This window comes from Staphylococcus cohnii species complex 1663 (assembly GCF_041008415.1).
Taxonomy (GTDB): Bacteria; Bacillota; Bacilli; order Staphylococcales; family Staphylococcaceae; genus Staphylococcus; species Staphylococcus ureilyticus.
This window is the reverse complement of sequence record NZ_JBFDVL010000002.1, coordinates 288,357-380,121: the sequence shown is the minus strand read 5'-3', so window position 1 is coordinate 380,121 and position 91,765 is coordinate 288,357. Positions and strand designations below refer to the sequence as shown.

Annotated in this window: 74 protein-coding genes, 2 pseudogenes, 1 riboswitch and 1 other annotated feature (1 of these 78 running past the window's edge); of the genes and pseudogenes, 59 read left to right on the top strand and 17 right to left on the bottom strand. The window is 32.7% G+C overall.

The annotated features are described in order from the left end of the window. Window positions 1–245 precede the first annotated feature (245 nt). Window positions 246–1,073 carry a YtnP family quorum-quenching lactonase gene (locus AB1J10_RS03740; protein ID WP_192573691.1) on the top strand — a complete coding sequence of 276 codons (828 nt, stop codon included), beginning with the start codon at window positions 246–248 and terminating at the stop codon, window positions 1,071–1,073. A gap of 176 nt (window positions 1,074–1,249) precedes the next feature. On the opposite strand, the gene AB1J10_RS03735 is transcribed toward AB1J10_RS03740, so the two are convergent. Beyond that, window positions 1,250–1,567: a hypothetical protein gene (locus AB1J10_RS03735; protein WP_046206822.1), complete on the bottom strand. Its 318-nt coding sequence runs from the start codon at window positions 1,565–1,567 to the stop codon at window positions 1,250–1,252. Between the two features lie 82 nt (window positions 1,568–1,649). Here AB1J10_RS03735 and AB1J10_RS03730 point away from each other — a divergent pair, with 82 nt between their 5' ends. The 10 genes from AB1J10_RS03730 (at window position 1,650) to ccpA (ending at window position 14,625) form a co-directional block, all read left to right on the top strand. Then, the gene (locus tag AB1J10_RS03730) at window positions 1,650–2,726 is read left to right on the top strand and encodes a M42 family metallopeptidase (protein ID WP_064208825.1); all 1,077 of its coding nucleotides are present in this window, start codon (window positions 1,650–1,652) and stop codon (window positions 2,724–2,726) included. 17 nt (window positions 2,727–2,743) lie between these two features. Beyond that, window positions 2,744–3,052, top strand: a complete 309-nt coding sequence (locus AB1J10_RS03725) for a thioredoxin family protein (RefSeq protein WP_046206824.1) — start codon at window positions 2,744–2,746, stop codon at window positions 3,050–3,052. A gap of 125 nt (window positions 3,053–3,177) precedes the next feature. Further along, window positions 3,178–4,041 carry a DUF1444 domain-containing protein gene (locus AB1J10_RS03720; protein ID WP_046206825.1) on the top strand — a complete coding sequence of 288 codons (864 nt, stop codon included), beginning with the start codon at window positions 3,178–3,180 and terminating at the stop codon, window positions 4,039–4,041. A gap of 12 nt (window positions 4,042–4,053) precedes the next feature. Next, window positions 4,054–4,653, top strand: coding sequence for a YtpR family tRNA-binding protein (gene ytpR, locus AB1J10_RS03715; protein ID WP_046206826.1), 600 nt, complete (start codon window positions 4,054–4,056; stop codon window positions 4,651–4,653). A 17-nt stretch (window positions 4,654–4,670) separates the two neighbouring features. Beyond that, entirely contained in the window at window positions 4,671–8,339 is a 3,669-nt protein-coding gene (locus AB1J10_RS03710) for a DNA translocase FtsK (RefSeq protein ID WP_107391383.1), read from the top strand. A gap of 23 nt (window positions 8,340–8,362) precedes the next feature. Next, window positions 8,363–9,676: a UDP-N-acetylmuramate--L-alanine ligase gene (murC, locus tag AB1J10_RS03705; protein ID WP_046206828.1), complete on the top strand. Its 1,314-nt coding sequence runs from the start codon at window positions 8,363–8,365 to the stop codon at window positions 9,674–9,676. A 71-nt stretch (window positions 9,677–9,747) separates the two neighbouring features. Then, window positions 9,748–10,239 (top strand): DUF948 domain-containing protein, encoded by a 492-nt coding sequence (locus AB1J10_RS03700; RefSeq protein ID WP_046206829.1) that lies wholly within the window; start codon window positions 9,748–9,750, stop codon window positions 10,237–10,239. 82 nt (window positions 10,240–10,321) lie between these two features. Further along, a complete protein-coding gene (locus tag AB1J10_RS03695; protein WP_107365461.1) occupies window positions 10,322–11,539 on the top strand; it encodes a hypothetical protein in 1,218 nt (405 codons plus the stop codon). A gap of 693 nt (window positions 11,540–12,232) precedes the next feature. After that, window positions 12,233–13,324, top strand: coding sequence for a bifunctional 3-deoxy-7-phosphoheptulonate synthase/chorismate mutase (locus AB1J10_RS03690; RefSeq protein WP_046206831.1), 1,092 nt, complete (start codon window positions 12,233–12,235; stop codon window positions 13,322–13,324). Window positions 13,325–13,635: 311 nt separating this feature from the next. After that, window positions 13,636–14,625 carry a catabolite control protein A gene (gene ccpA / locus AB1J10_RS03685; protein WP_064208829.1) on the top strand — a complete coding sequence of 330 codons (990 nt, stop codon included), beginning with the start codon at window positions 13,636–13,638 and terminating at the stop codon, window positions 14,623–14,625. Window positions 14,626–14,818: 193 nt separating this feature from the next. Here the strand turns inward: ccpA and AB1J10_RS03680 are convergent, their stop codons facing one another. Together AB1J10_RS03680 and AB1J10_RS03675 are read right to left on the bottom strand one after the other, a co-directional pair. Then, on the bottom strand, window positions 14,819–15,973 hold the full coding sequence (locus tag AB1J10_RS03680) for an acetoin utilization protein AcuC (protein WP_064208830.1): 1,155 nt from the start codon (window positions 15,971–15,973) through the stop codon (window positions 14,819–14,821). Between the two features lie 17 nt (window positions 15,974–15,990). After that, window positions 15,991–16,623 carry a hypothetical protein gene (locus AB1J10_RS03675; protein ID WP_046206833.1) on the bottom strand — a complete coding sequence of 211 codons (633 nt, stop codon included), beginning with the start codon at window positions 16,621–16,623 and terminating at the stop codon, window positions 15,991–15,993. Window positions 16,624–16,804: 181 nt separating this feature from the next. Between AB1J10_RS03675 and acsA the strand changes: the two genes are divergently transcribed. Next, the gene (gene acsA, locus AB1J10_RS03670) at window positions 16,805–18,514 is read left to right on the top strand and encodes an acetate--CoA ligase (RefSeq protein WP_107365463.1); all 1,710 of its coding nucleotides are present in this window, start codon (window positions 16,805–16,807) and stop codon (window positions 18,512–18,514) included. Window positions 18,515–18,817: 303 nt separating this feature from the next. Beyond that, window positions 18,818–20,485 (top strand): formate--tetrahydrofolate ligase, encoded by a 1,668-nt coding sequence (locus AB1J10_RS03665; RefSeq protein WP_369003008.1) that lies wholly within the window; start codon window positions 18,818–18,820, stop codon window positions 20,483–20,485. Window positions 20,486–20,729: 244 nt separating this feature from the next. Here AB1J10_RS03665 and AB1J10_RS03660 read toward each other — a convergent pair whose 3' ends face one another. Then, window positions 20,730–21,641, bottom strand: coding sequence for a biosynthetic peptidoglycan transglycosylase (locus AB1J10_RS03660; RefSeq protein ID WP_064208831.1), 912 nt, complete (start codon window positions 21,639–21,641; stop codon window positions 20,730–20,732). Between the two features lie 397 nt (window positions 21,642–22,038). Between AB1J10_RS03660 and tyrS the strand changes: the two genes are divergently transcribed. After that, window positions 22,039–23,301 carry a tyrosine--tRNA ligase gene (tyrS, locus tag AB1J10_RS03655; protein WP_107391384.1) on the top strand — a complete coding sequence of 421 codons (1,263 nt, stop codon included), beginning with the start codon at window positions 22,039–22,041 and terminating at the stop codon, window positions 23,299–23,301. A gap of 120 nt (window positions 23,302–23,421) precedes the next feature. Here the strand turns inward: tyrS and AB1J10_RS03650 are convergent, their stop codons facing one another. Further along, the gene (locus AB1J10_RS03650) at window positions 23,422–24,708 is read right to left on the bottom strand and encodes a S1C family serine protease (protein ID WP_107365447.1); all 1,287 of its coding nucleotides are present in this window, start codon (window positions 24,706–24,708) and stop codon (window positions 23,422–23,424) included. A 166-nt stretch (window positions 24,709–24,874) separates the two neighbouring features. Between AB1J10_RS03650 and AB1J10_RS03645 the strand changes: the two genes are divergently transcribed. The 3 genes from AB1J10_RS03645 to AB1J10_RS03635 all read left to right on the top strand — a co-directional run bounded on the left by AB1J10_RS03645 (window position 24,875) and on the right by AB1J10_RS03635 (window position 28,517). Further along, the gene (locus AB1J10_RS03645; RefSeq protein WP_046206839.1) at window positions 24,875–25,495 is read left to right on the top strand and encodes a lysophospholipid acyltransferase family protein; all 621 of its coding nucleotides are present in this window, start codon (window positions 24,875–24,877) and stop codon (window positions 25,493–25,495) included. A 164-nt stretch (window positions 25,496–25,659) separates the two neighbouring features. Then, window positions 25,660–27,156, top strand: a complete 1,497-nt coding sequence (gene nagE / locus AB1J10_RS03640) for an N-acetylglucosamine-specific PTS transporter subunit IIBC (protein ID WP_064208834.1) — start codon at window positions 25,660–25,662, stop codon at window positions 27,154–27,156. A 239-nt stretch (window positions 27,157–27,395) separates the two neighbouring features. Beyond that, entirely contained in the window at window positions 27,396–28,517 is a 1,122-nt protein-coding gene (locus tag AB1J10_RS03635; protein WP_107365448.1) for an HAD family hydrolase, read from the top strand. Between the two features lie 409 nt (window positions 28,518–28,926). Here the strand turns inward: AB1J10_RS03635 and serA are convergent, their stop codons facing one another. From serA to AB1J10_RS03620, 3 genes are all read right to left on the bottom strand, one after another. Next, complete coding sequence (serA, locus tag AB1J10_RS03630) at window positions 28,927–30,543, bottom strand: phosphoglycerate dehydrogenase (protein ID WP_107365449.1); 1,617 nt, start codon at window positions 30,541–30,543, stop codon at window positions 28,927–28,929. After that, window positions 30,536–31,696 (bottom strand): pyridoxal-phosphate-dependent aminotransferase family protein, encoded by a 1,161-nt coding sequence (locus AB1J10_RS03625; RefSeq protein WP_046206843.1) that lies wholly within the window; start codon window positions 31,694–31,696, stop codon window positions 30,536–30,538. Before AB1J10_RS03625 ends, serA begins: the two co-directional genes overlap by 8 nt. A 164-nt stretch (window positions 31,697–31,860) precedes the next feature. After that, a complete protein-coding gene (locus AB1J10_RS03620) occupies window positions 31,861–32,301 on the bottom strand; it encodes an SACOL1771 family peroxiredoxin (protein ID WP_046206844.1) in 441 nt (146 codons plus the stop codon). Between the two features lie 78 nt (window positions 32,302–32,379). Between AB1J10_RS03620 and AB1J10_RS03615 the strand changes: the two genes are divergently transcribed. Beyond that, window positions 32,380–33,123, top strand: coding sequence for a glycerophosphodiester phosphodiesterase (locus AB1J10_RS03615; RefSeq protein WP_369003006.1), 744 nt, complete (start codon window positions 32,380–32,382; stop codon window positions 33,121–33,123). 138 nt (window positions 33,124–33,261) lie between these two features. Here the strand turns inward: AB1J10_RS03615 and AB1J10_RS03610 are convergent, their stop codons facing one another. The 3 genes from AB1J10_RS03610 to AB1J10_RS03600 form a co-directional block, all read right to left on the bottom strand. Further along, window positions 33,262–33,768 carry a GNAT family N-acetyltransferase gene (locus AB1J10_RS03610; RefSeq protein ID WP_046206846.1) on the bottom strand — a complete coding sequence of 169 codons (507 nt, stop codon included), beginning with the start codon at window positions 33,766–33,768 and terminating at the stop codon, window positions 33,262–33,264. 252 nt (window positions 33,769–34,020) lie between these two features. Next, complete coding sequence (gene rpsD / locus AB1J10_RS03605; RefSeq protein WP_019468598.1) at window positions 34,021–34,623, bottom strand: 30S ribosomal protein S4; 603 nt, start codon at window positions 34,621–34,623, stop codon at window positions 34,021–34,023. Between the two features lie 254 nt (window positions 34,624–34,877). Continuing rightward, window positions 34,878–35,342, bottom strand: a complete 465-nt coding sequence (locus AB1J10_RS03600) for a GAF domain-containing protein (RefSeq protein WP_046206847.1) — start codon at window positions 35,340–35,342, stop codon at window positions 34,878–34,880. A gap of 224 nt (window positions 35,343–35,566) precedes the next feature. On the opposite strand from AB1J10_RS03600, the gene ezrA reads away from it, so the two are divergent. The 9 genes from ezrA (at window position 35,567) to AB1J10_RS03555 (ending at window position 45,513) form a co-directional block, all read left to right on the top strand. Then, window positions 35,567–37,258: a septation ring formation regulator EzrA gene (gene ezrA, locus AB1J10_RS03595; protein ID WP_107520564.1), complete on the top strand. Its 1,692-nt coding sequence runs from the start codon at window positions 35,567–35,569 to the stop codon at window positions 37,256–37,258. Between the two features lie 298 nt (window positions 37,259–37,556). Next, on the top strand, window positions 37,557–38,693 hold the full coding sequence (locus tag AB1J10_RS03590) for a cysteine desulfurase family protein (protein ID WP_107365452.1): 1,137 nt from the start codon (window positions 37,557–37,559) through the stop codon (window positions 38,691–38,693). Beyond that, window positions 38,690–39,913, top strand: a complete 1,224-nt coding sequence (gene thiI / locus AB1J10_RS03585; RefSeq protein ID WP_107365453.1) for a tRNA uracil 4-sulfurtransferase ThiI — start codon at window positions 38,690–38,692, stop codon at window positions 39,911–39,913. The genes AB1J10_RS03590 and thiI overlap by 4 nt, the downstream gene beginning before the upstream one ends. Before the next feature lie 80 nt (window positions 39,914–39,993). Beyond that, window positions 39,994–40,770: a sulfite exporter TauE/SafE family protein gene (locus tag AB1J10_RS03580; protein ID WP_107365454.1), complete on the top strand. Its 777-nt coding sequence runs from the start codon at window positions 39,994–39,996 to the stop codon at window positions 40,768–40,770. A gap of 224 nt (window positions 40,771–40,994) precedes the next feature. Continuing rightward, window positions 40,995–41,987 carry a signal peptide peptidase SppA gene (gene sppA, locus AB1J10_RS03575; protein ID WP_107365455.1) on the top strand — a complete coding sequence of 331 codons (993 nt, stop codon included), beginning with the start codon at window positions 40,995–40,997 and terminating at the stop codon, window positions 41,985–41,987. Between the two features lie 9 nt (window positions 41,988–41,996). After that, window positions 41,997–42,536 carry an RDD family protein gene (locus tag AB1J10_RS03570; RefSeq protein WP_046206854.1) on the top strand — a complete coding sequence of 180 codons (540 nt, stop codon included), beginning with the start codon at window positions 41,997–41,999 and terminating at the stop codon, window positions 42,534–42,536. Between the two features lie 89 nt (window positions 42,537–42,625). After that, window positions 42,626–43,120: a thiol peroxidase gene (gene tpx / locus AB1J10_RS03565; protein ID WP_046206855.1), complete on the top strand. Its 495-nt coding sequence runs from the start codon at window positions 42,626–42,628 to the stop codon at window positions 43,118–43,120. Between the two features lie 158 nt (window positions 43,121–43,278). Then, a complete protein-coding gene (locus AB1J10_RS03560; RefSeq protein ID WP_107365456.1) occupies window positions 43,279–44,226 on the top strand; it encodes a class I SAM-dependent methyltransferase in 948 nt (315 codons plus the stop codon). An 87-nt stretch (window positions 44,227–44,313) separates the two neighbouring features. Further along, window positions 44,314–45,513 (top strand): acetate kinase, encoded by a 1,200-nt coding sequence (locus tag AB1J10_RS03555; RefSeq protein ID WP_046206857.1) that lies wholly within the window; start codon window positions 44,314–44,316, stop codon window positions 45,511–45,513. A gap of 244 nt (window positions 45,514–45,757) precedes the next feature. On the opposite strand, the gene AB1J10_RS03550 is transcribed toward AB1J10_RS03555, so the two are convergent. Together AB1J10_RS03550 and AB1J10_RS03545 are read right to left on the bottom strand one after the other, a co-directional pair. After that, window positions 45,758–46,927, bottom strand: a complete 1,170-nt coding sequence (locus AB1J10_RS03550) for an esterase-like activity of phytase family protein (RefSeq protein WP_369003005.1) — start codon at window positions 46,925–46,927, stop codon at window positions 45,758–45,760. Window positions 46,928–47,135: 208 nt separating this feature from the next. Then, window positions 47,136–47,639 (bottom strand): universal stress protein, encoded by a 504-nt coding sequence (locus tag AB1J10_RS03545; RefSeq protein ID WP_046206859.1) that lies wholly within the window; start codon window positions 47,637–47,639, stop codon window positions 47,136–47,138. A 150-nt stretch (window positions 47,640–47,789) separates the two neighbouring features. On the opposite strand from AB1J10_RS03545, the gene ald reads away from it, so the two are divergent. Then, entirely contained in the window at window positions 47,790–48,905 is a 1,116-nt protein-coding gene (ald, locus tag AB1J10_RS03540; protein WP_046206860.1) for an alanine dehydrogenase, read from the top strand. A 219-nt stretch (window positions 48,906–49,124) separates the two neighbouring features. On the opposite strand, the gene AB1J10_RS03535 is transcribed toward ald, so the two are convergent. After that, window positions 49,125–49,754 carry a copper homeostasis protein CutC gene (locus tag AB1J10_RS03535; RefSeq protein ID WP_107365402.1) on the bottom strand — a complete coding sequence of 210 codons (630 nt, stop codon included), beginning with the start codon at window positions 49,752–49,754 and terminating at the stop codon, window positions 49,125–49,127. Continuing rightward, window positions 49,751–50,803: a M24 family metallopeptidase gene (locus tag AB1J10_RS03530; protein ID WP_046206862.1), complete on the bottom strand. Its 1,053-nt coding sequence runs from the start codon at window positions 50,801–50,803 to the stop codon at window positions 49,751–49,753. The genes AB1J10_RS03535 and AB1J10_RS03530 overlap by 4 nt, the downstream gene beginning before the upstream one ends. A 205-nt stretch (window positions 50,804–51,008) precedes the next feature. On the opposite strand from AB1J10_RS03530, the gene AB1J10_RS03525 reads away from it, so the two are divergent. Continuing rightward, the gene (locus AB1J10_RS03525) at window positions 51,009–51,698 is read left to right on the top strand and encodes a metal-dependent hydrolase (RefSeq protein WP_046206863.1); all 690 of its coding nucleotides are present in this window, start codon (window positions 51,009–51,011) and stop codon (window positions 51,696–51,698) included. A 145-nt stretch (window positions 51,699–51,843) separates the two neighbouring features. Here the strand turns inward: AB1J10_RS03525 and AB1J10_RS03520 are convergent, their stop codons facing one another. Next, complete coding sequence (locus AB1J10_RS03520) at window positions 51,844–52,257, bottom strand: universal stress protein (protein ID WP_046206864.1); 414 nt, start codon at window positions 52,255–52,257, stop codon at window positions 51,844–51,846. Window positions 52,258–52,480: 223 nt separating this feature from the next. Between AB1J10_RS03520 and AB1J10_RS03515 the strand changes: the two genes are divergently transcribed. The 9 genes and pseudogenes from AB1J10_RS03515 to pyk all read left to right on the top strand — a co-directional run bounded on the left by AB1J10_RS03515 (window position 52,481) and on the right by pyk (window position 64,460). Further along, on the top strand, window positions 52,481–53,773 hold the full coding sequence (locus AB1J10_RS03515) for a DRTGG domain-containing protein (protein WP_046206865.1): 1,293 nt from the start codon (window positions 52,481–52,483) through the stop codon (window positions 53,771–53,773). A 35-nt stretch (window positions 53,774–53,808) separates the two neighbouring features. Next, complete coding sequence (locus AB1J10_RS03510; protein ID WP_107365403.1) at window positions 53,809–54,744, top strand: DHH family phosphoesterase; 936 nt, start codon at window positions 53,809–53,811, stop codon at window positions 54,742–54,744. Between the two features lie 20 nt (window positions 54,745–54,764). Further along, window positions 54,765–55,134, top strand: a pseudogene (locus AB1J10_RS12635) (PHP domain-containing protein); the annotation flags it as partial. A 113-nt stretch (window positions 55,135–55,247) separates the two neighbouring features. Continuing rightward, window positions 55,248–57,792: pseudogene (locus tag AB1J10_RS03505) on the top strand (DNA polymerase III subunit alpha); the annotation flags it as partial. Window positions 57,793–58,206: 414 nt separating this feature from the next. Then, on the top strand, window positions 58,207–59,439 hold the full coding sequence (locus AB1J10_RS03500) for an NAD(P)-dependent malic enzyme (RefSeq protein WP_046206868.1): 1,233 nt from the start codon (window positions 58,207–58,209) through the stop codon (window positions 59,437–59,439). Window positions 59,440–59,514: 75 nt separating this feature from the next. After that, window positions 59,515–60,381, top strand: a complete 867-nt coding sequence (gene accD / locus AB1J10_RS03495) for an acetyl-CoA carboxylase, carboxyltransferase subunit beta (RefSeq protein ID WP_046206869.1) — start codon at window positions 59,515–59,517, stop codon at window positions 60,379–60,381. Beyond that, entirely contained in the window at window positions 60,374–61,318 is a 945-nt protein-coding gene (locus AB1J10_RS03490; RefSeq protein ID WP_046206870.1) for an acetyl-CoA carboxylase carboxyltransferase subunit alpha, read from the top strand. The genes accD and AB1J10_RS03490 overlap by 8 nt, the downstream gene beginning before the upstream one ends. 392 nt (window positions 61,319–61,710) lie before the next feature. Beyond that, a complete protein-coding gene (pfkA, locus tag AB1J10_RS03485; RefSeq protein ID WP_046206871.1) occupies window positions 61,711–62,679 on the top strand; it encodes a 6-phosphofructokinase in 969 nt (322 codons plus the stop codon). A gap of 20 nt (window positions 62,680–62,699) precedes the next feature. Further along, complete coding sequence (gene pyk, locus AB1J10_RS03480) at window positions 62,700–64,460, top strand: pyruvate kinase (protein WP_369003004.1); 1,761 nt, start codon at window positions 62,700–62,702, stop codon at window positions 64,458–64,460. 428 nt (window positions 64,461–64,888) lie between these two features. Here pyk and AB1J10_RS03475 read toward each other — a convergent pair whose 3' ends face one another. Continuing rightward, window positions 64,889–66,253, bottom strand: coding sequence for an amino acid permease (locus AB1J10_RS03475; RefSeq protein ID WP_070039334.1), 1,365 nt, complete (start codon window positions 66,251–66,253; stop codon window positions 64,889–64,891). A 352-nt stretch (window positions 66,254–66,605) separates the two neighbouring features. Between AB1J10_RS03475 and AB1J10_RS03470 the strand changes: the two genes are divergently transcribed. The 21 genes from AB1J10_RS03470 to yihA form a co-directional block, all read left to right on the top strand. Beyond that, window positions 66,606–67,724, top strand: coding sequence for a citrate synthase (locus AB1J10_RS03470; protein ID WP_064208851.1), 1,119 nt, complete (start codon window positions 66,606–66,608; stop codon window positions 67,722–67,724). 49 nt (window positions 67,725–67,773) lie between these two features. Further along, window positions 67,774–69,042 carry an NADP-dependent isocitrate dehydrogenase gene (icd, locus tag AB1J10_RS03465; RefSeq protein ID WP_046206875.1) on the top strand — a complete coding sequence of 423 codons (1,269 nt, stop codon included), beginning with the start codon at window positions 67,774–67,776 and terminating at the stop codon, window positions 69,040–69,042. Window positions 69,043–69,461: 419 nt separating this feature from the next. Beyond that, window positions 69,462–70,172: a response regulator transcription factor gene (locus tag AB1J10_RS03460; RefSeq protein ID WP_046206876.1), complete on the top strand. Its 711-nt coding sequence runs from the start codon at window positions 69,462–69,464 to the stop codon at window positions 70,170–70,172. Then, on the top strand, window positions 70,172–71,860 hold the full coding sequence (gene pnpS, locus AB1J10_RS03455; RefSeq protein ID WP_107365406.1) for a two-component system histidine kinase PnpS: 1,689 nt from the start codon (window positions 70,172–70,174) through the stop codon (window positions 71,858–71,860). Before AB1J10_RS03460 ends, pnpS begins: the two co-directional genes overlap by 1 nt. A gap of 361 nt (window positions 71,861–72,221) precedes the next feature. Then, window positions 72,222–74,852 carry a DNA polymerase I gene (polA, locus tag AB1J10_RS03450; RefSeq protein WP_046206878.1) on the top strand — a complete coding sequence of 877 codons (2,631 nt, stop codon included), beginning with the start codon at window positions 72,222–72,224 and terminating at the stop codon, window positions 74,850–74,852. 15 nt (window positions 74,853–74,867) lie between these two features. Beyond that, window positions 74,868–75,740 (top strand): bifunctional DNA-formamidopyrimidine glycosylase/DNA-(apurinic or apyrimidinic site) lyase, encoded by an 873-nt coding sequence (gene mutM, locus AB1J10_RS03445; RefSeq protein ID WP_064209119.1) that lies wholly within the window; start codon window positions 74,868–74,870, stop codon window positions 75,738–75,740. 15 nt (window positions 75,741–75,755) lie between these two features. Continuing rightward, entirely contained in the window at window positions 75,756–76,382 is a 627-nt protein-coding gene (gene coaE, locus AB1J10_RS03440; RefSeq protein WP_046206879.1) for a dephospho-CoA kinase, read from the top strand. 254 nt (window positions 76,383–76,636) lie between these two features. Further along, complete coding sequence (gene gap / locus AB1J10_RS03435; protein WP_046206880.1) at window positions 76,637–77,662, top strand: type I glyceraldehyde-3-phosphate dehydrogenase; 1,026 nt, start codon at window positions 76,637–76,639, stop codon at window positions 77,660–77,662. A 261-nt stretch (window positions 77,663–77,923) separates the two neighbouring features. Then, window positions 77,924–78,394, top strand: a complete 471-nt coding sequence (nrdR, locus tag AB1J10_RS03430) for a transcriptional regulator NrdR (protein ID WP_046207668.1) — start codon at window positions 77,924–77,926, stop codon at window positions 78,392–78,394. Further along, entirely contained in the window at window positions 78,395–79,786 is a 1,392-nt protein-coding gene (locus AB1J10_RS03425; protein WP_107365345.1) for a replication initiation and membrane attachment family protein, read from the top strand. A gap of 3 nt (window positions 79,787–79,789) precedes the next feature. After that, window positions 79,790–80,713 (top strand): primosomal protein DnaI, encoded by a 924-nt coding sequence (gene dnaI / locus AB1J10_RS03420; protein ID WP_107365346.1) that lies wholly within the window; start codon window positions 79,790–79,792, stop codon window positions 80,711–80,713. A 340-nt stretch (window positions 80,714–81,053) separates the two neighbouring features. Beyond that, window positions 81,054–82,991, top strand: a complete 1,938-nt coding sequence (thrS, locus tag AB1J10_RS03415; RefSeq protein WP_046207665.1) for a threonine--tRNA ligase — start codon at window positions 81,054–81,056, stop codon at window positions 82,989–82,991. Between the two features lie 59 nt (window positions 82,992–83,050). Beyond that, window positions 83,051–83,224: riboswitch (Lysine riboswitch) on the top strand. 208 nt (window positions 83,225–83,432) lie between these two features. Next, entirely contained in the window at window positions 83,433–84,926 is a 1,494-nt protein-coding gene (locus AB1J10_RS03410; RefSeq protein WP_046207664.1) for an amino acid permease, read from the top strand. 58 nt (window positions 84,927–84,984) lie between these two features. Beyond that, window positions 84,985–85,113, top strand: a sequence feature (ribosomal protein L20 leader region). A 23-nt stretch (window positions 85,114–85,136) separates the two neighbouring features. Then, window positions 85,137–85,664 carry a translation initiation factor IF-3 gene (infC, locus tag AB1J10_RS03405; protein WP_037539866.1) on the top strand — a complete coding sequence of 176 codons (528 nt, stop codon included), beginning with the start codon at window positions 85,137–85,139 and terminating at the stop codon, window positions 85,662–85,664. A gap of 28 nt (window positions 85,665–85,692) precedes the next feature. After that, window positions 85,693–85,893: a 50S ribosomal protein L35 gene (gene rpmI, locus AB1J10_RS03400; protein WP_019468477.1), complete on the top strand. Its 201-nt coding sequence runs from the start codon at window positions 85,693–85,695 to the stop codon at window positions 85,891–85,893. 66 nt (window positions 85,894–85,959) lie between these two features. Continuing rightward, window positions 85,960–86,316 (top strand): 50S ribosomal protein L20, encoded by a 357-nt coding sequence (rplT, locus tag AB1J10_RS03395; RefSeq protein ID WP_019468478.1) that lies wholly within the window; start codon window positions 85,960–85,962, stop codon window positions 86,314–86,316. A 246-nt stretch (window positions 86,317–86,562) separates the two neighbouring features. Next, on the top strand, window positions 86,563–87,174 hold the full coding sequence (locus AB1J10_RS03390) for an NUDIX domain-containing protein (RefSeq protein ID WP_064208858.1): 612 nt from the start codon (window positions 86,563–86,565) through the stop codon (window positions 87,172–87,174). Between the two features lie 12 nt (window positions 87,175–87,186). Beyond that, the gene (locus tag AB1J10_RS03385; RefSeq protein ID WP_046207662.1) at window positions 87,187–88,113 is read left to right on the top strand and encodes a hypothetical protein; all 927 of its coding nucleotides are present in this window, start codon (window positions 87,187–87,189) and stop codon (window positions 88,111–88,113) included. A gap of 184 nt (window positions 88,114–88,297) precedes the next feature. Beyond that, window positions 88,298–89,608, top strand: coding sequence for a trigger factor (gene tig, locus AB1J10_RS03380; RefSeq protein ID WP_046207661.1), 1,311 nt, complete (start codon window positions 88,298–88,300; stop codon window positions 89,606–89,608). A gap of 186 nt (window positions 89,609–89,794) precedes the next feature. Next, window positions 89,795–91,057 (top strand): ATP-dependent Clp protease ATP-binding subunit ClpX, encoded by a 1,263-nt coding sequence (gene clpX / locus AB1J10_RS03375; RefSeq protein ID WP_046207660.1) that lies wholly within the window; start codon window positions 89,795–89,797, stop codon window positions 91,055–91,057. A gap of 271 nt (window positions 91,058–91,328) precedes the next feature. After that, on the top strand, window positions 91,329–91,765 hold the 5' portion of the coding sequence (gene yihA / locus AB1J10_RS03370) for a ribosome biogenesis GTP-binding protein YihA/YsxC (RefSeq protein WP_046207659.1). The gene runs 151 nt beyond the window's last position; only the first 437 of its 588 coding nucleotides appear in the window; it begins with the start codon at window positions 91,329–91,331; its stop codon lies off the right edge, out of view.

Sequence of the window (91,765 nt, the reverse complement as noted above, 5' to 3'; positions counted from 1 at the left end):
AAATGACGGATTAGTCCTTTTTATTATAAGCGTGCTACGATTTTGCTCGTACATGCTTGCCTGGGAATATGACTCGAGCCTGTAGTCTCTCGTTCATATCATTTCACTAGGCGTCAGTACATAACAAAATCACCATGAAATTTTGTTGTAGCAGAAGACTAACAAATTTCGTTATTTTACGTGTACTGTGTATTATATTACTATATTAATTAATTAGTAATTAAATCAAGAAATGGGGATTGATTATGAAATTAGGAAATTTCAAGATACATTACCTGAACGGTGGCATTACAAATATTGATGGTGGAGCGATGTTTGGTGTGGTTCCGAAAGTTTTATGGGCTAAAAAATATGAGCAAAGTGAGGAAAATCGGATTCCATTACCTACACATCCAATTTTAATACAAACGGAAGAATTTAACTTTATTATTGATACTGGTATTGGTAATCATAAGCTTACCGAAAAAGAGCGTAAAATATTTGGTGTGCATTATGAAAGTAATATAGAAGAAGATTTAAAATTATTTAATTTGACAACGAATGATATTGATTATGTTTTAATGTCACATTTACACTTTGACCATGCTTCAGGATTAACTGATAGTGAAGGGCGTGCAGTTTTTAAAAATGCGATTCATGTTATTCAACAAGATGAATGGCATGAGTTTGTTAGCCCAAATATACGAAGTAAATCAACTTATTGGCAGAAAAATAATGGTGATTTCACCGATAAATTATTGCTGTTTGAAAAAGAAATTGAAATCGTCAAAGGGATTAATATGTATCATACTGGCGGCCATAGTTACGGTCACTCTATTATTACAGTAGAAAATGCAGGAGAAAAAGCAGTACATATGGGAGATATTTTTCCTACAGTCGCACATAAAAATCCACTGTGGGTAACTGCTTACGATGATTATCCAATGCAGTCTATAAGAGAAAAAGAACGCATGATACCTAGATTCATTTTAGAAAATTACTGGTTTTTATATTATCATGATGTAAATTACTTTGCTGTAAAATTTAATCAAAAGGAACCATCTGAAATCGAGCAATACATTACAAGAGAATAAAATAAAAGGTTAAAGTTTTGAACATTTGAAATAGCACTATATCTTAACTAAAAATACAATCAATGTCTTCATAGTTTGAGCAGTAATATAGTTTATTTCTTTCATTGTAGTCATCTCAGTGTAGTCGACAAATATTTTCTACATGATACAAGTGTGTTCATAACTTTAACCGTTTATCATTTACATTCAATGATGTTTATCACTTCACCAGTTTTAGCGTCGGCATAAAAATCATAATAAGTGCGTTTGCCATTATGAAGGGTAGTGATACCACCTTGAAAGACTTCTAATTGATCGCCAGCATTTTGATACATTATCGTTTCATTTAGTATGTAAGAACCTACAACATTCATAAAATAAGTTTTTACATCTGTAATAATAGCTTCTGGATTACGATTTTGTAGTTGCTTTTGACGCGTATAAAAATAAATTGATCCAACAATAGTTGTTATTGAAATTAAGCCGATGAAGAACCAACTTTTTTTATTCAACATATTACAATCTACCCCCAATAAATTCATATTTATAGTTTACCATAATGAAGATGATATAATAAATATTAAGGAGTGAATGACATTGAGTATAGACAAAAGTAAAACATTATCAAGAATGAAAATATTAACAGAATTACATGGAGCGCCAGGATTTGAAGATGACGTTAAATCATATTTGAAATCTGAAATGTCACCGTATGTAGATGACTTTGTATACAATCGAATGGGCGGCTTTTATGGAGTTAAGAGAGCTAAATCTAAAAATTCAAAGAAAATAATGGTTGCTGCTCATATGGACGAAGTGGGCTTTTTAATAACGCACATCACAGATAATGGGCTCTTACAATTCACGAATTTAGGTGGAGTAGCGACTGATATATGGCAAGGTCAAAGACTAAAAGTTAAAACAAGAAACAATGAAGAAATCATAGGAGTTGTAGCGAATATACCGAAACATTTTAGGACAGGTAACGAAGGTGCACCAAAAATTGAGGACCTATTATTAGATATAGGTTGTGAAAGTGAACAAGATGTTATCAATCGAGGCATTCAAATTGGTGATACTATTGTTCCAGACACACCGTTCACACAGTTATCAGAGCATAGGTTTGCTAGTAAAGCGTGGGACAATCGTTATGGTTGTTTATTAGGTATAGAATTATTAGAATTATTAAAAGACGTAGAGCTAGATTTTGATTTATATGTTGGCGCAAATGTTCAAGAAGAGGTTGGGTTAAGAGGTGCAAAAGCCTCTGCTGAATTAATCGATCCGGATGTAGCTTTTGTAGTAGATTGTTCGCCAGCAAATGATATGAAAGGAAAGCAAAATCTTTCCGGTGAATTGGGTCAAGGGACATTGATTCGTATAAAAGATGGTACGATGATACTAAAACCAACGTTTAGAGATTTTCTATTAGATTTAGCAAATAAATTTCAAATTCCATATCAATATTATATGTCTCCAGGCGGTACAGATGGAGGAGAAATTCACAAAGCAAACATTGGTATTCCAACTGCAGTTATTGGTGTTTGTGCACGCTATATTCACAGTACAAATGCAGTATTTGATTTTCGTGATTATGACGCTGCAAGAAACTTAATATTACAATCAGTTAAAAATTTAGATGACGAAATAATAAATACTTTACAGTATAAATAATGTTTTGGAGTGATTAGATGGAACAATTAGAAAATGAACAACAATTTTTAGAATTTAAAAGAGGGGACACTGTATTTTTATTTACTGCTGATTGGTGTCCAGATTGTAAAGTGATTGAACCAGACTTACCACAACTGGAAGCGAAGTATACAAATTATAAATTTGTATCAGTGGATAGAGATAAATTTATAGATATTTGCATTGAACATGGTATTATGGGCATTCCTAGCTTTTTAGTATTTAGTAATGGACAACAAATTGGAAGTTATATTGGAAAAGAGCGTAAATCCATTGAACAGATAGATAATTTTTTAGCTTCTTTATAAACATAAAGTGAATGAATCTTATTAAGTGCACGATAAAAATATACCCTTAGAACTTACTTTTTTTCTGTTCCTAAGGGTATATTTATTGTAAACTGTATAAAGACACGTAAATAGGAGTGTTAACGATGAATGTCTTTCAAATGAGAGATAAATTAAAAGATAGATTAAAACATTTAGATGTCAAATTTAGTTTTAATCGTGATGAAGAAACGCTACGCGTATCTAGAAATGATAATGGCAAAGGTGTCACTGTCAAACTTTCAACAATTGTAGCGAAATATAAAGAACAAAAAGAAAATATTGTAGATGAAATTGTATATTATGTCGAAGAAGCGATTGAACAAATGAAAGGGGAGGCGTTATCTGAAACAGAGAATATTGAGATAATGCCTGTATTAAGGTCGCCTAGTTTTGATAAAAAAGACAAAGAAGGTAATTCATTTGTTATAGATAAACATACTGCAGAAACTAATATTTATTATGCAGTAGATTTAGGAAAATCTTATCGCTTGATAGATGAGCAAATGTTAGAAAAATTAAATCTTACTAAACAACAAGTGAAAGAAATGGCTTTATTTAATGTTCGAAAACTTGAAAACAAATATAAAACCGATGAAGTTAAGGGTAATATCTTCTATTTTGTAAATTCAAATGATGGTTACGATGCCAGTAGAATTTTAAATTCTACCTTTTTAAATGACATACAAGCGCAATGTGAAGGTGAAATGTTGGTGGCAGTACCGCATCAAGACGTGTTGATTATTGCTGATATTCGAAATAAAACAGGTTACGATGTTATGGCACACTTAACGATGGAATTCTTCACGAAAGGATTAGTTCCAATTACGTCACTTTCATTAGCTTATGATAATGGACATTTTGAGCCAATATTTATTTTGGGTAAAAATAATAAACAAAAAAGAAACCCAAATGTCATCCAAAGATTAGAAGCAACTCGAAAACAATATGAAAATAAAGATAAGGAATAAGGAGTTAAAAAAATGAATTTATTTTACAATAAAGAAGCTGTAGGAGATGTAGCTTTTTTACAAATTGAGCCCGCAACAGGCGAATTTACGTATGAGACGAAGAATGATGTAGTAGCAATTCGTCAAGATAACAAGATTGTAGGTTTTAATATATTCAATGCATCAAAAGTGTCAGATATTGATGGAAATGGACATATAAAGTTGGATGAGAAGTTAATTCAGGACTTACAACAAGCAATTAAAAATGCTGGTTTCACGTTTGAACTAAATGCAGATTTATCACCAAAATTTGTTGTTGGTTATGTTGAAACTAAAGAAAAACACCCTGATGCTGATAAATTAAGTGTATTGAATGTAGATGTAGCAACAGAAAAGCTACAAATTGTTTGTGGTGCGCCGAATGTTGAAGCAGGGCAAAAGGTCGTTGTTGCAAAAGTAGGTGCAGTAATGCCTAGTGGAATGGTTATTAAAGATGCAGCCTTACGCGGTGTAGATTCAAGTGGAATGATTTGTTCTATGAAAGAATTAAATTTACCAAATGCACCACAGGAAAAAGGTATTATGGTATTGTCTGATGAATACAAAGTTGGACAGGCATTTTTTGAAGAATAGAAGGAGGTAATGTCCGAATGAGCTGGTTCGACAAATTATTTGGAGAAGAAAATGATCCTAATAAAGACTATCTAAATAAAAGAAACCAACGACGTCAAAAGAGTCAAGAACATCAAGACACATTACTTCCACAAAATAACGATGTTTATGAGAGACCTAAAGGGAAATTTAGATTTCCAATGCGTGTTTTAGAAGAAAATAGTGAAACTGAGGACGCTATTAATGGAAAATCAGAAAATGAATTTAAAAATTCTGACCATAAATCAACTAGTCACCATACTGAGAATCACAGTCATAGAAGAAGAAGACAAATGGCTAATGAAAATGCTACAGATAAATTTACTCAATCATCTAAAGAATCATATGCAACATCTCGTAGTAAAACAAATGCGTCATTAGATAATGAAGTTCAAAAAGAAAAGAGACAACACAAAGGCAAAAGAACAAGAATTCAAACAGACGTTTTAGGTGGTACTGGACGTGAAAATGGTCATAGTACAAAAAGACATGAGCCCACTACCCCTCAATATCATAAAAGTGAATTTAAAGCTAGCGAGGTTCCGTCAGCTATTTTTGGCACTAAAAAACCACACCCTTTAGAAAATGGTGTGATAAAACCTAATCATCGTTTTAAAGATGATAATGAAAATAAAGTGCAAGAAGAACGCAAATCAAATTCTAATAATGACCATAATGACACTGCTGAAACAACGTTTGATCAACCTTCTCAAGTTGATAGCGAACAACCATCAGCTAAAAAGAGCAATGAACAATTACAAGATAAGTCGATACAACAAGAAAATGTATCACAAGCTACTACTACTCCAAAAAAGAATAATACCATCAATATAGAAAATATCTATGCTTCTCAAATTGTTGAAGAAATTCGTCGCGAACGTGAACGTAAAGTGCTTCAAAAACGTCAATTTAAAAAAGCATTGCAACAGAAGCGTCAAGAAAATCAACAAAATGATGAAGATACAATTCAAAAAGCAATTGATGAAATGTATGCACAGCAAGCAAAACAATATATTGGAGAAAGTTCATTAGATGGTGCACAAAATAAAATTAGTGATACAGACTATTCAACAAAATCGTCTGGTGAAGATGCAACGGATGAACATGATACAACTGACCAAATTGATACGTCACAATACAATTATCAAGAAATTAATTTAGACAATATAAGTAATGTACATAACATTAACGACTCTGACGATGTTTCAAATACAAATGAAAATCAAACAGAAAATGTAGAAACAGCATCAAATCTTACAGAATCATCAACGAATCATGCTAACGATAAAACAAATCTTTCTCAAGATATTGATCATGCAGATATAGACAATCATTTGCACCAACATGACGAAAATTCAAATGGAACTATTGATAATACTGGTATTTCGGAAGCTACCTATAGAGAAATTTCAGATAATCAAAAAGATACGACACAAAATACAGTTGATTTGACTCAACAAACTAATAACAATGAACGAAAAACGTCACAATGGGAATATGATGATGTATTAGATAATACATCATTGCATACCAATCATCATTTTGAAAAAGAAGATGAGCAGTATGTAGATGAGTCTAATGATATTAATCAGAATGAATCACGGAATGAAGAAGATTTATCAACTTCAACTGAAGCGGATGAAAATGGTGAAGAAACAGTTGCTAATGACGTACAAATGTCAGAGAATAACGAAAATGAAGCACAACAAGATCATGTTAAAACAAACGCTAAAGCGAATAGCGATGAACAAAACAATCAACAACATAAAAATACAATCAACTCGAAAGGAAGCAAACCAAAACCTTTCAATGTAGTAATGACACCATCTGACAAAAAAAGAATGCTTGATGCCAAGAAAAATCTTAACGACACACATACTTTTGTGAACTCAAATGATACTGAATTACAACAATCAGATGAAAAAATAGATAAAACGGCACAAAGTGAAAAAGATGAATCAACTGCTGCATTTAATCAACAAATGCAAACTGAAACTAACCTGGAAGAACATAATTCTAATGCTAATGAGTCAAAAGATACGTTTATAAATACGGAATCTGAAACGTTGACTGAGGATGAAGAAGTAGCATCCAGCATAGATGACAAAAATGAAGTTATAAGTCACAGGTATAATGGACAACCACAAAATGCAGAAACCAATCATGTGGATAAACATTCTGTAGATGCTACCGTTTCTCATAAATCAAATTCTGTGAATCAGCAGAACCAAAGCATGCAAGCATCCCAAGAAAGCAAAACAACTATACGAAAAGGTCCAAATATTAAACTTCCGAGTATTGATTTACTGGATGAACCTAAGGTCCATGAAGTAGATAATCAGTGGATTGAAGAAAAGAAACAAGAATTAAATGAAGCATTTTACTATTTCAATGTACCTGCGGAAGTTCAAACTGTTACAGAAGGGCCAAGTGTGACTCGTTTTGAATTATCTGTAGAAAAAGGTGTAAAAGTATCAAGAATCACTAACTTACAAGATGATATTAAAATGGCGTTAGCAGCAAAAGACATACGTATTGAAGCGCCTATTCCAGGTACAAGTTTAGTAGGTATTGAGGTGCCAAATCAGTCTTCAACACCTGTTAATTTACGTTCTATCATAGAAGATAATACTTTTAAAAATGCTGAATCTAAATTAACAGTTGCTATGGGACTTAGAATTAATAATGAGCCGTTAGTTATGGATATAGCAAAAACGCCTCATGCATTAATTGCTGGTGCTACAGGTTCAGGTAAATCTGTATCTATTAACAGCATTTTAATGTCATTATTGTATAAAAATCATCCTGAGGAGCTAAGATTATTACTTATCGATCCTAAGATGGTTGAGTTGGCACCATATAATGGTTTGCCACATTTGGTATCTCCTGTTATTACAGATGTTAAAGCTGCTACACAAAGTTTAAAATGGGCAGTGGAAGAAATGGAACGTCGTTATAAAGTATTTGCTAAATATCATGTTAGAAATATTACTGCATTTAATAAAAAGGCAAATTATGAAGATAGAATGCCAAAAATTGTTATAGTAATAGATGAATTAGCTGATTTAATGATGATGGCGCCACAAGAGGTTGAACAATCAATTGCACGAATTGCACAAAAAGCACGCGCATGTGGAATTCATATGTTAGTTGCAACACAAAGACCATCTGTAAATGTAATTACAGGGCTAATCAAAGCGAACATACCGACACGTATTGCTTTTATGGTATCTTCAAGCGTAGATTCACGTACAATTTTAGATAGTGGTGGAGCAGAACGCTTATTAGGTTATGGAGATATGCTCTACCTAGGAAGTGGAATGAACAAACCAATACGTGTCCAAGGAACTTTCGTTTCTGATGAAGAAATTGATGATGTCGTTGATTTTATAAAACAGCAACGTGAACCTGATTATCTTTTTGAAGAAAAAGAATTGTTGAAAAAAGTAGAAAGTCATCCGCAAGATGACTTATTCGACGATGTATGTCGATTTATGGTACAAGAAGGACATATTTCTACTTCACTGATACAAAGACATTTCCAAATCGGTTATAATCGAGCTGCTAGAATTGTAGACCAATTAGAACAGTTAGGTTATATTTCGGAAGCAAATGGTTCTAAACCCAGAGATGTGTATATCACTGAGTCTGATTTAAATGATAATTAATATAGAGATAAAGGAGTGTTACAATGACACATTACCATTTTGTCGGCATTAAAGGTGCCGGAATGAGTTCATTAGCACAAATCATGCATGATCTTGGAAATGAAGTACAAGGGTCAGATATTAAGAATTATGTTTTTACAGAAGTCGCATTAAAAAATAAAGGTATAAAAATTCTCCCTTTTGATGCAGATAATATTAAGGAAGATATGGTCATTGTTCAAGGTAATGCATTTCCTGATACGCATGAAGAAGTTGTACGCGCGCATGATTTAAATTTAGAAGTGATTCGTTATCACGATTTCTTAGGTCATGTTATTAACCAATATACTTCAGTTGCTGTAACAGGTGCGCATGGTAAAACATCAACAACTGGTTTACTATCACATGTTATGAATGGAGATAAAAAAACCTCCTTTTTAATTGGTGACGGTACTGGATTAGGTATTCCAGCTAGTGATTACTTTGCTTTTGAAGCATGCGAATACCGTAGACATTTTTTAAGTTATCATCCGGATTATACAATTATGACAAATATTGATTTTGATCATCCAGATTATTTTAAAGATGTGCATGATGTTTTTAATGCCTTTCAAGAAATGGCGCAAAATGTAAAAAAAGCAATTATCGCATGGGGAGATGATCCATATCTTCGTGATTTAAAAGCAGATGTACCTATTTATTATTATGGATTTTCTGAAAATGACGATATTTATGCGGATAATATTCAAATTAGTGAGAAGGGTACACAATTTGATGTTTATATTAATAATAATTTTTATGATACCTTCTTATCTCCACAATTTGGAGACCATAATATCTTAAATGGACTTGCTGTAATAGCAATCAGTTATTTAGAAGGATTGAACGTTGATAATATTAAAGAAGCGTTAGAAACATTTGGTGGTGTAAAACGTAGATTTAATGAAACTAAGGCAGGTAAACAAGTATTAGTAGATGATTATGCTCACCATCCAAGAGAAATTAGTGCTACAATTGAGACAGCACGAAAAAAATATCCTAATAAAGAAGTTATAGCTGTTTTCCAACCACATACTTTCAGTAGAACACAAGCTTTTTTAGAAGAATTTGCTGAATGTTTAAGTCTTGCGGATAAAACATTTTTATGCGAAATTTTCGGCTCAATAAGAGAAAACAATGGCGAACTAACTATTCAAGACTTGGTTGAAAGGGTAGATGGTTCTACACTTATTGATGAGCAAAGTGTAAATACTTTAGAACAATATGAAGATGCGGTTATCTTATTTATGGGTGCAGGCGATATACAAAAAATCCAGCGCGCATATATGGAAAATATCGGTGTAACTACCTCATTTTAATATGTTTATGTTAAAATGATGTGGGTATTTATATTAAATAACAACATATGTTTTTTTAGGAGGCGTTTTTAATGGAATGGATTTTACCTATAGCTGGAATAATTGCAGCGATTGCTTTTTTAGTGTTATGTATAGGAATCGTTGTTGTATTACTTTCAGTTAAGAAAAATTTAGATCACGTTGCTAAAACTCTTGATGGAGTTGAAGGACAAATTCAAGGGATTACACGTGAGTCTACTGATTTACTTCATAAAGCGAATCGCTTAACTGAAGATATTCAAGATAAATCAGAACGTTTAAACTCTGTCGTTGATGCTGTTAAAGGTATCGGTGATTCAGTTCAAACATTAAATGGTTCTGTTGATCGAGTAACAAACTCAATCACGCACAATATTTCTCAAAATGAAGATAAAATTTCTCAAGTTGTACAATGGTCAAATGTTGCAATGGAAGTTGCTGACAAATGGCAAAACAGAAGAAATCGTAGAGAAAGTGCAAATTATAAAACAAGTAGCGTAGCAAATGATGCAAATCACAGCTATACTACACGTGTTGACCATTAATCATTTATATACTTAAAAAACAAATGCACTTAAATGAGGTATAAACTTATTTAAGTGCATTTGTTATAGGAGGCATTCAAATATGAAGTACTATAATCGAGATGATTACGAAAGAAATTTAGAAAGTTATGAAGTACCAGAATATTTTACATCCGGTGCTAGAAATGTGTTTGTTTATGGATTTATAGTAGGTGCTGTGATAGGTTCGGCTGTAGGATTAGTGTCTATTAGTAAATCACGTCAAAGTGAGAAATCCGTTCCTAAAAGTAATAAAACATTCAAATCAAATGTAGTTAAAGAAGCTGAAAATGACAAACTAGAAGCAGAACGTCAAGTTGCGCATATTAAAGAAAAAGCAATTACAAACAATGAATTAGGTGCGCAAAAAGTTGCAATTCAACAAGAGACGGCTACTCACAACTTATCTGATACGTCACCACAAGCACAAGATACATTAACTGAACAACAATCGGATGAAACATCAGAAGGCTTGAATAATATTGATGAACAAGCACAACCAACTGATAGTGAAAAGAATGCTCAAAAAAGTGCAATCAAGAAAGAGTCAGAAACACATCATTTAGCTGATTCTACAGTTGCTTCAACGTCTAACGAATCACAAAAAAATGATACAGTATCGGCTACGAAATTAGCCAATGCTGCTGAAGAAAAAAATAAAGCTTTAAAAAATGACCCGACAATTAAGAAAAATACAACTGAACTTGTAACTGAAGAAAGTGTAAAATCTAATTCTAAAAAAGAAGTACCTAATTTAGTTACAAAAAATGACAAGACTGAAACTAAAGATAGCTTAAATTCAGCAACAATTGCAGATGGTATTACTGCTACGGGATTAGCATTAGCAGCGAGTCAAAAACGTGATGCAATGTCTAAAGACCCAAAAGTAGCTGAAAAAACCGTTAATTTATTAAAACCTGAATCCTTAACAGTCAAAGGTAATCAAGAAGTGCCTAATTTAGTTACAAAGAAATTAGATAATGCAGTTGAAAATAATAATAAAGTAGAAAATTCTGCTGATAAACATGATCAATCTTCAACTAAAAATACACCTCAGGCTGCAGAGCAACGTGTTAAACAAACACATAAAAGTGTGTCGTTTAAAGACGGTATAATTGTACATGATAATGCTGAACAAGGTATTAGTAAGCAAACTTCTAATAATAGTACTGATAGCTCTAATTCTGACAATGAGGTGCCAACATATTCAAAAAATAGATTGCAAAGCAAAAAGACTGAAAAAGCAAAAAGTAAAATAGATAAAAGAACATTTAATGATTAAAACTGTTATGTGATTTTGGAATAAATTCTATAATCAAAAGCAGTCTCGGACATAAATTCTATACTCAAAATAAGAGGGCCAATTCATAATATGGATTGGTCCTCTTTATAGTTAAAATCTTACGTTTTTGACTGTCCATGCTTGGCTAGGATATGGTTCGAGCCTGTAGTCTCTCACTCATAAGATTCCCCTGGGTGTCAGCACATTACAAAATCAGTATAATTGATATTTTGTTATTCAAAAAATAAGGCACTTACGTATAATTTAATAAACATTACTCAACTAAATTAACGAAATGCCTTATATGTGAAATGTATATCTTTACTCAACATACACTGTCAATGGACACTTCAGTACTTATTCCTACAATTATCAGTAAACTAAAAATTAACGAATCAACTACCCGCATTAGATAACATAAGTATAGTTACTTATGTTAAGTGGGGTTTAATATCCTTGCATACGCTGTGATGAGCGTTGGTATAAATTGATTATTTATGGAATAGTGTAAAAATACGGCTAGAAAATAACAGAAAATTCAGTTATCATTAAACGTATTCACTTTAAAAGTGATTTTTTACGTTTGAGACTTGAACTTATATGCAGTTATTGTTAGAATTACGTTTAACAAATATTTTATCGCTTTAAAGCAGAATAAAATATCGCTGTAAAATTTTCATAGAGGTGACTAAAATGACAGACAAATTACAAGAATACAGAGATGAAATTGTTGGAATTAATGAACAAATACTAGACCTTTTATCTAAAAGAGGGAAGATTGCACAAAAAATAGGTGAAGAAAAGCGCAAGCAGGGTACAATGGTTTATGACCCTCAACGTGAAAAAGAAATGATTAACCAACTATTAGATAAAAACGAAGGTCCGTTTAATGATAATGTGATTAAACAACTATTTAAAGAAATATTTAAAGCCTCTACTGACTTGCAAAAATCAGAGAATGAAAAACATTTATATGTATCTAGAAAATTGAAACCAGAAGATACGATTGTTCAGTTTGATAATAAAGGTATTATCGGTGACGGTAATAAATCTTTTGTTTTTGGTCCATGCTCAGTTGAATCACAAGAACAAGTAGATACAGTTGCAGCAGATTTACAAGCCAAAGGTGAAAAGTTCATTAGAGGTGGAGCGTTTAAACCTCGTACATCACCTTATGATTTCCAAGGTTTAGGTGAAGAAGGACTAAAAATACTTAAAAATACAAAAGATAAATATGGTTTAAATGTTGTAAGTGAAATTGTAAATCCAGCAGATTTTGAAATCGCTGATCAATATTTAGACGTTTTCCAAATTGGTGCGCGTAATATGCAAAATTTTGAATTATTAAAAGAAGCAGGACGTTCTAATAAGCCAGTATTATTAAAACGTGGATTAGCCGCTACAATCGAAGAATTTATCTTTGCAGCTGAATATATTGCATCGCAAGGTAATGAAAATATAATTTTATGTGAACGTGGTATACGTACATATGAAAAAGCTACAAGAAATACATTAGATATTTCAGCAGTACCGATTTTAAAACAGGGGACACATTTACCAGTTTTAGTAGATGTTACACATAGTACTGGACGTAAAGATATCATGTTACCAACTGCAAAAGCAGGTTTAGCTGTTGGTGCTGATGGTATTATGGCAGAAGTTCACCCAGATCCTTCTGTTGCATTAAGTGATAGCGGTCAACAAATGGATTTAAATGAATTTGAAAAATTCTACAATGAATTAAAACCATTAGCTGATATGTATAACAATAAACAATTAAAATAATTTATATCATACGATGACTTTATAACCTCTATTTTGCATACTAATTTTTTAGGTGCATATAGAGGTTTTTATATTTCTTTTTAATAGCAATTTATACGAATTTATACTAATATTAATTACTATTTTTGAAAATGATTGTAATAGAAATAAAAACATATACTTAAATAAGATTTAATAAATTATTATGAAATTGACATTATTATGACATTCAAATCAAAATGATTTTACATTTGCGAAAAATATGGTAAACTTTGAAAATGTTATGAAAACAGAGTATAATAATAAAGAAATCGCTTTCAAGGAGGAAGTTTATGACTGTAACAATTTATGATGTAGCTAGAGAAGCAAGGGTATCTATGGCTACTGTTTCGCGTGTCGTAAATGGTAACCAAAATGTAAAACCGGAAACACGAGACAAAGTGAACGAAGTTATTAAAAAGTTGAGTTATCGTCCCAACGCAGTAGCAAGAGGATTAGCAAGTAAACGTACGACGACTGTTGGGGTAATCATCCCAGATATTTCAAATGTGTATTATTCACAACTCGCACGTGGTTTAGAAGATATTGCTACTATGTATAAATATCACTCAATCATATCGAATTCTGATAATGACCCTGGCAAAGAAAAAGAAATTTTTAATAATTTATTAAGTAAACAAGTAGATGGCATTATCTTTTTAGGTGGAACGATATCAGAAGAAATTAAAGAATTGATTAATAAATCATCTGTTCCAGTAGTCGTGTCAGGTACGAACGGTAAAGATGAAGGAATTTCATCAGTCAATATCGATTTCCAAACAGCTGCAAAAGAAATCACAGCGCACTTAATAGAAAAAGGAGCAAAACGTTTTGCTTTTGTAGGCGGAGACTATTCCAAAAAGGCACAAGAAGATGTGTTAGAAGGATTAAAAGAGGTTTTATCAGAAAATCAATTAACATTAGATGAACAATTAGTTTTCAATGGCAATGAGACCTATAAAGATGGTTTACGTGCATTTGACGCATTAAAATCTAGTAAACCAGATGCTATCTTATCAATTAGTGATGAACAAGCAATTGGTTTAGTTCATGCAGCACAAGATGAAGGTGTAACTGTTCCAGATGATTTACAAATTGTTAGTTTTAATAACACACGTTTAGTTGAAATGGTTAGACCACAATTATCAAGTGTGATTCAGCCGTTGTATGACATTGGTGCAGTGGGAATGAGATTATTAACCAAATATATGAACGAAGAAGAAATTGATGAACCTAATGTGATTTTACCACATAGAATTGAATACAGAGGTACTACAAAATAAAGTTAATAAAACAGCAGAATTTGGACATAAATTTTATGTAACATGATTTCGTTGTCCAAGTTAAGTAAGAATGAACAGGATTTAAGTGTCACCTGAGCTGCAACTTGTGCAATAGCCCCACTAACTCAACGAACTGAGTAGTGGGGCTTTATCATGTCTGTATTTTTATGTAATAAAATAATGAATACCAATGTTATTTAAACCAACTTAATACTTGAGTTGCATGTTTCATATTGATTTCTGTAATTTCTTTACGTCTAGGTATTAATTGATAATCTAGTTTTTGGTCTTTCCAAGTTGTAGGTAATTCACAAGTAGCATAGGGTGTCCACTTAGCAATCCACTTTTCAGGTAATTCACCTTGCTGTTGTTGTTCGCCAATTAATGCTAAAAAAACATGCGTCCATGCCCTAGGTACAACTTTCCAAATATTGTAACCACCGCCACCAAACATAATTACTTTTCCATCAGTATATTTATCTGCTAATGCTTTAATTTTATAGGGGATTTCATATAGTGCATTTAATGTACAACTCATATGTGTGAGTGGGTCTAAATAATGAATATCTACACCGTGCACACTCACAATGATATCAGGTTTGAAAGAGGCAACCACAGGTTCTAATGTTTCATTTAAGACTTCTAGATAAGAATCATCTTCTGTGTAGGGTTCAAGTGGTATATTGACGGTATAACCGAAGCCTTGTTCATTGCCGCGTTCTGTATAGTTTCCCGAACCAGGGAATAAAAATTTGCCTGTTTCATGTATAGAATAAATTAATGCATCGTTGTTAGTGTAAAAGCTCCATTGTGTTCCATCCCCATGATGTGCATCTGTATCTATACACATCACTCGTAAATCATAATGCTTGATGAGATAAGCAATCGTAATTGCCACATCATTGTATATGCAGAAACCATTGGCACGACCTGGCAAACTATGATGTAATCCACCACCTAAATGGCAACCATTGGTGAATGTACCGTCCATAATTTTATCAGCTAAATTAAGGGCACCACCCACAATGCGTGCACTGTGTTTATGCATCATTCTAAACTGTAGTGTATCGCTTCCATCTAAACCATATTTCTTGGCTTCATTGTCATTTAAAATGCCATGTGATGCACGTCTAATAGATTGTATATAATCATAGCTATGAATCAAATTTAATTCGTCATCTGTAGCGATTCGCGGTTTAACAATGTGTTCAGGTTTTAAATAACCTAAATCACTTAATAGTTCAGTTGTCAGTTTCAATCTCATTTGATTGAAAGGATGTTGATTACTAAAACGGTATTGTAAGATTTCGTTTGAATAAACAAAACCAGTTTTTTGGGTATTGCTCATATTGATTTAACTCCCCTTTAAAAGAAAAAGCGATTCTTGTATCTTAAATCATCGAATGCTTGTAATTGATCAATGGAAATGCGTGCACCTATTCTTGCCATTAAACAATTTGCTGGATGACTAGTGATTTCAGGATCATCTGTAGCAAAAATTTCTAGGCCCCCATAACCCATTAATTTTTGCATTAATTTTTTATAAGCAAAAACATCTAGACCAGAATTTTTTAAATCCCAATGCCAATAATACTCAGTAGTTAAAACGATATAATCTTCATATTCATCGGCCGCCAAACTTAAACGAATGAGTTTACTGCCTAAATGTAAATGTCGATAAGGTAAACTGATTTCTATCGCACCCAGTTCAATTAAATACTCAAGGTTACCATCAGACCAACGTTCTAATGGATCAGGATAGTGATAAGTGACATAACCTACAATATGGTCATGCTTTCTAATCACAAAAATTCTACCTTCTTTTAATTCACTAATTTCTTTTATAGCTATAAATTGATCGTTAGGTTGTCGAAAAGCAGAAAGTCCATCATCAAAAGTCATAAGTTCAAGATTTTCTCTAGAGACAGGGCCTTCTATTATAAATGTACCTTCGTCCAAATGAAATGTTTGAAATTGATACGTTTTTATATGTTCCATTTTTTCACTCCAAACGACTGTAGATGAATGTCATATTCACCCTTTAATACTTTTAGTATAAGTGATTTCGGAGGAAATTAACACGAAAATGTATCCGTTTACACCAATTATTTTGAAAATTGTGAATTTGTTAGTTATAATATGCATTAAGCATTCGATTTCATTAAGAGGGGGATTTAGAATGAAAGTAGAAATATATAAAGGGGAAGAAGGAAATTTTAACCTTCAAAACTATGAGAAACAATACAACAACTTTGATTGGAAAGAGGTCGAAAAAGCATTTTCATGGTATGACACAGGTAAAGTGAATATGGCGCATGAATGTATCGATCGCCATGTGGATGAAGGTAAAGGAGAAAAAGTTGCACTTCATTATAAAGATGATCAGCGACAAGAAAGTTATACTTTCAGTGAAATGAAATCAAAATCAAATAAAGCTGCAAATGTTTTAAAAGATAAAGCCAACGTTGAAAAAGGTGATCGTGTATTTATTTTTATGCCAAGAACACCTGAACTTTATTTTGCGTTATTTGGTATTTTGAAAATAGGTGCAATTGTAGGCCCATTATTTGAAGCATTTATGGAAAAAGCTGTTGGGGATAGACTAGAAAATAGTGAGGCAAAAGTAATAGTTACTACTAACAGTTTATTGCCAAGAATACCTGTAGATAAGTTACCAAATTTAGAAACAATCATTGTAGTTGATAATGATGTAGATGGTGCATATGTAGATTTCAATAGTGAATTTGAACAAGCGAGTGATCAATTTGAAACGGAATGGTTAGATTTAGATGATGGTTTGATTTTACATTATACATCAGGCTCAACTGGTCAACCTAAGGGCGTATTACATGCGCAAAAAGCGATGTTAGTACATTATATTTCAGGTAAATATGTACTTGATTTTAAAGATGATGATGTGTATTGGTGTACAGCAGATCCAGGATGGGTCACTGGAACATCTTATGGTATATTTAGCCCTTGGTTAAACGGCGTTACGAATTGTATTGCGGGAGGTAGATTTTCTCCTGAAGCATGGTATGGTATGATAGAAGAATTTAAAGTGACTATATGGTATACGGCACCAACAGCATTAAGAATGTTAATGAGTGCTGGTGATGATATTGTTGAAAAATATGACTTATCATCGTTAAAGAGTATTTTATCTGTCGGTGAACCATTAAACCCTGAAGTCATTAAATGGGCAAAAGATGTATTTGGACTGCGTGTGCTAGATACTTGGTGGATGACTGAAACAGGTGGCCATATGATTGTAAACTATCCTTCGATGGATGTGAAATTAGGTTCAATGGGTAAACCATTACCAGGTATTGAGGCATCAATTGTAGATGATCAAGGTAATGAATTACCTCCTAATCGCATGGGTAATTTGGCAATTAAAAAAGGTTGGCCATCCATGATGATTTCTATTTGGAATAATCCTGAAAAATATGAATCGTATTTCATTGGTGACTGGTATGTATCCGGAGACTCAGCTTATAAAGACGAAGATGGATATTTCTGGTTCCAAGGTCGTGTAGATGATGTAATCATGACTGCTGGTGAACGCGTAGGTCCATTTGAAGTAGAATCGAAATTAGTGGAGCACGAAGCAGTTGCAGAAGCAGGCGTCATTGGTAAACCAGATCCTGTACGCGGTGAAATTATTAAAGCATTTGTTGCGTTACGCCCTGAATTTGAGGAAAGTGATGAGTTGAAAGAAGAAATTCGTAAGTTTGTTAAAGAAGGTTTAGCTGCACATGCTGCACCACGTGAAATAGAATTTAAAGAAAAATTACCGAAAACACGTTCAGGTAAAATTATGCGTCGCGTACTAAAAGCATGGGAACTTGACTTGCCAGAAGGCGACTTAAGTACGATGGAAGATTAATTAAATACAAAGTGTTAAAGTTTTATTTCACATGCAAAACTTGCTAAAAACACTCCTTTATTGATAGGTTTTAACTTTGCTTAAAATTTTGAAATAAAGGAGTTTTTAGTGTAATAAAACAATATGAGTATAAATGTATATCATAATTTTACAAAAGTAGCTTATTATTTTGAAAGCGTTATCTCTATTAATCGACAACACAACATTATTTGGTTATTATGAATATGTAAGGAATTTTGACTCACTGATTGAAATTTGATTTTTAAAAGTGATTAAAATTTATAAAATAAGGGGCGAATGAATTTGGCACATTTATCAGACTTAGATATTGCTAATCAATCAACATTACAACCTATAGGGGACATAGCTGAAAAAGTAGGTATTCCAGCAGATGCTTTAGAACCATATGGACACTATAAGGCTAAGATAGATATTAACCAAGTTAAACAAAAAGATAACAAAGGGAAAGTCGTATTAGTAACAGCTATGAGCCCAACATCAGCTGGTGAGGGGAAATCAACAGTTACTGTTGGTTTGTCTGATGCATTTAACCAATTAAAGAAAAATGTAATGGTTGCATTACGTGAACCAGCTTTAGGACCAACGTTTGGTATTAAAGGTGGAGCGACAGGTGGCGGATACGCTCAAGTGTTACCGATGGAAGATATTAACTTGCATTTTAATGGTGATTTCCATGCGATTACTACAGCGAACAATGCTTTATCAGCATTTATTGATAACCATATTCATCAAGGCAATGACTTAGCCATTGACCAAAGAAGAATTGAGTGGAAACGCGTTTTAGACATGAATGATCGTGCACTAAGAAATGTGATCGTAGGATTAGGTGGGCCAACGCAAGGTGTACCACGTGAAGATGGTTTCAATATTACAGTGGCTTCAGAAATTATGGCAATTTTATGTTTAGCTAATGATATTCAAGATTTAAAATCTAAAATCAGCAAAATTACAGTAGGTTATACAAGAGATCGTAAACCTGTCACTGTTGCGGATTTAAAAGTTGAAGGTGCATTAGCAATGATACTTAAAGACGCAATCAAACCAAATTTAGTCCAAACGATTGAAGGTACACCTGCATTAGTACACGGTGGCCCATTTGCAAATATTGCACATGGTTGTAACTCAATTCTTGCTACTCAAACAGCAAGAGAATTAGCTGATATTGTCGTAACAGAAGCAGGCTTTGGCTCAGATTTAGGTGCTGAGAAATTTATTAATATCAAGGCACGTGAAGCAGGATTTGAACCATCAGCAGTCGTAGTAGTAGCTACGATTCGCGCGATTAAAATGCATGGCGGCGTTGCAAAAGACAACCTTAAAGAAGAAAACGTTGATGCATTAAAAGCAGGAATTGTAAACTTAGAACGCCATGTAAATAACGTGAAAAAATATGGGTTAGAACCAGTGATTGCATTAAATGCATTTATTCACGATACAGATGCAGAAACTAAATTTGTTCAAGAATGGGCAAAAGAAAATGGTGTACGACTAGCTTTAACAGAAGTTTGGGAAAAAGGTGGTAAAGGTGGTATCGATTTAGCTAACGAAGTGTTAGAAGTGATCGAACAACCACAAGATTTCAAACATTTATATGAACTAGAGCAACCATTAGAAGATAAAATTGAAACAATCGTAAAAGAAATTTACGGCGGTAGCAAAGTAACATTTAGTAGTAAAGCTCAAAAACAATTAAAACAATTTAAAGAAAATGGTTGGGATCATTATCCTGTATGTATGGCCAAAACACAATATTCATTTTCAGATGATGCAACGTTATTAGGTGCACCTGAAGGTTTTGAAATTACAATCCGTGAATTAGAAGCGAAAACAGGTGCAGGGTTTATTGTCGCACTGACTGGTGCAATAATGACAATGCCTGGTTTACCTAAACAACCTGCCGCATTAAAAATGGATGTTACAGATGATGGACATGCAGTTGGTTTATTCTAAATATTTGTTTAAAAAAGTTTAGAAAAAGGCCTAACGATTTCTGACTTTAAAATAGGGGTCAATTTATAACGAAACTGACCTCAATCAGTGAGACTAAATAAAAACACTTTCGTTGGATTCGTTTTAAATGAATCATTCGAAAGTGTTTTTCTATGTGCAATGTTGTTTATCTTAGAGATATAAAAACTAACTCATTTACGTATGGATTAGTCTTTACTTTGGTAAAATATATTAATGAATAATTTTATTTAGTCATTAAATGAGATTTAATATCATAATTTTCTGCACGTCTATAATCATAAAGGGTAATTTCATCTTCTACTAACATACGTTTTAATACATAATGCTGTCTATTTAAACTGACTTGGATTTGATCACTAGGTTTAAGTGAGCCATCTTCATTATAGGGTGTGTAATAGTAGGGACTTTGTAATAACCCAACTAAATAAGCAGATTCAGCAATATTCAAATCCTCAGCAGGTTTGCCAAAAATACTATAAGCAGCTGAACCTATCCCAGAAATATTTGTGCCATTATAATCACGACCAAAAGGAACAATATTTAAATATGTATATAAAATTTCATCTTTAGTCAGTATTTTTTCAGCACGCATTGAGAGTACTAGTTCATTTGCTTTTCGGTTATATGTTTTTTTATTGGTTAAAACTTGATTTTTAACAAGTTGTTGTGTAATTGTACTACCGCCCGTAGCATCCATCGAATTAAATATATCTTGACCAATCGCCCTTAAAACGGCTTTAGGTAAAATACCATTATGTTGAAAGAACAAGCTGTCTTCTGAAGCGGTTAATGCTTTGATCACATTACTATTAACATGTTTTGGACCAACGATAAGTGTATTAATAGAATTGTTATATTCTGATAAAATGTTATCACTTTTATAATCAATATCTTCATTACCAGACACATTTAATAATTTATGTTTTAATTCATTATCTGACATATGCGTTGCTTCTTTTGTTAAATTTTGAAAATAAAGTACAGATATTGCGAGTAAGATAACCAAAGAACAGCTAAATATGAAAAACAAACCTACGAAAAAGTGTTTGATTTTTTTATAAATAAATTCAAACTGTTCCAGTCTAGTAAGTTGTTTATTTTTATGATTGTCTATATCAAACGTCTGTTTTTCCATAGTGGTCCTCCTTAGCTAAACAGTATTATAACATAATACAGAGTGTTGACTTTTAAAATAGAATTAAATATAATTAATATCAATTCGATATCGTTTTTGGATAGAGGAGAAGTAATATATTGTATCATCTTCAGAGAGTTAGTGATTGCTGCGAACTAACGTTGGTCTTTATATGAATACACCTTTATAGCGTAATTATCCAAACGTTTTAGTTAATGAACGTATCATTAATAAAGTTGTTTGACTTAAAGTATGGTGGTACCGTGCATATGCGCCCTTACATAATTATGTAAGGGCGCTTTTTTGCATTTTCTGAGATTATTTTCTTGAATCATAGAAGTGATGCAAATAAAGCCTATTCAAAACTTTATCAATATTTAATTAGGAGGTTGATATCATGACAAATGCATTAATTGAAGAATTAAAATGGAGAGGCTTAATTTATCAACAAACGGATGAAACAGGTATTGAAAATTTATTAAATAAAGAACAAGTTACGTTATACTGTGGTGCCGATCCAACTGCAGATAGTTTACACATTGGTCATTTATTGCCGTTCTTAACTTTACGTCGTTTTCAAGAGCATGGTCATCGACCACTTGTGTTAATTGGTGGCGGTACTGGAATGATAGGTGACCCATCTGGTAAATCAGAAGAAAGAAAGTTACAAACTGAGGAACAAGTTGAAACCAATGTACAAGGTATTAGTAAACAAATGCATAAAATTTTTGAATTTGACACAAATAAAGGTGCAAAACTAGTTAATAATAAAGATTGGCTTGGACAAATATCATTAATTGAATTTTTACGTGATTATGGTAAACATGTCGGTGTAAATTACATGCTAGGCAAAGATTCTATTCAAACGCGTTTAGAACACGGTATTTCATTTACAGAATTTACTTACACAATTTTACAAGCAATTGATTTCGGACATCTTAATCAAACATACAATTGTAAAATTCAAGTGGGCGGTTCAGACCAATGGGGCAATATCACTAGTGGTATTGAACTCATGCGTCGTATGTATGGAGAAAATGAAGCATTTGGTCTAACGATTCCTCTAGTAGTTAAATCTGATGGTAAAAAATTTGGTAAAACAGAAGGTGGAGCAGTATGGTTAGATGCTGACAAAACAAGTCCTTATGAATTCTACCAATTTTGGATTAATTCAACAGATGAAGATGTTATTAAATTTTTAAAATACTTCACATTTTTAAGTCAAGCAGAAATAAATGATTTAGAAAAATCATTGCAAGAAGCACCGCATTTACGAGAAGCACAAAAAGCATTAGCTGAAAATGTAACTAGATTTATTCATGGCCAAGATGCATTAGATGATGCAATTAGAATTTCACAAGCGTTATTTTCAGGTGATTTGAAATCACTTTCAGCTAAAGAATTAAAAGAAGGATTTAAAGATGTACCACAAGTTGACTTAAACCACACGACTTCGAACATTGTTGAAGCCATTGTTGAAACGGGCATATCTTCATCTAAAAGACAAGCACGTGAAGACATAAATAATGGTGCGATTTATATAAACGGTGAAAGACAACAAGATGTAAATTATGAATTGTCAGATGAAGATAAGATCGATAATGCATTTACAATTGTGCGTAGAGGTAAGAAAAAATACTTTATGATTAATTATAAATAAGGACATTTTTAATCGTAAGAGTTGAAAGATAAAAAGGAGTTTGGACATTATTGATGTCCAAACTCCTTTATTTAAAGATTAAAACAAGTGCTCTGATTGCTTACATATTAATACATTTTATTAATTAAAAGGGACGACTTCTTCTTTAGATGAGTCTGTGCTATTGGACTTTTGTTCTGTTAATTTCACATCTACGCTTTGTGTTTTTCCTTTTCTTTCAATTGTTAGATTAACATTGTCACCTGGTTTTTTATGTTCATATAAATAAGAGCGTAGTTCTGTATCTTCTTGGACTTTTTCATCATCTATTTTTGTAATAATGTCGCCTTCTTTTAGTCCACTATCAGTATATACTTTGGCTACATATATACCTTGTTTTCTATCCGTATTTAATTGTTTTTTATACTCATCTGGTATTTCACTTAAATTTAGTAAACCAATACCGATAGAAGGGCGATCAATTTTTCCGTTTTTAACGAGTTCCTTAATTGTAACTTTCACTTCGTTACTAGGTATAGCGAAACCAATACCTTCAACTTGTTCATTCGCTATTTTCATAGAATTTATACCTACTAAATTCCCATTTAAATCTACTAACGCACCACCAGAATTACCAGGGTTAATGGCTGCATCTGTTTGTAGTACATTTACTTTGTTCGCACCTGCTGATGTTTGCGTATCAATGGTACGTTCACTTGCTGAAATAATACCTGATGTTACAGAATTTGCGAATTCTAAACCAAGTGGGTTACCCATTGCAAATACGCTGTCACCAGTTTTTACTTTAGAAGAATTTGCAAAGTCTATCGCTTTTGTACCTTTGGTATCATCAATTTTTAATACAGCAATATCAGTAAGTGCATCTTTGCCTATTAATTTCGCATCTACTTGATTAGAGTTATGTAATTGTACTTTAATTTCACTAGCACCATCGATTACGTGATTATTTGTAACAATATATGCGGATCCATTGTTTTTTTGATAAATCACACCAGAACCCACGCCAGCTTCTTCTGATTTAGCAGATTTTCCTTTAAGTAAGTCATCTAAATTTTGAGCTTTTTGCATATTGATGACACCAACAATTGCAGGTGACACATCTGTAATCATTTGATTCACAGAATCATACTTATCACTTTTACCATCTAATGAATTACCAGCATTATTGTTATTATTCGCTTCTTTAACAGTTGAACCGTTATCTTCCAAAACTGTATTTTCCATTACTTTACCAATACCTAAGACGATGAGTGCACCTATGATACCAGCTATGAGTGCAACAAGTACAGTTTTGAACCATGGAAATTTTGGTTTTGTTCGTTTACTAAATGTTGGTCGGCTGTAATTTGATGTTTGCGCATCAGGTTGTTTATTGTTTGTATTTTGATCATTGTTCAAATCTGACATATTATACCTCCGATTTATTCTTTAACTCCTATTATGAAAGCTTTGTCCAACTTTTTCTAGTATATCACTATACAACTTTAGACTGAAATATAAATTATCTTGTTCATTAATGCACTAAATGATAGAATCAATAAGGTAATATAAGGTGAAAAAAGTAGGTGGAAAAATGTATAGATTTATTAGCAGTATATTAAATTTAATTATACGTAAAATATGTAAATCATTAGAAGTGCAAGGGGAAGAAAATATTCCTCAATTACATAGGTATGTCGTCACTTGTACTCACGAAAGTTACAATGAAGTCATTATGTTAGGTATGGCTATTTATCCAAATCAAATTCATTATATGGCCAAAAAAGAGTTGTTTAATAATAAGTGGTTCGGTGGATTTTTAAGTTCACTTAATGCTTTTCCAGTCGACAGAGAAAATCCTGGTCCAAGCACGTTGAAAAAGCCAATTAAATTATTAAAAGAAAATAAAACAGTTGGTATTTTTCCAACTGGCCATCGTATGAAATATGACGAAGGTTCACCGATGAAACGAGGTGCAGTTACAATTGCTATGATGGCGCAAGCACCCATCTTACCAGCGGCATATATAGGTCCCAAAAAAATTCAGGGCTTAATCACAGGCAAATCAATTATTAAATTTGGTGAACCTATCGACACTAAAAATTTACCAAAAGATATGAAACGAAATGAAAAATTAGAATATTTAACAAAAGAATTGGAAAAAAGAACAATTCAATTACAAAATGAATTAAATGCGTCTGTAGCACATAAATAATTCATTTTACTCATTTTGAATCTTATTTTATATACGAAATTTATAAGACTTGTGTTATTATGGAACTGTACAATGACAACAAGTATAACGCTTTCATTCACCACGTGGACATTTTGTACATGTGGTGATTTTTTGGGTAATTTATTGGGAAATGGGGAATGATTATGTATAGTTTCTTTCAACGTTTGGGAAGATCGCTCATGTTGCCAGTTGCAGTGTTACCAGCAGCTGCTATTATCGTTGGTATTGGTAATGCATTAACAGCACTTGGTATACTGCCAACCATAGCTGCGTTCTTTTCTACAGCAGGTTCAACGATACTAGGGCAACTAGGAATATTATTTGCAATTGGGGTCGCTTTAGGTATGGCGAAAAAAAATGACGGAGCAGTGGCGCTTGCTGCAGCTGTTGGTTTCTTCTTAACAACCGTCGTGCTTAGTCCTGAAAAATTAGCACCATTATTGGGTGTAAAAGAAACAGGAGTAAATGAAGCGTTCGAACAAATGAATAATCAAAACGTCTTAATCGGTTTGATTATCGGTTTAGTTGCTGCATATACGTATAACAGATTTAGTAAAACAGAACTGCCAACAGCGTTATCGTTCTTTAGTGGTAAACGTTTGGTACCTATTTTAACTGCATTCTTTAGTATATTTATCGCGGTTATTATGTTGTTTGTTTGGCCAGTTGTGTACTCAGCAATTGTTGCATTTGGAACATGGATATTAGATTTAGGTCCTGGTGGTGCATTTTTATATGGCTTTTTCAACCGTTTGTTAATACCGACAGGATTACACCATGCATTGAATGCAGTATTTTGGTTTGATTTAGCAGGTATTAATGATATCGCTAAATTCCAAACGGGTGATGGTGCCGTTAAAGGTATTACAGGACGCTATATGGCTGGTTTCTTCCCAGTAATGATGTTTGGAATCCCAGCAGCAGCATTAGCGATGTATCATACTGCTGAGACAAAACAGAAAAAAAGAGTTTATGGCTTAATGTTTGGTGGAGCGATTTCAGCATTTTTCGTTGGCGTGACTGAGCCAATCGAATTTTCATTTATGTTTGTAGCACCAATACTATTTGTCATTCATGCACTATTAACTGGTTTATCTCTGTTTATTGCAGCGCTATTCCACTGGACGGCAGGGTTCTCATTTAGTGCGGGGTTAATTGACTTTTTACTATCTCTGATTAATCCAGTAGCAAATCATCCACTGATGTTAATGGTTCAAGGCGTAGTGTTCTTTGTGATTTATTATGTTGTATTTAGATTAGCGATAAAATGGTTGAAACTTAATACACCTGGTCGTGGTGATAACTTACTACCTGACCCGACATCAGAAGAAGCTACAACAGGTGACACTGCAGATTCAGCTGAGTCTGAAGGGGAGTTACAGAAAAATAAGTATTCAAAAACGGCTAGTCAAATTGTAGAAGGTCTTGGTGGCAAAGAAAACATTACTTCTTTAACAAATTGTGCTACTCGTTTACGTATGGAACTCAATGATAATAGTATTATTGATGAAACTAAGATAAAAAGTGCTGGTGCAGTAGGTGTTACAACAAGCGGTAAGCACAACACCCAAGTTATCATTGGGACGCAAGTACAACAAGTAGCAGACGAAATGGAAGCACAACTAGAAGATCATAGTTAGATAGACGTCGTTTGAAAGTTTTATTATAAAGTTGTAGCAATTCATACAATCACGTTTGGAAATTAGCGATAAGTACATGTTATCGTTTCATTTTCAAGCGTGATTTTATTTTCAAATTAATTTCATGAAATTAATAATATATTTCTATATATATCTTTTGGAAATACATTGCTCTTTTCATATGTAAATAGTACGATATACTAGTATCAGAATTTTCTGATTAAAGGAGAGGAACTAAGATGAAGTCGGTATTATTTGATGTTGATGGTGTGTTTTTAAGTGAAGAAAGGTGCTTTGATGTATCTGCATTAACGGTTTATGAAATGTTAATGAGTAAAGATTATATTGCTATTGACCCGTCTATAGATTTTCATGAACTGGGTGATGAGCAAATTTCTGAAATAAGAGATATTGTCTTCTACCATGATGAGATCTTAACAAAGTTAAAATCTTTAGGGTTGAATTCAAACTGGGATATGTTATTTATTGTTATTGCATTACATTACATTGATTTATGCAAATCACTTACTCAAGAGGAATTGTCTATTGCATTGAATTCAAAAAGCTTTAGTGAACAAACGCTACAATTTCTCGGTGATCATATTTCTGATATTGAGCTTAATTTTGAATTACCACTTTCATTTTTAGATGGTTTAAGTTCTGGTAAAGAAAATATATATCAAGCATTAATTGAACATGCAAAAGTACAGTTAAATACAAAAGATGCTGAATTATTTGAGTTGAAAAGTCCTTTCTGGACGCTAGCACAAGAAATATATCAGGAATGGTATTTAGGTTGCGAATTATATCATGAAGTAGAACAGAAACAACAGCGCACTGACTTTAAAAAAGGCTATATATATCAAGAGGTAGTGCTTAGACCTGTTAGTGAAATCAAGCAATTGTTAGAAGATTTAAAAGAGGCTGGTTACCAAATTGCCATTGCTACAGGCCGACCACGTACTGAGACAATCGTTCCATTTGAAACATTAGGGATTAAATCATTTTTTGACGATTTACATATTGTGACTGCTAGTGATGTATTGATTGCAGAAGAACATTTTCCTGATTTAAAGCCGCTAGGGAAACCCAATCCATTTAGCTATTTAGCAACGCTAGATGGTAATGATTTGCAACATTATAAAAAATATGCAACAAATCAAGAAAATCGTGTAAACCCAGATGAAGTATTTATTGTTGGTGATTCATTAGCTGATTTATTAAGTGCGAAAAAGATAGGTGCAACTTTTATCGGTCCTTTAACCGGTTTGAAAGGACAAAATGCACGTGAGGAATTAGAAAGCTATGATGCTGAATATATTGTCGATCATGTTGGTGAAATTCGAGATATCTTATTATAATACAAATATTGAAGATTGAAGAATATAAGGGATATTAATATATATTTACACCTTGTTAACGCTGATTACGATTAATGACTTACAGGGTTTACTTGAACTAAAGCGCATATAGAAATAGTTAGGGATGATATGAGCGAGAGACTACAGGCTCGAGCCATATCCTCAGGCAAGCATGTACGATTAAAATCGTAGTATTTTAAATATAAAGAGGGGCAATCCATATTAAGGATTGCCCCTCTTATTTTGAGAATGGGGATTTAAGTCCCAGCCTTTATTTTTCTGCTATTTATGTCCAGACGCTTAAATAGTATTTCATATGAATAAGACAGTTAATAATAGTTCAAATTAAATGTATCTTGATAAAAAGTTGACAGGACAATCATTTTGTTGTCCTGTCAGTTTATTATTGTTAAATATTGTAATTTTCATTAGCTGCAACATCTAATTCTACACTTCTTATTAGATTAAATCCTTCAATTTCATACAAAGCATCGATTACATCTTGTGTTACAGGATGATCAATCGATAAAATCATCAACGCATTACCACCTTGGTTTGTGCGCCCTAAATGCATAGAAGCGATATTGATATTGTATTCACCTAATATTTGTCCTGTACGTCCTACAATACCTGGTCTATCGTTATGATTGATAACCAATTGATGTTTTTCAGGTTTGAAATCAACAGGGTATTCATTAATACGTACGATTCTTGGGCCATAGCCATTTAGTACAGTTGCACCAATTTTAATTTGTGTGTCTTTATTAATTAAAGTTAATTCAATATAATTGCTAAATCCACGATGTTTGGTATCTTTTTCTATATTATATGATACACCTTGCTCATTTAGTAATACTAAGGCATTTATTAAGTTGACACGTTCTGCTAAATCTTGGCGTAATACACCTGATACAAGGGTTCTAGTAAGTAAACTTGTATCATCCAGTGCGATATCCCCTTTATATTTAATTTGTAACTCACGAGGGGCTTTTTCCAATAATTGAATACCTACTTCACCAGTTAATTTACTTAATTCAATATATGGCTTTAATTCATCATTAATTTCATTGAAGGACATTTTTGGTGCGTTAATCGCATTAACGACATTACCGTTTTCAAATATGTCTATGATTTCATTGGCAACGGAGACTGCAACTTTTTCTTGTGCTTCAACAGTGGATGCACCCAGGTGTGGTGTGACGATGATTTTATCATGCGCAACAAGTGGTGATTCAGTTGCAGGTTCGCTTTCAAATACATCAATTGCAGCGCCCTGAATTTGATTAGTATCTAATGCTTCGACAAGCGCATCTTCATCAATGATACCTCCGCGCGCAACATTGATAATTTGAAGGGTCGGTTTTGCTTTTTCAAAAAATGCTTTATCTACAATACCTTTTGTTTTTGGAGTCAGCGGTGTATGCACTGTTACAAAATCTGCTTGTTCAGCAATTTCATCAACTGTAGCACGTGTCACATTAAGTTCTTTAGCTTTGTCTTCTGACAGATAAGGATCAAAAGCAAGTATGTTCATACCAAAGCTTTGTGCACGTTTTGCTACACCAATTCCAATTCTCCCAGCACCAATAACACCTAATGTTTTATTATAAAGTTCAGTGCCTCTATAAGCTTTACGATCCCATTTACCATTTTTTAATGATTGGTGGGCTTGAGGGACGTTACGTGCCATGGATAAAATCATTGCCATCGAATGTTCAGTAGCTGAAATTGTATTCCCATCAGGTGCATTAATAACGATAACACCATGTTTAGTAGCAGCTTCTACATCAATATTATCCACACCAACACCTGCACGTGCGATGACTTTTAAGTTTGGTGCAGCAGCAATGATATTAGATGTGACTTGTGTTTGGCTACGTACAATCAGTCCCTCATAGTTAGGAATGATTTCAGCTAATTCTGTTTCATTCAAATCAGTTTGAATGTCGACATTAAAATCGCTATGATCTGTTAAATTTTTTAAACCATCTGGTGAAATTGGATCTGAAACTAAAATTTTATACATATGCTTTTACGACCTCCATATATTGTGTGATAGCTTTACCAACATAAGATTCATTTCTAAATTCTGACAATAGTATTTCTAACGCTGATACAACTTGTAAAATATCAAAAGGCGATATTTGCCCCATATGGCCAATACGTAATATTTGGCCTTTTAAATGACCCTGGCCACCAGCAATTGTAATGGCAAATCTATTTTTTAATTCACTCTTAATATAGTTGAGTTCATCTTTAGATTTTGGAGTGAACGCAGTGACAGTAGGAGACGCATAAACATCTTGAACCAATAATTCCAAATCTAATGCTTTCAATGCTTGTCTTAATCCATCCCTTATCGCATAATGCCTAGCAACAACTTGATCTAAACCTTCTGCATTGATTAGTTCGGCGTATGCGTTTACACCTCTAAATAAAGATACATTGGGTGTGAAAGGTGTTGAATGTTCAGCCAATGATTTTAAATATTTATTTAAATCTAAATAAAATCTAGGCGTTTCTACTGCGTTAAATCGTTCTTTTGCACGATTATTATAAGCTACAAATCCGAGACCGGGTGGAAGCATAATTGCTTTTTGACTACCTGAAACAAGTACATCGATATAATCCCGGTCTAAATCTACATCAACAGCTCCAATACAACTAACACCATCAACCACAAAATATATCGATGAATCAAAGTCGTTTAATGCTTTGCCAAGTTCATGAACAGGATGTAATACAGCCGTAGAAGTCTCGCAATATTGACTAAAGACTGCTGTGATTTCAGTGTTTAAAGATTTTAAAAAGTCGATAAAGTCAGGAACATTAACTGCTTGTCCCCATTCAACTTCAAATATATGTACATTATCGTAATAAGTTTCTGCAATTTGTTTAAATCTATTGCCAAATGCACCAGAAACAATTACAACGATGTCATCATCTGGATTTGCTATATTTAGCATACTCGCTTCAAGTACGCTGGTTCCACTTGAAGTAAGTATCATAACCTCATTTTTAGAACCAAAGATAGGTTTAAGTGATTTAAAAGCTTGTTCTGCGATTGCTTCAAAATCACTTGATCGATGTCCGACCATTGGTAATTGTGTAGCGTGTAATATATGTTCTGGTACAGGTGTTGGTCCTGGTGTAAGTAACAAAGGATGATAATATTTCATGTGTAATTCCCCCAATGCTTATGATTGTCAAGTTTAGCAAACTTTCAGAAAATATAAAAGTGTAAAAATTTAAAATAATTAAATATATTCAAATTTCTAATAATATGTAAGGGCATACATTGTTATTATAATCATATTCCGTCATACATAAAATGATTGCAAAATTATTTTAATATAGGTTCTATTTTGACGTCGACATTGCCTCTTATAGAATTTGAAATCATGCAATTATTGTCTGCAATCTTTAGTAACTTTGGTAGTTTCTTTTTTAATTGTTCTTTCTGTGTTGTATCTACATTTATTTCAGGATAATGTGTAATGGTATCCATTTTAAATTTGGCATTTTCAAATATAGCTAATCCAATAGTTGATTGTTGTATATCAATATTGGTAAAACCTGAGCGTTCTAATACAGCCGCAAGGGAAATGATATAACAAGATGATGCTGCGGATACTAATAACTCATCAGGATTCGTACCAGTTCCATTTCCGCCTAGACCTGCTGGGATAGATATTTGTTCATTCAAAATATCACCAGAAAGTTTACCGACTGATTCTCGTCCATCTTCCCATTTTGTAGTTACTTTAAATTGATGTTGGACCATTGCTTTGACCTCCATTGTTTTTATGATAACTTAAGTTTAGTGGATTCTAGTTTATAATGAAAGGGGAGGGCACTTTTTATGTCATTTGAATACGAAAAACATCATATAATGTTAGTTGCGCATCGTGGCTTGGCAATGGATTATCCAGAAAACACCAGTATTGCTATTCAAGCTGCCCTTCAAAGCAATGCAGATATTTTAGAGATAGATCTACATAAAACGCGGGATGGTCAGTTAGTTGTGATACATGATGACACTATTGACAGAACATCAAATGGTAGGGGGAAGGTTGGAGAACAAACACTTAATGATTTAAGACAATATGATTATGGTATAAATAGTAATCCAAGATATACCAAACAAACATTGCTGACATTTGATGAAGTATTAACATTAATCAAAGCATCGTCTCAGGCATTATTAATAGAAATGAAACAACCTAAAAATTATCCCGGCATTGAAAATGATTTAATAGATAAACTAAAGCAATACGAGCTAGATAAAAATCAAGTGATCATTCAATCTTTTGATCAAAATTTTATAAAACAACTATATCTGAAGCATTATGGCTATCGATTAGGTGTTTTAATAAGCAAAAAACGATATTGGTATAAAATGCCATCTTTTAAAAAAATAGCTGAATATGCTGACTATGTTAATCCGCACTACTCATTAGTGACTGAAGCGTTTATGAAGAAGGCACATTACTATGGATTGAAAGTAATGCCTTATACTGTTAATGAAAAAAGGCAGGCAATAAAACTGATACGTATTCGTGTAGATGGTCTTATTTCTGACAAACCACATCGTTTATTTTGTTAATTCAATGATTACCTGAGCTAAAGTACATGCATAAGTCCCACTCACCCAACAAGTTGAGAAGTGGTTTTAAGGATTACCTGAGCTAAAGCTCATGCATAACCCCCACTAACTCAACAAGTTGAGAAGTGGGGGTTACATTTATTTTTGTTGATTAATCCAATCATCTCTTAAAAGACCCATTACATGGCAATCATTATATTTACCTCGTGTATAGAAATGTTCTTGTAAGGTACCTTCAATTTTAAAGTTTTGTTTTTGGTAAATATGTACAGCTTTTTCGTTCGTAACGTCTACAAATAAATATATTTTATGAAGGTTTAACACTAAAAAGGCATAATCTATGGCCATTTTAAATGCTTGAGAGGCATATCCTTTACCACCATATTGTTCATCTACGATAATTTGTATTTCGCAATTACTATGTATAAAATCAATTTCTACCAATTCAACCACGCCGATACGCTCAGAATCATTTTCGATAATAAATCTTCTTTCAGATTCATCTAATAGATGCTTTTTATAGAGTGATTGTAACTCACTTAAAGATTGATATGGTTCTTCAAACCAATAAGACATAATGGAATATTCATTATTTAAATGATGTACAAAGTCCAAATCTGTTTCTTCTAAAGCTCTAATTTTCAATGTTAACACTCCTTTTTACTAAATATAAACAAAGTGAAGAAAAATGTAAAATTGAAAAGAAGTACAGCGGAAGGTCTTTTAATTTCCTTTAGCATTAAGTGGATACAATGGGGGTATCTTGAAACCTTTCAATATGTTAACGTTTATTATTATTTTAGGTTAGAAATGATTGCGTAATGAGTCAATATCTACAAATTTGGATACAAAAAAACACCGACAAAAAAATTTGTCGATGTTTTAATAGAAAACTTATTATCTTGAGTAGTACTCAACGATAAGTTGTTCATTGATTTCAGCTGGTAATTCACTACGTTCAGGAATGCGAATGAATTTACCTTTTAAGTTGTCTGCATCAAACTCTAAGTAATCAGGTACAAAGTTGTTGATTTCAACAGATTCAGCAATGATATCTAATTTAGCAGATTTTTCACGTACTGAAACTTCTTGTCCTGGTTTAAGTGTGTATGATGGGATATCAACACGTTTACCGTCAACTTCGATATGACCATGGTTAACGATTTGACGTGCTTGACGACGTGTACGAGCTAAACCTAATGAATATACAACTGCATCTAAACGTGCAGCAAGTAATTGCATGAAGTTTTCACCATGTACACCATGTTGGTTACCAGCAATTTCGAATGTGTTACGGAATTGTCTTTCAGTCATGCCATATAAATAACGTAATTTTTGTTTCTCACGTAATTGTAAACCATACTCTGACATTTTTTTACGTTGGTTAGGACCATGTTGTCCTGGTGCGTAAGGACGTTTTTCTAATTCTTTACCTGTGCCACTTAAAGAAATACCTAAGCGACGAGATTTTTTCCAGTTTGAACCTCTGAATCGAGCCATAAATAGACTCCTCCTTTTTCTTTTTTGTTGTTATGAAAAAACAAAAAAGAGTGTTGCATGCTTAATTGGATATATTGTTTTATGTGTCCTCGCCTCATAGCTACGGTTACACGGCACGCCCACTTTGGGAACAACATAGCGCCAATTAATATACAACTGCTAATTTCGTTTATTCACACAAAGAACATTGTACCATGATATATTAATCTGTCAATAGTTGACCTTGCGTTTGTTTGTAATAGAACAGGATTGGTTTATGATAATTGATTTTCAATGATAGCTACAATGTTTTCTAAGCCTTGCTTATCTTCATTATTGAAACGGTTTGTGATAGGTGCATCTATATCTAAAACACCTATGACATTGCTATCTTTATGAATAGGTATTACAATTTCAGATTTACTGTTAGCATCGCAAGCAATATGTCCAGGAAATGCATTTACGTCTGCTACTAATTGTGATTCATCTTTGGCAACAGCAGTACCACACACGCCTTTACCAATAGCGATATGTACACAAGCAGGGTGTCCTTGAAATGGACCAAGAATTAATTCGTTATCTTCTACTAAATAAAACCCTACCCAGTTAATTTGATCTAATGAATCATTTAACAGTGCAGATATGTTACTAAGGATGGCAATCATATTGGACTCATCTTCAATTAAACTTGAAACTTGCTTTTGTAATAAATCATAATTTGTTTCACTAACCTCTAGCATAAAAAAACCTCACTTTTTACTTTTCATTTAGTATAAAGACTGTTTTAATAGTAATCAATCAATTGATTTTAGAAGTTATTTTAAAATTATCGTTATACATATGATTAGGAAAGAAAGAACTTAATGACTAATTTTAAATAATTGAGATGATTCACTCATTTTCTCTTTAATGGGTAGGTATCTTACGTTATAATGAATAGTGATAAAATAGGAGGAGAAAACATATGGTATTGTATGTCATTTTAGCAATTATTGTCATTATACTGATTATTGTCGGTATATTATTCTATATGCGTTCCAACAATAGCCAAATAATTGAAAAGGCTGAAACGCGTAAAGTAAAAGTAGAACAATTACCCTATGATGAAAGTCTATCTCAATTGTCTGAGCTAACTTTAACAGGGGAGACAAAAACAACTTATAACAGTTTAAAACAAAATGCACTAGATAGTAAAAATCAATATTTATTACCAGTAGAAGAAAAAATTCATCATGCAGAAGGATTGCTTGATAAATTTAAATTTTCACAAGCTCAAACTGAGATTGATGAAGCACATGAATTGATGGATAAATATGAAGAAAACTACAATGAACTTACTTCAAAAGTTGAAAATATTTTAAATCTACATAAAGAAAGTGACCACCTATATGAAGCGTGTAAGGTGGATTATCGTGAAATGAAACGTGATGTGTTAGCTAATAGACATCAATTCGGTGAAGCAGCTGCTCCATTGGAACAAGAAATTGAATCATTTGTTCCAGAAATGGAAACATATGAAACATTAAAAGAGGACGGCAATTATAACCAAGCGTACAATCATATCAAAACACTTAATGAAGATATGAATTATCTTAAAAAAGATATGGATGAAATTCCTGAGTTGATTAGAGAAGCACAAAAAGAATTACCAGGACAATTCCAAGATTTAAAATATGGATGTCGCGACTTGAAAGTCGAGGGTTATGATTTAGATCATGTCAAAATTGATAGTTCATTACAGACGCTTAAAACAGAATTGAGTTTCGTTGAACCAATGATCAGTAGATTAGAATTAGACGAAGCAAATGATAAATTAAATAGTATTAATGATCGTCTTGATGAAATGTATGAATTAATCGAACATGAAGTAAAAGCAAAAAATGAAGTAGAAGAAACAAAAGAAGTTATCACTGATAATCTATTTAGAGCTAAAGAAATGAATTATACGTTACAAACTGAAATTGAATATGTGCGCGAAAATTATTATATAAACGAAAGTGATGTTCAAAATGTAAGACAGTTTGAAAATGAAATTCAGAGCATGATTTCAGTATATGATGAAATATTACAAGAAATGGCGAAATCAGCAGTAAGATATAGCGAAGTCCAAGATAACTTGAAATATATCGAAGAACATGTTGATGTCATCAATGAAAAACAAGAAAAACTACAAAATCATTTAATTCAACTTCGAGAAGATGAAGCAGAAGCAGAAGAAAATATCTTGCGTGTTCAAAGTAAAAAAGAGGAAGTTTATAGAAAACTCTTGGCCTCAAATTTACCGAGTGTACCTGAAAGATTCATCATTATGAAAAATGAAATAGATTATGAAGTGCGTGAAGTAAACAAAAAATTTAGTGTGAGACCCATCCATGTAAAACAACTTAAAGATAAAGTCTCTAAAGTGGTTCTACAAATGAATAAATTTGAAGATGAAGCAACAGATGTTCTCGTCAATGCAGTCTATGCTGAAAAATTGATTGAATATGGGAACCGCTATCGTAAAGAAAGTTCAAATATTGATAAAAGTCTTAATGAAGCAGAGCGTTTATTTAAAAATAATCGTTACAAACGCTCAATTGAAATATCTGAACAAGCGCTAGAGAGTGTAGAACCAGGTGTTACAAAACAAATTGAATCACAAGTTATTAACTAAATAATAGTAATGTTTTTGAGGCTGGAACATAAAATTGTTCCAGCCTCAAATAATTTTTTGGCGCTAGATGTTTGTATGAACAAATTATTAATATTTAATGATTATTTAAAAATTCATATAGACATTGATGAAGAAATTATATTTAAAAAACCATTTTCTGTCTTACTCTCTTTTCTTTTTAATAAAACCGAGTATAATGCTAAAAGGGAAACTTTAAAATAAGAAATGATATGTTGATATAAAAAATAAATATGAAAAATCCTTAAATATAAAATGATATAGAATTGGAGTGAAAACATTGATTTATCTTGATAATGCAGCGACAACGAAACCGCGACAAGACGTATTAGATACCTTTTTAAAAGTAAATGAATCGCTATATTTTAATCCAAACAGCCCACATAAAGCAGGTATACAAGCAGAGCAGTTATTACAACAATCAAAAGATCAAATTAAAGAACTATTTAAATTGGAAAAAGATTTTGATATTGTTTTTACAAGTGGCGCAACTGAATCCAATAATATTGCTATCAAAGGGATTGCCTACAAGAAAAGAGCATTTGCAAATGTCATAATCACTTCAGTTTTAGAACATCCCTCTGTTTTAGAGGTTGTTCGTTCATTAGAAAATGAAGGTTTCGATATAAAATATGTAAACGTGACTAAAGATGGACAAATTGATTTAGAACATTTGAAATCGTTGATGTCAGATAAGGTAGCTCTTGTAACGTGTATGCAAGTCAATAATATCATGGGACAAATTCAACCTATCGAAGCGGTGGCAAAAATTGTTCACCAATACCCTAAAGCACACTTACATGTTGATGCAGTACAAGCAATAGGTAAAATTGCGTTAGATTTTAAATCTGCTGACACAATGAGTTTAAGTGGTCATAAATTTCATGGCTTAAAAGGCCAAGGCCTTTTATTTGTTCGTAATTTACATCAAATTGAGCCAATTGTTCATGGCGGTGGTCAAGAATACGGACTTAGAAGTGGCACAGTCAATCTTCCTATTGATATAGCCATCGTGAAAGCTTTAAAAGTCGCTGTAAAAGAAAGTGCGCAACTATATGAAAAATTAAGTGAGTTCAATCAGGAAATCATCCAATTTTTAAATGAATTTAGTGGTGTAAAGGTTAATTCTCCTAGCGGCGCTTCACCACATATTTTGAATGTTGGTTTTCCCGGCGTGAAAGGTGAAGTATTAGTAAATGCATTTTCAAAATATGATATTATGCTATCTACTACAAGTGCTTGTTCATCCAAAAAGGCATCCTTGAACGAAGTACTTTTAGCAATGGATATCCCTAAAACGCAAATAGAGGGCAGTATCAGAATATCAATGGGTGCCAATACTACTACTGATGATATAGGTGATTTTAAGGAGAAATTTAATCTTGTATATGAAGAAGTGAAGGAGTTGTTAAAATGATTTATGAACACATTTTAGTGAGATATGGAGAGTTAACCTTAAAAGGTGCTAACCGTAAGATGTTTGTTAATAAATTACGTTCAAATGTTAAACGCGCATTAATGCCACTGCAAGGATATAAAGTCAAAGCCAATAGAGATAGAATGTACATTGAATTAGATGAAGGTGCAGATATTGAAGAAATGTGTCGCCGCTTAGAAAAAGTATTTGGTATTTATTCTATCAGTCCCGTATTGAAAATTGATAAAACAATAGAAGCAGTACGTGATATAGCTGTAAAATTTGCTCAAGGTTATGCAAATGGAGATACATTTAAGATTGATGTCAAACGCTCAGATAAAAACTTTTCGTTTGATACATATCAATTGCAAAAAGAACTCGGTGGAACCGTATTAAACGCAACTGATGATCTAACAGTAGATGTACACAACCCGAACCATACGATTAAAGTTGAGGTTCGATTAGACGCTATTTATGTTTATGATCAAGTCATTGCAGGATCTGGTGGATTACCAGTTGGTACGGGTGGTAAGACATTACTTATGTTATCCGGAGGTATAGATTCTCCAGTAGCTGGTATTGAAGTTATGAGAAGAGGTGTCACTGTAGAAGCCATTCATTTTCATAGTCCACCATTCACGAGTGAAAAGGCTAAAGATAAAGTAATTGAACTGACAAGAATTATGTCTGCGCATGTTGGTCCTATTAAATTGCATATTGTACCCTTCACTGCTTTACAAAAACAAATTAATAAAGTCGTACATGAGCGCTATACGATGACTTCAACACGTAGAATGATGATGAGGGTAGCGGATAAGCTTGTGCATGATATTGATGGACATGCCATCGTAAATGGTGAAAATTTAGGACAGGTTGCTAGTCAAACCCTTAAAAGTATGTATGCTATCAATCATGTGACATCTACACCAATCTTACGACCACTTTTAACATTAGATAAGGAAGAAATCGTGAAGAGAGCCAAAGAAATTGGTACATTTGAGACATCTATTCAGCCATATGAAGATTGTTGTACCATCTTTACACCTAAAAATCCTGCGACGGAGCCAGACATTGAAAAAGTCGAAAAATTTGAAGCGGTATATGATTTTGAACCTCTTGTACAAGAAGCATTTGAACAAATAGAAACTTTAACAATTACGCCAGACTATCAAAGTGAAAAAGATACTGAAACGCAAGCATTGGCAGATCATTTATTTTAATATTTACTTTGAGTATTCAATTCCATACGAACAACATGAGTTAATTAGACATAAGGATAAAACAGATAGGGGATGGAATCATGCTAGATTGGGATATTTCAATCGTACTTATAATTATACTTCTAGGATTTTTAGCGGCGTTTATTGATGCAGTTGCAGGTGGGGGCGGCTTAATTTCTATCCCGGCATTATTAGCTGTTGGTATGCCCCCCGCTATTGCATTGGGTACTAATAAATTAGCAAGTTCATTTGGCTCACTTACAAGTGCATTTCGTTTCTTGAGGTCGGGTAATGTCGATTTGAAGATAGTAGGAAAGTTATTTCCATTTGTATTTATTTTAGCAATATGTGGTGCTAGCGTTGCTACATTTCTACCCGCTGAACTGTTAAAACCATTGGTTATCATTATTTTGACGTTAGTGATGATTTATACGTTAGTTAAAAAAGATTGGGGAAATGTGCGTACATTTACAAAATTGTCGCTTGGTAAAGCAATCTTATTTATGAGTCTTATGTCACTCATAGGATTTTATGATGGTTTTTTAGGTGGTGGTACCGGCTCATTTATGCTTTTTATTTTACTTATGTTCGGTTTTGATTTTTTAAGTGCTGCCGGAAACGCGAAAGTATTAAATTTTGCTTCCAATTTAGGCGCTTTAATTTTGTTTATGATATTAGATCAGGTTGACTATTTTTATGGTTTAATTATGGCAGCAAGTATGATTTGTGGATCGTATGTTGGGGCAGCTTTTGCAATTAAAAAAGGTGTCAGTTATGTAAAAACTTTATTTATTGTAGTAACTGCCATATTGATTATTAAAAATGCTTACGATTACATAATGCAATTAATAAATTGATCATTTGGAAAAAGAATTTGCTATATTTCAAAGGTATTCAGATACGTGAACATGGCTGAGACAATTAATTGTCTCAGCTTCTTTTCATTTTAAATAGACACTCATACTAGCCTATTGCTATCTTAATCCTTTTTTATTTTCATATAATGGTATACATTATTGAATTGATTATGTTTAAATTGTATTTGAAACGATTGAAAAAATATTCTGGGAGTGAATACGTTATGTCGAAAAAGAGAATAATAGCAATAGTACTTGCCGTAATTATCGTGCTTGGTGGTATTGTTATGAGTTCGATATCTACTGTGATTTCTTCGCTTTTTAGTGAAGATAGTATGTCAGAAATAGATCCATTTACTGAAACGGTAGAATCAGAAGGCGATACTTCAAAACGCATTGTACACTTAACTTTAAATGGTGAAATTAGTGAGGGTACTGGTGAAGGAATGTTTGGAAGCTCTGGTTATAATCATGAAGCATTCCTTAAACAGTTGGATAAAGTTAAAAAAGATAGCTCGATTAAAGGTGTTTTATTAACCGTTAATACACCAGGCGGAGGTACATATCCAAGTGATGAAATTTATAAAAAAATTAAAGAAATAAAGAAAAAAAATAAAAAGGTTTATGTACATATGGATGCGATGGCTGCATCTGGTGGATATTATATATCTGCCCCTGCTGATAAAATATATGCTGGTCCACAAACGACTACTGGATCTATTGGCGTTATTATGTCAAACGTTGATTATTCTGGTTTACAAGAAAAATTAGGCGTTAAGGAAAATGTCATTAAATCTGGTGAACATAAAGATATTATGAGTAGTTCTCGAAAAATGACTAATGAAGAGAAAGATATCATGCAATCAGTATTAAATGATAGTTATGAAAGATTTGTTGGTATTGTTGCTAAAGGTAGAGATATGCCAGAAAAAAAGGTTAAAAAGTTAGCTGATGGACGTATATATAGTGCGCAACAAGCCGAAAAGAATGGTTTGATTGATGAAATTGGATATAACGATAATGCGTTAAAAGCACTTAAGAAAGACATAAAAGCAAAGGATGCTGAAGTGTTTAAATATAGTGAAGACGAAGGTTGGTTTAGTTCTATTTATTCAACTAAAACAACATTACATCAATTCAAAAATGAATTAAGTGAATTGAAATCAATTATAAGCAATGATACAGAAGCTGAACCTATGTATCTATATAAAGGTTAGGTGTATATAATGGAGCAGTATACAAATCAACAAACATTACAGTCAACCCCAGAAAATGATAAATCTGATATAGAAGCAATGTATCATGAACAATTAACAAAGTCTGTATATGCTAGTTTTGGTATAAGGTTTTGGAGTTTTATTATTGATTTACTCATTATATTTGGCATTCAAGGACTATTATTAAAACCGATATACCATTTTACGCAAATTGATGAACTTAAGTTATGGATTGATTATTTTAGCTTAGGTCACGTTTTAGATGCACTTGTATTTTATTTATATTTTGTATTATTAACTAAATTTTTCAAACAAACGATAGGTAAAATGATTTGTAACATTCGAGTAGAACGGATAGATCGTCAATCTCTTACATGGGCAGATGTGTTGTTTAGAGAATGGATTGGTCGTATTATAAGTGGCGTTTTATTTAACTTACCTTACTTGGTTGTTTTGTTTACAAATAAACACAAGGGTATCCATGATATCTTCGCTGATACAGTCGTAATCAGAAATAAATTTGAAAAGTTGTTTTATTTAAAAAAATAAATGTGAATTTTACTGAGCTATGAGTTTATTTTGATACGATAGATAGGTATACTATGGTTGTAAGAACTATTTAATAGGAGGCGTGCAATATGGCACAAATTACATTTAAACAAGAACCAGTAACACTATATGGTTCACAAGTAAAAAAAGGAGAATATGCTCCAAATTTTACTGTCTTAGACAATGATTTAAATGAAGTAACTTTAGAAAGTTATGACGGACATAAGAAATTAATTAGTGTTATTCCGTCTATAGATACAGGTGTTTGTGATCAACAAACACGTAAATTTAATGAAGAAGCTGCTAAGGAAGATGGTGTGGTTTTAACTATTTCTGTAGACTTGCCATTTGCACAAAAAAGATGGTGTGCTTCAAATGGTTTAGATAATGTAATCACTTTAAGTGATCATAGAAACTTATCTTTCGGTAAAACGTACGGCGTTGTTATGGAAGAATTGCGTTTATTAGCACGTTCTGTTTTTGTCTTAGATAAAAACAATAAAGTAGTTTATACTGAAATTGTTTCTGAAGGTACAAATTTCCCAGACTTTGATGCTGCTTTAGAAGCTTATCGTAATCTATAAATAATATAATATTGTCATATGATTAAACTAGTAAAACTCACAAAACAGTATCGTTGACATTATAAATTAAACTGTCCATAATTATTTGGTAATATAAGTTAGGGTACTGACTTAATTTCAATTAAATTATGGACAGTTTTTTTAGAAAGGACTTTTAAATGGCACAAGAAGAGACAGTAATGGAACAATTATTTAAGGCACTTGATGAAAAAACCAAATCTTTAAATGAAGAGAATGGTCAAAGTTTCATAGAAAATTTAGGACTTGCAATGGAAAATATTTATACTAATCAAAGGTCATTGTTGGAACAAGCCACGCTACAAGATAGACGTAAAGCATTTCAATTTGCTTATTTAAATTTAATGCAAAAAGAGGATGTTCAAGCAAATCATCAAATTACACCTGATTCAATTGGAATGATTCTAGGATTCCTTGCCGAACGTTTTTTAAAAAACAAAGATGAATTCCATGTAGCGGATATTGCGAGTGGTGCTGGACATTTGAGCGCTTCTGTACATGAAATACTCACTGAACATACGATTATGCATCACCTGGTTGAAGTGGATCCTGTATTATCACGCGTGAGTGTACATTTGGCAAACTTTTTAGAAATTCCATTTGATGTTTATCCTCAAGACGCTATCATGCCACTACCTTTTGAAGATGCAGATGTTGTTATTGGTGATCTACCGATAGGGTATTATCCAGTAGATGAAAGAAGTAAAGAAATGCAACTAGGGTTTGAAGAAGGGCATAGCTTCTCTCACTATTTATTAATTGAACAAGCAGTAACAGCCTTAAAAACATCAGGATATGCATTTTTAGTAGTACCTAGTAATTTATTTGAAAGTACAAATGTGAAACAGTTACAAAATTTCATTGCAACAGAAACAGAAATGCAAGCTTTTTTAAACTTGCCATCTACACTATTTAAAAATGAAAAAGCGCGTAAATCCATACTTATACTGCAGAAGAAAGAAACGAATGTAACAAAGCCAGTAGAGGTTCTGTTAGCGAATATACCTGATTTCAAAAGCCCTCAACAATTTCAAGCCTTTTTACAAGATTTAAACTCTTGGATGATGGAAAATCATCCTGAAAATTAAACTGTAATATTCTTGAATTCTTACTGTATTAATGATTAAATAGATATGGATATAAAATAATTTAATTTAAATTGGAGGCATTATGCTATGTCAAAATTAATTTTGGCTATTAACGCTGGTAGTTCATCATTGAAATTTCAACTTATTGAAATGCCGGAAGAAAAAATTGTTACTAAAGGACTAATTGAACGTATTGGATTAAAAGATTCTGTATTTACCATTGAAGTGGGTGGAGAAAAACACAAGGAAACTTTAGATATTGCAGACCATGAACAAGCGGTTAATATCATGTTGGAAAGTTTCAAAAAACATGGTGTGATTGATAGCATTTATGACATTGACGGAACAGGTCATCGTGTCGTTCATGGTGGTGAATTATTCCCAAATTCAGTATATGTTACGGATGAAGTTGAAGAACAAATTGAGTCATTAAGTGAATTAGCACCTTTACACAACCCTGCAAACTTAATGGGTATTCGTGCTTTCCGTAAATTGTTACCAGAAATTCCACATGTAGCTATTTTTGATACTTCGTTCCATCAAACTATGCCAGAAAAATCTTATTTATACAGCTTACCATACCAATATTACGAAGATTATGGTATTCGTAAATATGGATTCCACGGAACAAGTCATAAATATGTATCTCAACGCGCAGCTGAGATTTTGGGCAAACCGATTGAAGAATTACGCATGATTTCATGTCACATCGGTAATGGTGCATCAATTGCTGCAATAGATGGCGGAGAATCTGTTGATACTTCAATGGGATTCACACCACTTGCTGGTGTTACTATGGGTACGCGTTCAGGAAATATTGACCCTGCATTAATTCCATTTATTATGGAAAAAACAGGAAAAAATGCAGAAGAAGTTTTGAATACATTAAATAAAGAATCAGGTTTATTAGGTATTTCTGGTACTTCAAGTGATTTAAGAGACATTATTGATGAAGCTAAAGCAGGTAAAGAACGTGCTCAATTAGCATTAGATGTCTTTGCATCAAGAATTCACAAATATATTGGTTCTTATGCGACACGTATGCACGGCGTAGATGTAATCATCTTTACTGCAGGTGTAGGCGAGAACTCTGATCCTGTTAGAGCAAAAGTTTTAGAAGGTTTAGAATTTATGGGAGTTTATTGGGATGCTAAGAAAAATGAAGCGATTCATGGAGAAGAAGGTTTCATTAACTATCCTCACTCACCAGTAAAAGTCATTGTTATTCCTACAAACGAAGAAGTCATGATTGCACGCGATGTAGTTAAATTTGGTAATCTAGAATAAGTTTGAAACAAAACTAGAGATTGTTTAATTTCAAAGTATAGAGACTTGATTCAGTTCAAAATCTTAAAAAGTTTCAAAACAAAATCTTGAATATAAGCATTTTGATTTATAAATAAACGTCAATTTCTATTGCAAGCTTATAGAAATTGACGTTTTCTTTTGTTTTATTATTAATGTTTTAACTACTTATTAAGTTTTAAAAAAATATACTTGAATTGAAAAACATAAGCTGATTGTTGTATTTTTAAGGTTTTATTTCGAATGCAGTTAGGTTCGTTTGTTGTTTTTGATTGAAGTTATTATCTGAAATAAAGACCAAGCTATCGTTACCATTAGGTAATTTCGGGCCAAATGACATTCCTTCTATATTGTCGATATGCCCAATGTCTTGCTCATTAAGATTTGCGATCAGTTGTTTTTTTACCGGTGCGACGTGAGATTTTTGGAGAGATTTAATATTTTTAATATCTGTTCCACTGGCTATATCGACTTTATAGACGCGAATATAATTTTTGAAATTACTATTTTTATCTTGAACAGTGGCACGCTCAAGTACAAGTAATTGTTTTTGATTCAAGGTTAAAATTTCAGCAATTCCATTTTCAGCATCTTTATTTTTTCCAGGTTTTTTAGGAATTGGATCTAGAGAATAAGCTTTTTCTGTTATAACATCTCCTTGACGATTATATTTTGTTAAGCGTGTTAGGGCGCCTGATTCTGTGGTTGGTAATTGATCATCTTGAAGTAAAGGTGCTTCCATAGAAGTCCAGATATACTTACCATTTTCAGAAAACGTACTTCCCTCTAGCGGCTGATTATTTCTAAATTCATATTTATTTTGATCATCCTTTTTGATAGGGTTATTGATTTGCAAATCATTGATCAATGTTCCAGTTCTACTAGCTATTCTTATGAAGGGATTGAAACCGAGATTTCGATCACCTTCACTTGTATAAAGTATATGGTTACGATTGAGAGGGTCAATTCTAATTGATTCTGGGTCAACTACAACATCTTGTGAATGGGGATTATACGATGCTTTATTTGGGTATTTTGTTCCATTAGCTTGTGTTAAATAGTGCATTCGAGTGAATTTTACTTTATTAAATTTGTGTTTATTATAATGAATTTGAGCTTCATAAAATCTGGCTGGATTTTCTTCTGAACGATCATCGCTAATCATAAGCCATTTTTTGGATTTGGCATCATAGGAAATGCCAGAAAGACCGCCTACTTTTGTATCATTAAATGATTTATTATAAGGAATTGTTTCCGTATCTATATAATTTAATCGAGTAGCTGTTTTTTCACTTTTTATAACATCAGTTGAAGATGCGTATGTATGTGTTGGTGCAGAAATCAAAAAAGCATTAATGGCAAAACTAAGTATCATCAGTCTCTTAAATTGTTTCATATCATTGACTCCTTTAGGGGTATGTCTTAATTTTATTTTACTTACCTGATATGAAGCGCATTTGAATTTAATATAACAATTGGATAACAAGTAAATTATAGATGTTAAGATAATTAATAAAAAGAGATAGTTTAACACTATATATCGTGCAAACTATCTCTCTTCTTTTAAATCTGTATGCTTTTATTAAATAGGTCGAATATTAAAGTTAGTGTGCTTGATACTTAGATCTAAATTCATCTGTAGCTACTTGTGGTTGGAAGTCTTCTGGAAGTTCTTCTGTGCGTACCACCAACACGTCACACGGAGAGTGTCGTACAATTGCCTCAGACACAGAACCTACGATAAATCTTTCAACTGCATTTAATCCTGACGTACCACACATAATTAAATCTGCTTCTACATCAGCTGCTAACTTTTTAGGTATGATTGCTTTAGGTGAACCAAATTCTAGTCTTGTTTCAACCGCGGTTACACCAGCATTTGTTGCTACTTCTTTATAACCTTTTAACAAATCTTCTGAGAAATTTTTTGATTTTTCAGTAAATTGAGCATCATAAACTTCATAAGAAGAGTAAGTTCTTGAATCAATAACATTGACGATTGTTAGTTTAGAGTCATTACGTTTTGCTACTTCTACAGCTTTATTAAATGCCCATTCAGCTTCATGTGATCCATCGACAGCGATTAAAATATTTTTATACGTTAGCATCACAATTACCTCCTTCATCTTCTTGCTTATATTATACCACTATTTACAGAATATTAACATAATTCCCCTTAATACATGTTGTAAAAATACCCTAAACTATGATTGCGCTTTCATATAATACGCGTTACTATAAATTTGGAGGTGGATAAAATGAGAATAGGTATTCCGAAGGAGATTAAAAACAATGAAAATAGGGTGAGTTTATCACCAAGTGGTGTACATGCATTAGTAGAACAAGGTCACTCAGTCATTGTTGAAAAATCTGCTGGTTTAGGTTCATATTTTGAAGATGATGATTATGTTACGGCTGGGGCGAAAATTGGTGATGGACCAGCTGAAGTATGGAACGTGGATATGGTTATGAAAGTCAAAGAGCCATTAGAAGAAGAGTTCCAATACTTTAAGGAAGGACTCATACTATTTACTTATTTACATTTAGCAAATGAAAAGAAACTCACACAAGCTTTATTAGATAATAAAGTAATAGGTATTGCTTATGAAACGGTTCAATTGCCAGATAAATCATTACCACTATTAACACCAATGAGTGAAGTAGCAGGGCGTATGTCTGCTCAAATTGGGGCAGAATTTTTACAAAAATATAAAGGTGGCATGGGCATTTTACTTGGCGGTGTGCCTGGCGTCTCTAAAGGCCGCGTAACGATTATCGGTGGAGGTCAAGCTGGCACAAATGCTGCTAAAATAGCATTAGGATTAGGTGCCGATGTAACAATTTTGGATGTTAATCCTAAGCGTTTACAAGAGCTTGAAGATTTATTTGATGGTCGTGTGCACACAATTATGTCTAACCCATTAAATATTGAACAATGTGTTAAAAACAGCGACTTAGTTATCGGTGCGGTATTAATTCCAGGTGCCAAAGCGCCAAATCTAGTTACTGAAGACATGGTAAAATCCATGAAAGACGGTTCGGTAATCGTGGATATTGCTATAGACCAAGGTGGTATTTTCGAGACAACTGATCGTATTTCAACGCATGATGATCCAACGTATAAAAAACATGGTGTTGTACATTATGCTGTGGCTAATATGCCTGGTGCAGTACCACGTACTTCTACCATTGCATTGAATAATGCAACGTTACCATATGCATTACAAATTGCGGGAAAAGGTTACTTAAAAGCATTACAAGATAACGAACCTCTATCATTTGGTTTAAATACAATTAATGGTGTATTAACAAATAAAGGTGTAGGTGAAGCTTTGAATTTACCTTATTCTAATGTTGAAAGTTCTCTTAAATAATAAAAAATAACAAACAAAAACTGGTAATCTCTTCTATAAAGTAGAGGTTACCAGTTTTTAATTTGGATTTTAAAATAATTTATGAAATTTAATGTGTTTAAATAATGATAATTGTAAAATATAATCTAAATATTGAGACACGAACACAACAATCGTTAATATGATGAAATTTGTGTTGCAGTTAAGCATTTGAATGTCATATAAGATTATTTGATACTGCTATACAATTTTTGTACCGTGTACTTCTTGAAAAGGAAATGCAGCAACGAGCGCTTGAACATTAGATTTTGTTAAACCACCACCAGGCATGATTTCAATATTTCCACCAGAATTCACGACTAATTTACCAAGTTGATTTAAATTATCAAAAATATCAGTTTCTGCTGGACCACCATGTGTCAGTATCCTGGTAAAACCTAGTTCAATTAATTTGTGTAATGCTTTTACTTGTCCTTCTAAATGAATTTCGTCGAAAGCCATATGACAAACAACAGGTATTGGTGATGCGAGTTGTTTTAAAGTTTTCATTTGCCATTCGTTCAGTGTATTATCTTCTGTTAAACAACCGAAAACAAAGTAGTCAATATCATATGATTTAATAGCTTTAATATCTCGTTGCATAATTTCAAAGTCGTATAAGCTATATACAAAGTTGCCTCCGCGAGGGCGTATCATGATAGCAATTTCTACGTGATTTGCTTTACAAATTTCAGTAGCAATTTCAATCATTCCAATACTAGGTGTGGTACCTCCGACATGTAAGTTATCACATAATTCAATACGATCTGCACCATTTTCAATTGCGTATTCAACTTGTTGGATTGTTTCGACTACGGCCTCTTTGATCATTTTTCGTAACCTGTTAAGCTTTCGTTTCCATTTTCAGTAACAAGAATATCATCTTCTATACGCACACCAGCTACTCCTGGAACATAGATGCCAGGTTCGACTGTTACAACCATACCCGGTACGAATTCATTTGTATTTGTACTAGAAACATCTTGGTATTCATGCTCTTCTAATCCTAGGCCATGTCCTAATCGATGAGGGAAATAGTCTCCATAACCAGCATCTGTGATAATATCTCGAGCAATAGCGTCTACATCTTTGATTTGTACACCAGGTTTAATTGCAGCAATCGCCGCTTGTTCAGCTTTTAATACGGTATCGTAAATGTTTTGAGCTTCTGAACTAGGCTTTCCAAATTTAATTGTTCTGGTCATATCACTACAATAATTTTCGTAAATGACGCCTAAATCAAATAACACAAATTCATTATTTTGTAATTGACGGTCGCCAGGTATACCGTGTGGTGATGCTGCGTGATCACCGAAAAGGACCATTGTATCAAAGCTCATTTCATTAACTCCATAAGCTTTGATTTCATATTCAATGTGATTAACAACTTGTCGTTCTGTCACACCTTCTTTTAAGAAATCTGCTCCAATTTCTATACATTTATCTGCTAGTTCACAAGCTTTCCGAATTTTAGCGATTTCAGATTCACTTTTAACATTACGTAGTGACTTTATCGTTTGATCTATGTCACCGAACGATTGTACTTTGAAAGCTTCGATTAATTCACGTTGGCGCTGTACAGTTAAATGAGCCGCTTCTACTAACATTTTATTGAAAGTATGTGGATATTTGTCTAATGCATTTTCTGTATCAAGGTAACCAATGACCTCTCCCTCAAAAGGTGAAGCTTTAACTTCTTCAACTTCAAGTTGTGGGCAAAATAAAACTTGATCACCATTCGCTTTGATTAAAAGAGCTAGTAACCGTTCGTGAGGATCACTTAAATAACCGGTGAAATAAAAGATGTTTAATGGGGTAGTAATCCATGCTGCATCAGCTTGTTGTGACTTTAATGATTCTATAACTTGTTGTAACTTCATTTTACTGCCTCCTAAATATATGATTATATTAATTTTATGTTAGTTGTGTAAGGAATTCAAAAATAATATGTTGAAATAAAGTATATTGCTAAAATTATAAAAAAAATTTATCGTTCATAAACACGTATTTTGGTAAAAGTGTGTTATAACTATTAATCATTGTGGTATATATAAAATAAATAGTTTTATGGGAGGAATTATCGATATGAAATTATCTTTTCATGGACAATCAACGATTTATTTTGAAGCAAATGGCAAAAAAGTAATTGTTGATCCATTTATTACGGGAAACGATTTATCTGATTTAGATGCTGAAACTTTAGAAGTAGATTATATAATTTTAACACATGGTCATGGCGATCATTTTGGTGATACAGTTGAATTAGCAAATAGAAACCATGCAACAGTTATTGGTTCAGCTGAATTAGGTGATTATTTAACGACTACTAAAAATGTTGAAAATGTTAGACCTATGAATATTGGTGGTAAAGCAGAATTTGATTTTGGAACGGTTAAGTTTGTACAAGCGTTTCACAGTTCTAGCTTGACTGATGACAATGGTATTCCCGTATATTTAGGTATGCCGATGGGGCTAATTTTAGAAATAGAAGGCAAGACGATTTATCATACTGGTGATACAGGATTATTTGGTGACATGAAATTAATTGCTGAACGTCATCCAGTTGACATTTGTTTTATTCCAATTGGTGATAATTTCACAATGGGCATTGATGATGCTAGTTTTGCAATTAATCAGTTCATTAAACCTAAAATTACAGTACCAATTCACTACAATACATTTGACTTGATTAAACAAAATCCAGAAGATTTCAAGTCAGCTGTTTCAGAAGGTGAAGTACAGATATTAAATCCAGGTGATGCAGTCCAACTTTAAAGTGATTGTGACATAAAAAATCTTGGATAAAACAAAAACGCCAATTTCTACTAGGATTTTAGAGGAATTGGCGTTTTCTTTGGTTTTATAGAATTGGATCGTTTGATGCAATGAGGTGACTATTAGAGTCATATTAAGTGTTATGCTATTTTACAATAAGCACAGGGATGCTTGCTCTTTTAGCAACTTTATGACTCACACTACCTAGCACGAATTTTTTCTTGGCTTCAGCACGACGGTTACTAAGTACAACAATTTCATATTTACCACTATTTGCCTCTTTTACCAATTGTTCTTTAGCATTACCACGAACAATGATTTCATCATATTTAATGCCATATTCATCGAGCGTATTTCGTGTATTTTCTAAACCTTTACTACGTTTTTCAACAAGTTTATCTAAATGAACACCAGATTTAATCGATGCTTGTGCATCTTGTTCACTGATTGCGTTAAGAATTGTTACAACAGTACCTTCACCAGCTAATTTTGAAACTTCTTCTAGCGCTTTTTCATTTTTAAGTGTGGTATCAACACCGAGTAAAATATTTTTAAACATTATTCCATCCCTCCTTAATTCTATTCTAATTAGAGTTTATCACAAATCAAATTAAAAATTATATATTTTCATAGTAACAGAGTAAAAAGTTTTATAAATATTAATATATTACTGAATATATGTCATAATTATAGTTAAAATATATTTTTTAAGTGATTAAATCGCAATTTTAGCTATAAAAAGTTATAATATCATAGAAAATGTCAAAAATGAGGTTATTAAAATGACAAAGCATGAGCAAATTTTATCTTATATCGAATCTTTAGCAGTAGGACAAAAGATTTCTGTTAGAAAAATAGCGAAAGATTTAAATGTCTCTGAGGGGACAGCGTATCGTGCGATTAAAGATGCCGGTAGAATTGGTTTAGTAGCAACAATAGATAGAGTTGGTACTGTCCGAATAGAAAAGAAATCACGTGAACAAATTGAACAACTTACATTTGGAGAAATTGTAAAAATAATTGATGGACAAGTATTAGGAGGAAGAAATGGCCTTATTAAGACATTATCAAAATTTGCGATTGGCGCAATGGAAATTGAAGATGTGGTAAAGTATTTAAGTCCTCACACATTATTGATTGTAGGAAATCGTAAAGATGTCCAATTGGCCGCATTGAAAAGAGGAAGCGCAGTATTGATTACTGGTGGTTTCAGAACGTCTAATGAGATAATCAAATATGCCGATGAACATGATTTACCGATACTGTCATCTAATTATGATACATATTTAGTTGCAAATATTATTAATAGAGCGATGTATAATCAAATGATTCGGAAAGAAATATTGGTCGTTGAAGACATAGTTAAATCAGTGAATGAAGATACTGTGGTTTTTGATAATATGACCTTGCACGATTACAAAGAAAAAGCAAAACGCACAGGACATTCCAGATTCCCGGTTATTGATGAACATTGGCGTTTAGTTGGTATTATCACAAGTAAAGAAATAATTAAAATGGATGACAATGATACTTTAGCACATTTTATGACGAAGTCTCCACTCAATGTACAACTTTCAACTACTGTTGCAAATTGTGCACACATGATGATTTGGGAAGGTATTGAATTATTACCAGTGATTTCACCAAGCAAAAAATTAATAGGTGTAATTACTAGAAAAGATGTATTAACAGCAATGCAATTGCTGAGTCGTCAGCCACAAGTAGGTGAAACCATTAATGATCAAGTAGCTAAACATATTACAATTGCAAACGATGATATTCAAGTACAAACTTCGCCTTTACTTACAAATCAATTTGGCACATTGAGTAAAGCAGTTTTTGTAGCAATTATTGAAGAAACCGTTCGTTATGAAATGCGGAAATTAAAGAAACTTGAAGTAATGATTGAAAGTTTAAATATCATTTACATTAAGACTGTGCAAATTGAATCTGAAATCAATGTACATTATGATATGTTAGATGTAGGTAGAAATTTTGCTAAATTAGAGGTAACGATGACAAGTGATGGTAAACATGTTGCAAAAGCAATGATCATTTGTCAGATGATAGATTAAAGGGTATATATAAATTATAAAAAGGAAGATATAAAATGACGATGGAATTTAATCAAATTATGGATGAAATAAAAGCGGTTCAAACAGTAATTATACATAGACATGTGAGACCAGACCCAGATGCTTATGGGTCGCAACTCGGCTTGAAATATTACTTAAAACTTAAATTTCCAGAAAAGAATATTTTTGCAGTTGGAGAAGGAGAACCGTCGCTTGATTTTATCGGTACTTTTGATGATATTAGTGATGACCAATATAACGAAGCATTGGTTATCGTATGCGACACTGCAAATGCACCGAGAATCAGTGACCATAGATTCAATACTGGCAAACGTCTTGTTAAAATTGATCATCACCCAGCAGTTGACCAATATGGAGATATAAATTATGTCAATGATGAAGCATCATCAACGAGTGAGATTATTTTTGATTTCATAAGTCATTTTAACGATCAATCTCTGATTGATGATTCTGTAGCAAGAGTATTGTATTTAGGTATTGTTGGAGATACTGGGCGTTTTTTATTTAATAATACAACACCACATACGATGGAAGTCGCAAGCCAATTATTAAAATATTCATTTAATCATCAACAAGAATTGAATAAATTGGGTGAAAAAGATCCTAAATTATTGCCATTTCAAGGCTATGTTTTACAAAATTTTGATTTAAATGATAAAGGTTTTTGTAAGGTTAAAATCACAAAAGATGTACTAGAAAAATTTGATATTGTAGCGAATGAAGCTTCGCTATTTGTCAATGCGATTGCTGATATTCAAGGATTGAAAATATGGGTTTTTGCGGTAGATGAAGGAACTGAAATTAGATGTCGCATTCGTTCTAAAGGTATCGTCATTAATGATATTGCTAATGCATTTGGTGGTGGAGGCCATCCGAATGCATCCGGTGTTTCCGTTGCAAATTGGCACCAATTTGAAGAATTAGCACAAGCATTAAATAATAAATTGTAAGATTTGGGAGGTATTTGCTGATGGTTGCGCATTTAAACGTTCATACATCGTATGACTTATTGAATTCAAGTATTAAAATTAAAGATGTCATTGCGAAAGCAACGAAAGAAGGTTACACATCATTAGCAATTACAGATACAAATGTTTTATATGGTTATCCCCAATTCTACGACGCGTGCATAGCAGCAAATATTCATCCAATATTTGGTATGACAATTTATCTCACAGATGGTTTAGCTTCAGTTGAAACCATTGTCCTAGCTAAAAATAATCAAGGTCTAAAAGATTTATTTAAATTATCATCTGCAATAAAAATGAAAGAAAAGTCTGAAACGCCCTTAGAGTGGCTTAATAAATATATTGATCATTTGATTGTCATATTTAAAGATGTAAATGAAGCACACCAAAGCATATTACAAAATTTTATTGGTAATGAAGATATATTTGTAAATCATAGTAGCCAACAAGGTTTAGATTTTCCGGCCGTGTGGGCACAAAGTACAAACTATTTAAATGAAGAAGATGCGGATACTTTAACGGCATTAGCTGCTATAAAAAATAATGAGAAATTAGATTTAGTTAAAGAAGTGCATGATTACAACGCACATATGTTTAGTAGAGCTGATCTAGATACATTCCATGTTAGTGAGCGTATTTGGCAAAATACAAATTACATCGCATCCATTTGTAATGCCGAACTACAATATCATCAATCATTATTACCTAAATTTAAAACACCAAATAATCAGCCGTCTAAAGATTATCTTTATGAGATGCTTCAACAAAATTTGAAACAGTTAAATCTATCCCAAGCATCATTACAAAGATACGACAACAGGCTTAATCATGAATATGAAATTATTACACGCATGGGTTTTGAAGACTATTTTTTAATTGTAAGTGATTTAATACATTTTGCTAAAACGCATGATGTATTAGTTGGTCCAGGTCGTGGTTCATCTGCTGGTTCTTTAGTTAGTTACCTATTAGATATTACGACGATTGATCCCATTAAATATAACTTGTTATTTGAGCGTTTTTTAAATCCTGAGCGTGTTACTATGCCAGATATTGATATTGATTTTGAAGATACACATAGAGAAAAAGTGATTAAATATGTACAGGAAAAATATGGCAATAATCATGTTTCTGGTATAGTGACATTTGGTCATTTATTAGCAAGGGCAGTTTCAAGAGACGTCGGTCGGATTATGGGTTTTGATGAAATAACATTAAATGAAATTTCATCTTTAATCCCTCATAAATTAGGCATTACATTAGATGAGGCATATGAGAAAAAGGAATTTAAACAATTTGTGCATAGAAATCATCGGCATGAACGCTGGTTTGAAATTTGTAAAAAATTAGAAGGTCTACCACGACATACGTCAACACATGCAGCAGGGATCATTATAAACGACCACCCTTTATATGAGTATACACCATTAACTTTAGGTGATACTGGCATACTGACACAGTGGACTATGACCGAAGCGGAACGTATTGGTCTGTTGAAAATTGATTTTCTAGGTTTACGAAATTTATCTATTATTCATCAAATCGTTAAGCAAGTGAAAAGAGATATGAACATTGATATAGATATTGAAGCCATTCCTTTTAATGATTCGAAAGTATTTCAGTTACTCTCACATGGTGATACAACAGGTGTATTCCAATTAGAATCTGATGGTATAAGAAATGTATTGAAAAAATTACAACCAGAACAATTTGAAGATATTGTAGCTGTAACTTCTTTGTATAGACCTGGACCTATGGAAGAAATACCAACGTATATTACTAGGAGACACTTCCCTGAAAAAGTACAATATTTGCATAAAGACTTAGAGCCTATATTAAAAACAACGTATGGTGTTATTATCTATCAGGAACAAATTATGCAAATTGCGAGTAAGTTTGCTAATTTTAGTTATGGTGAAGCAGATATATTAAGACGTGCAATGAGTAAAAAGAATCGTGCAGTATTAGAGAGTGAGCGACAACACTTTGTGGAAGGTGCTTTAAGTAACGGGTATGATGAACGATTAAGCAAACAAATTTTTGATCTGATTTTAAAATTTGCAGATTATGGCTTCGCACGTGCACATGCGGTGAGTTACTCCAAAATAGCTTATATTATGAGTTATTTAAAAGTACATTATGCTAATTATTTTTATGCCAATATCCTAAGTAATTCAATTGGTAGTGAAAAGAAGACAGCACAAATGATCGATGAAGCGAAACATCAGCAATTAAATATATTGGCACCCAATATTAATGAAAGTCATTGGTTTTATAAAGCAAGCAACAAAGGTATCTATCTATCTTTAGGCGCAATTAAAGGCATCGGCTATCAGAGTGTTAAACTTATTGTTGATGAAAGAAAAAGTAATGGTATATATAAAGATTTCTTTGATTTTACACGTCGTATACCTAAAAGAATAAAGAGTAGAAAATTACTTGAAGCATTAATATTAGTCGGGGCTTTTGATACATTTGGTAAAAATAGAGCGACGTTATTGCATGCGATTGATCAAGTGTTAGATGACGTATCCAATGTGGAACAAGATGATTTTATTTTTGATGTATTGACCCCAAAAACATCTTATGAAGACAAAGAAGAATTACCAGATCAAGTACTAAGTGATTATGAAAAAGAATATTTAGGGTTTTATGTCTCGACACATCCTGTAGAGAAGGCATTTGAAGAAAAACAATATCTTGGTATTTATAAGCTTAATAATGCTAGAGATAATCAACCTATCTTTATTCAAATCGACCAGTTAAAACGTATTCGTACTAAAAACGGACAAAATATGGCATTTATTACGTTAAATGATGGACTTAATAATTTAGATGGGGTAGTGTTCCCAGACGCATATAAAAAATTCGAAATATACTTAAACAAGACAGATACACTTATTGTGAAAGGTAAATTTGAATATAGAAATAATAAAAAACAACTTATTATTAACCAAATAGAAAGTGTTGCGTCGTTTGAAAGTAATAAACTAGCAAATGCAAAACAAATCATCATTAGAAATATAGAAGATTTATCAGAAATAAAAAAGCAGTTAAATTTACAAGCAACGGCAGATGACATCCCAGTGAAATATTTTCAAGAAAACCAAAATCAATTTAAAATTATAGGTTTTATAACACGTAAAAAAGAAAAAATTGAAACGCTGATAGCCAAGTTTTCACCATGGGATATAAGGATAATTTAACTTTATCAAGTCTATAAACTATGATATAGTAAACTGATGGTTAAGTTGATACTTACCATCAGTTTATATTAAATGATAGTTTAAATACTACATGTAAAATATATGTTTTTATTACAAAAGTTATCATACAACATGTGCTTATGATTTAATGCTAACGATAACATTTGTAATTTTTGTTAGATTGTAATAAAAATATATATGACTGATTAAAATTATTGAATGTAAGGGGTAGGTTTACATGACATTAAGAGACGACGCACTAGAAATGCATAGAATTAATCAAGGTAAATTAGAAGTTACACCAAAAGTTCAAGTGACCAATAAAGAAGAGCTAAGTTTGGCATATTCACCCGGTGTAGCTGAACCATGTAAAGAAATACATGAAGACCCTAGAAAAGTATTTGAATATACAATGAAAGCAAATACAGTCGCGGTTGTTACAGATGGTACAGCTGTACTTGGATTGGGCAACATTGGTGCAGAAGCTAGTATTCCAGTAATGGAAGGGAAAGCAGTTTTGTTTAAAAGTTTTTCAGGCATTGATGGTGTGCCGATTGCACTAAATACTACGGATACAGATGAAATTGTAAATACGGTAAAATTATTAGAACCAAACTATGGTGGCATTAATCTTGAAGATATTTCTGCACCACGTTGTTTTGAAATTGAAGCGCGTTTAAAAAAAGAAACAAAAATACCTGTTTTTCATGATGACCAACATGGTACTGCAATTGTAACAGTTGCAGGTATGATTAATGCACTGCGCATTATAGATAAAGAATTATCTGATATAAAAGTGGTACTTAACGGAGCAGGTGCAGCAGGTATGGCAATTGTTCAATTGCTTTATTCATATGGTGTTAGAGATATGATTATGTGTGATTCCAAAGGTGCTATTTACGAAGGTCGTTCTTATGGTATGAATGATACAAAAGCATTTGTAGCTAAATGGACAAACAGAGATAAAGTAGAAGGCTCGTTAAATGATGTCATAAAAGATGCTGACGTATTTATTGGCGTTTCTGTAGCCGATTTGTTAACAAAAGAAATGGTTGAATCAATGGCTAAAGATCCAATTATATTTGCTATGGCAAATCCGAATCCTGAAATCAATCCTGATGTAGCAAAAGAAGCAGGTGCTAAAGTAATTGGAACTGGTCGTTCGGATTATCCAAATCAAATCAATAATGTCCTTGCTTTTCCTGGTATTTTTAGAGGTGCATTAGATGTAGAAGCTACGCATATAAATGAAGAGATGAAACAAGCTGCAGTAGAAGCAATTGCAAATTTAATTAAACCAGAAGAATTAAATCCAGATTACTGTATTCCTGGTCCATTTGATAAACGTGTGGCACCTTCTGTTGCTAGAGAAGTTGCAAAAGCAGCAATGGAAACAGGGGTAGCAAGAACAGATATGGACCCAGAAGAAATTTATAATAAAACAATGAAATTAACAGATTTAGATAAATAATATTCATGAATACTGATCTCAAAATATTGTGTTTATAATATTGGGAAGACAGTAATGGTTAAGTGGAGGTTTAAAATGTTTAAAGATTTTTTCAATAGAAGTAGTAAAAAGAAAAAGTATGTGACTGTTTCCGATTCAAAACAAAGTGATGTTCCAGCAGGAATTATGACAAAATGCCCGAAATGTAAGAAGATCATGTATACTAAAGAATTAGCTGAAAATTTAAATGTATGTTTCAATTGTGATCATCACATCGCTTTAACAGCGTATAAAAGAATTGAAGCCATTTCTGATGAAGGTACATTCACAGAATTTGATAAAGGAATGACCTCTGCGAATCCATTGGATTTTCCAAGTTATGAAGAAAAAATTCAAAAAGATCAACAAAAAACAGAGTTAAATGAAGCTGTTGTTACTGGTACAGCACATTTAGAAGGTATTGAATTTGGTGTAGCTGTGATGGATGCTAGATTTAGAATGGGTAGCATGGGCTCAGTGGTTGGTGAAAAGATATGTAGAATTATAGAATATTGTACTGAGCATCGTTTACCGTTCATCCTATTTTCTGCTAGTGGTGGCGCTAGAATGCAAGAAGGTATCATATCTTTAATGCAAATGGGTAAAACCAGTGTCACTTTAAAAAGACATATGGATCATGGATTGCTATATATTTCGTATATTACAAACCCAACAACAGGTGGTGTATCGGCAAGCTTTGCTTCAGTTGGTGATATTAATTTAAGTGAACCTAAAGCACTTATTGGTTTTGCTGGTAGACGAGTGATTGAACAAACGATTAATGAAAAGCTACCTGACGACTTCCAAACTGCTGAATTTTTATTAGAGCATGGACAATTAGATAAAGTTGTACATAGAAAAGAAATGAAAGTAACACTATCTAATATTTTAAAAATGCACCAAGAGGTGAAAACGAATGCTTGACTTTGAAAAGCCACTTTTTGAAATAAAAAACAAAATTGAATCGTTAAAAGAATCACAAGAAAAAAATGACGTGGACTTACAGGAAGAAATTGATATGCTTGAGGCTTCATTAGAGCGTGAAACACAAAAGGTATATACTCATTTAAAGCCATGGGATCGAGTACAATTAGCGCGCTTACAAGAAAGACCTACATCTCTAGATTATATACCTCATATTTTTGATTCCTTTATTGAGTTACATGGTGATCGTAATTTCCGAGATGATCCAGCTATGATTGGCGGTATTGGCTATTTAAATGGCCAAGCAGTTACAGTTGTTGGTCAACAACGTGGGAAAGATACTAAAGATAATATTTATCGTAACTTTGGTATGGCGCATCCTGAAGGATATAGAAAAGCCTTACGCTTAATGAAGCAAGCTGAAAAATTTAATAGACCTATTTTTACATTTATCGATACAAAAGGAGCTTATCCAGGGAAAGCAGCAGAAGAACGTGGTCAAAGTGAATCTATTGCTAAAAACCTTATCGAAATGGCAGCACTTAAAGTGCCAGTCATTGCGGTTGTAATTGGTGAAGGTGGAAGCGGTGGCGCTTTAGGTCTTGGCATTTCGAATCGTTTATTAATGCTGGAAAACAGCACATATTCTGTAATTTCACCAGAGGGTGCATCTGCATTATTATGGAAAGATAGTAATTTAGCACAAATAGCTGCGGAAACAATGAAGATTACTGCAGAAGATTTATATGAATTGAAAATTGCCGATGAAGTTTTAAAAGAACCACTTGGTGGCGCTCATCATGATATTGAAAAGCAAGCTCAAAATATAAAAAGTGCATTTTTAAAACATTTGAATGAATTAAGTGCGTTTAATGAACAACAAATCATAGATGATCGCTATGACAAATTTAGAAATATCGGTTCTTTTAATGAATAATTAAAAAGACACGAAATAATATACTTCTGCAAAGCCATTTTTTTAGTATTCATACTAACCATGTGGATTTTAAAGTCTAAGGTTTTAAAAGAGCATTAAATTGCAATCAGGTATACAAACCCCTGATTTCATATTAGTGCTCTTTTTTATTGAGTAAAGTAAGTCAAAAGTGGGAATTTGAGATATCTGTTTAATAAAGTAAAGTTAAAGGTATGATAAAGTATCATTGTTTTGAAAATATAAAATATAAGGAAACGCTTTCGTATTGTAAAATGTTTTTTTACAATACTTAAAAACGTTTACATGAGTTACAATGCCCTATTTTAATGGCACCTTCTATAATTTTATGGTATTTTTAGAATAAGAAATACATGTTAGAAAGGTATGTCGTCATGAAAAAAATTGCAGTGTTGACTAGCGGTGGAGATTCACCAGGCATGAACGCGGCTATTAGAGCTGTTGTTAGAAAAGCGATTTATAATAATATTGAAGTTTACGGTGTTTACCAAGGCTATCAAGGATTATTAAACGATGATATCGAGAAGTTGGAGCTCGGTTCTGTTGGAGATACAATCCAACGTGGCGGAACTTTTCTGTATTCAGCAAGGTGTCCTGAATTTAAAGAAGCAGAAGTTCGACAAAAAGCAATAGAGAACTTGCGCAAAAGAGGTATTGAAGGCCTAGTAGTAATAGGCGGAGATGGTAGCTATAGAGGTGCGCAACGCATTAGCGAAGAATGTAAAGAAATTCAAACGATAGGTGTACCAGGTACGATAGATAATGATATCAACGGTTCAGACTTTACAATTGGATTTGATACTGCATTAAATACCATTATAGATTGTGTTGATAAAATTCGCGATACGGCTTCAAGTCATGCAAGAACATTCATCATAGAAGTTATGGGTCGTGATTGTGGAGATTTAGCACTATGGGCTGGACTTTCAGTAGGAGCTGAAACAATCATTGTCCCAGAAGTGGAAACAGATATTAAAGATGTAGCTGAAAAAATTGACAACGGAATAAGACGTGGGAAAAAACATTCCATTGTTATGGTTGCAGAAGGTTGTATGTCTGGAGAAGATTGTGCAAAAGAACTGACAAAGTATATTAATGTTGATGCACGTGTATCTGTGCTTGGTCATATCCAACGTGGCGGCAGTCCAAGTGGCGCAGATAGAATGCTTGCTTCACGATTAGGTGGACATGCTGTAGACTTATTACTAGAAGGAAAAACAGCAATCGGCGTTGGTATTCGCAACAATGAATTAACAGACACTTCATTTGAAGAAATATTTAGGTCAAATGAACACAAGTTTGATTTTGAAACATTTGCTTTAGCAAATGAATTATCGATATAAAATACTGGGAGGCATTAATAATGAGAAAAACTAAAATTGTTTGTACAATTGGACCTGCATCTGAGTCTGAAGAAATGCTTGAGAAATTAATTAAAGCTGGAATGAATGTTGCGAGATTAAATTTCTCACATGGTGATCATGCAGAACATAAAGCTAGAATTGATAGAATTCGTGAAGTATCTCAAAGATTAGGTAAAACAGTTGCAATATTATTGGATACTAAAGGTCCTGAAATCCGTACTCACAACATGAAAGATGGTGCTATTGAACTTGAAAAAGGTACGGAAGTCATCGTAAGTATGACTGAAGTTGAAGGTACACCTGAAAAATTCTCAGTAACGTACGATAATCTAATAAATGATGTTCAAGAAGGCTCATATATTTTATTAGATGATGGCCTTATTGAATTACAAGTAAAACAAATAGATAAAGCAAACGGTGAAGTTGTATGTGATGTTTTAAACACTGGAGAATTAAAAAATAAAAAAGGCGTAAACTTACCAGGTGTTAAAGTAAGTTTACCAGGTATCACTGATAAAGATGCTGAAGATATTAAATTCGGTATAAGTGAAAATATTGACTTTATCGCTGCAAGTTTTGTGCGTCGTCCGAGTGATGTACTAGACATTCGCAAATTACTTGAAGATGGTAAAAACACAAACATTAGCATTATACCTAAAATCGAAAACCAAGAAGGTATTGACAATATTAAAGAAATACTTGAAGTTTCAGACGGTTTAATGGTTGCTCGTGGTGATATGGGTGTTGAAATACCACCTGAATCCGTACCAATGGTGCAAAAAGACTTAATCAGACAATGTAATAAATTAGGTAAGCCTGTTATCACAGCGACGCAAATGTTAGACTCAATGCAACGTAATCCTCGTGCGACACGTGCTGAAGCAAGTGACGTTGCGAATGCCATTTATGATGGTACAGATGCAGTTATGCTATCAGGCGAAACAGCTGCTGGATTATACCCAGAAGAAGCAGTCAAAACAATGCGTAATATTGCAATTTCAGCTGAAGCTGCACAAGATTATAAACGATTATTATCCGATCGAACTAAATTAGTGCAAACTTCATTAGTTAATGCAATTGGTGTTTCAGTAGCGCATACAGCATTAAATTTAAATGTAAAAGCGATTGTAGCAGCAACTGAAAGTGGTTCTACTTCTAGAACGATTTCTAAATATCGTCCTAAATCAGATATTATTGCGGTTACACCACATGCTGAAACTGCGCGTCAATGTGCATTGGTTTGGGGTATTCACCCTGTCGTTAAAGAAGGACGTAAAACAACAGATGCTATGTTGAACACAGCAGTTGCTACAGCGGTCGAAACTGAAAAAGTTCAAAATGGTGATTTAATCATTATTACAGCAGGTGTACCTACAGGAGAAAAAGGGACAACAAATATGATGAAATTACATCTAGTAGGTGACGAATTAGCTAAAGGTCAAGGTATCGGTAGAAATTCAGTTGTTGGAAATACTTTAGTAGTGAATGATGCGAGTGAACTTGAAGGCAAAGATTTAAGTGAAACGGTCATTGTCACAACTTCTGTAGATGAAACGCTTGTCCCTTACATTGAAAAAGCCAGTGGCTTAATTGCTGAAGAGAGCGGCATCACTTCTCCGAGCGCAATTATAGGTCTAGAAAAAGGCATTCCAACAATTGTAGGTGTTGAAAATGCGACTAAAGAGATACAAAATGATATCTTGATTACGGTAGATGCAAATCAAGGAAAAGTATTTGAAGGATATGCGAACGTACTTTAATCATAGTTATCATATGCTAAATCCTTACTCATAATATAAGCAACATAAGTGATAATACAAATTAAAAATGCACTTCCATTTATAAATGGAAGTGCATTTTTTCTAGATATAAAACTTTAACATCGTTACTCGATTTATAATCGTCACTTAAAGTAATACATCATACCATAAAAACATTAACAGATTGCGCTTATTTGATTGATATATAACACATGTTAAGCACGTCAATAGTTATCTGTTTAAATGATTTCGATATGATATATACACCGTGTATTGAGATACTCAAATACTATTGTTAAACACTACACATAACGATGTAGCATCAATTCTCTTTTTTATACAGAAATAGCCCAAGACTATTTTATGTCTTAGGCTATTGTATTAGATTATTGATGTGTTGAAGCATTCAACAATAGTTGTTGATAGGATTACTTCATATCTGAAGTAGCGAATTTTTTATATCTTAGATACATAAGACTCAAGATGATAAACCAAATAGGTGTTAAATAGACTGCTCTTCTTGTTTCTACATTTACGAAAAGTAAGCAAAATACTAAAAAGAAGAAAATCAAAATGATATACCCAATATATTTACCACCAAATAATTTATATGTAGCATTTTTGTGCATTTCTGGGTTTTGGCGATGATAATTAATGTAGGCAACAATAATTAAAGCCCAAACGACTAAAAATAGTACTGTTGAAACAGTTGTAATATATGTGAATACTAAAGTTGCGTTTGGAATAATATAGTTCAATAAGGCTGAAATTAACAATAGAGCACATGAGACTAAGATTGCTATGTGAGGCACACCATTTTTGTTTGTTTTTTCAAAAATAGGGGGTGCTTGCTTTTGATTTGAAAGCCCAAATAACATACGGCTGTTTGAAAATATACCACTATTACAAGAAGAAGCAGCAGCTGTTAATACTACAAAGTTGATGATGCCTGCTGCAAATGGAATACCAATTAAAGCAAATAATCTCACAAAGGGACTTTCTTCTGGATTAATATTGTTCCAAGGGATGATTGACATAATTACAGTCAATGCACCAACATAAAATACTAAAATTCTAATCGGAACGCTGTTGATTGCTTTTGGAATCGTTTTAGTTGGATCTTTTGTTTCGCCAGCCGTCACGCCAATCAATTCAATCCCTACAAAGGAAAAGAGTGCCATTTGAAATGACATTAAAAATCCACTAATCCCTTTTGGGAAAATACCATGTTGATATAAATTAGTTAACGAGGTGTGTCCAAATTGTGTATCGTATGCCATGACAATCATTACAATGCCAACGACAATAAGTGCTAAGATTGTAACTACTTTGATGATGGAAAACCAAAACTCTAGTTCTCCAAAAAGTTTAGCGCTTAATAAATTGAGTGACATTAAAATTAATACACAAAATAGAGCACTTATCCAATTGGGGATATGTGGGAACCAGAAACTAACGTATTTAGCAACAGCTGTAACCTCTGCCATACCTGTAATAATCCAACACAACCAATATGTCCATCCGGTAACAAATCCAGCAAATGAACCTATGTATTGATTTGTTACATCAGCAAAAGATTTAAAATTCGTATTTGTTACAAGAATTTCACCTAAGCCTCGCATAAACATAAATAACATAAATCCTATAATGATATATGTAAGTAAAATCGAAGGGCCAGTTAATGCTATGGTTTGACCTGCTCCTAAGAAAAGCCCTGTGCCGATTGCACCTCCAATTGCAATTAACTGTATATGCCTATTGCTGAGTTCTCTTTGTAACTGTTGTTTTGCCATAAGTTTTAACTCCTTTATTAAGTTATTTATTATTATGATACGCAATTTAAAATAAAACAACACTTTTTTATAGTTGTATCTTAAAAAAGTCAGTGTAATATTATATTAATAATTTGTTATTAATCATGATAACCAATTAAAAACTTTGATAAATTGAAGAAAGGGTAATTACATATTAGAATGATGATATAACAACGTTCATTAATTATGGCGTGTTTATGGGCATATAAACAAATCATCATTTCTTAATGATTAACTAGGAATTTAAACTGAAATATTCACAAAAACGTAAATATTGGCTATAATAGTTTATGAAAGCCGTTTCATTATGAAATAGAAAAGGGGAATATATATGGCAGAGTTACAAAAAGGTTTAGAAGGGGTAATTGCAGCAGAAACTAAAGTGAGCTCTATCATTGATAGTCAACTTACATATGCTGGCTATGAAATTGATGATTTAGCCGAAAATGCTGAATTTGAAGAAGTAGTCTTTTTATTATGGCATTACCGATTACCTAATAAAGAAGAATTACAATCATTTAAAGAAAAACTCTTTAACTATATGACATTAAATCCTAGAGTTTATAATCATTTTAAAGAGTACGCTACTAGTAATGTACATCCTATGACAGCATTAAGAACATCAGTGTCTTACGTTGCGCACTTTGATGAACATGCTGAGGATGAAAGTGAAGATCAAACGATGGAACGTGCAGTACGTATTCAAGCTAAAATCGCTTCACTTGTTACAGCATATGCTAGAGTTAGAGAAGGTAAAGAACCTGTTAAACCTAGCAGTGATTTAAATTATGCTGGTAATTTCTTATATATGTTACGTGGTGAATTACCAACAGATATCGAAGTTGAAGCATTTAATAAAGCATTGGTATTACATGCAGATCATGAGTTGAATGCTTCTACCTTTACTGCAAGATGTGCAGTGTCTTCATTATCAGACATGTATTCAGGTATTGTAGCAGCTGTCGGTTCTTTAAAAGGTCCATTACACGGTGGGGCAAATGAGCGTGTAATGAGTATGTTATCAGAAGTTAAGTCTATTGATGATGTAGATGAATACATTGATAATAAAATTAAAAATAAAGAGAAAATAATGGGATTCGGTCACCGTGTATATAAAAATGGTGATCCAAGAGCGAAATTCTTAAAAGAGATGAGTAGAAAGATTACATCCGAAACAGGCCAAAGCCAGTTATTTGATATATCTGTAAAAATAGCTGATAAAATGAAAGAAGAAAAAGGCCTTATTGCTAATGTGGATTTCTATAGTGCAACTGTATATCACAGTATGAATATTGAACATGATTTATTCACACCTATTTTTGCAGTTAGTAGAACTTCAGGTTGGATTGCACATATTCTTGAACAATATAGAGATAATAGAATTATGCGTCCAAGAGCACAATATATTGGTGAAACTAATAGAACTTATGAACCAATTGAAGAAAGATAATCACGAATTAACATAAATAAAACAATTCAAATGATGGAGGTATTTTTACATGGCAGGAGAAAAAGTAGTAAAAACAGCAGAAGGGTTAACTGTACCAAATAATCCTATCATTCCTTATATTATCGGTGACGGTATTGGACCAGATATTTGGTCAGCTGCTAGTAGAGTCATTGACGCAGCCGTAGAACAGGCTTATAACGGTGAAAAGAAAATTGAATGGAAAGAAGTACTTGCAGGTCAAAAAGCTTATGATGAAACAGGCGAATGGTTACCACAAGAAACTTTAGATACAATCAATGAATATTTAATTGCAATTAAAGGACCACTTACTACACCAATCGGCGGAGGTATTCGTTCATTAAACGTTGCACTACGTCAAGAACTTGATCTATTTACTTGCTTAAGACCAGTACGTTGGTTCCAAGGTGTACCTTCACCAGTTAAACGTCCGGAAGATACTGATATGGTTATTTTCCGTGAAAACACAGAAGATATCTATGCTGGTATTGAATTTAAAGAAGGAACACCAGAAGTTAAAAAATTAATCGATTTCTTACAAGATGAAATGGGTGCTAAAAATATAAGATTCCCAGAAACATCAGGCATTGGTGTGAAACCAGTTTCAAAAGAAGGTACAGAGCGTTTAGTTCGTGCAGCGATTCAATATGCTCTAGATAATAATCGTAAATCTGTAACTCTAGTTCATAAAGGTAATATTATGAAATTTACAGAGGGTGCTTTCAAACAATGGGGCTATGATTTAGCACATAATGAATTTGGTGATAAAGTCTTTACATGGCAACAATATGATGAAATTGTTGAAAAAGATGGTAAAGAAAAAGCTAATGAAGTTCAAGAACAAGCTGAAAAAGACGGTAAAATTATCATCAAAGATTCCATTGCAGATATTTTCTTACAACAAATATTGACACGTCCTGCAGATCACGATGTAGTAGCTACGATGAATCTTAACGGTGACTATGTGTCAGATGCGTTAGCAGCACAAGTTGGCGGTATTGGTATTGCACCAGGCGCAAATATTAACTATGAAACTGGCCATGCGATATTTGAAGCTACACACGGTACTGCACCAAAATATGCTGGTTTAAATAAAGTAAACCCATCATCTGAAATTTTAAGTGCTTCATTAATGCTTGAGCACCTAGGTTGGCAAGAAGCAGCTGACAAGATTACTGAGTCTATCGAAAAAACAATTGCTTCAAAAGTCGTTACTTATGACTTCGCACGTTTAATGGATGGTGCAAAAGAAGTATCTACATCTGAATTCGCTGATGAATTAATCAAAAATATTAAATAAAATGACAATAAATAACAATAAAGAAGTATTTTTCTAAGGAAAATAAATACTTTAGCTTAAGAGCGAGAATATGAAATCATGATTATTATGATTTCTATCTCGCTCTTTTATTTTGATTAAAATATATTTTACGAGCAAGCAAATCTTAGCAAAATATAATTTAAACGAAAGATTTAATAGTTAGAATATAAAATTAATGTTAAGGTATTATTAAAATCAGGAATAATAAGTATATTCAATACCAGTTATTGATTCATTGAAGAATAGTTTATGTAGACGATACAAATTCTTTGTGCTTTCTTTACAAATAACTAATTATTTTCTATTTATTAAGTTTATGTAAAAATACTTTTAAGTATGTTATTTTTATTAAAATTTACGTTATAATTAATTTGTAATCATAAATTTGGAGGTATACTATGTCACAAAAAGTACTTGTAGTAGATGATGAGCAATCAATTGTAACCTTGTTAAAATATAATTTAGAGCAAGCTGGATATATCGTGGATGTTGCCTATGATGGTGAAGAAGCATTAGAAAAAGTGAATGCTGTAAATCCAGAATTGGTTGTATTAGATGTTATGCTTCCTAAAAAAGATGGAATCGAAGTTTGTAAAACGATCCGATCTGATAAAAATTTAGTGCCAATTTTAATGTTAACTGCTAAAGATGATGAATTTGATCGTGTGTTAGGTCTAGAACTTGGTGCAGACGATTATATGACTAAGCCATTTTCACCGAGAGAAGTGGTAGCTAGAGTTAAAGCCATTTTAAGACGATCTGCCATGATCAATGAAGCAGTACCAGTTGAAAATGATGAAGATGATATTTTAATTGGTTCTATCAGAATTAGACCAGAATATTTTGAGGTTTACCGTGGTGATGAATTATTAGAACTCACACCTAAGGAATTTGAACTGTTACTATATCTTATTGAAAGACAAGGCAGAGTAATTACACGTGAGCATATGCTAAACTCTGTTTGGAATTACGAATTTGCAGGTGACTCAAGAATTGTGGATGTACATATAAGTCATTTAAGAGATAAATTGGAAGAGAACCCTAAGCAGCCTAAATTGATCAAAACAGTTAGAGGTTTAGGCTATAAATTGGAAAGACCTAAAGTCTAATGTTGAAGTTTCACCAAAGACTCTTATTTTTATTATGTACCATCGTTATCATTAGTTTTGTTGCATTAGGTGCAATAATTACACATGTCATTTACAATACAGTCATATCAAGCCAACAAGGTGACTTAGAACACCAAGCACAACATTTAGTCAGTTTATACAATCATGATAAAACAGATGAAATCAAAGATATTGCAAAAAACGAAAATTTTACTTTGATACTTACTGAAGGTAACGATGAAGTATTTTCCACAAAATCAGGGACCCCATTTAATAATGATATTAATAATGAAGCGAATCCTTCCAAAATAATTTACGATAAAATAGGGGATGACCGTAGATATACTTTTAAAACTTCGATTAGAGATAAAGATGTGATTATCAGTGGTGTTAATAATCAAATACTAGAACTACAAATAGGTATATGGAAATATGTAGGTTTAATTGGATTATTTGTATTGGTTATTATTTTCTTTGTCGTGAGAAGCATTAATAGAACTTACATTAGACCGATAAATGAAGTTACATATGCAACAAACCTTTTAGCCGAAGGTTATTATCATGTTAGGGTTCCAGAAAGTAATGTTAAAGAAACGAGAGAATTATTCGTCACCACAAATGAGCTAGCCAGAAGATTACAACGATTAAATCATAAACAAAAGTTACAATCTAATCGATTGAAAACAACGATAGAAAATATTCCTAGTTCAATTTTAATGATAGATAAATATGGTGAGATTGTAATTGCAAACAAATCATATTATGATGTGTTTAATCCTGAGAATGTTGTAGAACATAAAAGCTATATCGACTTTATAGATCCAGAGATTCAAAAGTTAATCGCCGAAGCATTTAAAGTTGAAAAATCAACTTATGATCAAATAGAGTTGACAATTGACCAAGTCCACCAAAAATACTTTGACACAGCATGTATTCCAATTTTATCTAAAAGTAAAAAGAATCTTTACGGTATGGTAGTCGTGCTACATGATATTACAAATTTGAAAAAATTAGAAAATTTAAGACGTGAATTCGTAGCTAATGTATCACATGAATTGAAAACACCTATCACTTCTATAAAAGGCTTCGCCGAAACACTTTTAGATGGTGCTAAAAATGATGAACAAACATTAAATGACTTTTTAAACATCATTTCTAAAGAATCGAATCGTATTGAAACATTAGTATATGACTTATTAGATTTGTCTCATGTTGAGCAACAAACACAATTAGAAACAGAACCAACAAGTTTATCTGAAATTGCTGAGTCAACAATGAAGCATATGCAAAATATCGCAGAAAGTAAAAATATAACAATAGTTAATGAGATTGAACCAGATATTATTATTGAGGCAAATAAAGATAAAGTTTCGCAAGTAGCACTTAATTTACTTTCGAACGCAATAAGTTATTCTAAAGTTTCTAGTCAAGTCATTTTGCGTGTTTTCAAAGAAGGTAATAAGCGTGTGCTTGAAGTTCAAGATTTTGGTATTGGTATTAGTAAGCAAGATCAAAAACATATCTTTGAACGCTTTTATCGTGTAGATAAAGCCCGCAGTAGAGATTCAGGAGGCACAGGTTTAGGCTTATCTATTACAAAGCATATTATGGAAGCCCATCAAGGTAGAATTAATGTGTTTAGTGAACCAGAAAAGGGTTCAACTTTTAGAGTCACATTTTTTGATTAAAATAATAACTACGACCGATTTAACCATAACCATCATAGGCCAAGGTTAATCGGTCGTTTTATTTTGTGTTAGTAAAAATAGAGTAAGAAAAACTTAAATTTATTAGAAATCATTGTTTTGTCCTATACAAAGAGAAAAGTGCTTGTGATTGAATAGGTTGGAAAGCTGCCTGTGATAGAGACGATAAACATGTGCATAGTGATGCTTAATCATTAAACTATAATATGTGGATTAACAGTGACTGACAATAACATGGAGATTAATTGAAATAATTATTTTATCTCAACCTCATCGAATGAATACGGATTGACCTATAATTTATGATAAAATGGAAAGTAAATATGTGTTGGAGGTTAAAATATTGAATAAATTAATTTTAATTGATGGAAACAGTTTGAGCTTTAGAGCTTTTTATGCGTTACCATTATTACAAAATAAAGCTGGTATTCATACGAACGCCGTTTATGGTTTTGCAATGTTGTTGGAAAAAATTATAAAAGAAGAACAACCCACACATTTTTTAGTTGCTTTTGATGCTGGGAAAACAACATTTAGACATGCGCAATATAGTGAATATAAAGGTGGACGACAATCCACTCCTCCAGAACTTAGTGAGCAATTTCCATACGTTAGACAATTATTGGATGCATACCGTATCAAACGTTACGAATTAGAAAACTATGAAGCAGATGACATTATAGGTACTTTAAGCAAACAAGCTAATCATGAAAACTTCCAAACAATAATCATTACTGGTGATCGTGACTTAACACAATTAGCTACTGACGATGTTACAATCTATTACACTAAAAAGGGTGTTACAGATGTCGACCATTATACTCCAGAATTTATAGCTGAAAAATATAATGGTTTATCGCCGAAACAAATTATTGATATGAAAGGTCTAATGGGGGATAGTTCTGATAATATTCCTGGTGTGGCAGGCGTTGGAGAAAAAACAGCCATTAAACTATTAAACCAATTTTCCACAGTAGAAAATGTATACGAACATATAGATGAAGTTTCGGGTAAAAAATTGAAAGAAAAGCTTGAAAATAGTAAAGATGATGCTTTAATGAGTAAAACGTTGGCGACTATCAATTGTGATAGTCCAATTGAAGTATCATTAGAAGATACTAAATTGCCTGATCAATCAGATACTGATGACAAAATTGAACTATTTAAAAAATTAGAATTTAATCAACTCTTAGACCAGATGGATGCTTCAATTAATGACTCTGACGTTCAAGAGATGGATATTGAACTAGAAGATGATTTTACAAAAATTGATTTCAACTCATTAAAAACAGCAATCATCCATTTCGAGTTAGATGGTGCCAATTACTTAAAAGACAATATTTTGAAATTTGGCTTCTTCGATGGTCAACATTATGTCGTAGTCAATGCCGAACAACTTTCACAAAATCAGTCACTGGTTGCTTGGCTTGAAAATGAGAAGACTGAAAAAATCGTCTACGATGCCAAAAAGTCTTATATCGTAGCACATCGACTTGGTATTAATATTAAGCATATTGTGTTTGATGTGATGCTAGCTAGTTACATTATTGATCCTTCACGCACAATAGATGATGTGAATTCTGTGGTAGCAAACTATGGTCAGCATTATGTTCAATCAAGTGTAGCAATATATGGAAAAGGCAAGAAAAAACAAATTCCATCAGATGACGTATTAAATCCTTATGTGGGAACTATTATCAACGCCATTAACCAAGTTAAACCAAAAATTCAACAACAATTGGATGACTATAATCAAACTGATTTATTACATGATTTAGAATTACCGTTGGCTCGTATTTTAAGTGAAATGGAAGAGACAGGTATTTATACTGAACTTAGTGAACTACAACAAATGGAAGTAGAAATTCAAAGTAAATTAGATGTCTTAATTGACAATATCTATGATGCTGCAGGTGAAAAGTTTAATATTAACTCACCAAAACAATTAGGTGTTGTATTATTTGAAACATTAAAATTACCTGTCATTAAAAAGACAAAGACAGGATACTCTACAGCGGTTGATGTATTAGAACAGTTACAAGGAGAACATCCAATCATAGAATATATTTTAGAATATAGGCAATTAGCTAAATTACAATCAACGTATGTTGAAGGCTTACAAAAAGTGATTGCTGAAGATAATCGTATCCATACTCGATTTAATCAAACATTGGCTCAAACTGGACGTCTATCATCAATCGATCCAAACCTTCAAAATATACCAGTACGTTTAGAAGAAGGTCGAAAAATTAGAAAAGCATTTAAGTCAAGTGATAAAAATAATGTTATCTTTTCAGCCGATTATTCACAAATTGAATTAAGAGTACTGGCACATATTACACAAGATGAAAGTTTGAAACAGGCGTTCATCAATGATGAAGATATTCACACAGCCACAGCAGTGAAAGTTTTTGACGTAGAACCTGAAAATGTTGATAGTTTAATGCGGAGACAAGCAAAAGCTGTGAATTTTGGTATTGTTTATGGTATAAGTGACTATGGATTAAGCCAAAGCTTGGGAATAACTAGAAAACAAGCCAAAAAATTTATAGATGATTATCTGGACAGTTTCCCTGGTGTCAAACAATATATGGAAGACATAGTTAAAGATTGTAAAGCGCAAGGTTATGTAGAGACACTGCTTCATAGAAGACGCTATATTCCAGATATTACAAGTAGAAATTTTAATTTAAGAAGTTTTGCTGAAAGAACAGCAATGAATACACCTATACAAGGAAGCGCAGCAGATATCATCAAACTTGCGATGGTTCATTTTGCTAACGAGGTTAAACATACAGATTTTCATGCTCAACTATTACTACAAGTACACGATGAGTTAATTTTTGAATTGCCAGAAGAAGAAGTAGAAGACTTTGAAAAATTTATTGAAAAGATAATGGATAATGCATTGAAATTAGATGTTCCATTGAAAGTAGAATCTAGTTATGGACAAACATGGTATGACGCGAAATAGAAAGAGGGGAATATGGTGCCTGAACTACCTGAAGTTGAACATGTTACAAGAGGGATAAGGCCTTTTGTAAAAGGGCAAAAAATTGAGGATATTATGTTCTCTGATAAAGTGATAGAAGGAAAAAATAATAATAAAGAAACGATTATTAAAGGGTTATCTTTAGATACATTTAAACATTATACTAAAGGCTACACGATTCATAATATTGAAAGACGTAGCAAATATATTGTTTTTTATATTGAAAATAGTTCAACACAAAGAATAATTATTAGCCATTTAGGTATGGCAGGTGGTTTTTTTGTCGTAGATCATTTAGAAGATATCAGTGCTCCCAATTATCGTAAACATTGGCATGTTATTTTTAAATTAGATAATGACAAACTCTTAGTTTACTCAGATATTCGGAGATTTGGTGAGATTAGAAATGTTGCTTCATTTGAAGGATATCCATCATTTTTAGAAATCGCACCGGAACCTTTTGAGAAAGAAGCATTACCACATTTTATGTCATGGTTTGATAAAAAATTATATCAAAATAAACCAATCAAACAAATGATATTAGACCATAGAGTAGTTTCAGGTTGTGGTAATATCTATGCCTGTGAAGCATTATATAGAGCAGGTATCCATCCAGCACGTATATCTAAAGATTTAAATTATCAAGAAAAAGAAATGTTATTTTATTATGTTCGAGAAGTGTTAGAAGCGGGTATTAAATATGGAGGTACCAGTATTTCAGATTATCTCCATGCAGATGGAAGTACAGGTACGATGCAACAACATTTAAATGTATATAAACAAAAGACATGTAAAGTGTGCGGAAATGATATTGAGACACAAATCATTGCAACACGTAATAGTCATTTCTGTCCTGTATGTCAAAAATGAAGGAAGAGTGAAATTATGCCTAAAGTTATTGGATTAACTGGTGGTATCGCATCAGGAAAATCAACTGTTTCAGAATTGTTAACAGCACATGGTTTTAAAATTGTTGATGCAGATATTGCATCACGTAAAGCTGTTGAAAAAGGTTCTGAAGGACTAGAGCAGGTGCGTTCAACATTTGGAGAAGAAGCAATCGATGAAGATGGTAATATGAACCGAGAATATGTAGGAGATATTATTTTCAACTATCCAGAAAAAAGATTAGAATTAAATGAAATCGTACATCCAATTGTTAGAACCATTATGGAACAAGAAAAAGAAGCATTTCTAAAAGATGGATATAATGTAATTATGGATATCCCATTACTTTATGAAAATGAACTACAAGATACAGTCGATGAAGTATGGCTTGTCTATACTTCTGAAAGTATCCAAATTGATAGATTAATGCAACGTAATGATATTTCTATGGAGGATGCAAAGGCACGTGTTTATAGTCAAATATCCATAGATAAAAAACGTAGAATGGCAGACCATGTTATCGATAATCGAGATTCTAAATTAGATTTAAAACAAAACTTAGAACAATTATTAACTGATGAAGGTTATATCGAAAGTGAAACAGGTCATTCGCAAGAAATTTAAATAACAATGTTTTTAAAATCATACTTATTTGATTCCTTCAAAGTGGACATTTAATAAATGAAAACTTTGGAGGGATTTTTTCGTATATCAATAATAATAAGGATAAAGATTTTTCTAAAATTAATCGTTTAGAAAACTACAATTTTAATTATTTTAAGTTTTTTAAATTTTTCTTTAAGAAAACGCTTTCGCATTTATCGATTTATGTTATACTAATTCCATAAAGTATAACACTAAAACGAGGGGTGCTTCGAATGACGACAAATATTGCAATTAATGGAATGGGTAGAATAGGAAGAATGGTATTAAGAATAGCGCTAAAAAATGAAAATATGAATGTAGTCGCGATTAATGCTAGCTATCCACCAGAAACAATTGCTCACCTAATCAATTATGATACAACACATGGTAATTTCGATTTAAAGGTAGAACCTATTGAGAATGGTATAAAAGTTGATGACCGTGAAATAAAACTTGTTGCTGACAGAAATCCAGAAAATTTACCATGGGGCGAACTTGATGTAGATATTGTAATTGAAGCTACTGGTAAATTTAATCACGGTGATAAAGCAGTCGCTCATATTTCGGCTGGTGCTAAAAAAGTGTTGTTAACAGGACCATCTAAAGGTGGAGATGTACAAATGATTGTTAAAGGTGTGAATAATGATCAATTAGACATTGAAAAATATGATATCTTTAGTAATGCTTCTTGTACAACGAATTGCATTGGGCCTGTGGCAAAAGTACTTAATGACCAATTCGGTATTCAAAATGGTTTAATGACAACAGTGCATGCTATTACTAATGATCAAAATAATATTGATAATCCACATAAAGACTTAAGACGTGCGCGTTCATGTAATGAAAGTATTATTCCTACTTCGACTGGAGCGGCTAAAGCACTTAAAGAAGTTTTACCTGAACTAGAAGGCAAACTACATGGCATGGCTTTAAGAGTGCCGACTAAAAATGTATCATTAGTTGATTTAGTGGTTGATTTAGATACTAACGTCACAGTAGAACAAGTTAATGAAGCTTTCAGAAATAACACATTAGAAGATGTGATTGCGACTGAAGATGCACCGCTTGTATCTATGGACTTTAACACAAATCCACATTCAGCCATTATTGATACACAAAGTACAATGATTATGGGTGAAAATAAAGTGAAAGTTATAGCTTGGTATGATAATGAATGGGGTTATTCAAATAGAGTTGTTGATGTTGCCGAAGAAATTGGTCAATTATTAAAAAATAATGTATCAACTGTTGTTAATTAATAGCCTAATTACTGTAAATATTTAATGTGGTTACTGTTTTGTAATTGCGTATTCAAGAAAATTAATTTATTGTTAACTTATATCTTTACCTCTCTTTAAAGTGAATGTGCATTTTCACTTTAAAGAGAGGTTTTATTTTAAATATGAAGGATTAAATGTATTTATTATAAATAAATAGCGTTATTGTGTAATACGATTCTTTTGTGGCATAACGATTTATAGTATAATGAATGGTAATCAAATTGAGAGGGTGGTAATTCGATGAAATGCCCGAAATGTAGTTCAACGCACTCTCGCGTTGTAGATTCACGACATGCTGATGAAGTTAATGCGATCAGACGTAGAAGAGAATGTGAACAATGTGGCACAAGGTTTACTACGTTTGAACATATTGAAAAAAGACCGTTAATCGTTGTCAAAAAAGATGGCACACGTGAACAATTTTTACCTGAAAAAATACTCAATGGTTTGGTGCGCTCATGTGAAAAAAGACCTGTGCGTTATCAACAATTAGAAGATATTACTAATAATGTAGAATGGAAATTAAGAGATGAAGGACGTGCCGAAATTTCTTCAAGAGAAATAGGGGAACACGTCATGAATTTATTGATGCATGTGGATCAAGTTTCTTATGTGCGATTTGCATCTGTTTATAAAGAATTTAAAGATGTTGATCAACTATTACAATCAATGCAAGGAATTTTAGCAGAAAACAAACGGAGTGATTCTTAAATGGGATTACAGTCCTATGATTATGGTTTAAGACCACAAGATGATTTCCACGTGTTGCGTCATTTTTATTTAAATCATAAACATTTAGAAATACTTAATAGATTATTTACGCCAATGATTGGCTCAAATGCTATTGGTTTGTATCATTATTTGAATCAGTTCGTAGAATTTGAACAAGATGTTGTCTTGACACATTATATTATTATGAATGAATTAAAAATAAACTTACTTGAATTCAGAAAGGAAATGGATTTGTTAGAAGGCATTGGATTATTAAAATCTTTTGCGCATCATTCTAAACAACACTCTTCTTTTGTATACAAGCTTGTACAACCACCATCAGCAGAGCAATTTTTTAATGATCCTATGTTATCTGTATATTTATATAGTCAAGTAAGTAAGCAACGCTACTTGCAACTGAAATCACATTTCGAGGATCAAATTACCATTGACTTAAGTCAGTACAAAGATGTGACGCGCACATTCATTGATGTGTTTAAAGTGCCTAACAAAGCACTGACTGAAGATACACAGATGATTGAAAGTGAAGAAACTTATGGTGGTGCAGATTTATCTAATGTAAATTTTGATTTTGAAGTGCTTTATGATTTATTACAAAATCATTTTATTAGCACTAAAATAATTGATAGTGAAGCTAAAGCATTGATCACACAGATTGCGACTTTATATGGTTTAACACCAGAAGCAATGAAACGCATTATTTTAAAATCAATCACTAGTGCACAAGAGCTCTCTTTTGAAGAAATGCGTAAACATGCTAGAACGTATTACCTCATAGAACATGAGCAACAGCTTCCAAAATTAAAGGCTAAAAAATCAAATTATATAGATGATGTCAGCACGAAAAAAAATAATATAACAGAAGATGATTCAAATCATTGGTTAAAACAATTAGACGAAACTAGCCCCATCGATATGCTTGCTTCGTGGTCAGAATCTGAACCGACGACGCAGCAAAAGTATATGGTCGAAGAATTAGTTGAAAGAGAACAACTACCATTTGGTGTAATTAATATACTTTTACAATTTGTAATGTTAAAAGAAGACATGAAACTTCCTAAAACTTATATCTTTGAGATTGCATCAAATTGGAAAAAAAAGGGTATCAAAACTGCAGAAGAAGCGTATCATTATGCTAAAAAGGTGAACCAACCTACATCCAAACAGTCAAATCAAACTAAAAATGGTAGTTATAAACATAAACAACTCGTTTCTAGGGAAATGACACCTAAATGGCTAGAAGAACGAGATAGTAAAGAAACGAAAAATCAAAGTTTAGAAGAACTTAATAATCCAGATGAAGATGAAGCGTTAAAAAGAGACCGTGAAGCGTTGTTAAAACGATTGAATAGTAAGCGAGAGGAGGAATAATATATGAAGTCTTTCAATCATATTATGGGTGACTCTAAGGGTTTAAGTCAGCGAATTGAAAAGATAAAAAAAGATGTTATCAATGATCCAGATGTCAAAATGTTTTTAGAGACACATCAATCAGAAGTAACTAATGCAATGATTGATGAAGATTTGAATATTTTACAAGAATATAAAGATCAAGAAAAACATTATGATGGCCATGCTTTTAAAGATTGTCCGAACTTTGTTAAGGGTCATGTGCCTGAATTATATGTAGAAAATCAGCACATAAAAATTCGTTACCTACCTTGTCCATGTAAAATCAAACATGACGAAGAAAAATTTGATGCCCATTTAATTGCTTCACATCATATGCAACGAGATACATTAAATGCGAAATTAAGCGATATTTATATGGACAAAAGAGATCGTATAGATGTTGCAATGGCAGCAACCGATATTTGTGAAAAAATAGTAGAAAAAGCGCCCCAAGTCAAAGGTTTATATATACATGGTCCTTTTGGAACTGGAAAATCATTTATATTAGGTGCGATTGCCAATGAATTAAAAGTTGAAAAAGTACCTTCTACGATTGTATATCTACCAGAATTTATTCGCACTTTAAAAGGTGGATTTAAAGATGGCAGTTTCGAATCAAGGTTAGCGAAAGTACGTGAATCACATGTGTTAATGTTAGATGATATTGGTGCTGAAGAGATTACACCTTGGGCAAGAGATGAAGTAATTGGCCCATTACTTCATTATAGAATGGTTCACGAATTACCAACGTTTTTTAGCTCTAACCTAAGCTTTGAAGAATTAGAATATCATCTTTCTGTTACGCGCAATGGTACTGAAAAAACAAAAGCAGCTAGAATAATGGAAAGAATTAAATCGTTAGCAACACCATATTTTTTGGAAGGCAAAAATTATCGTAACGATTGAATTATTAAAAAAATGTTGTATAATATAATTAAATCTAAATCAAGCGAAATAAAATGAAGACATGATAGATAATTTCATACTTCACAGAGAACCAATGTGTGATGAGAATTTGGTAAGTATCATTATCTGTTACTACTTCATGATAGATGTTCTAATCAACATCCGGCTCAAGACCGTTAACTTATGTAGAGTAAAGTATTTTTATCATTATAAAAATTACTTTAATTAGGGTGGTACCGCGAAGACCTCGTCCCTTTTAGGGATGGGGTCTTTTTGTTTTACGTTTGTAATATGACTATTTCGTGATGATTTAAGGCAAGTATAAATAGGAGGAATTTAAATGGATCAAATAAATATTACTTTTCCAGATGGTAATGCGAAAGCATTTGAAAAAGGAACTACTACAGAAGAGATTGCACACTCAATCAGTCCTGGTTTAAGAAAAAAAGCTGTAGCAGGAAAGTTAAATGGACAAATGATTGATTTAACAAGACCAATCGAAACAGATGGTGAAATTGAAATAGTTACACCTGGTAGTGATGAAGCATTAGAAGTTTTGCGTCACTCTACTGCACATTTAATGGCACAAGCTTTAAAGCGTTTATATGGAGATGTGAAATTTGGTGTGGGTCCAGTCGTTGATGGTGGATTTTATTATGATTTTGATATGTCTGAAAGCGTGTCATCTGATGATTTTGAAAAAATAGAAAAAACAATGAAACAAATCGTCAATGAAAACTATCCTATAGAACGAAAAGTAGTATCGAGAGATGAAGCGAAAACATTTTTTGCTGATGATCCGTATAAACTAGAACTAATAGATGCTATTCCAGAAGATGAAAATGTTACTTTGTATTCGCAGGGTGAATTCACTGATTTATGTCGTGGTGTTCATGTACCATCAACTTCAAAAATTAAAGAGTTTAAACTTTTATCAACTGCAGGCGCATATTGGCGTGGAGATAGTGATAATAAAATGCTTCAACGTATATATGGTACTGCTTTCTTTGATAAAAAAGACTTAAAGGCACATCTTAAAATGCTAGAAGAACGCAAAGAACGCGATCACCGTAAAATTGGTAAAGAATTAGAACTATTCTCAAACAATCAATTAGTAGGTGCAGGTTTACCATTGTGGTTACCGAACGGTGCAACAATTCGTCGCGAAATTGAACGATATATTGTAGATAAAGAAGTAAGCATGGGTTATGATCACGTGTATACACCAGTGATGGCAAATGTAGATTTATATAAAACATCAGGACACTGGGATCATTATCAAGAGGACATGTTCCCAACTATGAAATTAGATGAAAATGAAGAAATGGTGTTAAGACCTATGAATTGCCCTCACCATATGATGATTTATGCGAATAAACCACATTCATATCGTGAATTACCAATTCGAATTGCGGAATTAGGTACAATGCATCGTTATGAAGCAAGTGGTGCTGTTTCTGGATTACAACGTGTTAGAGGAATGACTTTAAATGATGCACATATTTTTGTAAGACCAGATCAAATAAAAGAAGAATTCAAACGCGTTGTTAATTTAATTGTCGATGTTTATGAAGACTTTGGATTTGAAAATTATAAATTCCGCTTGAGTTACAGAGATCCTGAAGATAAAGAAAAGTACTTTGATGATGATGAAATGTGGAATAAAGCAGAAAGTATGTTGAAAGAAGCGGTTGATGAACTAGGTTTAGCATACGAAGAAGCTATTGGTGAAGCTGCCTTTTATGGCCCTAAGTTAGATGTTCAAGTACAAACAGCTATGGGTAAAGAAGAAACGTTATCTACGGCTCAATTAGACTTCTTACTACCTGAAAAATTTGAATTGTCATATATAGGAAAAGACGGTGAGCAACATAGACCTGTAGTCATCCATCGTGGTGTTGTGTCGACAATGGAGCGCTTTGTTGCATTTTTAACAGAAGAAACTAAAGGAGCTTTCCCTACGTGGTTAGCACCAAAACAAGTTGAAATTATTCCTGTAAACGTTGACTTGCATTATGATTATGCTAGACATTTACAAGACGAACTTAAATCACAAGGTGTAAGAGTCGAAATAGATGATCGAAATGAAAAAATGGGTTATAAAATCAGAGAAGCACAAATGCAAAAAATCCCTTATCAACTTGTCGTTGGGGATAAAGAGATGGAAAATAATGAAGTGAATGTTAGAAAATATGGTTCGCAAGATCAAGAAACGGTTGAAAAAGAATCATTTATTTGGGATTTGGTAGATGAAATCAGACTTAAAAAACAAAGATAACCTTGAAAGTAATGTTGAAATCATGTATATTGAATCTTAGTGAAATAAAAAAATAAAAAAATTGAGTTAGAGGTTGCGTTTTTAATCAGTAACAATCTGTAAGCTATTTGGAGCGTATGTAGGATTTGTGAAAGGTAAAAATGCCGAAATCAAAAGTGACCATTTTTCACTATTGGTTGGGTCAGTTTTCGAAAGAGACTGGACTGTCACATATGTGATGTGCTACCTATATAAATGCTATGACTAAAATGGTTGCATATCTAATAGGTATGTAACCATTTTATTTAGGTTTAAGATTATTATTCATACTAAAACGGGAAATTTATAGCAAATTGGTTAAATAACATGTATATTCCGATGTAAAGGTTATTAATAACTATAAAAGTATAATTATAATCGCATAGTAAGTTGGCCTCTAAGTTTAAAGGAAAGGGAGCATCTATGGCAAAAGAAGTAAATCAAAATAATGGAGTTAAAAGAGGGCTAAAAGATCGTCATATATCCATGATAGCTATTGGTGGTTGTATTGGTACTGGTTTATTTATGACTTCTGGTGGTGCAATTCATGATGCAGGTGCCTTGGGTGCATTACTTGCATATGCAATTATTGGAGCAATGGTATTTTTCCTTATGACATCTTTAGGAGAAATGGCTACTTATTTACCTGTTTCTGGTTCATTTAGTACTTATGCTACGCGTTTTGTTGATCCATCACTTGGATTTGCATTGGGATGGAATTATTGGTTCAACTGGGTTATTACAGTTGCTGCAGATGTTACGATTGCTGCACAAGTGATTCAATATTGGACACCTCTTTCAGGTATACCAGCTTGGAGTTGGAGCTGTTTGTTCCTAATTATTATATTTGGACTAAACGCTTTGTCTGTTAGAGTTTATGGTGAAAGTGAATACTGGTTTGCATTAATTAAAGTTGTTACAGTTATCATTTTTATTGCCATCGGTCTACTTACTATACTTGGAATTATGGGTGGAGAATTCGTAGGTTTTGACACATTTTCTAAAGGCGGTGGCCCAATTCTTGGTGACGGCTTAGGTGGTAGTCTACTGACAATTCTTGGTGTATTCTTAGTTGCAGGCTTCTCATTCCAAGGTACTGAATTAATCGGTATTACAGCTGGTGAATCTGAAAATCCAGAACGAGCAGTACCTAAAGCAATTAAACAAGTATTTTGGAGAATATTGATTTTCTATATATTAGCAATTTTTGTAATTGGTATGTTAATACCGTATGATAGTCCTTCTTTAATGGGTGGTGGCGATGATATTGCTACCTCACCATTTACACTTGTATTTAAAAATGCTGGATTAGCATTTGCAGCATCATTTATGAATGCCGTTATCTTAACATCGGTATTATCTGCTGGTAATTCTGGAATGTATGCATCGACTAGAATGCTATACTCCATGAGTAAAGACAAATTAGCATATCCAGTTTTTGGTAAAACAAATAGAAACGGCGTACCGTATGTATCGTTAATTACGACAGCTGTGATTGTCGTGGGCATCTTTGTATTGCAACATTTGAGTGGTGATGCTTACGAATATATTGTTGCTGCAAGTGGTATGACTGGTTTTATCGCTTGGGTAGGTATCGCAGTCAGTCATTATAGATTCAGAAAAGCATTTGACAAGCAAAATTATGATAAATCTAAATTAAAATACAAAGCTAAACTATTCCCATTTGGCCCAATCTTTGCTGGTGTCCTATGTGTGTTAGTCATTATTGGACAAGACGTAGATTTTATCAAAACAGGTGACTTTAACCTGAACCGATTTATTATCACATATATGGGTATTCCAGTATTTCTAGCATTCTTTATTTATCATAAATTACGTTATAAAACGAAAATGGTACCATTAGAGAAAGTGAACTTACGACAAGACATAGATATGGACGAAATTAAACATAATTAAAATAAACTGTTGACTTATTTGAAGATAGTTGCTAAGATAGGTAATGTTGAATACGAAACGAACCAAGTAGAAGCTCCCGCTTCTCACCTGTAGCGACGCTAAATGCAGTTGGCAGGTCTATATATACATGAAAATATCATGTGTAGAGAAGAGCGGGTATATTATATACTCGCTCTTTTTGCTTGGGATAATTTCGTAAAAATCTTGGAGGTGTCAACCATAGCAAAAGATCAGACTCAAGTTAACGAAAAGATTCGCGCAAAAGAATTACGTTTGATAGGGCAAGACGGAGAACAAATTGGTGTTAAATCAAAATCCGAAGCCCTAGAAATGGCTGAAAGAGTAGGTTTAGATGTAGTCTTAATGGCTCCAAACGCTAAACCACCTGTTGCAAGGATTATGGATTACGGTAAATACAAATTCGAACAACAGAAAAAAGAAAAAGAAATGAAGAAGAAACAAAAAACAATCAACCTTAAAGAAATTCGCTTAAGTCCAACAATTGAGGAACATGATTTCCAAACTAAATTGAAAAATGGACGTAAGTTCTTAGAAAAAGGCGATAAATGTAAAGTTTCTATTCGTTTCAGAGGACGTGCGATTACGCATAAAGAAATTGGTCAACGAGTTTTAGAAAAATTCGCTGAAGAATGTAAAGATATCGCAACTATTGGGCAAAGACCTAAAATGGACGGTCGTCAAATGTTCATTATGCTTAACCCAATAAACGAAAAATAATATTAGATAATACAGGAGGAAATGAATCATGCCTAAAATGAAAACCCACCGTGGAGCTGCTAAACGTGTTAAAAGAACTGCTTCAGGTCAATTAAAACGTTCAAGAGCTTTCACTTCACATATGTTTGCAAATAAAACAACTAAACAAAAACGTAAATTACGTAAAGCTTCATTAGTGCACAAATCAGACATGAAACGTGTAAAACAATTATTATCTTATAAAAAATAATTGACGAGATAGCCTGAGAAACAGCGAAAAATTTAAGAATGTACACATTTTAAGGAGGAATTTATTATGCCACGAGTAAAAGGTGGAACAGTAACAAGAGCGCGTCGTAAAAAGACGATTAAATTAGCTAAAGGTTACTTTGGTGCAAAACGCACATTATATAAAGTTGCAAAACAACAAGTTATGAAATCAGGTCAATATGCTTTCCGTGACCGTCGTCAAAGAAAACGTGACTTCCGTAAATTATGGATTACACGTATTAATGCTGCAGCACGTCAACATGACATGAGTTATTCAAGATTAATGAATGGTTTGAAAAAAGCTGATATCGACGTAAACCGTAAAATGCTTTCTGAAATCGCGATTTCAGATGACAAAGCTTTTGGTGAATTAGTAGCAAAAGCTAAAGAAGCTTTAAAATAATTTTCAAATAAAGCCTGGGACACCATATTGTCTCAGGCTTTTATGTGGTATTGGCACTGCGTAAATACTTTATGATAGATATGCTTGTGTTAATACCTTCATAAGGTTAATGATTTAGATTCAAAGCTTAAAATATTAGCTGATTAATAATTTACCTGCGAGTAAGCGTTTTGCTATTAGTATTGTTTTGAGATACGTGAATGTTTTGATAAAATGACAAGGAAGTCACATATGAAGGAGAAACTAATGTCTAAATTTGACGAAATGATTACGGTAGTACCAAGAAAAATTTTATTTGATAATGAAAATAATCAGTTTAATGGATTTTTAGATAAAAATTCGAACAAGGGACAAGACATTTTTGAAACACTATCGAATTATGAAATTAAACGACGTGGTGATATGGAAGAAGATCCAAGTTATAAACAACTTATTTCGTATTGCATTTTAGAAAATGAGCACGATGAAATATTAGTTTATGAACGACTCTCAGGTGGCGGAGAAACGCGTTTGCATGGTCAGTCTTCGATCGGTGTTGGTGGCCATATGAATGACGTTAAAGGTGCTGAATCTATTAATGAAGTGCTTAGAGTGAACGCTCAGAGAGAATTAAATGAAGAAGTAGGCCTTTCTGAAAGTAAATCACAAAATTTAGCATACATAGGCTTTATCAATGATGATACAAATGAAGTTGGTGAAGTACATTTAGGTGTTGTATTTAAGATTAATGTTAACAGTAATGATGTAGAAGCAAAAGAGACCGACACTTTAAAAATTAAATGGGTTAACCATAACAAGATAGACAATTATGATGACTTTGAAACATGGAGTGCGCTCATTTTACAGGCAATACAATAGAGGTGTTGATTAATGTCTGATATCATTCCATTTCCGAGATCAAAAGAAAAGTTGATTAGAGAAATTAAACAAGCTTTTAATGAAAATAATTTAGCACAAGCTTATCAGTTGTTTGAGTCATTAGAAGCTCAGTTCGAACTTGATGAACAAATGGCTTTATTAAAATGTGCGATGCTTTTTAAAATGGAACATTATTTAGAGCTACGTGAAGAAGCAATCATTCTATTAAAACAAGGTATATCTAATTATGATGATTTAATGATTTATTATGTTAAAAGTTTAAATGGCTTAGGACAATATTTTGAAGTTGTTGAAATTATTAATCAAATCATAGATGAAGTCAATGATCATAAGACTAGAATGGAATTATTTCCAATCAAGGAATTTGCTTTAAGCCAAATTGATAAACATAATGAACATGCAGCTCAAATGCTACAAAGTTTTGATACATTAACACTTAAAGAACAAGTTAACATTATGCTGACGCTCATAGATCATAGTCAATATCGTTATCAAGATACAGTGATTCATTTGTTGAATGAGCTGAAACTCGCACCGAATGTCGTAACTATTATGTTGGAATACTTGCGTTTTGCAAAAAATGACCAAACGATTTCTATTCATAAATATGGATATGAAATCAATGTGATTCCACAGAATCTTGAAGGGCTAGAACAAACTTTATTTAAAACTGAAGTTATACCTAACGTTCTGAAGCAACTTGAAGATGGTGCAGCACAACAACTTGTAGAAGAAGCGCTTCATATGCTGAATAATCATGCCATTTTACTTTATCCATTAAATGTTGAACTCATTGCAACAAAGGAAACTTGGATAGAAGGTTATACAAATTATTTCAAATCAATGTTAGGTTTAGAAAGTATCGATGAAACGAATCATGTGCTTGCATTCATTGAGTCGTTAGATAAAGAAAAATAAGTAGTTTTATCATTAACTCATATGAAAAATGGGTAATGGAGTTAAGAGGTAATATAAAATTATAATAAATTTCAACTTTTTATTAATTATTCATATAAAATTCATAATTTGTGTCGAGCTTTGACGTGTGCTATAATAATGAAGTTGAAAAAATAAAATAGGATAATCATGGAGGTTTTTATACATGACAGCAACTTGGGAAAAAAAGGAAGGTAACGAAGGTGTTTTATCTGTTACTGTTCCAGCAGAAAAAGTAGACAAAGCAATTGATCAAGCTTTCAAAAAAGTGGTTAAACAAATTAATGTGCCGGGCTTCCGTAAAGGGAAAGTACCTCGCCAAATTTTTGAACAACGCTTTGGTGTAGAAGCATTGTATCAAGATGCAGTTGATATCTTATTACCAGAAGCGTATGGTGAAGCTATTGACGAAACTGGCATTAAACCAGTTGATCAACCAGAAATCAATGTAACATCAATTGAAAAAGGTAAAGACATGACATTTGAAGCAAATGTTGTAGTTGAACCTGAAGTTGAACTTGGTGATTACAAAGGTTTAGAAATTGAAAAACAAAATACTGAATTAACTGAAGAAGAAGTACAAGAATCAATCGATCATCAACTTGGACATCTAGCAGAAATGGTTGTTAAAGAAGATGGTGCAGTTGAAAATGGTGATACGGTAAACATTGATTTTGATGGTTATGTTGATGGTGAACAATTTGAAGGTGGACAAGCTGAAGGCTACGACCTTGAAATTGGTTCAGGTTCATTTATTCCAGGTTTTGAAGAACAATTGGTTGGTGTTAAAACTGGCGAAGAAAAAGATGTTAATGTAACATTCCCAGAAGAATACCATGCTGAAGAATTAGCTGGAAAAGAAGCTACTTTCAAAACAAAAGTTAATGAAATCAAATATAAAGACGTTCCAGAATTAAATGATGAAATTGCAAACGAATTAGATGCAGAGGCTAACTCAGTTGATGAGTATAAAGAAAACTTACGTAAACGTTTAGCTGAACAAAAAGCTACAGACGCTGAGAATACTCAAAAAGAAGAAGCTATTAATAAAGCTACGAATAACACAACAATTGATGTTCCAGAAGCGATGATTAAAACTGAGTTAGACCGCATGGTTCAAGAATTTGGACAACGTATGCAACAACAAGGTCTTAATTTAGAAACTTATTTCCAAATTTCTGGACAAGATGAGTCACAATTAAGAGAGCAAATGAAAGATGATGCTGAGGAACGCGTTAAAACAAATTTAACATTAACTGCGATTGCTGATGCAGAAGAAGTAGAAGTATCTGATGCTGACATCGACAAAGAATTAGAAAAAATGAGTGAACAGTTTAATATATCTGTAGAAGATATTAAACAAACACTTGGTAACACTGACATTGTTAAAAATGATGTACGTATTCAAAAGGTTATTGATATGTTAGTAGAAGAAGCGAAATTAGTAGAACCATCTAAAGATGACTCTGAAGCATAACTAAAAATGTCACAAGCATATTGTTTGTAGAAACAAAGTATAGTTGTTTAATATTGTAAACTAGTAGCAGATGCATTCAATTAATGTGTCTGCTACAATGTTTTGTGCAAAAAACTTGAGATTTGTTCAAGTTGCATATTAAAATGCTATCTAGTATAGTCTTTAGGGAATAGGGGTGTAAATAGAATGTTCAAATTCAATGAAGATGAAGAAAATTTAAAATGCTCTTTCTGTGGTAAAGATCAAGACCAAGTTAAAAAATTGGTCGCAGGAAGTGGCGTATATATTTGTAACGAATGTATTGAGCTATGTTCAGAAATAGTTGAAGAAGAGTTAGCTCAATCAGAATCAGAAGGACTAACAGAATTACCAACTCCTAAAGAAATTATGGATCAATTAAATGATTATGTTATTGGCCAAGAAAAAGCTAAAAAATCTCTAGCTGTCGCAGTATATAATCATTATAAACGTGTTCAAAATTTAGGTCCAAATGAAGATGACGTGGAATTACAAAAAAGTAACGTTGCTTTAATTGGTCCAACAGGTAGCGGTAAAACCCTTTTAGCCCAAACTTTAGCTAAAACATTAAATGTGCCTTTTGCAATCGCAGACGCAACGAGTCTCACTGAAGCCGGATATGTTGGCGATGACGTTGAAAATATATTACTTCGCTTAATTCAAGCAGCTGATTTTGATATAGATAAAGCTGAAAAAGGTATCATTTATGTCGATGAAATCGACAAAATCGCTAGAAAATCAGAAAATACTTCTATCACAAGAGATGTTTCAGGTGAAGGTGTACAACAAGCGCTATTGAAAATTCTTGAAGGTACAACTGCAAGCGTGCCACCACAAGGCGGACGTAAACATCCTAACCAAGAATTAATTCAAATAGATACTACAAATATATTGTTTGTACTTGGTGGTGCATTTGACGGTATTGATGAAGTCATTAAACGCAGACTAGGTGAAAAAGTCATTGGATTTTCAAGTAGTGAAGCATCTAAATATGATGAGGATGCTATCTTAGAACAAATCAGACCTGAAGATTTACAATCATACGGTCTAATTCCAGAGTTTATTGGTCGTGTGCCTATTGTTGCAAATCTAGAAACACTAGATGTTGATGCATTGAAAAATATTTTAACACAACCAAAAAATGCTTTAGTAAAACAATATACAAAAATGTTAGAACTAGATGATGTAGAACTAGAATTTACAGACGAAGCATTGTCTGCAATTAGTAACAAAGCGATTGAGCGTAAAACAGGTGCGCGTGGCTTACGTTCAATTATTGAAGAAGCATTAATCGATATTATGTATGATGTTCCATCTTCTGATGGTGTTGTAAAAGTGGTAATCACTGAAGAAACGATTAATGATGAAAAAGATCCTGAACTATACGATAAAGAAGGAAATCTCGTTAATAAGGAACAAACTTCTGCTTAATAAAATAGTTTGAAAATAAAGGGCTGAATCAAAGCGAATCAATTGATTAGTACTGGTTGCCCTATGAGTTTTGATTAACGTTGTATATATTAGATTATCAAAGTTTTATATTAGTCAATGTTGAAAATTAATACTAAAAGGCTGAGACATTTTAAATGTGTCTTAGCCTTTTTCTTTTAAAATGGAATATAAATCATATAAAAATACATATAAATAAGTGAAATTGTGTAATATAATAATGAAGTGACTTTAATAGAAAAGAGGGTCGGTAATGAAAATAAATCCTAATGAAATAGAATTATTAATCAGTGCGGTAAAGCCTGAACAATATCCTGAAACTGGTTTGAGCGAGGTAGGACTCAGTGGTCGTTCCAATGTTGGTAAATCATCTTTTATTAATAGTATGATTGGACGTAAAAATATGGCACGAACTTCACAACAACCAGGTAAAACACAAACGCTCAATTTTTATAATATTGATAATCAACTGGTATTTGTAGATGTGCCAGGTTATGGTTATGCTAAAGTGAGTAAAAAACAACGTGAAGCGTTTGGAAAAATGATTGAAAAATATATTTCTCAGAGAACGTCTTTAAAACTTGTCATTCAGCTTGTTGATTTGAGACATAATCCTACAGAAGATGATATTTTAATGTATAACTATTTGAAGTATTTTGATATTCCGACATTAGTAGTTGCTACAAAAGA

What these genes read in the sequence shown, in the direction of transcription:
- AB1J10_RS03740 (WP_192573691.1), top strand. Translation starts at nt 246, where the DNA reads ATGAAATTAGGAAATTTCAAGATACATTACCTGAACGGTGGCATTACA.
- AB1J10_RS03735 (WP_046206822.1), bottom strand. Translation starts at nt 1,567, where the DNA reads ATGTTGAATAAAAAAAGTTGGTTCTTCATCGGCTTAATTTCAATAACA.
- AB1J10_RS03725 (WP_046206824.1), top strand. Translation starts at nt 2,744, where the DNA reads ATGGAACAATTAGAAAATGAACAACAATTTTTAGAATTTAAAAGAGGG.
- AB1J10_RS03720 (WP_046206825.1), top strand. Translation starts at nt 3,178, where the DNA reads ATGAATGTCTTTCAAATGAGAGATAAATTAAAAGATAGATTAAAACAT.
- ytpR (WP_046206826.1), top strand. Translation starts at nt 4,054, where the DNA reads ATGAATTTATTTTACAATAAAGAAGCTGTAGGAGATGTAGCTTTTTTA.
- AB1J10_RS03710 (WP_107391383.1), top strand. Translation starts at nt 4,671, where the DNA reads ATGAGCTGGTTCGACAAATTATTTGGAGAAGAAAATGATCCTAATAAA.
- murC (WP_046206828.1), top strand. Translation starts at nt 8,363, where the DNA reads ATGACACATTACCATTTTGTCGGCATTAAAGGTGCCGGAATGAGTTCA.
- AB1J10_RS03700 (WP_046206829.1), top strand. Translation starts at nt 9,748, where the DNA reads ATGGAATGGATTTTACCTATAGCTGGAATAATTGCAGCGATTGCTTTT.
- AB1J10_RS03695 (WP_107365461.1), top strand. Translation starts at nt 10,322, where the DNA reads ATGAAGTACTATAATCGAGATGATTACGAAAGAAATTTAGAAAGTTAT.
- AB1J10_RS03690 (WP_046206831.1), top strand. Translation starts at nt 12,233, where the DNA reads ATGACAGACAAATTACAAGAATACAGAGATGAAATTGTTGGAATTAAT.
- ccpA (WP_064208829.1), top strand. Translation starts at nt 13,636, where the DNA reads ATGACTGTAACAATTTATGATGTAGCTAGAGAAGCAAGGGTATCTATG.
- AB1J10_RS03680 (WP_064208830.1), bottom strand. Translation starts at nt 15,973, where the DNA reads ATGAGCAATACCCAAAAAACTGGTTTTGTTTATTCAAACGAAATCTTA.
- AB1J10_RS03675 (WP_046206833.1), bottom strand. Translation starts at nt 16,623, where the DNA reads ATGGAACATATAAAAACGTATCAATTTCAAACATTTCATTTGGACGAA.
- acsA (WP_107365463.1), top strand. Translation starts at nt 16,805, where the DNA reads ATGAAAGTAGAAATATATAAAGGGGAAGAAGGAAATTTTAACCTTCAA.
- AB1J10_RS03660 (WP_064208831.1), bottom strand. Translation starts at nt 21,641, where the DNA reads ATGGAAAAACAGACGTTTGATATAGACAATCATAAAAATAAACAACTT.
- tyrS (WP_107391384.1), top strand. Translation starts at nt 22,039, where the DNA reads ATGACAAATGCATTAATTGAAGAATTAAAATGGAGAGGCTTAATTTAT.
- AB1J10_RS03650 (WP_107365447.1), bottom strand. Translation starts at nt 24,708, where the DNA reads ATGTCAGATTTGAACAATGATCAAAATACAAACAATAAACAACCTGAT.
- AB1J10_RS03645 (WP_046206839.1), top strand. Translation starts at nt 24,875, where the DNA reads ATGTATAGATTTATTAGCAGTATATTAAATTTAATTATACGTAAAATA.
- nagE (WP_064208834.1), top strand. Translation starts at nt 25,660, where the DNA reads ATGTATAGTTTCTTTCAACGTTTGGGAAGATCGCTCATGTTGCCAGTT.
- AB1J10_RS03635 (WP_107365448.1), top strand. Translation starts at nt 27,396, where the DNA reads ATGAAGTCGGTATTATTTGATGTTGATGGTGTGTTTTTAAGTGAAGAA.
- serA (WP_107365449.1), bottom strand. Translation starts at nt 30,543, where the DNA reads ATGTATAAAATTTTAGTTTCAGATCCAATTTCACCAGATGGTTTAAAA.
- AB1J10_RS03625 (WP_046206843.1), bottom strand. Translation starts at nt 31,696, where the DNA reads ATGAAATATTATCATCCTTTGTTACTTACACCAGGACCAACACCTGTA.
- AB1J10_RS03620 (WP_046206844.1), bottom strand. Translation starts at nt 32,301, where the DNA reads ATGGTCCAACATCAATTTAAAGTAACTACAAAATGGGAAGATGGACGA.
- AB1J10_RS03615 (WP_369003006.1), top strand. Translation starts at nt 32,380, where the DNA reads ATGTCATTTGAATACGAAAAACATCATATAATGTTAGTTGCGCATCGT.
- rpsD (WP_019468598.1), bottom strand. Translation starts at nt 34,623, where the DNA reads ATGGCTCGATTCAGAGGTTCAAACTGGAAAAAATCTCGTCGCTTAGGT.
- AB1J10_RS03600 (WP_046206847.1), bottom strand. Translation starts at nt 35,342, where the DNA reads ATGCTAGAGGTTAGTGAAACAAATTATGATTTATTACAAAAGCAAGTT.
- ezrA (WP_107520564.1), top strand. Translation starts at nt 35,567, where the DNA reads ATGGTATTGTATGTCATTTTAGCAATTATTGTCATTATACTGATTATT.
- thiI (WP_107365453.1), top strand. Translation starts at nt 38,690, where the DNA reads ATGATTTATGAACACATTTTAGTGAGATATGGAGAGTTAACCTTAAAA.
- AB1J10_RS03580 (WP_107365454.1), top strand. Translation starts at nt 39,994, where the DNA reads ATGCTAGATTGGGATATTTCAATCGTACTTATAATTATACTTCTAGGA.
- sppA (WP_107365455.1), top strand. Translation starts at nt 40,995, where the DNA reads ATGTCGAAAAAGAGAATAATAGCAATAGTACTTGCCGTAATTATCGTG.
- AB1J10_RS03570 (WP_046206854.1), top strand. Translation starts at nt 41,997, where the DNA reads ATGGAGCAGTATACAAATCAACAAACATTACAGTCAACCCCAGAAAAT.
- tpx (WP_046206855.1), top strand. Translation starts at nt 42,626, where the DNA reads ATGGCACAAATTACATTTAAACAAGAACCAGTAACACTATATGGTTCA.
- AB1J10_RS03560 (WP_107365456.1), top strand. Translation starts at nt 43,279, where the DNA reads ATGGCACAAGAAGAGACAGTAATGGAACAATTATTTAAGGCACTTGAT.
- AB1J10_RS03555 (WP_046206857.1), top strand. Translation starts at nt 44,314, where the DNA reads ATGTCAAAATTAATTTTGGCTATTAACGCTGGTAGTTCATCATTGAAA.
- AB1J10_RS03550 (WP_369003005.1), bottom strand. Translation starts at nt 46,927, where the DNA reads ATGAAACAATTTAAGAGACTGATGATACTTAGTTTTGCCATTAATGCT.
- AB1J10_RS03545 (WP_046206859.1), bottom strand. Translation starts at nt 47,639, where the DNA reads ATGCTAACGTATAAAAATATTTTAATCGCTGTCGATGGATCACATGAA.
- ald (WP_046206860.1), top strand. Translation starts at nt 47,790, where the DNA reads ATGAGAATAGGTATTCCGAAGGAGATTAAAAACAATGAAAATAGGGTG.
- AB1J10_RS03535 (WP_107365402.1), bottom strand. Translation starts at nt 49,754, where the DNA reads ATGATCAAAGAGGCCGTAGTCGAAACAATCCAACAAGTTGAATACGCA.
- AB1J10_RS03530 (WP_046206862.1), bottom strand. Translation starts at nt 50,803, where the DNA reads ATGAAGTTACAACAAGTTATAGAATCATTAAAGTCACAACAAGCTGAT.
- AB1J10_RS03525 (WP_046206863.1), top strand. Translation starts at nt 51,009, where the DNA reads ATGAAATTATCTTTTCATGGACAATCAACGATTTATTTTGAAGCAAAT.
- AB1J10_RS03520 (WP_046206864.1), bottom strand. Translation starts at nt 52,257, where the DNA reads ATGTTTAAAAATATTTTACTCGGTGTTGATACCACACTTAAAAATGAA.
- AB1J10_RS03515 (WP_046206865.1), top strand. Translation starts at nt 52,481, where the DNA reads ATGACAAAGCATGAGCAAATTTTATCTTATATCGAATCTTTAGCAGTA.
- AB1J10_RS03510 (WP_107365403.1), top strand. Translation starts at nt 53,809, where the DNA reads ATGACGATGGAATTTAATCAAATTATGGATGAAATAAAAGCGGTTCAA.
- AB1J10_RS03500 (WP_046206868.1), top strand. Translation starts at nt 58,207, where the DNA reads ATGACATTAAGAGACGACGCACTAGAAATGCATAGAATTAATCAAGGT.
- accD (WP_046206869.1), top strand. Translation starts at nt 59,515, where the DNA reads ATGTTTAAAGATTTTTTCAATAGAAGTAGTAAAAAGAAAAAGTATGTG.
- AB1J10_RS03490 (WP_046206870.1), top strand. Translation starts at nt 60,374, where the DNA reads ATGCTTGACTTTGAAAAGCCACTTTTTGAAATAAAAAACAAAATTGAA.
- pfkA (WP_046206871.1), top strand. Translation starts at nt 61,711, where the DNA reads ATGAAAAAAATTGCAGTGTTGACTAGCGGTGGAGATTCACCAGGCATG.
- pyk (WP_369003004.1), top strand. Translation starts at nt 62,700, where the DNA reads ATGAGAAAAACTAAAATTGTTTGTACAATTGGACCTGCATCTGAGTCT.
- AB1J10_RS03475 (WP_070039334.1), bottom strand. Translation starts at nt 66,253, where the DNA reads ATGGCAAAACAACAGTTACAAAGAGAACTCAGCAATAGGCATATACAG.
- AB1J10_RS03470 (WP_064208851.1), top strand. Translation starts at nt 66,606, where the DNA reads ATGGCAGAGTTACAAAAAGGTTTAGAAGGGGTAATTGCAGCAGAAACT.
- icd (WP_046206875.1), top strand. Translation starts at nt 67,774, where the DNA reads ATGGCAGGAGAAAAAGTAGTAAAAACAGCAGAAGGGTTAACTGTACCA.
- AB1J10_RS03460 (WP_046206876.1), top strand. Translation starts at nt 69,462, where the DNA reads ATGTCACAAAAAGTACTTGTAGTAGATGATGAGCAATCAATTGTAACC.
- pnpS (WP_107365406.1), top strand. Translation starts at nt 70,172, where the DNA reads ATGTTGAAGTTTCACCAAAGACTCTTATTTTTATTATGTACCATCGTT.
- coaE (WP_046206879.1), top strand. Translation starts at nt 75,756, where the DNA reads ATGCCTAAAGTTATTGGATTAACTGGTGGTATCGCATCAGGAAAATCA.
- gap (WP_046206880.1), top strand. Translation starts at nt 76,637, where the DNA reads ATGACGACAAATATTGCAATTAATGGAATGGGTAGAATAGGAAGAATG.
- nrdR (WP_046207668.1), top strand. Translation starts at nt 77,924, where the DNA reads ATGAAATGCCCGAAATGTAGTTCAACGCACTCTCGCGTTGTAGATTCA.
- AB1J10_RS03425 (WP_107365345.1), top strand. Translation starts at nt 78,395, where the DNA reads ATGGGATTACAGTCCTATGATTATGGTTTAAGACCACAAGATGATTTC.
- dnaI (WP_107365346.1), top strand. Translation starts at nt 79,790, where the DNA reads ATGAAGTCTTTCAATCATATTATGGGTGACTCTAAGGGTTTAAGTCAG.
- thrS (WP_046207665.1), top strand. Translation starts at nt 81,054, where the DNA reads ATGGATCAAATAAATATTACTTTTCCAGATGGTAATGCGAAAGCATTT.
- AB1J10_RS03410 (WP_046207664.1), top strand. Translation starts at nt 83,433, where the DNA reads ATGGCAAAAGAAGTAAATCAAAATAATGGAGTTAAAAGAGGGCTAAAA.
- rpmI (WP_019468477.1), top strand. Translation starts at nt 85,693, where the DNA reads ATGCCTAAAATGAAAACCCACCGTGGAGCTGCTAAACGTGTTAAAAGA.
- rplT (WP_019468478.1), top strand. Translation starts at nt 85,960, where the DNA reads ATGCCACGAGTAAAAGGTGGAACAGTAACAAGAGCGCGTCGTAAAAAG.
- AB1J10_RS03390 (WP_064208858.1), top strand. Translation starts at nt 86,563, where the DNA reads ATGTCTAAATTTGACGAAATGATTACGGTAGTACCAAGAAAAATTTTA.
- AB1J10_RS03385 (WP_046207662.1), top strand. Translation starts at nt 87,187, where the DNA reads ATGTCTGATATCATTCCATTTCCGAGATCAAAAGAAAAGTTGATTAGA.
- tig (WP_046207661.1), top strand. Translation starts at nt 88,298, where the DNA reads ATGACAGCAACTTGGGAAAAAAAGGAAGGTAACGAAGGTGTTTTATCT.
- clpX (WP_046207660.1), top strand. Translation starts at nt 89,795, where the DNA reads ATGTTCAAATTCAATGAAGATGAAGAAAATTTAAAATGCTCTTTCTGT.